The 99372-nt window shown below is 32.2% G+C and carries 79 protein-coding genes, 2 pseudogenes and 2 riboswitches; of the genes and pseudogenes, 8 read left to right on the top strand and 73 right to left on the bottom strand.

Annotated elements, in window-relative coordinates; all coding sequences use genetic code 11:
- Positions 1-502: 502 nt before the first annotated feature.
- The 11 genes from K292_RS0105710 to nikB form a co-directional block, all read right to left on the bottom strand.
- The gene (locus K292_RS0105710; protein WP_027399033.1) at positions 503-2191 is read right to left on the bottom strand and encodes a sensor histidine kinase; all 1689 of its coding nucleotides are present in this window, start codon (positions 2189-2191) and stop codon (positions 503-505) included.
- An 8-nt stretch (positions 2192-2199) separates the two neighbouring features.
- Entirely contained in the window at positions 2200-2835 is a 636-nt protein-coding gene (locus tag K292_RS0105705; protein WP_027399032.1) for a response regulator, read from the bottom strand.
- Between the two features lie 2 nt (positions 2836-2837).
- The gene (locus tag K292_RS0105700; RefSeq protein ID WP_027399031.1) at positions 2838-4163 is read right to left on the bottom strand and encodes a hypothetical protein; all 1326 of its coding nucleotides are present in this window, start codon (positions 4161-4163) and stop codon (positions 2838-2840) included.
- A gap of 174 nt (positions 4164-4337) precedes the next feature.
- Positions 4338-5135: an SDR family NAD(P)-dependent oxidoreductase gene (locus K292_RS0105695; protein WP_027399030.1), complete on the bottom strand. Its 798-nt coding sequence runs from the start codon at positions 5133-5135 to the stop codon at positions 4338-4340.
- Between the two features lie 277 nt (positions 5136-5412).
- A complete protein-coding gene (locus K292_RS0105690) occupies positions 5413-6024 on the bottom strand; it encodes a class I SAM-dependent methyltransferase (RefSeq protein ID WP_027399029.1) in 612 nt (203 codons plus the stop codon).
- Positions 6025-6037: 13 nt separating this feature from the next.
- Complete coding sequence (locus K292_RS0105685; RefSeq protein WP_027399028.1) at positions 6038-7579, bottom strand: ABC transporter substrate-binding protein; 1542 nt, start codon at positions 7577-7579, stop codon at positions 6038-6040.
- Between the two features lie 34 nt (positions 7580-7613).
- Complete coding sequence (locus tag K292_RS17765; protein ID WP_051280409.1) at positions 7614-8642, bottom strand: class I SAM-dependent methyltransferase; 1029 nt, start codon at positions 8640-8642, stop codon at positions 7614-7616.
- A 28-nt stretch (positions 8643-8670) separates the two neighbouring features.
- A complete protein-coding gene (locus K292_RS0105675) occupies positions 8671-9603 on the bottom strand; it encodes an ABC transporter ATP-binding protein (RefSeq protein ID WP_245570831.1) in 933 nt (310 codons plus the stop codon).
- On the bottom strand, positions 9596-10534 hold the full coding sequence (locus K292_RS0105670; RefSeq protein WP_245570830.1) for an ABC transporter ATP-binding protein: 939 nt from the start codon (positions 10532-10534) through the stop codon (positions 9596-9598). The genes K292_RS0105675 and K292_RS0105670 overlap by 8 nt, the downstream gene beginning before the upstream one ends.
- 11 nt (positions 10535-10545) lie before the next feature.
- On the bottom strand, positions 10546-11373 hold the full coding sequence (gene nikC / locus K292_RS0105665) for a nickel transporter permease (RefSeq protein WP_051280406.1): 828 nt from the start codon (positions 11371-11373) through the stop codon (positions 10546-10548).
- Between the two features lie 4 nt (positions 11374-11377).
- Positions 11378-12322, bottom strand: coding sequence for a nickel ABC transporter permease (gene nikB, locus K292_RS0105660; RefSeq protein ID WP_027399024.1), 945 nt, complete (start codon positions 12320-12322; stop codon positions 11378-11380).
- Between the two features lie 489 nt (positions 12323-12811).
- Here nikB and K292_RS0105655 point away from each other — a divergent pair, with 489 nt between their 5' ends.
- On the top strand, positions 12812-13261 hold the full coding sequence (locus K292_RS0105655; protein WP_027399023.1) for an Hsp20/alpha crystallin family protein: 450 nt from the start codon (positions 12812-12814) through the stop codon (positions 13259-13261).
- A 70-nt stretch (positions 13262-13331) separates the two neighbouring features.
- On the opposite strand, the gene sstT is transcribed toward K292_RS0105655, so the two are convergent.
- The 7 genes from sstT to K292_RS0105620 all read right to left on the bottom strand — a co-directional run bounded on the left by sstT (position 13332) and on the right by K292_RS0105620 (position 20976).
- On the bottom strand, positions 13332-14546 hold the full coding sequence (gene sstT, locus K292_RS0105650) for a serine/threonine transporter SstT (protein WP_037372619.1): 1215 nt from the start codon (positions 14544-14546) through the stop codon (positions 13332-13334).
- 162 nt (positions 14547-14708) lie between these two features.
- Complete coding sequence (locus K292_RS0105645; RefSeq protein ID WP_027399021.1) at positions 14709-15278, bottom strand: tRNA (mnm(5)s(2)U34)-methyltransferase; 570 nt, start codon at positions 15276-15278, stop codon at positions 14709-14711.
- A gap of 203 nt (positions 15279-15481) precedes the next feature.
- A complete protein-coding gene (locus K292_RS16125) occupies positions 15482-17395 on the bottom strand; it encodes a carbohydrate-binding domain-containing protein (protein WP_051280402.1) in 1914 nt (637 codons plus the stop codon).
- An 11-nt stretch (positions 17396-17406) separates the two neighbouring features.
- Positions 17407-18099 (bottom strand): DUF4956 domain-containing protein, encoded by a 693-nt coding sequence (locus K292_RS0105635; RefSeq protein ID WP_027399020.1) that lies wholly within the window; start codon positions 18097-18099, stop codon positions 17407-17409.
- Complete coding sequence (locus tag K292_RS0105630) at positions 18089-18811, bottom strand: polyphosphate polymerase domain-containing protein (protein ID WP_027399019.1); 723 nt, start codon at positions 18809-18811, stop codon at positions 18089-18091. Before K292_RS0105630 ends, K292_RS0105635 begins: the two co-directional genes overlap by 11 nt.
- Before the next feature lie 273 nt (positions 18812-19084).
- Positions 19085-20305, bottom strand: a complete 1221-nt coding sequence (locus K292_RS0105625) for a sensor histidine kinase (protein WP_027399018.1) — start codon at positions 20303-20305, stop codon at positions 19085-19087.
- Positions 20305-20976 carry a response regulator transcription factor gene (locus K292_RS0105620; RefSeq protein ID WP_027399017.1) on the bottom strand — a complete coding sequence of 224 codons (672 nt, stop codon included), beginning with the start codon at positions 20974-20976 and terminating at the stop codon, positions 20305-20307. Before K292_RS0105620 ends, K292_RS0105625 begins: the two co-directional genes overlap by 1 nt.
- Before the next feature lie 432 nt (positions 20977-21408).
- On the opposite strand from K292_RS0105620, the gene K292_RS0105615 reads away from it, so the two are divergent.
- On the top strand, positions 21409-21825 hold the full coding sequence (locus K292_RS0105615; protein ID WP_027399016.1) for a TOBE domain-containing protein: 417 nt from the start codon (positions 21409-21411) through the stop codon (positions 21823-21825).
- A 176-nt stretch (positions 21826-22001) separates the two neighbouring features.
- Here the strand turns inward: K292_RS0105615 and K292_RS0105610 are convergent, their stop codons facing one another.
- From K292_RS0105610 to K292_RS16120, 4 genes are all read right to left on the bottom strand, one after another.
- Positions 22002-22877 (bottom strand): LysR family transcriptional regulator, encoded by an 876-nt coding sequence (locus K292_RS0105610; RefSeq protein WP_027399015.1) that lies wholly within the window; start codon positions 22875-22877, stop codon positions 22002-22004.
- A 29-nt stretch (positions 22878-22906) separates the two neighbouring features.
- The gene (gene bcp, locus K292_RS0105605; protein ID WP_027399014.1) at positions 22907-23368 is read right to left on the bottom strand and encodes a thioredoxin-dependent thiol peroxidase; all 462 of its coding nucleotides are present in this window, start codon (positions 23366-23368) and stop codon (positions 22907-22909) included.
- Between the two features lie 106 nt (positions 23369-23474).
- Positions 23475-23765 carry a hypothetical protein gene (locus tag K292_RS0105600; protein ID WP_027399013.1) on the bottom strand — a complete coding sequence of 97 codons (291 nt, stop codon included), beginning with the start codon at positions 23763-23765 and terminating at the stop codon, positions 23475-23477.
- Positions 23766-24065: 300 nt separating this feature from the next.
- A complete protein-coding gene (locus K292_RS16120; RefSeq protein WP_051280400.1) occupies positions 24066-25919 on the bottom strand; it encodes a diguanylate cyclase in 1854 nt (617 codons plus the stop codon).
- Between the two features lie 252 nt (positions 25920-26171).
- Positions 26172-26255: riboswitch (cyclic di-GMP riboswitch) on the bottom strand.
- Between the two features lie 396 nt (positions 26256-26651).
- Here K292_RS16120 and K292_RS16115 point away from each other — a divergent pair.
- On the top strand, positions 26652-26996 hold the full coding sequence (locus tag K292_RS16115; protein ID WP_051280398.1) for a helix-turn-helix domain-containing protein: 345 nt from the start codon (positions 26652-26654) through the stop codon (positions 26994-26996).
- 50 nt (positions 26997-27046) lie between these two features.
- Here the strand turns inward: K292_RS16115 and K292_RS0105585 are convergent, their stop codons facing one another.
- The 9 genes from K292_RS0105585 to K292_RS19245 form a co-directional block, all read right to left on the bottom strand.
- A complete protein-coding gene (locus tag K292_RS0105585) occupies positions 27047-27343 on the bottom strand; it encodes a hypothetical protein (protein ID WP_027399012.1) in 297 nt (98 codons plus the stop codon).
- 210 nt (positions 27344-27553) lie between these two features.
- Positions 27554-28345 (bottom strand): ZIP family metal transporter, encoded by a 792-nt coding sequence (locus K292_RS0105580; RefSeq protein ID WP_027399011.1) that lies wholly within the window; start codon positions 28343-28345, stop codon positions 27554-27556.
- A gap of 186 nt (positions 28346-28531) precedes the next feature.
- The gene (locus K292_RS0105575) at positions 28532-29119 is read right to left on the bottom strand and encodes a LysE family transporter (RefSeq protein ID WP_027399010.1); all 588 of its coding nucleotides are present in this window, start codon (positions 29117-29119) and stop codon (positions 28532-28534) included.
- Between the two features lie 330 nt (positions 29120-29449).
- Positions 29450-30355 carry a LysR family transcriptional regulator gene (locus K292_RS0105565; RefSeq protein WP_027399009.1) on the bottom strand — a complete coding sequence of 302 codons (906 nt, stop codon included), beginning with the start codon at positions 30353-30355 and terminating at the stop codon, positions 29450-29452.
- 12 nt (positions 30356-30367) lie between these two features.
- Positions 30368-31009: a lactate utilization protein gene (locus K292_RS0105560; RefSeq protein WP_027399008.1), complete on the bottom strand. Its 642-nt coding sequence runs from the start codon at positions 31007-31009 to the stop codon at positions 30368-30370.
- Positions 31010-31149: 140 nt separating this feature from the next.
- The gene (locus tag K292_RS16110; protein ID WP_245570829.1) at positions 31150-32049 is read right to left on the bottom strand and encodes a DUF3658 domain-containing protein; all 900 of its coding nucleotides are present in this window, start codon (positions 32047-32049) and stop codon (positions 31150-31152) included.
- An 84-nt stretch (positions 32050-32133) separates the two neighbouring features.
- On the bottom strand, positions 32134-33435 hold the full coding sequence (locus K292_RS0105550; RefSeq protein ID WP_027399006.1) for a cytidylate kinase family protein: 1302 nt from the start codon (positions 33433-33435) through the stop codon (positions 32134-32136).
- Positions 33432-33863: a MarR family winged helix-turn-helix transcriptional regulator gene (locus K292_RS0105545; protein ID WP_027399005.1), complete on the bottom strand. Its 432-nt coding sequence runs from the start codon at positions 33861-33863 to the stop codon at positions 33432-33434. The genes K292_RS0105550 and K292_RS0105545 overlap by 4 nt, the downstream gene beginning before the upstream one ends.
- 205 nt (positions 33864-34068) lie before the next feature.
- Complete coding sequence (locus K292_RS19245) at positions 34069-34689, bottom strand: TetR/AcrR family transcriptional regulator (protein ID WP_027399004.1); 621 nt, start codon at positions 34687-34689, stop codon at positions 34069-34071.
- Positions 34690-34916: 227 nt separating this feature from the next.
- Between K292_RS19245 and K292_RS17760 the strand changes: the two genes are divergently transcribed.
- Positions 34917-38798, top strand: coding sequence for an S-layer homology domain-containing protein (locus K292_RS17760; protein ID WP_027399003.1), 3882 nt, complete (start codon positions 34917-34919; stop codon positions 38796-38798).
- A 287-nt stretch (positions 38799-39085) separates the two neighbouring features.
- On the opposite strand, the gene K292_RS0105530 is transcribed toward K292_RS17760, so the two are convergent.
- The 5 genes and pseudogenes from K292_RS0105530 to K292_RS0105515 all read right to left on the bottom strand — a co-directional run bounded on the left by K292_RS0105530 (position 39086) and on the right by K292_RS0105515 (position 47546).
- The gene (locus tag K292_RS0105530; protein ID WP_027399002.1) at positions 39086-41734 is read right to left on the bottom strand and encodes a translation factor GTPase family protein; all 2649 of its coding nucleotides are present in this window, start codon (positions 41732-41734) and stop codon (positions 39086-39088) included.
- 217 nt (positions 41735-41951) lie between these two features.
- A complete protein-coding gene (locus K292_RS19035; protein WP_245570832.1) occupies positions 41952-42176 on the bottom strand; it encodes a CBS domain-containing protein in 225 nt (74 codons plus the stop codon).
- 90 nt (positions 42177-42266) lie between these two features.
- A pseudogene (locus K292_RS16100) lies at positions 42267-43795 on the bottom strand (MFS transporter); the annotation flags it as partial.
- 222 nt (positions 43796-44017) lie between these two features.
- Entirely contained in the window at positions 44018-45745 is a 1728-nt protein-coding gene (locus K292_RS0105520) for an ABC transporter ATP-binding protein (RefSeq protein WP_027399001.1), read from the bottom strand.
- Positions 45738-47546, bottom strand: coding sequence for an ABC transporter ATP-binding protein (locus tag K292_RS0105515; protein ID WP_037372614.1), 1809 nt, complete (start codon positions 47544-47546; stop codon positions 45738-45740). Before K292_RS0105515 ends, K292_RS0105520 begins: the two co-directional genes overlap by 8 nt.
- A gap of 446 nt (positions 47547-47992) precedes the next feature.
- Between K292_RS0105515 and K292_RS0105505 the strand changes: the two genes are divergently transcribed.
- Positions 47993-48373: a metal-dependent transcriptional regulator gene (locus K292_RS0105505; protein ID WP_027398999.1), complete on the top strand. Its 381-nt coding sequence runs from the start codon at positions 47993-47995 to the stop codon at positions 48371-48373.
- A 266-nt stretch (positions 48374-48639) separates the two neighbouring features.
- On the opposite strand, the gene K292_RS0105500 is transcribed toward K292_RS0105505, so the two are convergent.
- The 14 genes and pseudogenes from K292_RS0105500 to K292_RS16095 all read right to left on the bottom strand — a co-directional run bounded on the left by K292_RS0105500 (position 48640) and on the right by K292_RS16095 (position 62638).
- Positions 48640-49662, bottom strand: coding sequence for a class I SAM-dependent methyltransferase (locus K292_RS0105500; RefSeq protein WP_027398998.1), 1023 nt, complete (start codon positions 49660-49662; stop codon positions 48640-48642).
- A 73-nt stretch (positions 49663-49735) separates the two neighbouring features.
- A complete protein-coding gene (locus K292_RS0105495; protein ID WP_027398997.1) occupies positions 49736-49966 on the bottom strand; it encodes a FeoC-like transcriptional regulator in 231 nt (76 codons plus the stop codon).
- Positions 49967-49985: 19 nt separating this feature from the next.
- Entirely contained in the window at positions 49986-52025 is a 2040-nt protein-coding gene (gene feoB, locus K292_RS0105490) for a ferrous iron transport protein B (RefSeq protein ID WP_027398996.1), read from the bottom strand.
- Complete coding sequence (locus K292_RS0105485) at positions 52022-52252, bottom strand: FeoA family protein (protein ID WP_027398995.1); 231 nt, start codon at positions 52250-52252, stop codon at positions 52022-52024. Before K292_RS0105485 ends, feoB begins: the two co-directional genes overlap by 4 nt.
- Before the next feature lie 167 nt (positions 52253-52419).
- On the bottom strand, positions 52420-53037 hold the full coding sequence (locus tag K292_RS0105480) for a TetR/AcrR family transcriptional regulator (protein ID WP_027398994.1): 618 nt from the start codon (positions 53035-53037) through the stop codon (positions 52420-52422).
- A gap of 443 nt (positions 53038-53480) precedes the next feature.
- Positions 53481-54482: a YhdH/YhfP family quinone oxidoreductase gene (locus K292_RS0105475; RefSeq protein WP_037372610.1), complete on the bottom strand. Its 1002-nt coding sequence runs from the start codon at positions 54480-54482 to the stop codon at positions 53481-53483.
- Between the two features lie 298 nt (positions 54483-54780).
- Complete coding sequence (locus K292_RS0105470) at positions 54781-55341, bottom strand: uracil-DNA glycosylase (protein WP_027398992.1); 561 nt, start codon at positions 55339-55341, stop codon at positions 54781-54783.
- Positions 55342-55608: 267 nt separating this feature from the next.
- Entirely contained in the window at positions 55609-56859 is a 1251-nt protein-coding gene (locus K292_RS0105460; RefSeq protein ID WP_027398991.1) for a mechanosensitive ion channel family protein, read from the bottom strand.
- Positions 56860-56984: 125 nt separating this feature from the next.
- Complete coding sequence (locus tag K292_RS0105455) at positions 56985-57320, bottom strand: YddF family protein (protein WP_051280391.1); 336 nt, start codon at positions 57318-57320, stop codon at positions 56985-56987.
- Positions 57321-57597: 277 nt separating this feature from the next.
- Positions 57598-57723: pseudogene (gene nrdD / locus K292_RS19515) on the bottom strand (anaerobic ribonucleoside-triphosphate reductase); the annotation flags it as partial.
- A 1313-nt stretch (positions 57724-59036) separates the two neighbouring features.
- Positions 59037-59870 (bottom strand): DNA-binding domain-containing protein, encoded by an 834-nt coding sequence (locus K292_RS0105445; protein ID WP_027398988.1) that lies wholly within the window; start codon positions 59868-59870, stop codon positions 59037-59039.
- 381 nt (positions 59871-60251) lie between these two features.
- Positions 60252-61529 carry an ATP-binding protein gene (locus K292_RS0105440; protein WP_027398987.1) on the bottom strand — a complete coding sequence of 426 codons (1278 nt, stop codon included), beginning with the start codon at positions 61527-61529 and terminating at the stop codon, positions 60252-60254.
- 566 nt (positions 61530-62095) lie between these two features.
- The gene (rd, locus tag K292_RS18200; RefSeq protein WP_084145904.1) at positions 62096-62254 is read right to left on the bottom strand and encodes a rubredoxin; all 159 of its coding nucleotides are present in this window, start codon (positions 62252-62254) and stop codon (positions 62096-62098) included.
- A 159-nt stretch (positions 62255-62413) separates the two neighbouring features.
- Entirely contained in the window at positions 62414-62638 is a 225-nt protein-coding gene (locus K292_RS16095; protein WP_051280389.1) for a sporulation initiation factor Spo0A C-terminal domain-containing protein, read from the bottom strand.
- Positions 62639-62752: 114 nt separating this feature from the next.
- On the opposite strand from K292_RS16095, the gene K292_RS0105425 reads away from it, so the two are divergent.
- Entirely contained in the window at positions 62753-62992 is a 240-nt protein-coding gene (locus K292_RS0105425; protein WP_027398986.1) for a helix-turn-helix domain-containing protein, read from the top strand.
- 48 nt (positions 62993-63040) lie between these two features.
- Here K292_RS0105425 and K292_RS0105420 read toward each other — a convergent pair whose 3' ends face one another.
- The 19 genes from K292_RS0105420 to K292_RS0105325 all read right to left on the bottom strand — a co-directional run bounded on the left by K292_RS0105420 (position 63041) and on the right by K292_RS0105325 (position 90293).
- On the bottom strand, positions 63041-63745 hold the full coding sequence (locus tag K292_RS0105420; RefSeq protein WP_027398985.1) for a hypothetical protein: 705 nt from the start codon (positions 63743-63745) through the stop codon (positions 63041-63043).
- A 47-nt stretch (positions 63746-63792) separates the two neighbouring features.
- Positions 63793-64299 (bottom strand): hypothetical protein, encoded by a 507-nt coding sequence (locus tag K292_RS0105415; RefSeq protein WP_027398984.1) that lies wholly within the window; start codon positions 64297-64299, stop codon positions 63793-63795.
- 102 nt (positions 64300-64401) lie between these two features.
- Positions 64402-64980, bottom strand: coding sequence for an HTH domain-containing protein (locus K292_RS0105410; RefSeq protein ID WP_027398983.1), 579 nt, complete (start codon positions 64978-64980; stop codon positions 64402-64404).
- 597 nt (positions 64981-65577) lie between these two features.
- Positions 65578-66387, bottom strand: coding sequence for a YibE/F family protein (locus K292_RS16090; protein WP_051280387.1), 810 nt, complete (start codon positions 66385-66387; stop codon positions 65578-65580).
- Positions 66384-67517: a YibE/F family protein gene (locus K292_RS16085; protein ID WP_051280385.1), complete on the bottom strand. Its 1134-nt coding sequence runs from the start codon at positions 67515-67517 to the stop codon at positions 66384-66386. The genes K292_RS16090 and K292_RS16085 overlap by 4 nt, the downstream gene beginning before the upstream one ends.
- Before the next feature lie 652 nt (positions 67518-68169).
- Complete coding sequence (locus K292_RS17750) at positions 68170-72879, bottom strand: S-layer homology domain-containing protein (protein ID WP_051280383.1); 4710 nt, start codon at positions 72877-72879, stop codon at positions 68170-68172.
- 117 nt (positions 72880-72996) lie between these two features.
- Positions 72997-73245 (bottom strand): DUF2442 domain-containing protein, encoded by a 249-nt coding sequence (locus K292_RS0105385; RefSeq protein ID WP_027398982.1) that lies wholly within the window; start codon positions 73243-73245, stop codon positions 72997-72999.
- Between the two features lie 133 nt (positions 73246-73378).
- Complete coding sequence (locus K292_RS0105380) at positions 73379-75871, bottom strand: LuxR C-terminal-related transcriptional regulator (RefSeq protein WP_027398981.1); 2493 nt, start codon at positions 75869-75871, stop codon at positions 73379-73381.
- Between the two features lie 502 nt (positions 75872-76373).
- Positions 76374-79085, bottom strand: a complete 2712-nt coding sequence (locus K292_RS0105375) for an NHLP bacteriocin export ABC transporter permease/ATPase subunit (RefSeq protein ID WP_027398980.1) — start codon at positions 79083-79085, stop codon at positions 76374-76376.
- Positions 79086-79108: 23 nt separating this feature from the next.
- The gene (locus K292_RS0105370; RefSeq protein WP_027398979.1) at positions 79109-81268 is read right to left on the bottom strand and encodes an NHLP family bacteriocin export ABC transporter peptidase/permease/ATPase subunit; all 2160 of its coding nucleotides are present in this window, start codon (positions 81266-81268) and stop codon (positions 79109-79111) included.
- A 13-nt stretch (positions 81269-81281) separates the two neighbouring features.
- Positions 81282-82238: an NHLP bacteriocin system secretion protein gene (locus K292_RS0105365; protein WP_027398978.1), complete on the bottom strand. Its 957-nt coding sequence runs from the start codon at positions 82236-82238 to the stop codon at positions 81282-81284.
- 80 nt (positions 82239-82318) lie between these two features.
- Positions 82319-83440: an ABC transporter substrate-binding protein gene (locus tag K292_RS0105360; RefSeq protein WP_027398977.1), complete on the bottom strand. Its 1122-nt coding sequence runs from the start codon at positions 83438-83440 to the stop codon at positions 82319-82321.
- A gap of 4 nt (positions 83441-83444) precedes the next feature.
- Entirely contained in the window at positions 83445-84395 is a 951-nt protein-coding gene (locus tag K292_RS0105355) for a radical SAM/SPASM domain-containing protein (RefSeq protein ID WP_027398976.1), read from the bottom strand.
- Positions 84396-84486: 91 nt separating this feature from the next.
- Complete coding sequence (locus K292_RS0105350) at positions 84487-84711, bottom strand: Nif11-like leader peptide family RiPP precursor (protein WP_027398975.1); 225 nt, start codon at positions 84709-84711, stop codon at positions 84487-84489.
- Between the two features lie 4 nt (positions 84712-84715).
- Complete coding sequence (locus K292_RS0105345; protein WP_027398974.1) at positions 84716-86068, bottom strand: radical SAM/SPASM domain-containing protein; 1353 nt, start codon at positions 86066-86068, stop codon at positions 84716-84718.
- Positions 86069-86229: 161 nt separating this feature from the next.
- Positions 86230-86904, bottom strand: a complete 675-nt coding sequence (locus K292_RS0105340; protein ID WP_027398973.1) for a response regulator transcription factor — start codon at positions 86902-86904, stop codon at positions 86230-86232.
- Entirely contained in the window at positions 86882-88609 is a 1728-nt protein-coding gene (locus tag K292_RS0105335; RefSeq protein ID WP_084145903.1) for a histidine kinase N-terminal 7TM domain-containing protein, read from the bottom strand. The genes K292_RS0105340 and K292_RS0105335 overlap by 23 nt, the downstream gene beginning before the upstream one ends.
- Positions 88610-88876: 267 nt before the next feature.
- Positions 88877-89797 carry a D-2-hydroxyacid dehydrogenase gene (locus K292_RS0105330; RefSeq protein WP_027398971.1) on the bottom strand — a complete coding sequence of 307 codons (921 nt, stop codon included), beginning with the start codon at positions 89795-89797 and terminating at the stop codon, positions 88877-88879.
- A gap of 199 nt (positions 89798-89996) precedes the next feature.
- On the bottom strand, positions 89997-90293 hold the full coding sequence (locus K292_RS0105325) for a hypothetical protein (protein WP_027398970.1): 297 nt from the start codon (positions 90291-90293) through the stop codon (positions 89997-89999).
- Positions 90294-90424: 131 nt separating this feature from the next.
- Here K292_RS0105325 and K292_RS0105320 point away from each other — a divergent pair, with 131 nt between their 5' ends.
- Positions 90425-90667: a helix-turn-helix domain-containing protein gene (locus K292_RS0105320; RefSeq protein ID WP_027398969.1), complete on the top strand. Its 243-nt coding sequence runs from the start codon at positions 90425-90427 to the stop codon at positions 90665-90667.
- A 171-nt stretch (positions 90668-90838) separates the two neighbouring features.
- Here K292_RS0105320 and K292_RS0105315 read toward each other — a convergent pair whose 3' ends face one another.
- On the bottom strand, positions 90839-91927 hold the full coding sequence (locus K292_RS0105315) for a DMT family transporter (protein WP_051280379.1): 1089 nt from the start codon (positions 91925-91927) through the stop codon (positions 90839-90841).
- Between the two features lie 648 nt (positions 91928-92575).
- Between K292_RS0105315 and K292_RS16075 the strand changes: the two genes are divergently transcribed.
- On the top strand, positions 92576-94831 hold the full coding sequence (locus K292_RS16075) for a preprotein translocase subunit SecA (RefSeq protein ID WP_051280377.1): 2256 nt from the start codon (positions 92576-92578) through the stop codon (positions 94829-94831).
- Positions 94832-94970: 139 nt separating this feature from the next.
- Here K292_RS16075 and K292_RS0105300 read toward each other — a convergent pair whose 3' ends face one another.
- From K292_RS0105300 to K292_RS16070, 3 genes are all read right to left on the bottom strand, one after another.
- A complete protein-coding gene (locus tag K292_RS0105300; protein WP_027398966.1) occupies positions 94971-95507 on the bottom strand; it encodes an HXXEE domain-containing protein in 537 nt (178 codons plus the stop codon).
- A gap of 232 nt (positions 95508-95739) precedes the next feature.
- Entirely contained in the window at positions 95740-96915 is a 1176-nt protein-coding gene (locus tag K292_RS0105295; RefSeq protein WP_027398965.1) for a phosphoribosylaminoimidazolecarboxamide formyltransferase, read from the bottom strand.
- Positions 96916-97001: 86 nt separating this feature from the next.
- Positions 97002-97082, bottom strand: a riboswitch (ZMP/ZTP riboswitch).
- 177 nt (positions 97083-97259) lie between these two features.
- On the bottom strand, positions 97260-99372 hold a 2113-nt coding region (locus K292_RS16070; protein ID WP_051280375.1), incomplete at its 5' end, for an S-layer homology domain-containing protein.

Genomic DNA, 99372 nt, shown 5'->3' with positions numbered 1-99372 from the left:
GATATAAATAATATTCCTCGGTTACGTTCCTACTCTTCTTATTCATCTGATTTCTGGCTAATGTATTATTTTATAAGTAGCGATTTGTACTATAAATCGCTTCAGTCCTTCAGCTTTTATACCTACTATGACTTCATCTGACTCCCTCCCTAAACCTTTTTCGACCATATCATTTAATATGTGGGTAGGGTCTCCCAGGGTAAGGCTCTAATCTTTCATTCCACAACCTCTTGATTTACAACTTCGGTTTACGTTTACCATTTGGGCTTAAGCTTGTTCCGCAGCCTCACCCACCTAATCGCCTTATCAAGTTTCTGTTCGTAGGCTCAAGAATTTTGCTACACCACTTCCTTCATCCATACCATTACTGATACCAACTTGTGGTTCGCTACACTTGGCGGTAAATACCCGTGACTGGACTTACACCAGCAAGATTAGTGCCATGCCTGGCACACGGTAAAAAAATAGATCCAGTAGAAACTGAATCTATATATTAAATAGTTTACTTTGGTATTATCATATTGCATGAAAAGCCTTCACCTTTATTACTTATATATTTTGCTTTCCCTCCCACAAGTTCAAGTCTGCTGTCTATTCCTTTAAGTCCGTTTCCTTTTTTCAAGTTATTTATTCCTATACCATTATCCATCAACTGAATAGATATATTTTCATCATATATCCCTATAGAAAGTAATAAACTACTTGCTTTAGCATGTTTTAATGTATTAGTTACTAGCTCAGTTGAGACTTTTTTTATAATGTCAAAAGTCTTTTCATCTAGCTTTTCTTCTTTACCTCTCATATAAAAGTTAGCTTTAATACCGCTCATCTCCACAACTTTCAGCATACTATTAAGTTCTCTTTGTAAAATTGATGTATTATAAATTATTTCATCATCTTTATCTCTTAATTCTTTCATTTCCTGAAATCCTTTTTTTATAGAAATCTTTGCTTTTTCAAGGCTTTCAAATGCTCTATTCTTATTTTTACAATAAAATATTTTTGTAACTTCAAGTAACTTCATCGTTACAACAAGCGAATGTCCTATTATATCATGCAGTTCTCTTGCAACATAATTTCTTGCTCCAATATACGAGGTTTGTTTTAGCATTTCTATCTGACACTCAAGCTTTTCATTTGCGTTTTCAAGATCTTCATTTTCTTTGTATAATTCATTTTTAGCAATTTGATAGGATGTGATATCATTAAAAGTTATAATATATTTATTATTTCCAAACATTTTTAAAATGCTAACATTACATTTATAATACTGATCCATATTTTTAATTATCTTATCTTCTTCATTCAACTTGTCATAAGTCTTACATTTATTTAAAATTCCCTTTTCTTTTATATATTCATTTGTTATCCTAAAATTTTGTTTTAAATATTTGTTCATGTAAAGAATTCTTCCTATAGAATCTATTATAAGAATAAATGCATCTAATTTACTTGTTACTTCATGCTTCATAATAGGAGTAAGGTTAAAAAATTCATACTTGAAAGTTGCATATATAAATACTAATAGGGACCATGTATAAACTATGGGCGTAATATCAAATATCTGAATTTGCAGCATGTTAAACAACGTTTCCAAAGTTCTTGTTATATAAATAAAATTTAAAATTATAGGAGCTAAGATTGCAACAAAAATAATATTTCTTTCTAATCTGCCCCTATCCTTTAATTGTTTTTTAAATTTATTACTGCATAGCAGAAGACCTATAATCATAAACAAATAATTTATTGCCATATGAAAGTAGAACAATATTCCGAAATCATCACCCCAAAAACTATATTCACTGTAAAATAAAAAGTGATATGGATTTGTAAAGATAATTATAAATTGCAATAATGCTATTACATATATAAATATTCTTATCCTTTTTTTTAATGGTTTTCCTTTATTGTATATATAAGCGAAATCCAAAAAACTAACCTCAAGCAAGCATATGCCAAAATAATAAAATACAATAAAAGCCCACCTTATGTCTGCTGTTGGAGACACTGTTTTAAATACTTTGCCTATAAGCCAGATTAACATAGAAAGCTGCACTAAAAAAAATGCCTTAAGTGAAGCATTACGATTTGCTTTCATATAAAGAACCGCAAATACTATTACGTTTACTATTATTGCTGCAAAATTCCAAAGAGTAATTGTTGCAATTTTAATTTGTGTTATCTCTTCCATAAGATTACCTATATGATACCGTTTTCTATTGCAAATATAGCAATTTGCATACGATCAGACATATTAAGTTTTTCTAATATTTTACTTACATTATTTTTAATAGTACCTTCAGAATAACTTAATGTATTCCCTATTTCTTTATTACTGTTTCCCTGTGCAATAAGTCTTACTATTTCAATTTCTTTTTCTGTTAAAACGCCTTTATATTTTAACTTATAGTCGCTGAGTCCTTTAAATCTATTAATTATAATTTGTTTCACACTTTCATGAATAACAGTAAGACCACTGCATACACATTTTACAGTAAAAACTAAATCCTTATGACTAATATTTTTCACAATATATCCATCGGTCTCAGCAACAAATGATTCTATTATATTATCGGTATTTTCAAAGGTTGTAAGTATAATTACTTTTGTGTCTTTATATTTTTCCTTTATTATTTTTGTGGCTTTCACACCATCCAGTTTTGGCATTTCTATATCCATAAGAATTATATCGGGTCTTAACTTTTCACAAAGTTCAAGAACTTCATATCCGTCACCTGCCATACCGACCACAGCAATATCTTCATCATTATCTAAGATATAACCAATTGATTCTCTTAATAAAATTTGATCATCAGCTAAAACCACATTTATCATCCTTAACCTCCATAATGCTGTCTATACGTATTAACAGCCTGCCTTACATCATCTAAAATACTGCGATTATATTCAATTGCTTCATCAACTAAATTCTCAAAATTTTCATTATCAATTTCACCTTCTAAATCGTTTATCATAAATATTAAATTTTCCATATCATTTTCTCTTGATGTAATAATTTCATCAAGCAATACATTAATCTGCTTTTCTTTTTCTAAGTTATAGACTACTTTAGAATAGTTTTCAAGTTTCTTATTAGCCTCTTTAGATTTTTCTTTTTTGTCTTCTAAAGAAAATACTAAGTCCATGAGGGGTGTAATATCCGAAATAGTAATGATATAGCCTATTAATTCTTCTTTATCCATAAGGGGTTTACTTTTATGTGTAAAATAAAAAGTATTACTTCCAGCAGTAAGTTGTATATAATCCTTACCTAAATGACTTTTCTTTGATTTAATATTGCCTTTATAAAGATCTGTTATATTATTTATGCTAACAGTTTCTTCTTTAGTTAAAAATCCGGAATTTGCAGCACTTTTATTTTTATAAACTATGTTTCCATTGTTATTTATAACAAATATATAATCTCTTATCATATCCCCAATCTTATCAAAAGCTAATGTTGTAAGCCCAAGTTCAGCTTCAGAATATATGGAAATATTTAATATAGTACAGAGCATATAATATATAAAAAACTCCACAAAATCTAAATATGTATGTTTTAAAATAATTGCATATATATAGAACATCAAAGGGATAACTAATATACTTGATATTACAAATAATAATATTGAGTTTTTATATACATTATGTACTTGCTTTTTACGTAAAAGCATAATGATCATTGCCAATATTACCATAAATAAAAAAGTACATACGCATATTAAATAGACTATACTATATTTAGCAGATGAGAAATCATACGATAAAATCAGAAATTTTCCATTAGTAACAATTCCAAAAATCAATAATGAGATAAATACTGATTCTATTATCAGATTAAAGTATTTATAAGATAATTTAAATATGGAAAGTAACTCTATAAATAGATAATAATATAAAATCCAAATCAAAATAATGAACAAAGTAAGCTGAATATATCTTAATAAGTTTGCAATAGCAATATTGGGAATAACACACTCTATCACTCTAAAAATATCTACTATAAGTATACAAAGGAAAATAGATAAAATATATTCTTTATCATTTTTTTCTTTATACCTATAATAGCTTATTACCATACTGCATACTACAAAAATACATAAGAAAACAAGTACTATGATACTAAAAAATTGATAAAACGTATAGTATCTTCCATCATTCATAAGTTTCTCCTAAGTATAATTTTCTTTATAATTATACACTAACTAAAACATCTTTTATATACTATTTTTCTGTAAATTTCTTGGTTGTCAGAAAATTTCATTTTATTTTATTACCATAAAAAAACAGATAACACGTCAGGTTATCTGCTTATTATAAAAAAATTGCCGTCTGTTTTAATAATACAGTTCTTTTGGACCTTTATACTCTTGAATAGTATTTCCTCCATCCACAATAAAGGCTTGTCCTGTAATATATGAAGCTTTTTCTGAAGCTAAAAATACATTCATGTTAGCAACTTCCTCTGCACTTCCTCCTCTTCCCGCAGGAGTATTTTCACCTCCTGCTGCTTCACTTTCTGTTTGTGATGCTGTGGCTATCCATCCAGGCAAAACATTATTTATCATAATATTATACTTTGCAACTTCAATAGCAATAGATCTACTCATTCCTATTACTGCTGATTTTGCGGCGCTATATGCCGCCTCTCCCGGATTACTTACTATGGGCCCTGTAACAGAAGAAGTATTAACAATTCTTCCATAATTATTTTTAGTCATATGAGGTAAAACTTCTTTTGTTACATTAAATGTAATATTCAAATTCCTGTTTATTGAGTCATCCCAGCTTTCATAAGTTACTTCATTAAAAGTTGCAAAGTCCTCTTCATATCCGACCTGCGCCATACCTGCATTATTTATAAGTACATCTATTTTAGAATATTCATTAATAATATTCTTAACCAATTCTTTTACTTGATTTCTATCCATAAGATCTGCAATATATCCCGCAGCTTTAATATTCAAGTTTCTAAGCTCTTTAACACGTTCATCAACTCTGTTTGTAGTTGCAACTAAAATGACTGTTCCTCCCAGTTCACCTAATATCTTTGCAGTCTGAAATCCTATTCCTGTGGGGCTGCCTGTACCTGTTACCAAACATATCTGATTTTCAAAATTTATAAATTGCCTCATATCAGTCTCCTCTGTTAGAAAAATAAAACATCTTAAAATTCTGTTTAAAAATATTTTTGTAATTAAATAATTTAAGTTTAACTTTGTAATAAATAATACCTTCATAAAGACAAGATTACAATACCTATTATTAAAAAGTATTTTTAAATATACTATAAACATATTGCTTTCCGTATTATTAATTTCTTTTTCTAACTGCATTATTTATACATAAAAAATCAGATAGCATTTAATTTATATCTATGCCATCTGATTTTTATTTAACTCTTAATCTTTATTAAGCAATATTCATAGCAAAATTTGCTGTGAGTATATATCTATCATTCTCGTCAATTATATTTATATCTTTAAATCCCGCCTCTCTAAACATTAAAATCATATCTTTGTCTTCTGGTAATATATCTTCTCCTACAACACCTCCAAGAGATTTATGCATGGAGTTTAATTCTCTTCTGCTGCTAAGGTGACAAATTATGACTCTGCCATTTAGCTTAAGTATTCTTGCCATCTCTTTTACAGAAGCTTGTTTATTTAAAAAATGCGGAAAGCATGAATTACAAATGATCACATCAAAAGTGTTGGTTTCAAAAGAAGTATCTTCAATATCTCCTTGAACATAATTCACGGAATCTTCACCATTTTTTAATTTAGCTCTTAATAACATTTCCTCAGAAATATCAAAGGCTGTTATATTCCCTGATGAACCTACTAAATTCTTTAATATAGGAATCATGACTCCTGTTCCTGTTCCTACATCTAACACTGTACTTTCATTGCTAATACTCAAATCAGCAAAAATTTCTTTAAGTTTTTCATGTGGCTTATGTTTCATCATCTGATCCCAAATTTCAGCCTTTTCATTAAAATATGCTCTATGTTTCTCTGACATTAAATCACCTCATTTATTCTATAGTTATGCCTTTTAATTCTAACCAAGGATCTTCAGCAGAAATTTTATAACCTTTTACATTACTTCTTGTTGCAACTATTTTTTCTTCATGAACAATATAAAATGCCGGTAAATCTTCAAGAACTAATTTTTGAATATCTCCATAAATCTGCTTTTTCTGAGCTTCATCATTTGTACTTTCTCCTTTTAGTACAAGTTCATCATAAGCAGAATTGTTGTAGTGACTTGCGAAGTTCTTAGAAAAATGTACTTTTACATGATGAGGATACGGACCCCAAACAAAGTAACCTGTACGCATTAGCATATCGAAATCACCTTTCTTTTCAAGTTCACTTAACGCAGCGCTTTCCAGCTGTTTTACTTTAACATCAAATCCTACTTCTCCAAGTTGAGCTTGACATGCTTCTGCTATTCTCTTTTCCCTAGGACTCCAAGATTGACCTACTAATAAACTAACTTCCAAATTCTTCCCATTTTTTTCTACTATTCCATCACCGTTTTCATCTTTCCAACCGGATTCGGCTAGTAAACTTTTAGCTTTCTCTTGGTCTACATTGTAGAGAGGAAGATCTTCACAGCTATACATCATATTAGGAGAATATAATCTTCCCTGTGCTGCAATACCTATATTATCTAAGATATTACTTACTATACTCTTTGTATCAACTGCATAAGCAACAGCTTTTCTTACATTTAAATCATCAAAAGGTGAGTTTTTACAATTAAATTGTAAAAAGTCTGTAAATGTTGTCAATTTTCTGTTTACAGTAATATCTTTATCTTTTTCCAATTTAGCTACACTACTTTCAGGAACTTTAATTATCATATCAACATCACCTGAAGATAAAGCCATAACTCTTGCAGAAGCATCAGGAATTATATTAAAAATAACTTTATCAAGCTTTACATCATCTCCCCAATAATTTTCATTCTTCTCTAATACAATTTTTTGTTCTTTAACATAATCAACCAATTTAAAAGGTCCTGTTCCAATTGGATCTTTAAATTCACCTGCTGAATCTACACTGCTTGGACTTACTATAGGCCAAGCTATATGTGTAAGATATGTAGGTAAAGGCATTGGTCTTGCACATGTAAATTTAACTGTATTTTCATCAATTGCCTCAACATTTTCCAATTGCAATGTATTGGTTTTTGTTACATAAGCACGATCACTGTATGAATATACTACTGCTTCTGCATTAAAAGGTGTTCCATCATGAAATTTAATATTTTTTCTTAGATGAAAAATCCAAACTTTTCCGTTATCTTCAGGCTCCCAAGACTCTGCTAAACCTGGAACCATATTAAGGTCTGAATCTAAACGCACAAGAGTATCATAAATTTGTGCCCATACAAACCTTGCATCACCATCAGGGAAATTAACTATGTCCCACGTATTTATGTCTGTCCCAATGCCAACTTTTAAAACCTGTTCATTATTTTTTGACTGTTTTTCCGAATCACATCCTCCAAAAACAATACTAATGCATAAAATAAAACATAAAAAAATACATATCCTCTTTTTTCTCATTTGTAACTTTCCTCCTTAAATTTTTTAAAAACTATTATTTTTTCCTGGCTATTAAAATTGTTGATCCATTATCTCCTACTGAAAATGAACCTTCAACATTAAACCCTATTCCAGTTAGCATTTCTTCTGCCTCATTTAAAGTGTAAACATGAGATTGATCATTCATAATTTTACATTTTAGAGCAAATATTGCCGCATTATCAGGCTTTGTTCTTGTAGAATCAAGAAACCATAATTTATAAAAAAGATATCCATTTTTATTTAAACAATTATATGCTTTTTTAAAAACTTCTTCTTTTTTAGTTGTTGGTACAGGATGTAAAATATCAAAAGTAAGTACAATATCCTGTCCCAAAGGGAAATCATTCTCATAAAAATTACCTGCTATAAAATCAATCTTCGCATTATATTTATTTGCATAATCCCTCGTAACAGGTTCAACCTGAGGTAGATCAAACACTGCAACTTTAAGCTTAGGTTTTTTCTTCTGTAATGCAATAGGAAATAATCCATGTCCGCCTCCTACATCTAAAAGTTTTTCGGCAGATTTAAAACATGCGTGATTACTAATCAGCTCTACAGTTTTACCAATACTGCTATCAATAAGGACCCCTTGAGCCATGGCCTTTATAAAAGATGGTTTAAAAACTTCTTTAGGATTATGTCCTTCATTACTGAAATAACCCTTTAACCATGCTTCTAGATTTTCCCAGTCATCTCTTTGCTTATTTGTAAATTCCAATTCAAATAAATCACCTATATAAAATTCACTATTTTTACAAAGATATGTTGCTGATACAGGTGAAAGAGAATATAGTTCTTCTTTTTTTTGTACCATATTAATTGAGGTTAAAGCATCAAGTAAAAATATTAGTCTGTCTATATTACAACCCATAGTTTTTGATATTTCTTCAATACTTTTAGGTTTATCTGTAAGATATTCAAATACTCTGCAAGAAAAAGCCTGATAAAGAAATTGTGCTTTACTGTATCCACGTATTATAGAAAACAATTCTTCTCCTTCAACTTTAAATAAAAAATCTTTTACATCTTCATTTTGCAAATTTCTATCCTCCTTTGTTCCTTATTAATTAAACCTTCCAACAAGCAACATAATGATCTTTTGATTTTTTTCTCATAACAGGAGCCTTTTCACACTCAGCTCCATATTTAGGGCAAAACGGTGCATAACTGCACCTACACAATTTATTTATATTATCATTCTCTCTCAATAAGCCTCCTGCCGGAAAAGAATGTTGCAAAGAAGTAAAGGTTTCCACCAATAAACAACTGTATGGATGGAGAGGATTTTTATAAAATTCATCTGCAGGTGCAATTTCAATTATTTGACCTTGATACATTACTGCAATCCGATCACTCATCCAGGAAACTAATTCAAGATCATGAGAAATAAATAATAAGCTTATCCCATAATTAAGCTGAATTTTTTTCAAGATACGTATAACCTGCGCCTGAACGGAAACATCTAACATTGAAGTTGGTTCATCTGCTATTATAAACTCTGGTTTCAAAGAAAGAATACGAGCAAGAACTACTCTTTGAATCTGCCCTCCACTCAATTCATTAGGATAACGACTTAAATGTTCTTCTAGCAATCCAACCTCTTGTAAAATATTTTTAATTTCACTTTTGAATTCTTTTTCATTTAAATTATGTTTCCGAATAGCCATAGGCTCCATAAGGCTTTTATATATTTTCATTCTGGGATTTAATACATTTTCCGGATGTTGAAAAATTATCTGCATTTTACCGTAAAACTCTTTTTTCAATTCTCCTTTGCAAGATAATGCTTCCTGATTTTTGAAAAAAATCTTGCCAGAAGTAGGGGGAATTAAACCAAGCATTGTTCTAGCTAAAGTAGATTTGCCACAACCACTTTCTCCTACCAATCCCAAAGTTTCTCCGGAATGGATAGTAAAACTCACATTATCTAAAGCTTTATATGTAACACGTTTGATAAATCCATTACTATAGCTCTTATTTAGTTCTTCTACTCTAATCAAAACCAAAACACCTCACATAAGTGCCATCTATCTCTTTATACGGAACTTCTGAATTATTACACTTATTATTCCTTAATGGGCAACGAGAATAAAATCTGCATCCAGGTAATTTTTCAAGTAAACTTGGACTATAACCTTTTATTGGGTGCAATCCTTTTTCAGGCATGGATTTTAATAATCCTTGTGTATACGGATGATAAGGATTATTTAAAACTTTTTCCGCACTGCCTCTTTCAACTATTTCTCCTGAATACATAACTGCAATTTCATCACAAAGGGAAGAAGCTACTTTTAAATCATGCGTTATTAACAATAATGATGTACCTGTTTCTTTTGTTAATTTATGTAAAAGATCAACAACCTGCGCCTTCATTAATGCATCCAGGCCCTTAGTAGGTTCATCGGCAATAAGTAAAGAAGGATTTCCCGTTATACTGATTGCCGCCAGTATTCTCTGTTTCATTCCTCCGCTTAACTGATGAGGATAATATTTAAAATTTTTCTCACTGTTTTTTAAGCCAAGCAAGTTCAATATCTTTATACTGCTATTTATTGCTATATCTTTTTTCATACCTCTATGCAGCTGAAATCCCTCTAATATCTGACTGCCTATCTTAACCACCGGATTAAGAGAGGTGGCTGGACTTTGAGGTAAAAGGCTTATTTCTTTTCCTCTTATCTGCCTCATTTTATTTGAAGGTAAGTTTAATAAATCCAAATCTTTATAAATAATTTTTCCACTTATTCTGGCATTATTAGGCAGCAGATTTAGAACAGACATACCGAGAACAGATTTTCCACATCCTGTTTCTCCAATAAGTCCAACGATTTCTCCTTGTTCTAAATCAAGATTTATGTTACTACAAGCTTTTACTTCACCTTTTTTAGAATAAAATACTGTATTTAAATTCTGAATACTAAGTAATGGCACGTTTATCACTCCTATTCTATCTTTTGAATATTAGATCTTGGATCTAAATAATCACGCAAACCATCTCCTAAAAAATTAAATGCAAGAACCGTTATCATTATTGCTATGCCAGGAAAAATAGTTAAATGAGGAGATGTTTGAATATATACTTTCCCACTACTTAACATTGACCCCCATTCCGGTGTAGGCGGTTGTACCCCAATTCCAAGAAAACTCAATCCTGCGGCCGATAAGATGGCATACCCAACTCCTATGCTTGCCATTATAATTACAGGATTAATAACATTTGGCAACATATGATGATATATTATATATAGATCACTTGCTCCAAGTGATCGTGCATTTTCTACAAACTCTTTTTCCTTTTCTGACAAAACAACTCCCCTTACAACTCTGGCATATCCCATCCAGCCCACTAAAGATAATGCTATTATTACATTTAACCTTCCCGGACCCAGCAGTCCTGCCACAACCAAGGCTAAAATCAATCCCGGAAAAGCTAAAAAAATATCAACAATACGCATAATAATTTCATCTATTACCCCTCCATAAAAACCGGAGATTAAGCCAAGAGTAATTCCTATAACTGATGATATAAATGTAATAGTAACTCCTATTTGCAATGAAATTCTGGAACCATATAATACCCTAGAAAATATGCACCTGCCAAATTCATCAGTGCCAAAAGGATATTCTATGGATGGATGTTTAAGTGCTTGTTCTAAAATCTGTTCATTTGGATTATTAGGAGCTATTAAAGGAGCAAAAACAGCTCCTATCGCTATTATGACAATAATAACTAAACCAATTAAAGCTAATTTGTTTTTAAATAAAGTCACACTTTTACCCTTCCTTTTTATAATGTATTCTGGGATCAATAAACATATAAAGAATATCTATAACTAAATTAATAATTACAAATAAAATTGCAAACAAAAGCACACATGCCTGGACCATGGCAAAATCTCTTGCAAAAATGGAATCAACCAAAAGCTTTCCAATACCCGGCCAAGCAAATATTGATTCAACAATGACAGTACCCTCCAAAAGATGCCCAAGCTGCATGCCAATTATAGTTATTATAGGAATTAATGCATTCTTTAAAGCATGATGTAATATAACACACTTTTCATATAGACCCTTAGATCTGGCAGTTATAATATAATCCTGATTTAAAACTTCAAGCATACTTGAACGGGTAAGCCTTGTAATAATTGCTGCCAAACCTGTGCCTAATGTAATGGAAGGTAAAATAATATGCCGCACCTCTCCGTAACCAAATACAGGAAGCCACCCTAATGTAACAGAGAAAAAAAGTATTAAAAGTAAACCTAACCAAAAATTAGGTATGCTGGTTCCAAGCATAGCTCCTGTCCTAGTCAAATAATCAATGCAGGAATTTTGTTTTACAGCAGATATAATACCTGCCGGTATTGAAATCAACAAAGATATTATTAATGATATAAATGCTAATATCATGGTAGCCGGAAATCGAGCTGAAATTTCTTTTAAAATGGGATCTCCCGTAATCAAAGATCTTCCAAAATCACCTTTTAGAACATGACCAAGCCAGCAAAAATACTGAATTATTAATGGGTCGTCCAGCCCTTCCGACTGTCTTATTTGTTCTATTTCATCAGCAGTAATATTTTCTAAGCCATATCGTGCTATTGCTATCATTTCAGCAGGATCTCCCGGCGCAATATTAATTAATAAAAAAGTCATCATAGTAACACCTAACAATACTACTATTAATAAAAGAAATCTTTTGGCTATAAAGGCCAGCATAGTTTTTATTCCCCCAAGTTTTATATTATAAAAAAAGAACTCACGAAAGTAAGCAAAATGCTTAAACCCTTCATGAGTTCATTTTAATTATAGTTTACTATATTTATTTCATATTATAATTTACCCTTGTAAGACCTTCTTGATCTTAATTCCTTAATAAGGATAACATAGCTGTCTATTGTTGTCAATTTATAAAAAAATATAATATTTGTATAGTATTTTTGCCGAAATAATTATATAATATGGAATAATAAACTAATTATTCTGAAAAATTAATTTATTATTTTGAAAAAAATATATTGACATTTTTAAAATTATAGTATATATTAAAGATAGTTGTTAGCACTCATCTTAAGTGAGTGCTAACAATAAGAGGTACTATTTAATTTATTAATATGTCAAATAATACTTTTGAATTATAATAAAATACTTCAAAAGTATTAATAATAAAGAATATATAATAAAACATTATGTGAAGGAGGAATTATTATGTATGGATTAACACCTTTTAACAAAAACATATTAAAGAAGAATGGTCAAAATTATCTGAACTATTATGATATGCTAGATGATTTCTTTGATACAGGTATTTTTAACCCTAGAAGTATTAGAAATGATACTTTCAAAATGGATATTAAAGAAGAAGAAAAAGCTTATATCATTGAAGCAGAAATGCCTGGTATAAATAGGGAAAACATTTCTATTGATTATGAAAACGAAAATTTAACTATTGGTGTAAAATCATGTCAAATAGTAAATGAAGAAGAAGAAAATAATTATATTCATAAAGAAAGAAGAGCCACATCAATGCACAGATCCGTTTATTTAAAAGATATAGACGTTAAAAACATTGATGCAAAGCTTGAGAATGGTATTCTTATAATTAATATTCCAAAGCTTGAAGTATCAACTAATAAATTACAAATTGAAGTTAAATAATTTTAAAATTTAAAAGTTATTATAAATCACCTCATATCGTGATGATATGAGGTGATTTATTTTTGTGTTTTTACATTTTAGCTTTACTACTAATATCTGCAGCAGCAGTAAATAATACATCTGTTGATGAATTTAATGCGGTTTCACAAGAATCTTGAATAACGCTAACTAGAAAACCAACGCTGACAACTTTCATAGCAATATCATTTGGTATGCCAAATAAGCTGCAAGCTAAAGGTATTAGAAGTAAAGAGCCTCCTGCAACACCCGATGCACCACAAGCACTTAAAGCTGAAAGAAAACTTAAAATAACAGCTGTCGGCAAATCCACATTAATTCCTAAAGTATGAGTTGCAGCTAAAGTTAATGTTGCAACAGTTACTGCTGCTCCTGCCATATTTATTGTAGCTCCTAAAGGAATTGAAATTGAATATGTGTCTTTATCTAAATTTAACCTTTCACATAAAGCCATATTAACAGGAATATTGGCTGCTGAACTTCTTGTGAAAAATGCCGTTATTCCGCTTTCTCTTAAACATTTAAATACCAGTGGATAAGGGTTTTTGCGTATTTTAATATATACGATTATTGGATTTACGATCAATGCCACAAATAACATTACCCCAACTAACAATACAATAAGTTGCCCATACTTAAGCAAACTTTTTAAGCCGTTTGTTGCAACTGTATTGAATACTATCCCCATAATTCCAAACGGTGCAAATTTTATAACCCATTTTACAATATTTGAAACTGCAACAGAAATATCCAAAATCATATTCTTTGTACTTTCTGAAGCATATTTTAATGCAAGTCCAAGCAAAATTGCCCAAGTCAAAATACCTATATAGTTTGCATTAAGTATTGCACTAACCGGATTATCAACGATATTAAAAACCAAAGACTTCAACACTTCAACAAGACCGTCGGGAGCTGAAATATTCTCTTCTCCAGCGTTTAAAATAAGCTGTACTTTAAAAATATAGCTAGCAATAACAGCCGAAAGACCTGCTAAAAAAGTTCCTATAAGATAAAGAATTATTATAGCTTTCATATTAGTTTTTTGACCTTTTTTATGCTGCGAAATAGCAGACATAACTAAAAATAAAACTAAAACCGGAGCCACAGCCTTTAATGCTCCTACAAAAAGTTCACCCAATATTGATAGACCAGCTAATTGCTTAGGTAATATCAACGCAAGTATAATACCTATTATTAGGCCTACAATAATCTGCTTAACTAAGCTTACTTTATTCCAATATGCAAACAAATTTTTAACAAACATACCTTCCTCCAATTCTATACTATATATATTATTCCCAATTTTGCTAATCCCTATTTCCATCTCACTACAAATAAAATTTGATATAAGATGGATTAAGTATAAGCTTTTTATTTGCGGGTACATTATAATACTTTTACTGGTAAAATTCAATGTATGCTGCTTTTAGAATATCTTTTCAATGCATATAAGTTCTGGAGGGTTGTTTATCTGATTTAAAAAACGAAATTTCACTACAGTATATTCTTTCTGATCCAATTGTGATGTGAAAATTTCCAAACTCTCTTTTTCTTCTTTACCATTATTATGCCCTGGATAAACTACCAATAATATTATTCCATTGCGTTTAAGAATATTTAAGCATTTCTTTACTGATTCAATAGTTGTTTCTTTTTTAGTTGTGATATTATGATTACCTTTAGGTAAATAGCCCAGATTAAATATAATTAGCTTTACCTTCTCTTTTACATATTTATCAATATTTTCATGACCATCTAAAATCAAATACGTTCTTTCAAGAAAACCTAATTTCAAAAGCTTATCTCTTGTATTTAAAACTGCGTTTTGTTGTACATCAAAAGCATATACTTTTCCGCTATTTCCAATTAAGCTGCATAAAAATGCTGTATCATTTCCATTTCCCATAGTACAGTCAACAGCTATGTCTCCATCTTCCAAAATCGATTCACATATTTTTTTAGATATGTCCACCGAATTTATAAAAAAAGCCTTCATAAAATATAATATCTCCTGTTAATTTTTATCTAATTTGTATAAGTAAAATGTTTAATTTATATACTAACATTAATTTATTTATGCCAACAACGAAAATAAAACAGAATCATCTGTAATTTTAATTTTAAAAAATAACTGCCGCCAAAATTTAAATTTTATTGGCAGCAGTTTAAATATATTCGACTAGTACTTAAATTTTAATTTTAATTATTTTGCGTTTCCTCAGGCGGAGTCATATTACCGTCAGGTCTTTCTCCACCATTCATACCAGGACCTCCTTCTCCGTTCATCTCAGGTCTTTCTCCGCCGTTCATATCACCACCGTTATGTCCTCCAGGCATTCCACCTTCTCCTCCGCTGCCGTATATAAGACTGGTCATTTCTACAGTTTCTGTATCACTTCCTAAGGTAACAGAATATGTGGAACCTTCTTTAATATCAGGTATACTGATTACAACAGAATTATATTGCTTTTCAGGAGTATAGCTTAATATTTCATTCCCATTACTGTCTTTAAGCACTATTTTACCACTTTGCATATTTTCAGTAGTAACCAGCATAGAAGCTTGAGTTGAAGTACTGCCAAAATTTTGTGCCATACCACTTGCACCTGCTGCTACAAATATACCTCCGGTAATTTCAGCGGTTCCGTTATAGTCGAGTGGCCCGTTTCCATTATTTGTCGGTCCTGAAACATAAGTTTCACCGCCGGTTACATAAAGGTTTCCGTTTGAATCTACACCATCACCACTAGCATTTATGTTTATAGTCCCTCCTGTTATTTTGATGTATGCATCTTCATCAGTTTCGAAAGTCCCCTGTCCCGGTCTTCCGTCAGCAGCTGAATCATCATTACCTCCAGCAGCATTAAGCCCATCATCAGATGCCGTTACATCTATTGTTCCTCCATTGAGATCAATACTTTGACCTTCAATTCCTTCATAACTTTTTATAATATTAATACTTCCATCTGCAATAGTTACATTAGAATCCGCATGAATCCCATCGTCTCCTGAAGAGATTTCAAATTTACCGTCATTTATAATAACATCTTCATTAGCGTGAACACTGTCATCAGATGAATCAATGCTAAAATTACCTTCATTTATTGTGATCAATCCATCTGCTTTTACTGCCTTTGCACTTGAAGTTTCATTTGTATCTGCCTCGGTTGATTCAGTAGTCACAGCTGACTCAGTAGTCTTAGTTGTTTCTCCCCATTTGCCCCAGTCAGGACGCATGCCACCTTTATTATCCGTAGAAGCATTTTCACTTCCGCCACCTGTCGTAAGGTTAAAATCACCATCATCTATCTGAACCCAAACTGCCCCATCAATACCATCTGTTTCAGAAGTAATATTATAATTGCCATCTGCTATATATACAAATCCAAGGGTAGTATCATCGGAATTTTCACTATGAATACCATCTTTTCCAGTAGTAACATTAAACTCTCCATCTGCAATACGTACACTGTCTTTGCCTTCTAAACCATGACCGCTTACATTAATCTCATATGTGCCTCCTGTAATAACTAAATCATCTTTTGATGTTATGCCATTGCCATATTCAGAATTTATGGCAAGTGAACCTTCACCATTTATTGTTAAATCATCCTTAGAATATATAACAGCATCTATATTATTATCATCAACAGCGACAAATTCACCACTTGTTGAAAGTATGTTTTCAGAGTTTTCGGCTAAAGTAAGAAAAACCTTATCTGCCTGCTTAACATATATTGGTGCGGAAGATTTATTACCAATTTCCACATTATTTAAAACTATTTGCAGCTTATCATCCTTATCTGCATCTACAATAATTTGTCCATTTGACAAAGAACCTGTCAAAAGATATGTCCCTTCATCAGAAATGGTAATAGTATTTTCACTTATACTTACATTATCACTGTCTGATTCGCTTTCGTCCTCACTTAAATTAATTTTAATACAGTTATCTTCATCATAACTGGCATCCATGTCTCTGTCTGAAAACATTTCTGATACATCTATTTTGTTTGTTTCCGCATTACTCGTATTAGATGTTCCACAGCCTGAGAAACAACTAATAAAAAAGACTATACAAAGAAACAATATTAATATTTTTTTCAATTTCATAATCATACTCCTTATAATTCACCAACTAAACTTGATTGCTTTGCCAATGTAATTTCAAGATTTCCATTTCTGCATCTAATATCATCAATAAAATCTTTTTCTTCATCTTCACTTATTAAGGTTATATCATATATAAGCTTAAACAGACTTCCCATATTAGTTGTTTTTACACTTAAAAGCTCATATTTTGATGTATATTTTTTAAATATATCTTCAAAAACATCTGTATAGTCTAAGTTTTCGGGAATTGTAATTTTCATAGTCCTCTGTGAACTTTTAACATTACCTATACTGCTGATACTGTAAAGTATGCTCACTAAACTTACTATAACTGTGAATATCACAGCAAATCCAAGATATCCCATACCTGTTGCAAGCCCTGCGCTCATAGTAAGAAAAATTGCTCCAATTTCCTTTGCTGTACCGGGAACAGAACGAAATCTTACTAAGCTGAATGCCCCTGCTACAGCTACACCTGCACCTATGTTTCCGTTTACCATCATAATAACCATAGAAACAACTGCCGGAAGAATAGCCAGGGTTACAACGAAACTCTTTGTATATTTAGTTTTGTAAGTATAAGTTAAGGCTATAAACAGCCCTATTAGTAAAGCAACCACAGTGCTTAGGAAAAAGTTTGATACTGTAATTGAAGATGTAATTGAACTGTCATAAAGTCCGGTAAATAAATCACTATGCGACATTTTTAATTCCTCCTAAAGATTTTTGTAACATTAATTGCTTATATGCATTTCCGTATTTTGAAAATGATGTTTTATAAATTTTATTTTCACTAAAGAAATCAAGTAACCAGCTAGGAATACCTAACGCAGTTTTTACTTCTAAAAGTGCCATACCTTGTGGTAGAATATTCTCTCCATAGATACCGTTTGTAAGAGAAAAATCATAATCTCTGAAAAGTATATTTTCATCAAAAGTCATTCTGAAATTTTCATCTGTCTTGCTGAAAAATGCTTCCCGTTCATATGATAAAAATACTGAAGGTTCAATATTATCATAAAGATCCATAAAATAATCAATTTCTCTTGAAATTTGGCTTGGATTATCAAGAGGAAAACCATTCAGCAAATAGTCTACAGCAGCTTGTTCCTTCATACTCATTCGTCTCTTATACACTACTCCTTTATATTTCTTTTTAAGTTCTACAAACACTGTACTGTCTGGTTTTGCTACGCCGTAACTTCTTACTCTTAGCTTTTCTTTGTATTTTGGTTTTTCCAAAGATCTTCTTATAAGAAGTTTATTAGGTGTATCAAAGTAAAGATTACTTATGGTACTTTTCCCGAATTTATCTGGAATCATATAATCCCCCATAATTTTTAATAATTCTTCTTTTTGTTCTTTTGTTATTTGATATTTAAGTTCATATCTTTTAAAAATATTTTGATAACTCATAATCGCGCCTCCCTAAAGGTTTTTTAATTTTGTTTTGTTTATTATAAAAAGCGAACCTAAAACAAACTTAAAAGGTAAAATTATTTTTTTATTCAATAAATATTATTCAATATTATTAAATGTTAAATCCTCTTCAAACCTTGATTTTAAATATGTTAAATGAGTTTTATTCTTATGTATTTTTTATTATTCTCGTAAAATCAAAGTTAAAAAAAAGACCCCTCACAATTTGTTTTAATCATTGTAAAGGGCTTACTTTAAAAATAGTTTAAATTAAAGTTGTACTGTTATAATTAATTTTTTTCCATCCGGACTTTCTGCTGTAATTTTCCCTTTATGCTGCATAACTATAGATTTAGCAACAGATAATCCTATTCCATATCCTCCTTTTTTACTGTTTCTTGAACTGTCGGCTCTATAAAAACGTTCAAATAATATATCATAATTTTGAGAATTTAAATTATAAGCTTCATTCATTGACTGTAAAATATATTTTTTGCCTTGCCTTTTTAAGGATAATACCATTTGACTGTTGTCAGTTGCATATTTTATAGCGTTGTCCAAAAGTATGGAAATAAGTTGTCGAATTGCCTGCTCATTTCCACAATACGATAAATTCTTTTCAACTTTAACTATAAGTTCTTTACTATCAATTTTAGCAATAGTTTTAAATGGTTCAGCAGTTTCAGAAATTGCGTCCGATAAAGAAAAATCTGTTTTTAGCAATTCATTTTTTTCTTCATCCATACGAGTCAGTGAAATCAAACTAGAAATAAGTTCTGACATTCTTCCTATTTGATTATGAATATTTCTTGTCCATTCACTCTCACCATAATCCATTTCAAGAACTTCTGTATTGGTACTAATAATAGCAAGAGGAGTTTTTAATTCATGACTTGCATCAGTAATAAATTGTTTTTGTTTTTCATAGCTTTCAGCAACAGGCGCAATTACCTTTTTAGAAAAGATAAACACTAATATAAAGACTGCCGTTATACCAATCAAACAAATTTCTATACTGTTATATAGAAAAGTATGAAACATTTGAAGGTCTCTGCCACAATCAACAAAGACAATCATATTGCCATAATCTTTTTGTATAATTCTATACTTATAATCTTTTATAAATCCGCTACTTTTTTCCTTTTTTAATACTTGTTTTGCATAATCAATAGCTTCCGTAGTTGTAGCAGAAGAGATTTTCCCAATATCAATAGCCACCGGATCATTATTTTCATCAGTTTTCACAATAAAAAATCTGGTTGTAAAAGGTGCTTCTGGCGACATTTTAGGAGGTAAATCATATTTATCCTTAGAATTGTTTTCTTTGGGGAAATTGCCATTATTCTCTTCAAGTATATTAAGAAGCTCATCGGCATGTGTTACTATTTGAGAATAATTTGAAATATTAATAAAACCGGCAATTACCAAAAGTACTGCAAAAACAACGCCGACAGATAAAATAATAAACTTCTTGCGTAATTTTTCTGCCATCATTTTTCCTCCAATGAATATCCCATATTTCTTGTTGCTTTTATTTGAACTTTATCACTGATTGCAGAAAGTTTTTTTCTAAGATATGAAATATAAACCCAGACCACATTAATTTCTGCTTCACTATCATAACCCCAAATTTTTTCCATAAATCGTTCAGTAGAAATAAGTTGTTTAGGGTTAGTCATTAACATTTCAAGCATTTGAAATTCTTTATTGGCAAGGCGAAATGATCCCTTATCTGATTTCAATTCAAAGTTTGCCCTGTCAAGGGTTATATTGGCAAAAGAAAGTACTGTATTTGTAATTTCCGTTTGCCTTCTTGTCATAGAACGTATTCGGGCAAGTAATTCTTTTGTAGCAAATGGTTTTGTTAAATAATCATCAGCTCCACAATCAAGACCTAAAACCTTATCATTGATTTCAGATTTTGCTGTAAGCAAAATCACAGGAATATTATTACCTTTTTTTCTAATTGTTTTAAGTACAGTTATTCCATCTACTTTAGGCATCATAATATCTAAAATAACACCATCATAGTTTTCAGCTTCTAAGTATTCAAGTGCTTCTTGACCATCATAAACAGCATCAACAGAATAATTGTTATGCTTTAGTATCGCCACAAGAGCATTAGAAAGTTCTATCTCATCTTCACATAATAATAAACGCATAAACACACCTCCTTACGAAAACTATATATATTGTACCTTAAAATTAATTAAAATTACTTAATCAACTTTAAAAAAACATTAATTCAAATATTAATATTATTTTAATATAATTAAGAAATAATATTAATATTTGAGACTATACTACATATAGCCGGTTATATTATAATCCATATGAATACATCTTTAAAAACTTCTTTCATAGTTTATTTATCACATCCTTTATACAAATTCTTAATAAAATAATTTTAAAATTTCTAATATTCTATATACCTTTGATTATAAAATAATCCTTTGATTAATTAAATTAATATATAAATTTACCTATAATAGATATAGAATATAACAATTATACACAAAATATTCCATATGTTAATATATAAATATAATAGATGTCCCAAATAAAGCGGGTAATTACTGAAAGGAGAATTAATTATGACTATAAGTGCAAGAAATCAACTAAAAGGTAAAATTGAATCAATTAAAGAAGGGGCTGTAAATGCAGCTGTTACTTTAAAAACAGAATCAGGAGAAAAAATTACTTCAACTATTTCTTTAGAAGCAGTAAAAGAACTTAAGCTTGAGGCTGGTAAAGATGCAACTGCTATTATTAAAGCTACAGAAGTATTAATAGGTCTTGGCGAACTACAAATCAGTGCAAGGAATAAGCTTGTTGGAGAAGTTGTAAATATTAATGAAGGCCCGGTTAACGCTATTGTTACATTAAAAACAAAGAACGGCGGTAATATATCTTCTACAATCTCTTTAGCTGCTGTAAAAGAACTTGGACTAGCTCAGGGAATAAAAGCTACAGCAATTATTAAAGCAACCTCTGTTATGATTGCAATTTAAAATAAAATTTAATAACGATCAACAAAATACCTTGAATAGATAAATTTTATAGTTATACTGTTCAAGGTATTTTTTATTAATTAGGAAAAATATTATCAAGTAATGATAGCAATATTTAAGATTATTAAATTGCTAACTTTTTAGATAAAATCTTGGGTTTAATAATAGAATCTTTTTTATAAAGGCTCATGACATATCTTTAAAAATTCTTTTATTGTACTGTTAAGATATTTATTTTTATGATAAACAATTGCAAGATGCCTTTTTAAATCCACTTCTTTAAGCTCTAGCTCTTTCAAAGAACCAGCCTCAATATACTTTTTGACAAGCTGAAATGGCAATACTGCAATTCCAAGTTTTTTTTGTGCAGCATTAATCAATGCAGTTGTACTTGTACTTTCCCAAAAAGGAGTAATGAAAAACCCCAATTCATTCATCTTTGTTTCAAACAGCTTTCTTACGCCAGCACCTTTTTCTCTCAACAGCAAATGTTCATTCACAATATCCAATGCAGTTATATTACTTTTATCAAATATGCCATGCTCCGGATGAGCCACAATTACAATCCTATCATTAGAAAAAATTTCTTGAACAATATCAGATTCGGAATTTATTTCTTCAACAAGAGCAAAATCCAATTGATTTTCCCTTAATTTCTTTATTAAATCAGATGTATTATTAACAAATACTCTTATCTCAGAATCAGGATATAGCATATTAAATTTTTCCATATACTTATTTATTAACACAGTACCTACTGTATAATTGGCTCCTATTATCAAATTTTTATTTAAAGAATTCTCCTTTAAGTTATCTTCCAATTCATCAAGGAGCTTGATAATATGTATTGCATATTGATAAACTTTTTTACCTGCTGGAGTAACATATAACTTATGAGATAACCTTTCAAAGAGTATGGTCTCATAGTAGTTTTCAAGCTCTTTTATTGCCTGACTTACGGAAGGTTGTGTCATGAACAATTTATTTGCAGCAGTAGTCATATTGTTTTCATTGTATACTGCAATAAATATTTTCAAATGTCGTATTGTCATAACTATCTCCATTATTCAATCTTTATATTTTATTTTTCAGAGAAATACTCCAATACATCTGCTGCATTGGTAGCAGCCTTAACTTTATGCATTACCATTTCAATCATTCCCTTTTCATTAATAATATAAGTAGTTCTCACAACGCCCATACTTACCTTACCATATATCTTCTTTTCTTTCCAAACATCATAAGCTGTAATAGCCTGCAAATCAGGATCAGAAAGCAAAATAAAAGGCAGATTATATTTTTCTGCAAATTTCTGGTGTGATTTAACACTGTCTTTACTTATACCTATAACAATAATATCTTTAGCTTGAAATTCCTGAAATAATTCAGCAAAACCATTGGCCTGCTTTGTGCATCCTGCAGTATTATCTTTGGAATAAAAATATAGAACTACTTTTTTGCCATAGAAATCAGATAATGAAACTTTTTTTCCATCCTTATCAAGCAATGTAAAGTTTGGTGCTTTTGTATCTTTCTCTAACATTTGATTTCTCCTTTTGTAAACTTTTATACTGTATTCAAGATAAATTCATATACATTATAGCAGGATTTACCAGTAGTATATATGGAAAAGAAATAAAAAAGTGAAATTAATTCTTACTTTTCTTCTTTTTTATATATGTTATCAATGATGTTTTAATTGAAGAATAAACACCTACTGCCGCATTTCCATAAAAAAAAAACATAAAAATCCCAGCGCTAAGATTTCCTCTATGTGCAAAAAAAATTGATATAATAAGACCTATTAAATTGGCAATTGTCGGTACAAAAATACCTGGTACATGAAATAACAATTTAATAACTTGAGTAGCTATTACCACAATGGGAATTGCTATAATGGCATCCCAAAAATTTGTTTGAATAATTGGAAAAGCTTCCATATTTACCTCCTAAAATTATCTTAGAGATATTTTAGGTTAAATGATAATAAAATATTCATAACTATCTTTTCTTTTTATTCCAATTTTACAGCCATTTAATCTTCCCATACAAAGATAATTTTATTGGAAATTTAACTATGTTTTAAAGCATTTTAATATTTCCCCAAAAAATAAAGCCACCTAATTAGGCATAAAAATCTAACCAGGCGGTGTTTATAATATTCATCAATCATTCTTTCATATTTTGCCTTAATTAAATGATTAATTTATAATGTAATTATTAAATTTATATATATCATTTTACAAAATATTATCATTCCAAGTTTTATTTAATATCTTTTCAACAAATATTTTCGCAATCCCAGGATCAAATTGTGTTCCTGCATTATTATAAATTTCTTTAACAGCTTCTTTTTCAGTTAAAGCTTTTCTGTATGGCTGATCATTAATCATGATATCATAACTTTCAGCAACAGCAATAATTCTGGAAGCTAAAGGAATTTCTTCACCTTTTAAACCTTTTGGGTAACCTTTACCATCCCATCTTTCATGATGTGCATATATATTATCAGCTAATTCCAACATACTATATGATGAACTTAAAATTCTATGTCCAATATCGCAATGTCTTTTTATTTCATTTTTTTCTTGTTCAGAAAGTACTTTAGTATTATTAAGTACATTTTTCGCAATGGCAATTTTCCCGATATCATGGAAGATACCTGACATCTCAATCTTATTCAATTTATCACCAAAAATACCCATCATTGTTCCTATATTTTTACACAATTCACCCACTCTCTTTGAATGATGTTTCTCTCTAGGTTCTTTTATATATAAAGAATTAATTATTTTTTTTATAGTTTTACTTCGTAAACTCTCTTTTTCAAGAAGTTTATAATTGTACATATAATCTTCAGCATTTTTAAATATTTTTATTATATCTTCTTCTTTTTTAGTCTTTGTATCCAATCCAAATGAAATACTGATGGTAATATCATTAACATTTTCATATACGCATAGTTGCTTAACTCTATCAATGATTTGCTTTGCTTCTTTTTTATCAGTTCTGGGCAGAAGTATAACAAATTCATCTCCACCCCAACGTGCAATTATATCATCACTTCTGCATGCATTTTTTATAACTTTCGCAACTTTTTTTAAAAGTTCATCTCCTTTATAATGACCAAAAGCATCATTTATTAATTTTAACCCATTTACATCACCCATAATTATGGAAATAGGAAAATTTCTCTCCGTGTCAAGTCGCTTAATTTCTTCCTCATAAAATCTTCTGTTATATAAACCTGTTAATTTATCATTATAACTTAAATAAATAATTTCTTCTTCTACCCTTTTACGCTCAGTTATATCTTGGATGGTACCAATCATTTGAACTGGTTCACCTTGGTTATTGTATTTAAATTCGCCAAGCCCATAAACCCACCGTTCTTTTTTATCATTAAATCTTATTATTTTATACTCACAATCAAATCGAAGTTTATCCGCATCTACTCCAGCTTTATACTTTAATACTTTTGTACGCCATTTTGGATGAATTAACTTTAACCACCCATTCATATTATGAGGATAAGTCTCATCTATACCAAAAATTGTATGTAGCTCCTCTGTACATTTCCATATTCCACTCTTTGTATCTACCACATAACTTCCTAAACGTGCAACTCTTTGGGATTCACGCAGTATGTATTCTCGTTCTTTTAATTCATTGGTAATATTTTTTAGAACTGTAATATCCTTAGAAATACACAAAACCATTTCAATATTGCCCATACTGTCTCTAATTGGTTTTATTGATGTAATCAAATGAATAATACAATCATTTCTATAGTTTTTATGTTCAATAACTTTAGTATTTCCTGTCTCGAATACTTCTTTAATAATCTCTAACCTTTTTTGAACTTCATCTTTAGAATATAAATCATATAAATTTTTTCCTATTATATTTGTTCTTTTTTTATTCAATAAATTTGCATAAACATGATTTACATATATATATTCACCCGTTCTATCTAAACATAATATTGAATCACATGATTTATCTACAAGAGATTTATAAAATAAAAATTTGGATTTAATTTTTTTTTTATTATAATAAACTTTATCCAACTTTTTTTCAAAAGAAATTATCACAATTTTTTCTCCCATTATTATATTTATTTTTTAAGCATTTTTATTTCTAAATCAAAATTTAATTTTTGTGGGTTAATTTATTTTTTAATTCTTTTGACAAAAGTGCAAATTATGAAATCAAAGACTTCAATTTGTACGTATTGGCATATTACTGATCCAGCTGCCAATTATTTATATGCTCTTTTGATATTCCGTCCATATCGCAATGCAATATTCTCCATATAAATGCTGTATAATAAAAAAACCAACAATTGAATTGCCGGTCGGTTGCACCACTAATTCAAAATTCCTAAGGTGCCCATATATAAGGAATTTCTCAATATTTCCAACTTAAAGATATAATTTAAAAATGCTTTTGTAATTATACCATTAAACTAAGATACAGTATTTAATAAAAAATGCTTTTTCGCTATAAATATTCTTAAAAAACACAATTATATCCGTAAAAGTTTAATGTTAAAAAAATAACAATTTCACCCCTTTCTGATTGATATTTTTAACATATATTTTATTGAATTTTTAAATATAATCATTATTGTTTTTAAATAATATCTAAATTTAATTGTTCCTTTATGAAACTATTTTTTATTATTATAGTTCTGATAAGAAACTTTGTCAACATGGTGTGATAAAAATGTTCATAATGGGCACAATTATTACAAATAACTTTTTTTTCATTTAAAATAAAATATCAGGGTTTAAAGCTTTGGGTAAAGGTGGTTTAATTTAATAATGATATTTTCCATGCGATTAAAAGAATTAAGGAATGAAAAGAAATTAACACAGCAACAATTAGCAGAATTGATGAAAGTAGGACGTGCAACTATTGCCGGATATGAAGTTAAAAACAAACAGCCGGACTACGTTAAATTAATTTGGTTAGCTGATTTTTTTGATGTTTCCTTAGATTATATTCTAGGTAGAACAAATATAAAAAAACCACTACCAGAATCTAATCTTTCGGATGACCAAAAAGAATGTTTAACTCTTTTTAACCAATTACCTGCAGATGATAAACGAAAAATAACTGAAATAATCAGAACTTTAGTAAATATGTCTGAAAGTAAAATTGAGTAGAAGGCGGATAATCATTCTATCTGCCTAATTTTTTCTTACAATCATATAACTTATATAATAACTTTTCCAAACCTTTGTACGTACCTTTTTAAGTTATAAAGATATACTTCCATATAATCATTCCATTTATTTAAAGATATAACCTTATACGTCTTATTTTCAATATCCACATAGCTGTCTATTGTAATTGGGGTATCGTTTTTACACAAAATTCTGTCGGTAATATTAATTTCCAAATCATCACCAAATACTATTCTTTTAGAATAAGGTTGAAATTCTGCATAAATAGATTCTATGTAAGAATCTAAATTATGATTCAAATATATTCTTGTTAAAGTATTGTTCAAATTATATATACCTACCTTTTATTTACCTTTTATTGAGTATATTATACCCTTCTTACTTTAATTACATTTTTAAAAATTTTTCTTAATTTTCCTGAAGAAATTTTATATCTTTTTATTTTACAAAAGAGAATATAGTTAGCATTTACTAACTATATTCTTTGAAAAAACGTCTTCTTAGCTTATTAACTTTTTTGGTCTAATATTTTATCATTACCCTAAAGCAACATCTAAAATCATCATAATCAAAAATCCTACCATTACACCCATAGTACCGATATTAGAATGTTCTCCAAGATGAGCCTCAGGAATTAATTCTTCAACAACAACATACATCATGGCTCCTGCAGCAAAAGCCAACAGCCACGGCATAAAAGGAATAATAAGTCCTGCAATTAATACAGTAAAAATCCCAAATATAGGTTCAACAATTCCTGTCATACTACCAATAAAAAAAGATAACCCTGTTGCCATACCCTCTTGTCGCAGTGGGAGAGAGATTGCAGCTCCTTCAGGAAAATTTTGTATTCCAATACCAATAGCCATTGCTATCGCTGACGCATATAAGGCAGAATCACCTGCATGCTGTGCAGCCAGGGCAAATGATAAACCTACTGCCATTCCTTCTGGTATATTATGCAGTGTAACTGCAAGAACCAATAATGAAGTTCTCTTCATAGATGATGAAATGCCTTCTGTTTTATTTACTCCGGGATGAAAATGAGGAATCAGCCTATCCAATCCATATAAAAATATGACGCCAAGTATAAAACCACCAGCAGCTGGGATCCATCCAATCTGTCCATTGGCTTCGGCTTCCTCGATGGCAGGAATCAAAAGGCTCCAAACAGATGCTGCAATCATTACACCAGCAGCAAAGCCAAGAAAGATTTTTTGTATTTGATTATTCATATTTTTACGAAACAAAAATACCATAGCAGAACCTAAAGTTGTCATTAAAAAAGTAAAGCCAGTTCCACTCATTGCCCATAATAAAGGCTCCATTATTCTTACACCTCTTCTCATATTTATTTTTTATATATTACAATATTCACGACTAGTTAGTATATGCTAACTTAGTATAATACATTATCATTCTAATGTAAACTTGTCAATAAATCCTCTTATTTTTTTAACTAACATCTCCATAAATTGGCAGATAAATAAATATTTTTTATTTGTTAAGAAACATTATTCAAATAGCATACTAAATGCACATTGAATCAACATTACTGCCAATATAATATTAATAACATGGAAATGCTTTTCATAAGCCTGTCTGAATAATTTACCAAGTAAAATCCATGTTAGCGTAGCAATGGTTCCAACAGTGGCAATTATAAGTTCAAATAATATCAACATTTCAAGTGAAGATTTATATGGGACAACATATCCTGACAAGGCTGTCACTCCAAAAAAATATATTTTTACATTTACAAGCTGAAGAATAAAACCTTTGAAAAAAGAGGCACTTTTTTGTTCTTCCGATTTTATCGGTTTACTTATTGCTATATGAAAAGAAAGATATATTATATAGGCTGCTCCTAAGTATTTCATAGCAAACATTACTGGATTCATTAATTCATTTAATCCAAAAACAAAAACCGCACATATAATCTGTACAACATAATATCCTGTAAAAATACCTAAAAATAAATTAATACCTTTAGACCAGCCATAGTTCGTCACAGTATTTAATGCAAGTATATTTCCTGGACCTGGAGTAAAAGCATTAATTAGAACATATATAAGAAATGCAATAATAGCATGTGTACTCATTATAAATCACCTCTTTTTTGGTAATTTACAAAAAATATTTCTATATATTTAACATTTTTATTCCTTAAAAATAAATGTTTTCCTTTATATTTCATAGCCTGTATGCCCCCTACGATGTATTTTTTTAATACCACACAACTGTTCTTGTGCTATTGAAAGCATACCACAACGTTTTCGTTATAGAGTAACACTAATTTTATATATCATGCTATAGATTCTCTCTATTATAATATATTACACCTATCTATAACATCTCATACTCAAATGGAATTACTTAAATATAAAATAACTTCTGTACTTTATATAAAAAGGAAATATAAATGCAAAATTTTATGCATATTTAGCATATTGACGTAATTCTTGTGTATATATTTTCCCCAGTTCAGATAAAACAGTATCTTTATGTACAATTATACCAATCTGAATTTTTTCATCAACATTTAAAGGAAGTGAAATAATGTCATCACCATGAAGATATTTGGGAAATACTCCCGATGAAATAGTATATCCATTGAGCCCAATTAAGAAATTAACTACCGCAGCACGATCACTTACCTTTATGCTCTTACTCACAGTTCTGGTACTCAAAATTTCTTCAGAGAAATAAAAGGAATTGTTCTTACCTTGACTATACCATATGCAAGGATAATCCTTAAGGTCTTCTAATTGTACTTCTTTTTTATTCGCAAGAGGATGCTGATTACAAATAAAAATATGAGGCTTAGCAGTAAAAAGTTCTGTATAAACCAAGTTATTTTCTTTGAGAATCTTACGTATAACATTTTCGTTGTAATCACTTAAATATATTATTCCCATTTCGCTGAACATTGTTTTTACATCTTCAATAATTTGATAAGTTGTTGTTTCATTCAACGTAAATTCATACTCATCAATACCAAACTCCTTAACCAATTCCACAAATGCATTTGCCGCAAAAGTATAATGCTGGGTAGATACGCAAAAACGCTGTTTAATCTTTGTATTATTAATATATTTTGATTCTAGCAGCTCTGACTGAGTTAATACCTGTCTTGCATATCCTAAAAACTCCATACCTTCATTTGTAACAGAAACACCCCTGTTATTCCGAATAAAAATTGTTATATGAATTTCTTTTTCTAGTTCAATAATTGCACTGGACAAGCTGGGCTGAGAAATTAACAATTCCTTTGCCGCTTCATTTATAGAGCTTTTTTCTGCAACCTTTACCACATATTTTAGCTGCTGCAAAGTCATAAGTACCGCCTCCTAGTAACCAAGTTCTTTTTCTACTATGATAACCTTTATTCTTCCTTTAATAAACTGACCTCTAATACTTACAAAATCATTACAAATTCTTTGTTCATGGCTGCAGTCAACACAATACCCTAATTTTGTACATGGAGTTTCTTTTCCCAGCCTCTTTGCATCTATAGGAGCTGCATAACGCCTTACTCTTTTTTCTGCTTCTTCTAAATTTTTAACAATTTTATTAATACCTATTACTATAATAACCTGTTTAGGTCCGTAAATCATGGGCGCAACTCTGCTTCCATTACCATCAATATTAAACAATTCTCCATTTTCTGTTATTGCATTTGAACTTGATAAAAATGTATCACAAGAGAAATTTTTAATATAAATTTCTTCTTTTTCTTCCCTTGTAATCCCTTCTCTATATTTATCTAGGAAATTAAACTTTCCTTCTCTTAAAAAATCTATAATTCCTAATTGGAAAAGAGTCATAGAATCACCTATACCAATAGTTGAACCCTCGGCAAGAAAACCTTTTAAAATCTCTATAAGCTTTTCTTTATCCTTAACGTAATAGCCCTGCATATTATTTTTGTCTAAATTCTTAATTAATCTTGAAATTTGATTTTCTCTATACCATAACACATTATTATCCATAATTTCAGTTCCCTCATAATAATTTTAAACATTCTTTAAAGCTTGCAAAAATATAATATCTGCTAATATCCCCTCAAAATTACAAGTCAATATTTCCTACATAGCAAACATAACAAAAAATTTTGCTTATGCTTATCTTTTTATATTTTATTTTTCTTTATAATAACTGAATAAGGGTGGTCATCATTTGATGGAGCAACTTCAATCAATTCTTCTGATTGTAGCATAGCTTGTATTCTCATAAAAAGCCAACTATCAACAACTCCGGATATTTGATTTAATGTTTTTCCTATTAGCTGTCCGATTCTAATCTCTTCTTCTGGCATATTTTCTCTAAGTGCAAAGTCATAAAAATCCACCGGAACACTTATTAGATTACCATTCACAATTACTCTTAGAGAAGCATTTTCATTTACAAGCTCCTTCCACATATTTGCATAAGTTTCACGTTGGCATTGACTTATTGATTCCTCATATTTAATAAGTTTTCCAAACTCTTCTGCAGGTATTTCCCCTGTATTTCTGTAACGAATATTATAGTTATCCATTTCAATCCATGCAGGAATACGAACAACAGAAAGAGGAATATTTGATTTTATCATTAAATGACATATAAAATATAAACTGCACACTTCATTAGGATCATTTAAACTTATCCACATTCTTATAGGTTCCAGTGTCGACCCTGCCTCCTTTATCCTCTCTAATGCATGTTGATTGGTTTCCCATATTTCATCGGATACGTCACTATAATGATTATACAAATCTTTAATCACATTTTTTCGTGATTCCATGCCAGTATGTAAATTTGAAATATCACCAATATCTAAATAGAGTGAAAAAGATTCAACATCCATTGAACTGCCTTCCATAGTTAATCCTGACCACTTATAAGTTTTGTTTTTGTTTCTCGTTTTTTGTTTACTTCCTTTTTCTACGGCAGCTATACCTGAAGAATATTCCTTTCCATGTTTCATTGATTTAGCCAGTTTTAAACCACCGCCAGCACTTTCATTAAAGGCAAGTTCTACCATAAACATACTCCCTTTCCTGCTACGTTATAATTTTGTTATCGTTACACTTGTACTATTAACTTAATTATACCTTATATCACCAATATACTCTTATACATTTTCTATATTTTCATCTTTTACAGAGAACTTTATGTATGTCATAATCATTTCTGAAGCCTTGTTTGAATTTAATCCAGTAACATCCAAGCATAGGTTATAATTGGGCGAAAAACCCCATATTTGTCCCGTATAATATTTATAATGTATAAATCGTTTCTTATTAATATCGCGCATATGCTTTAATGCTTGTTTTTTATCAATATGCTCACGTTCCATAATCTGCTTGATCTTATAGTCTTCTTTCGCATGTATAAATACATTATAACAATTATCCATATTTTTTAAAATATAATCTGCACATCTTCCAACAATTACGCAATTTCCTTTACTTGCCGCCTCTTTAATAATATTAGCTTCAACTTCATATAATTTATCAAGCTCTGTTTCTTCTTCTGTCAATGCATAATATTGAGAAAATAAATCATATAATAAACTATTTTTCATCTTTTGCTCTTTTGCTTCTATATAATCTTCCGGTAAGTCACTATTTTGTGCAGTCATCGTTATAATATTTCTGTCATAGTATTCAAATCCCAGCTTTTCCGCTAATTCCTGAGCAATCTGCCTTCCTCCGCTGCCATACTCTCTGCTTATTGTAACAACAATATTGTTATTTTCTTTTATAACTTGACCATCTTGTATATTATCATTACCAATTATAAAGCTTTCAACAAAGCTTAATTTTCTCTTTAAGAATCTTGCAATCATGCCAACAAGGAGTGCTGATATAACAGTTCCTTCACGTACTCCTGCAAATTTGTGAAATAAAATAAGACCAATAATGCCCGCAATAATTGTAACTGATGAATCAAACGCAACTTTGGTCTTACCAAAATCTTTATGAAAAGTTACAGAAACAGCCTTTACAAATGATTCACCCGGCAGCATAACCACATCTGCAACCATTTCCGTATATACACCGATACCCAAGATTATACATCCTGCTATTAAAGATATAAATTTCATCAAATAAGTTTCTGGAGCCATAAAAGATAATAAACTCATAGTTAAATCAATAAACCATGAAAATACAAAAGAAACGGGTATTTGTAAAATATACTGTTTAGGAAATTTCTTCCGAAGCAGAATGATTTGAATAATAATCAAAATAATGCTCATGTAAAGGGTAAACATACCCAGTGTAGGTTTAAAACCAAGACTTAAGGTATAAGGAATACTTGATATAGGTGATGTACCAAGGCTGGCTTTTGTTATAAAACTTACTCCAAATGAATTGATAAATAATCCTATTATAAATATAATGTATCTTTTTAATAATTCTACTTTGCTCATTGAAGCCTCTCCGTTTCTGTCATATTACAGCATATTTTAATAAATGTATTCATAAACTGTTCTTTTTCTTCTGTTCCTATTCCTTTAAAGATTTTCTCTTCTATTTCCAGAAAAATTTCTGATACTTTTTCTGCTTTTTTTCTTCCCTTTTCAGTTAAATACACAAAACTGGAACGACGGTTGCCTTTTATTACTCTTCGCTCTACTAACTCTTTTTCTTCCATACGTTCCAAAATTCCTGTAAGTGTAGCTGGATCTATCTGGCACCCATAAGCGATATCTTTTTGTATACTTCCATCATGTGTACTAAGATAATCTAGAATTTTAGGCTGCCCTGGCGTTAATCCAATTTCGATTATTTTTTTTAGTACTCTTTTTTGAAACAATGCCTGATTTATCATACTTAAATAATGAAAACTCTTATCCATATATCCTCCTAATATTTGTTTGCTAATTGTTAGCTTGCTAATTATTATGATATATTATAATTAAATGAAAAGTCAAGTCAATAAGATATCATTTCTTTCTTAAAAGATTCCTCTTCAAACCTGCTTACAGGTAAAAATAAAAAACCTGACAGAGCCAACACAACAAGTATTGGCTTCATCAGGCCTTGTTTTATTTGATAATCTTCTATACCTCAATTCCCTTCAACAGCAACTTAAAATGCTCCACCGCCTGCTCTTTCAAATCAAATTCAGGATAACGGATACACCATTCGTAGCTGATACCTCTTATTGCCATTACAAGTTGTCGAGAAGTAATATCAACCGACAGGGTGCTTCTAAATTCACCCTGTTGTATTCCCTTCTCTAATACGTTATGGAACAGCGTGTAAAGCTCACGTCTGTATCCCTTGACCGCCTCGGTATCAACAGTCCTCTCAAGCAGCATATGATAAACCTTTTTCATGTTTTCATAACCAATTGTACCAGCCAAAACATCGGTTATTTTTTCAATCAAAACAAGCAGTACCTCTGAAGAAGATATATCGGATGGCAGTGTTTCTAAAAAGGACTTGTAATTCATATCAGCTCGAGCAGCATAATCTGCAATCAACATGGCTATCAACGCGTCCTTTGATTCAAAATGCACATAAAAAGCACCTTTTGTAATTCCTGCAGCATCAGTAATATCTTCCACACTGACATCATCAAAATCATGTTCCGTAAACAGCTTCTCAGCAATTTCATAAAGTTTCTTTTTTGTTTCGGCTCCTTGCACCTTTTTCTTGTTGGGTTTTTTTTCTCTCATATCCTGCTCCTCTATTGATTTTTTTTAAAGAATACCATATAATAAGCTAGGTTAATAACCGTGTTTACTAAATATGGTTATCGTAATTACAGTATAACACTTTTAAAGATAAAATTCAAGTAATTGTAACTAAGCAAGCATGGCATTTAAGATTTTCATCTTACTAACTATGGGTATTAATTGATGATTAAACAACAATTTTCAAGTTGCGAAATGGAGGAAACAGTATGCACAAAAACAAAACTATTCAAAAGCTTATGACCGTGATGCTTTCCATCATCATGGCTGTAGGTATGATCCCTGTTTCAGTTTCGGCTGAAACGGACGAAGTTCCCGACAGCTTAAGCAAAGAAATTACTGCGTTTGCAGAATTAGCGGCTGACATTGCGGCACAAAGTGTACCACTAAGCACATCTAAAGCCGATTTAAATTTACCTGAAACCTTAAGGGCAACGGTAAGACCTATTGCTTCGGAAGACGGTGATGTGACAGATTATAGTGAGACTTCTTCAGAAGCAGACGACAGTACCAACGCAACAAGCAGCACTGCAATAGATATAGTTGAATCAGATGTTCAAACGCTGGATATTCAGGTAACATGGGAAGCCGTTCCGTCGTATTCTCCTGAAACATCAGGAACTTATGTTTTCCACCCCGTTTGTCCGCAAGATTACATAATAAAAGAAGATCTGAGCTTACCAATAATCACTGTCACTGTTGGAGTACAGTCGGTAATGCCTACGGAAACAGGACCAACTTCACAAATTACTTTTATGGATAGATTTGATAAAGAGGAAACTGTAACAGCAACAAAGCTTACGAATAGTACCACCGAGCTGCCAGATGGATGGTACTATGCCACAGGTAATCTGTGTATTAACAGTACTCTCACCGTTACCGGCAATGCACAAATTATTCTTACCGACGGCTGCAATTTAACTGTGACCTCAAGTCATACTCCCTCACATAATGGAGCCGGCATCAATGTATGGGCAGGTGATTACTTTACGCCAAAGCGAAGCCTTACCATTTACGCACAATCTGAAGGTACTGGTACATTAAATGCCTATGGAGATGTTAATGGGGCGGGCATCGGAGGCGGTACATGTCAAAGTGCTGGCAACATCACCATTGTTGGCGGAACAGTCAATGCATACGGTAAGGATGAGGGTGCCGGTATCGGCGGCGGGCAGTTCGGTACAGGTGCTACAGTTACCATTTACGGCGGAACGATAAACGCAGTAGGTGGCAAACAGACTGCTGCAGGCATAGGAGGCGGTACACGTGGCTCAGGCAATAAAGTATATATTCACGGTGGTACAATAAATGCAACTGGTGGAAATAACGGCGCAGGGATTGGTGGCGGGGATTTCTATAACGGTGGCGATGTCTATATTTATGGCGGTACAGTCAATGCAGCCGGAGGTACTTACGGCGCAGGCATTGGTGGCGGCTATGGAGGCAACGGCGGTAACGTCATTATTGACGGCGGTACAGTAAGGGCCGTTGGTGGTTCATATGGAGGCAAAGACATTGGAGGCGGTTGGGGGCTCTCCCCTACCCTAGACGGATCAATAAAAAACAGTCATTGTGAAAATGTGTATCTGAATGTTCTTACTCTGCCGGACAAAGCAAACACCCCTATTACAGATGGCAGCATCAACAATGTTACCTGCGTAAAGAGTTTCAACAGCCTTGATCCCTTTCACAATTATAATAATAAAGCCTATGGTATCAAAGATGTAAAAACCAATTCAAACAGCAAATTATATTTTTACTTGCTGGCATCTGATGACAAAGAGCTTGTCAGCCTGACCGCTGACAACAACACCCACCATGCCATATATTCACGCGGTACCACCACGGTTAATGAAACTCTATACACTTCACCGCATACCTGGGATGATGTTCAAACTTTCCTTGACTACATGGATGAAGTAACACTAGATTTTTCCAATTTTACAACACCAGAAAATGGCATGTTATATACCTTTGATGTAGGTTCAAACAAAACTGTGACACTTAAAGGCAATGGAACACAAATTAAAAATATTGCCTTTATATTTAACGAATCCAATAATATTACAATTGAAAATATAAATATTATGTCAGCTGATTTGAATACCGGCAGCAATAGTAGTAAAAAATGCTATACGCCGCTTTATTTTACCGGAAAGAATAACACTCTGATAATTAAGGGAACCAATACCATTACCAGCCAATATGGCTCAGCCATTGGTGTTCCTTTTTATGCATCGCTTATGATAACGGCTGACTCCGACAATACAAATTCCATCCTCAATGCTTATAGTAGTGATACTTCAATTGCAGCTATTGGTAACGGCTATAATCAAATACATGGTAGAATCAATATTGTCAATGTAACGATTAACACAAACAACAGTTTGCCTGGCTCATACCATCATAATAGTGAATCAAGCAGCAACTCTAATGGCAGCAGTTCATCTGTAGATATTAAAACTGAATCTGTTGTATCAACACTGCAAACGCATCCTGACCAACCTATAACAGCAACTGCTTATGTTACCGCAACCGCCGGGGTAAACGGTATAGCCAGTGTATCCGTCCCGGAAAAAACAGTAACCGATGCCATTGCCAAGGCACAGGTCGATGCAAAGATACAGGAAGGAACCTCAAACGGAGTTTCCGTGAATCTCAACTTCATAATGCCAAAAGATTCAGCCTCACTGACAGCAACCCTATTTCGCAATTCCCTGAACGACCTTGTGAAAGCTGGTGTGTCCACCCTTGAAATCAACAGTTCTTCAATAAATGTGAGCTTTGATCTGAAAGCATTACAGGAAATTCAAAAACAAAGTAACGGCAACATGACCATCACAATTAATCCTGTAAAATCCCTTTCCTCCGGTGCAGCAACCATGATTGGCACAAGACCGGTGTATGATATCACGGTCCGCTCCATAAAAGATGGCAAAACAGTTACAATATCAAGTTTTAACGATGGTGGTGCAATAATCTCCATTCCTTACACTCCAGGAAAATACGAATCCGGGACATATCTCTATGGCGTGTACGTTGATACGAAAGGCAACCCTTCCCTCGTAGCTGGTTCTGCTTACGATGCCGACACAGGAACAATTATCATACCTACTGGACATCTGTCAGTGTACGGCGTAGGTTATACAAATCCAGCAGCAAAGTTTACCGACATCAGTTCCCATTGGGGCAAGGATGACATTGACTATGTGGTCGGTCGCGGACTTTTCTCCGGCGTCTCAGATAATACTTTTGCACCCAACAACACTATGACACGTGGAATGCTGTTAACTGTGCTTGGCAGACTGTCGAATGTGGATACAAAACTTCACACTTCAAACAGCTTCATTGATGTAAAAGCAGATAACACATACCGTCCATATATTGAATGGGCATATCAGGAAAACATCATACAGGGTATAGGCAATGGTAAATTTGAGCCTAACCGCACTGTCACTCGCGAAGAAATTGCCATGATCTTTGCAAACTATGCTAAAGCCACTGGCTATTCACTGCCTATCGCCCGTGAGGAAAAAACCTACGCAGATGTTTGCGACATAAGTGACCTCTATATAAATTCAGTGAAAATCATGCAACAGGCGGGCATTATGATGGGCAACACAGAAAACAGGTTCAATCCCAAGTCTAGCGCCACCCGTACAGAGGTTTCTTCCATGCTACATCGCTACATTAATTTGACAATTGACCCGCATACCGCACAGGGTTGGACGTTAAACGATGCCGGGCAATATCTCTACTACAAGGATGGCCATATCTTAACCGGTACACAGACCATTGACAGTGTAAAGTATTTCTTTGAAACCACAGGTATTTTAAAAACATGCTGGGTAAAGGACGGTGACAATTGGCGTTACTACTCTGGCAACAAAATGCTCATCGGATGGAAAGATTTTGAATCCAATGACAACAAGAAGACCTACTACTTTACCAAGGATGGCATCATGGTATCCGAAAAATGGATTCAGATTGACAGCAAGTGGTATTACTTCTACCACGACGGCTCTCTTGCCGTAAACGCCAAGATTGACGGTTACAAGATAGATGGAAATGGCGTAAGAAAATCACAATAGCTTTAAAAACCAACCACGTTTAATTAAGTTGTAAAATAAAACTAGACAAGAATAGCCATCTTTCCTACTAATATTTTATAATTATTTAAAATGATATGATATTATGGGAATTTTGAAGTCTTGACGTTAAATATTTCAATAACGAGTGCTCTGTTACGCCTTAGACTATTTAAGCCCAATTTAATATAAGATTGAATTGGGCTTTTCATAATATTGTTATTAAATTTGTTATTTATTTCATCAGATTGACAACTTCAGCTTTTATTTAGATATCTATTTTAAAGATATTAGAAATCATTTTTTTTAATAAATTCTTCCATTTGTTTTTTTATTTCATCAGTCAATGAATCCATTAAATAATTACGCTTTTTACCCTGTTCTTCCTTGTGGTTCTTTTGAATTCTTTCGTTAGCAGATTCAACCTCAATCTTTAATTCTCTGGCAGATAATAAAGCTCCCCCTACCCCTCTTACAATTATCTGCTGCAAACCATCTGAAGTCGCCACTGTTATATTATATTTTTTATGATTATCATGTGTAAATTTCTCAATATACTGATCCGCGGTTTGAGCTTCTCTTGTATACACCACATGTATATTATTATAATCTAATATTTCTTCTCTATGGCCTAGAACTCTATATGCATCAAATACAACAATAATTTTACACTGACAAATTCCCTGATAATTACTAAGTATCTCAAGCAATTTCATTCTTGCACCTTCCATATTATCAACAATAAGCTCTTTAAGCTCTGGCCAATCGTGTATAATATTGTATCCATCTACAAGAAGATATTCTTCATTAGCTTCTCTGTTTATGGTTATATATTTTTCCTCACCGTAATAACTTTCTGATGAAGGTTTATTTCTTTTCCAGATAGACTTTTTCCCTTGATTCGCATAAAAAGTTTTATTAAAAATTTCATCTACTTCTTCTAAACTGATGCTTTTTTCTTCTGAATATAAAGACTGATTTATATTTGTTTCTTCTGAAAAATTATTTTTTCTATCAAAATAACTTTCAATATGCATATAATCTTTAACTTTATCCCATTCCACTAAAAATCCCGCACCATGTGTGCAAAAAACAGACCCAGTTGGATTTTCCAAATCTCGTTCCGAATCATATCCAATACTATGAATTACCTCATCTGAATTATGGCATAATTCATAACCTTTTAAACTGCAGAATAATCTTCCAAGCCCTTTGCTATATGTAACAACTTCTTTTTGATAATTTCTCATAGTTGAAACAGGAGCACTGCCTGTAAGAATGACCCTTTCATCATCTGTTTGTAAAATTTCACTAATACCATTCATTCTTTCAATATCAGTCATAGCCCTGCCTACCATTTTCTCGGGAATCTCAAGTTGGAAAGAATAATAAGGTTCAAGCAACACTGATTCTGCTTCTTTTAAACCCTGACGAACTGCACGATAAGTGGCCTGCCTGAAATCTCCGCCTTCTGTATGCTTATTATGAGCTTTGCCTGAAACTAAAGTAATTTTCATATCCGTAACAGCTGCGCCTGTTAAAACACCTTTATGTTCTTTCTCATTAAGATGGGTTAAAACAAGTCTTTGCCAGTTTTTACTGAGTAAATCCTCACTGCATTGTGTTTCGAATTGAATACCACTCCCCGGCTCACTTGGTTCCATTAACAAATGTACTTCTGCATAATGTCGAAGTGGTTCAAAATGACCTACCCCTTCAACAGCATTTGCAATTGTTTCCTTATAAACAATCCTCCCTTCGCCAAAACCCACATTAATTCCGTAGCGGCTTTCAATAATGCTCTGCAAAATTTCAATCTGTACCTCACCCATGATTTGCGCATGGAGTTCTTGTAACTGCTCATTCCAAACAATATGAAGTTCCGGTTCTTCTTCTTCGATCTGACGTAACTTTGGGAGCATTTCTCTTGGCTGACAATTCTTCGGAAGTATTATCTGATAAAACAAAACTGGTTCCAATACGGGTGTGCTGGAATTTTCTTCTATTCCTAAACCTTCTCCAGGCTTTGTTTGACTAAGTCCTGTTACTGCACATACAGAACCTGCCTCTGTTTCACTTATCGCATTATATTTATTTCCAGAATATATACGAATTTGATTTACTTTTTCCTGCCAATCATTATTTGTTAAAACATCTTTTACTTTAAGTTTTCCCCCTGTGATTTTCATATGAGTAAGGCGATTTCCCTGCTCATCTCTTGTTATTTTGTATACTTTAGCTCCAAATTCACGAGGATAAGATGGTATGGAAGTATACTTTTTAATTCCCTTTAAAAATTCTTCAATACCTTCTAACTTTAAGGCAGAGCCAAAGAAACAGGGATATACTTTTCTAGTTTTTACGGCTTTTCTAATATCTATCGTTTCAATGTGTCCTATTTCAAGATACTTTTCCATTAAAATTTCATGGCACATGGCAAGTTCATCATAAAAATCATTTGTCTCGCTTTGTCCAAATTCAATGCAGCCGTCACTCAGTTGTTTTTTAATTTCCTCTATTAATTTCCCTTTATCCGTACCATTCTGATCCATCTTGTTTATGAATAAAAATATTGGTATTTTATATTTATCAAGTAACTGCCATAATGTTTTGGTATGCCCCTGTACACCATCTGCACCACTTATTACTAAAACGGCATAGTCGAGAACCTGAAATGTTCTCTCCATCTCTGCTGAAAAATCCACATGTCCTGGAGTATCCATTAATGTAATTTGAGTATCTCCTATATTAAATACAGCCTGCTTAGAAAAAATTGTGATTCCTCTTGATTTTTCTAAATCATAAGTATCTAAATAAGCATCTTTCTTATCTACCCTTCCTAATTTTTCAATTTTACCGCTCAGATATAACATACTTTCTGATAAAGTGGTTTTACCTGCATCCACATGTGCTAATATACCAATAATTAATTTCTTCATAATCTATTTCAAATCCTTTATTTTTAAGCTATTTTTATAGCAGTGCTCTTTTAAGCATGCATATTTTTTATTATTCTTAATTATTAGGATACCAGTTGATTTATAATTTGACAAATTTATTTTTCTTTTATTAATAAAATCAGATTTGTTATATCTGTTATAATATTTTAATCACTTAAATTTATAGTAATGTATATGAATACATAATAATATAAAATTAATTTGTTTTATCAATTACCGATAAACAAGCATTCATTACATATTTCGTAATATTACTCCTATTTATAATTCCAATCATATGTCCATTTTCTATTACAGGTGCTTTTTTCAAATTATGTTCACTCAAAATTCTGCAGACTTCATCAAGTTTATCATCTGCATTTACTGTAAAAACTTGTTTAGAAGCAATTTCAATTACATTTAATGATATCAAATTTTGCATCTTTTTATTGAATCCGTAGCCTTCATTATTTACTATTGCTTGTGAATAAGCACTAATGAATAAAGGATTATATTTTGTTAAATAACGTACAATATCACCATCACTTATAAATCCAATCATATTTTTGTTTTTATCCACTACTGGTAAACCACTAACTTTTTTTTCTACAATAACCTTTATAGCATCTAAAAGTGTTACATCCGCACTAACTGTATAAACATCTTCTTTCATAATAGATCGGACAGATACAAGTTCCTGTTTTTCTCCCGTTTCATTCTTTTTAAACTTCCTTACATACAAAGCTAATATAAAACCAACAAAAGAAAATATTGCTGCAATTAAAGATACTGCCATGAAACCGTTCCCAAAAGCTTCAACACTATTAGCATCCGACATCAAGTTTATTTTCATAACAGCGTAATATATTCCTGTAAAAAGAGAAGCTCCAATACATCCTGCAATCTGAAAACCCATACTAATAACGGTAATTCCATGAGCATTCAGATTCCTGTTTAAATAAGACAATGCAAAACTCTGCACAGGTCCGATAACCAACGCAGAACCACAAATTACAGGTATGTAAATGATGGCAAACAACAAAAAAGAATCTATATTTTTACATAAGGACAATATAACAGTAAAAACGCAAACCATTAAAAAGCCTAAGGGCAATAAAACATTGACTCCATGCCTATCATAAATTTTACCCGCTATAGGAGCTACTGCACAGGAAAGTAAAATTGCAGGGAATAATGTCAGTGAGGCTACTAAAGAAGTTGCTCCCATAGCACTTTGCATATACATAGGCAAAATTATGTTCAGCGCAAAAATTATAATTAACGATATCATGTTAATAATGACACCAATAGCAAAAGGCTTAACTAATAAAGGTTCAAGATCAATAAACGGTTCATCAAGTTTCTGCTGACGTACAATAAAAACAAATAATAAAATTATACCAATTAATATAGAAAAGACAGCAATACTTATATTTCCGGAAAAGATTGTAGATATGCCATAGAGAATACCAATTAAAGCTAAGCTTATTAACGCAACAGATGATGCATCAAGCTTTGGGTGAGTTAATTCTGCTAAATCTTCTAAAAATAAAGCTCCATTTATAAAACATATAGTTGACAACCCAGCAAATATCCAAAACAATGCATGCCAATTAAAAAATGCTAAAATAAATCCAGCTATTATCAAGCTTAAAGAAGGTCCCAGTGTAGTCATCGCCCCCATAATACCCATATATGTCCCCAATTTTTTTTTGGTGCTACCTCTAAAGTAATATTCATTCCAATAGGAACCAACATACCTGTACCAATGGACTGCACAATTCTTCCAATAAGTAATATAGAAAATACTGATGCCAATCCACAAATTATACTCCCTATAATAAGAAAACTGACAGTTATCAAAAACAAACGTTTTGTAGATACATTTCTATAAATAAAAGCTGATACTGGTACCATTACAGCAGCTCCCAGCATGTAAGCTGTAGAAAGCCAAGAAACAGTAGATTCACTAATATTTAGTGTTTGAGTTATAGGTGTGAAGGCAACGTTTAAGAACGTTTCATTAAAAGTTGCCAAAAATGCTGTAAACGCTGCAACCATTATAATCATTTTAATTTTTTTTGATGAATTCATATATTCCCTCTTCTTTCATTTTTGAACACAAAAAAACACATATAATGTTTTGTCCCGTAATCAGATTTACGTGCAAAGCACTACATGTGTCGTTTCTTAATGTTTATTATATTATAAAGTTAATATATCATATTAATTTTTAAAAATCAAGATTACAATTCTAGCCAAAATAATTTAAGCATTTATAACCTATTGGTATTGCTTTTTTAACATGGAAGAAAAGATTCCATCTTTCTCTTTTAATTCCATAGGAGTTCCTGTTTCTGTTATAGCCCCGTCTTTAAGAACAACAATCTTATCAGCTCCTAAGACAGTTCTCATACGATGTGCAATAATTAAAACTGTCTTATTTTTTATAAGTTCACTGAGGGCTCTTTGTATTTTGCTCTCATTTTCTGTATCAAGAGATGCTGTAGCTTCATCAAGAAGAATAATTGGAGAATCTTTTAAAATTGCCCTTGCTATTGAAATACGCTGCCTTTCTCCCCCTGATAGTCTTTCTCCATTTTCCCCAATCAATGTATCATATCCATGGGAAAGTTTTTTAACAAATTCATCGCATTGAGCTAGCTTTGCAGCTTTCATTACTTCTTCATCCGAAGCATCTCTCTTTCCAATACGGATATTATCCATAACACTTGAATTAAAAAGTGTAACATCCTGAAAAACTATTGAATAATTGTTTAAGAGGGTTTCAGGTTCAACAAGAGAAATATCTTCTCCTCCTAAAGTAATCACTCCTTTATTTATATCCCAAAATCGTGCAGATAATTTGGCCACTGTACTTTTTCCTCCTCCTGAAGGACCCACAAGTGCCGTTACCTCGCCTTGCTTCGCAGTAAAGCTTACATGCTTCAAAGTTTGAACTCCATCTTGATATGAAAAATCAACGTTATTGAATTTAATATCATAATTTTTTGGATAAAACTCTGACTTGCCTTCTTGCCTTGGCATTTCATCCATTTCTTTCATACGCTTTATACGTACATTTAAAAAGATAAGTAATGCAATATTATTCATTGCATCCATTATCGGATTATAAATACGTGCTGTAACTACGAGAAAAACAAGATAAGTAAAAATATTTACGGAGCCAACTGATAAAAGATAGGCACCTGTTAATATAACAGTTGGAAGTCCAAGTTTTAATAATACATAGGAAAGGTTAATCAATGCCCCTGTTAAAAGTTCACCTTTAATCATTAATTTTTCGTAATTATCAAGCTTTGAACTTAAAGTATGTGAATAAGACTCTTCTCTGTTGTATGACTTTATTTCATAAACTGAATCAAGTCCCTCTTGGATTTTATCTGAAATATCCCTTTTTACATAATAAAGTTTTGAATGCATAGTATCTTGAAACTTTCTTGATAAATAAAATACCAAAGCTGCTACAGGAACAACCCAGAACACAGCAAGAGACAACTGCCAATTATAAAAGAACAATAACACACTCATAATTAAAACAGTTATTATTCCTCCATAAATCTGGGGAACAGCATGAGAGAAAAGAGTCTCTACCTGAGTTGCATCCTCCATTATTGTTGCACTTAAATCAGAAATATCTTTTTTACCGAAAAATGCCAGTGGCAGCTTTCTTAAAGTTTCAGCCAAACTTATTCTTCTTTTTGCACTCTCTTCATAAATTTTAGTATATGTGGAATCATATTGAAAATACGCAATAATAAATATGACTACGAAAAAAGCTACAGACATAATAACATAGTAAAGAATACTGTTTACCTGATTATTGGAATTATTTAAAAGGACGTTCATATATTCGTCTAAAAACATAAAACTCAGGATTACAGGAATCATAAGACTAAGGTCCATTACTATAGTCCATATAATTGACCGAAAAAGATCTTTCGCCCCTTTTTCAGACATAGCAAATTTATTTTGAAAATATTTAAGCATTTTGTCCTCCTTTATTTACAGTTTCTTTAGTAGCTATCTTCCAAGCCACAGATTTTTGATATTCTTCCCACATATTTTTATATATGCCTCCCTTTTTTACAAGCTCATCATGTGTCCCTGTTTCAGCAATTTTTCCACCGTCTATAACCAGTATTCGGTCAACATTTTGTACGCTTGTAAGCCTATGAGCAATCATCAAAGTAGTTTTTCCTCGGCTAAGTTCTTTAAGAGCTTTTTGAATTAAATGTTCATTTTCTGGATCAGCAAAAGCAGTCGCTTCATCCAAAAGTACTATAGGAGCATTTTTTACAATAGCTCTTGCAAGGGCTATTCTTTGCTGTTCACCCCCAGAAAGATAAGTTCCTTTAGATCCTATTATCGTATCAATACCGCTTTCAAAGTTATCAATTATTTCTCTCGACTGAGAAAAATTAATTGCTTTATTTATTTCGTCTTCACTTACGTTTTCTTTTCCAAACAGTATATTATCTCTCAATGAGCCTTTAAATAACTTCGTACTTTGAAAAACGAAAGAAATTTTATCCATAAGTTCTTTTTTAGGAATATCTTTTACATTTATTCCACCTACTAAGACTTCACCTCCATCTACATCCCAAAATCTAGCGGCTAATCTTGCAATTGTTGTTTTTCCTCCTCCTGATGCTCCTACAAGGGCAATAGTTTCTCCTTCATTCAATTTAAAACTTATTTTATCAATTGAACGTTTATCACTGTCTTCATATGAAAATACTACATCTTTAAATTCAATGCTGCTACTTTTAATATTCTTTGGATTTTCCGTATAGTTCATAACCTGGTAATCTAATATGTTATCTAATCTGTCTATGGCTTGTTCAGCAATCATTACATTTTGCTGAAAATGCATTGATTTCATTAAAAGCATACTAAATATGGGCGATATGAGAATATAGAAAATAAAATCAGCAAGTACAAGAGCAATATTTTCTCCTCTTCCTATTAAAAAAATAGCCACAGGAATTATGAAAAATGCTGCAGATTGCATAATTGTGCTGTAAAACGACATTGGCGTTCTCCAAAGAAGAGTATAAGCATAAACCATTTCTTTATATTTTATTATGCTGTCATAAAATCGTCTAAAAGAAAATATAGTCTGACCAAATGTTTTTACAACAGGAATACCCCTGATATATTCTACTGACTCAGAACTCATTTCTTCTAAAGAGTCATAATACATTTGCTGGAATTTTTTCCCCTCAGCACTCATCATAAATCTCATAGTTATAAAGCCCAATACTATTGGCACTAAAGAGGCAAGCCCCATTCTCCAATCTACAACAAAAAGTAAAACCAAAAGTATAATAGGTGTTACTACACTCCCTGCCATATCTGGCAATTGATGTGCTAAAAATGTATGGGTTGTTCCTGCTCCATCATTTACAATTTTTCGTATTCTTCCACTAGAGTTTTTATCAAAAAATCCAAGAGGCATAGACATTATTTTTTTCATACCTACTTTTTGCATACCTACCTCTACTCTAAAAGCTGCAAGATGTGAACTCAAAAGGGAAATGAAATATAATAATACTCCTCCTATTGCACTTGCAAATGCAATCCATGCATAAAAGCTAACATTAGAAACGTCAATGGATTGTGGCGACGACAAGATATTACGAACTATGTACCATACAAGTACAAAAGGCAAAATGTTAAGAACCGCTGAAATTCCTGACAATACAAGTGATAACGGCAAAAGCCCTTTCTTATTACCCATATAAGGTGTGAACCGACTTAAAACAAATTTCTTTTTCTCTTTTGGCATAATTTAAATCCTCCTATCCCTAACTGAACTTACTTTGATTAATGTAAAAATTATAAGCAACTTGGTTAGCTTTTGCTAACTAACGGTCAAAAAAATATTAATACAAATGGAAGCATATTTATATTTTTTTAAATAGAGTTTTTCAATACCGGCATGAATAAAAACAGCCATTCGATTAACGTAATCATCAATCTCTTTTCTTTCTGGCTCGTAACACAATTTCCTCCAAAAATCTGACATATATAGTCGCAAGAGTATGAACAAACATTCCATTTTTTAAATTAATATAAACAATATGAGGAAATAAAATTTAAGCTTTATAAAACTCAAATACTTTTTTTTCTCAATTTTATAAGTTATACTATAATTAATCTATTATTCTCACCATGCTCATAGCTTTATAAAAACATAAGTTATAATAAACTCTCAAATATGGAGGAAGTTAAATGGAAAAACTTACATTTACTATGGAAAATTACCTAGAAGCAATATATGAACTTTCAAAACAAGGAGAAGGAGTACGTGTATCTGATATTGCAAAAAGAATGAATGTAACAAAAGCAAGTACCAACAGTGCTATGTCAACACTATCTGAAAAAGGCCTCATTACAAATGAAAAATACAAGGAAATATTTCTTACCCCAAAAGGTTTTAAATTAGCTAAGTTCACTGCTGAAAAACATCATGTAATAGAAAACTTCTTTATTAATATATTGAAAGTTAAAGCTTCAACTGCTACAAAAGATGCCTGTGCCATTGAACATGTCATAAGCAGTGATTCTATTACTGCAATGCAGGAATTTATGAATTTATACAATGAGGAATAGCATAAAAGCCCTTTAATTTCTCCAATGTTTCTATAAATAATTATAATATCATTTTAAAAATTTAACAGCATAGCAAATATGTAAAGTGTTCTTATTCAAAAGAAATTTAGAACAATCAAAGAAATTGATTCTTTCGTTTCCATATATTTTTCAATGTTAGTCAAAATTCCATTTTCACAAGATAATCATTTAACATTAATTTTTTATCATATCTATTATTAAGAAGTTAATATTTAATTTTAGCCGATACTGTTTTATAAGTTTTTTTACTTTCTTGCAATATCTACATCCATGTCTCCTGAAAACATGCTAACCGTTTGTTTATAAACAGTTTTAAATCCACACCTAAGTGCAGAATCACTAACTTCTCCTTGTCTCAAACTAAAATCAAAACCTTTTAAAAAACTAGGCAGCCATGAAACAACTATCTCTTTAGGTTTTGTATCTTCACACGTTAACCCTTCAGAGATGCACATAAAAACACCACCTGGATTTAATGCATCATATATTTTTTTCATAATAAAATCCATATTATGTTTAGCAAAATTCAAAGTAGCTATGGCAAGAATAAAATCATAATCCTTTCCTATATAATCCTTTAAATAGTCTCCTGTTAAAACTTCAACACGGTTTTCCAGTTTATTTTCTTTAATTGATTCATCTGCCACCTTCCCAACATCGGCCGCATCAAAAATAACTCCCTTTAATTTTGGATTTTTCTTAATAATCTCTATTCCTATTAACCCAGGACCGCCTCCTAGATCAAGCATTTTTTTAAAGTGTAGAAATTCAGGTAAATCAGATACCATTTCTGCTATTTCTTTGGCTCTTCCTCCCTTCTGCCCAGTTTTTAAAATCTCAGTCCAATCACCAAATACTGCATATGCCTCCAGACCTTCTTTATCTGACTCCTCATTTTTAGGTCCTTCTTTTATTAACTTTACTATATCAAGTCCATCATAACCTGAACTGCTATTATAAATTCTCAAATGATCACCAATAAACCAATCAGAGTCTTTTACAAGATATCTGTTTGATAATGATGAATTCCTATAAAAGCCCTTCTCTTTATGTAACAGTTCCATCCCTGCCAAAGCATTTAGCAGCCATTTTGTATTATCCCGATTAAGCTTTAGATTTTCAGCAACTTCAGTATATAGCTTTGATTCTTTTAACTCTGAAAATATATTAAGCTCTATCGCTGCAAATAATGTTTTAGTATACATAGGCGCATAAATCATATCAAGTAACTTCTTTACTTTTAAATCTACAAAAGAATTACAATTCATAAAACCTCTCCATTTCTATCCTAAAAAATAATTTTAGTCTTTCTACACATTATATAAATTTCTAATAAAGCATTTAAGCTAATTCCCACATGTCAACAGTTGAAATATTATTATTTGAAATTGAACAACCCATACATTTATTTTTGCACCCCATATTCGGTCTTACCTTTCTAACATATCCAAGTTTTTCTAAATATTCCATTTGCACTTTTAAAGTATCTGTATCTGTATTAAGAATATCAGCCATTTCATTCATTAAATATGTTCTTTCTTTATTTAATAAAGCTAAAATTTCAATCAACATAAGTTTTCACCTTTTCACCCTAAAATATTAAAAGTCCAACATGGTATGCTATTGCAGACATAAGTAATGCAATTACTATATAATAACCAACAATACGTAAGGTCCATTTAGCAGAGTGTGATTCCTGCAATGTAGAAACAACTGTTAAAAGACAAGGAACATTAAAGAAGAACGCATAAACAAACGCTAATGCTTCTGCTTTTGAAATACCGGCTTGCAGTGCACCTCCAATTCCCGAAGTAGTTACGACTGCATTATTAGAAATGACATCCCATATACCTGCTATTTGGCCAGGGGAATTAAACAGAGATGCCAAAACACCAAGCGCAGCCTCTTTACCCATGGCAGCAGCTAAAAACGCCATAAACGTCTGCCATCGCAAACCAAACCACATAGTAACAGGTTCAATAAATGTTCCTATTTTATAAATTATACTGTTTGTAATATCACCTTCTTTAGTATATGATAATGCCCAAAAGACAACTGCTACAATTACAATAGTCTTTAATGCACGCTTAAGTACATCCCCCATACGGAGAAAGACAAATCGAAATAAATTTCTGTATTTAGGTTTATGATACGGCGGTAATTCCATAATCAAACCATTCCTGTCATTTTCTTTTATTAAATACTTTCCAAATATTTTAGAAGTGATAAACATATGTAAAAATGCTATTGCAAACAGTGATATAACTACTAAAAATGCCGTGCTTCCAAAGAATACAGTACTTACTAATCCAATTACACTCCATGTGGCCGCACAAGGAATAACCCAAGAAAGTGCGATTGTTGTTACACGCTGTCCCCATGAATCTATAACTCTTGTTCCGCTTACACCACCAATATTGCATCCGAAGCTTACCAAAAACGGCATAATTGCTTTTCCCTGTAATCCAAGTTTGGACATAGTATTATCAAAAACATAAGAAATACGGGCCATATAACCAATTTCTTCAACAAATCCAAACACGAGGCTAATGCCAAATACAAAGCTGACCATCATCAATGCAAAAACAACAGCTGTTAATATGCCATCACGAATCAATGAAATAATTATTACCGGTACACCTATAGCAGATAAACCATTAGAAATTGGCAATACAATAATGCTCTGTAAGTAACCAAACAATCCCATAATTGGTATAGCAACTGCCATAGATATAATAAGACCTAAGACAATAACACCTATAGCCAGCGGCTTCCCCCAAATCTTACTAGTTGCAATACGGTCAAACCGGTTTATTTTTTTATTATCATTTTTAGTTTTTATTACATTCTCTTTTAATAAACTTTCTATCCATTTGAATTTGCTGTCTGCTGTTAATAAGCTTCCATTTTCTACTTCTTTTAATAGCTTATTAATTTCATTCCAGTCCATCGCACTTATATTAGACTTAACAGTCTGTATCACCGGAGGATCCTGTTCCAGCAACTTTGCGGAAAGCCAGGCTGAGGAGAAAGCTCCGATTCCATCTTTAGGTAATAAACTAAATACGGAGCTATATATGTCTCCTATATTTGTTTGATACATGCTAAAAATATCTTTTTCATCTATTTTACAAGACATGGATGCTGTCTTTTCCAGTATATTTAAAAAGCTATCATAGCAACCTCTATCTGAAGCAACAATTGGAATTACAGGAATACCAAGTTTTTTTGAAATTTTATCACTATTAATTTTTTTGCCTTGTTCAGTAGCTACATCCATCATATTTAGTAATAGTAGTACAGGTGTTTTTATACCTGCATAATCAGCAAGCATAAATAAACTTCTTTCAAGTTGAGATGCGTCTGCAAAAATACAAACTAAATCAGCATTGCCACTTGTAATATAATCTCTTGTAACAATTTCCTCTTCAGAATTTGCAGATAAACTATATGTACCTGGTAAGTCCATAACTGTATAGCTATTACCATTATAGTTAAAATAACCTTCTTTTTTTTCTACTGTTTTTCCCGGCCAATTTCCCACATGCTGACGGGAACCAGTTAAACCGTTAAATAATGTAGATTTGCCTATGTTCGGCTGGCCAAGAAGGGCTATTGTTATATTTTTCATTCTGAAACCACCTCCAACATTATTTTTTCGCACTCACTTCGATTGATGGCAATCATTGTATCTCGGCCAAATACTAAAACCGGATATTTTTTTTGATTCTGTATAATTTCAACGTTACTTCCTACAGTAAGCCCTATTGAAGTAATTCGGCTTAAAAAACGTGAATCTCCTTTAATCGAAGTAATTTTACCCTTTTCACCTTTATTCGCTGAGCTCAATTTCTTCATATTCTCTCCTCCTAAACTTTGAATTTAATATAACTAATATCATATATAACTTTTTATATCCCTTTTATTATTTTTTTGTTAGATTGTTCTAACTTTATGATAATTTTTTTGAGGTTCCTTTCGGCACCTCATCCAAAAATTATTCTTTACTAATACTTGTATTCTCTTTATGGGTTTAAAATCGTTTCCCAACCTGCCATAAAAAATTGTTTTAGGCTATCTACATAACTGTCTGCAACTTCTTTTGACATATCATGTTTAACCACTTCAAAAACAGCTGTAAAAAATGCACTTGCAATAATATGCAATAGTTCAGGTGTAGCTCTACCGGTAACCAAAGCATCATTTCCTGTGGATTTAATAAATTTCAAAGTATACTCCAACTCAATTTCCACCAGATCATGAATAAAATCTGAGAAGGCTGTTCCATCTGCACATGAAACAAGCAATTTAAATTCATCAAAATAATCATATATGAAATTAACAAGCCCCTTTACCTCATCAGTTGTATAATTATATAAAATCCCCTTTTTTACATCTTCAGGTAGACTATCAAATTCTTGCTGCCCTGACAAAAATATATCTTTTAACCCACTAACTGCTGGAAGAACTAAAGCTTCAAACAAAGCATTTTTATCTTTATAATATCCGTAAAACGCCCCTGTAGTAACACCAGCACGTTTTACAATATTTCTCAAAGAAGCATCATTGAAACCCCTTTCTAAAAATTCTTTTTTACCTTCAGTCATTATTTTTTGTAATGTATTTAAATCATCACTGCTCATATTATCACCACCAAAATATAACAGTGTTATATAACACTGTTATATTACACTAACTTATTTTTTTTGTCAAGCAACTATTACAAAATTTAACTATAATAAAATAACCTTCATTATAAGGAATTCCAGAATAACAGTTTTTCATAAAAGCTTTTGAAGAAAAAATGAAATTATAGGGAAGGAGTAATAAGAAACATTAGAAAAATAAATCGAAAAAAAACTTTCTGAAAAACAGGCTGATATATTTATTAACACATGTATCATAACAACAATTTTAATTAAATATTTTCAATCCGATAAAATGGTTAACAGCAAAAATAGCTTAAGAGATAGACATTTATTATATAAAAACTGCAAATATATTTATATAATAATCTATTAATATAGGGCAGATTTAATAAATCTGCCCCCAATTTTTTTACCTATATATACTAGAGAGTACGTAATTAATCATTATCAAGATTTACAATAGTTCTCCCTTTTAATTGTCCATTAAGAATTTTTTCTATTTTATCATCTAATTCCTTCAAAGTCACTTCTTCAACATTCTCATGCAAATTATCAGGTTTCCAATCCGCTGAAAGCTTATCCCATAATTCTGTTCTCAAATTCATAGGGCATTGAACAGAATCTACCCCCATTAAGGAAACACCTCGTAAGATAAAAGGATATACAGTAGTTAAAAGCTTATGGGAGGCTACATTTCCGCAACAAGTTACACAACCTCCATATTGAGTAGATTTTAGAACTGTTGCTAAAATATTCCCTCCTACCGTATCAATAGCACCTGCCCATCTTCCTTTAATCAAAGGTTTTCCTGACTGGTCATCTAACTCATCTCTTAAAATGATATCTTTTGCTCCCAATTTTAGTAGCATATCTTTCAATTGAGACTTACCTGTTGCAGCTATAACATTGTACCCCAACTTACTTAAAATAGAAACAGCTACACTTCCAACTCCACCTGTAGCACCTGTTACCAAGATTTCTCCATCATCAGGTTTTATTTTGTAATTTACTAGTTTACTTACAGAGAGTGCTGCCGTAAATCCTGCCGTGCCTAAAATCATACTTTCTTTTAATGAAAAGTTTTTAGGTAATTTCACAATCCATTCAGCTGGTACCCTGATATACTGGCCAAATCCCCCAGATGTGTTCATGCCTAAATCATACCCTGTTACAATTACCTGATCTCCTATTTTAAAATTTTCATTCGTGCTTTCTTTCACAATCCCGGCAGCATCTACTCCAGGAGTATGAGGATATTTTCTCGTTACCCCTTTATTACCTGTAGCTGAAAGAGCATCCTTATAATTTAAGGAGGAATATTTTACATTAATCAAAACATCACCTGAAGGTAAAGAGGAAATATCTTTAGTCACAATGTTTCTTGAAAATTCTCCATTTTCGTTTTCACTGACTACTATAGCTTTAAAATTCGTTGTCATTTTCAGTTAACTCCTTTCTCTTTACAATAAGTTAAATATTAAACTTATTGTAACACGACAATAGTTTTGTGTAATTTGTAGTAAAAGTTACATCTATGTTTTACATTTCTATTATATAAAAAATTATTATAAATATATTAAAATACTTATATGAATAACCGTAGTCCTATTTATATTCAGTAATTTTAAAAACTAAATCTTTTAATTAGTATTAATTACTGAATATAATATGTTATCAGATCAATAATCATCATCTACTATCTATTATCGTTAAATTATTTTTAGGCATTTTGTTCATTTATGTTACGCATATTTTATTGTACATATTCTTTATAGCTTTAAAATCTTCCCATGCATCTTTTTTCTTATCTGCATCTCGTAAAATTGCTGCTGGATGATATGTTGCTATTATATTAAATTTACCTTTACTGTACCAGATTCCCCTATTTTTAGTAATTCTAAAATCTTTCTGAATAATATTTTTAGCTGCGACAGCACCTAAGCATACTATTATATCAGGATCTATTATTTTTACCTGCCATCTTAAAAACTCAATGCAATTCTTGCTTTCTTCTTCTAAAGGATTTCTATTGTTTGGAGGCCTACATTTAACAATATTAGCAATGTAAATATCGTCTCTTGTTAACTCAACTGCTTTTAACATCTTGTCAAATAGTTCTCCTGCCCTACCTACAAAAGGTCTTCCTATTTTATCCTCATTATATCCCGGACCTTCTCCTATAAACATAATACGATTACTTACGTCCCCTTCTCCAAATACTACATTGGTTCTGGTCTCTGATAAGGGACATCTTCTGCATCTTTTTACTATTTCTTCTAATTCCTTTAGACTATACACATTATCCACCATATAAATACTTTATTTTATCTTTATCTATAATTTATAAAAAGACTTTATTTATCTGTTATTTTGTTATTATTATAGTCCTTTTTCCTATTTAAAACAATAATCTGTCTTAACCTTATCCAATATTTTCCCTATTTTAAAATTCCTTATAATACTTTTTATAGTGTCTTTATCCATTTAAAGGCAATCCTCCAAAGACAACATTTTTAAATCAGATGATATAATTTTAAAAACTTTCAATTTTAATGATTATATTTCTTACTGTATATCCTTAAGTAAATTTTGTACATTTTTAAGGTCATGTCCTGTAGGACTTTGAAAAATGCGAAGATCAAACTGAGGAAGAATTGCAAAGATATGATCAAATATATCTGCTTGTATATCTTCATAATCCTTCCATACTGTAGTATTTGTAAAAGCATAAATCTCAATTGGCAGTCCGTGTTCTGTAGGATTAAGCTGTCTAACTATCCTAGTCATGCTCTTATGAATTTTAGGATGATTTTTCAGATAGGCATCCACATATGCACGGAATGTACCAATATTTGTCAATGCCCTCCCATTTACCACACTTGATTCATCAATTTTATGCCTCTTATTGTAAGTGTCAACCTCGTATACCTTTTCTTTCAAATAATCTCTAATATATTGTACTTTTTCATATCTTTCCAGCATTTCCGTATCACAAAACTTAATACTGGTCATATCAATATAAACAGACTTGGCAATCCTTCTGCCTCCTGCTTCTTGCATAGGTCTCCAATTTTTAAACGACTCAGATACAAGTGCATACGTTGGAATTGTAGTAATTGTATTATCCCAATTCTGGACTTTTACTGTATGCAGGGTGATTTCTGTAACTTCTCCATCTGCGCCATGTTTTGACATCTCAATCCAGTCTCCCAGACGTACCATATCATTTTCAGTAAGTTGAAGGCTTGCAACAAAACCTAAAATGGTATTTTGAAAAATAAGTAAAAGCACTGCAGTTGCAGCTCCTATACCTCCTAGTAAAAGCAGCGGAGATTTATCCATTAGGGCACTTAGAATAATTATAGCACCAATAATATATGCAACAATTTTCAGAACTTGTAGATATCCTTTAATTGGTCTGAACTTTGAAATCTCATAATTACTATAAATATCATCTATAGCGTCCAAAAGTTTATCCAGAGCCATAAGGATTCCAAATACAATTAGGCAAAAAGCTATACGCCGAATCCATTCTTGTGCAGCAGGAAATGTCGGTGCAAAGGAATGAACTATAAGTGCAGGAATTACAAGAATCAAACGTTCAAATACTTTATGATGCAAAATTATGTCATCCCATTTTGTTTTACTTTTTGCTATGATTGCACTTAAGATTTTAAGTAAAATTTTAATGGCAATAAAATATGCAAGCATACTGACAATCACGATAAAAATGAGTATAACCACACCGGAAATATATTTACTTATTGTTTCACTCAATCCTTGTGCAATTAAAAATTTATCAAACCATTTAATCATTCTTATAACTATTCCTTTCATTTATGTAATATTTTTATAACTAGAATTACATTGCTAAATTACAATTATCTATAAATTTTATTTTTAATTTAAACATAAATCACTACAAGTTTTTATTAAGAGAATCATTCAAGCCTTTCCATTATTTTCAGGCTATATCCAATACGTTCAATCTCTTTTCGGTCTAATATCTCCCCTTCCGGCGGCCTTTCATTTAATTTAAAAACAATAGCAATCTGCCCTATTTGTTGGAAGAATTCAATTCTATTCATTAAAATATTATCTTCCAATAATTCTGACATAATTTCAGCTGTAGCTTTATGACCAATTGCTGATATAAATCCATTTTTCTTTATATATTTTTTTGCTGTTTCAGAATCTATATCTTTTATCCTATATAATCCATTTGTAGTAGCTACTGTACCATTAAATAATCCAATCGGTAAATTATCGTTTATCATAACATATCTGCCTTTCTTTATTTAGAATAATTATTTATACCCTAAAATATAATCAACTAAAATTATATCTGATATTTTGTTATGTATATGCTCTATGTTTATTATATTGCTTAATAAAAGTTAAGTTTATCCAATTAAGTTTTAAAATTTATTTTAAAATATTAATACTTTACAAAATTTATTTAGTATACTGAGTTTTTTAATCATAAAACCCTAGATTTCTCTAGGGTTTTTATTTAGTATAAATTTATAAGATTAAAGTCTGAATAAAAGTATTCTATATCATTTCCATACTAGATTCAAGACTGTGCTTTACTCTATCAGCTTCTTCTGCTCGTTTTGAATTATTCCATGAATCTAAAGTTCCAGTTAAATACCCTGTAATCCTTCGTATTCTTTCAAATGGCTCCGGCTGAAAATGATAGCTTAAATCTACATAATCATCATCTAATTTAATTTCAAGGCTTGCAATCTTACGATTGTATTTTTCTTCCAAATATTTAACATATGCCTGCTTCTCTTTTTGATCAATCTCTTGACCTTTTACGATAATTTCCATTAATATTCCCCCTATCTATTGTGTTCTATTCCATTTTACCCCTATATATTGTGGAAGTCAATCTATTTAAAAAATTTTCATTTAATTAAGCTGTAATAAAAATATTAAATATTTTTATTACAGCTTAAACCGGATTTATATAATTTAATAATTTAACTTTATCTATAATTAGCTAATCTATTAACTCATAAATATTAAGAAGTTATTTGTTATTATTGCTAAATCTGGCCTTGTAGCATTATCGTATGGTGTCCATAATTCCTTTTTTCTTCCATCTCTTTCTGTTACAGTCATAGATAATTATTAGAGTCAGTTAAAAAAATTTATGATTACATATATTGAGGAATATAATTTACATTAAGAAAAATAAAATAAGATAATAGAACAAAACATATTTTGACCCTCACCCAACCCTCTCCCCTATAGGAGAGGGAATTGGTTTTTTATTAAATGTGAGAATGAGGACTTTTAGATGAGGGTACTAGAATCTATGCAAAAGTAATAACTGTCCCCGCGTTTCCATCAAGAGCATCCGTTGCTTTATATAAGGAGGTACATATAGCTTTTTAGTTGGAATTACTCTTACAAATTTCATTGCAGTCTGTACTTTTAGAAGTATGCTTCCGGGTATGAAATGACTTTCTTCTATATATTGCGCTGCTTCTTCTAATGTTATTTTATCAAGGTTTTCCTGATTTGGCTTATTAAGGTTTATGGCTATTTTTTCTAATTATTTCTATCTAATACATATTCATAGGCTTTAAATTTTCCGCTCTACTCTCCCAGATAAACTCCTTGTTTTTCAGGTACAGATCTTGGAAATCGATTCCCAATATTAGAAAATATTTTTGTGCTGTTTCATTTCATTTTTTCCCGGTACTACACAAAAGATTATTGGAGGATAAAGTAATGCTCCTTCTAATGCTATTTCTCCGAATTCTTTTTCTGAGTCAGTCTATATAACTGCCTCCATATCTGCAAGGATTACTACAAACCCGAAACACGGATGTACAAACTGAACAATTAGGATTATACATATAGGTTTCAATTTGTCTCAAAATTCTTCAAAAAATATATTTTTTTAACAAAAAAAATCATAAAAAATTTAATTTTTATGATTTTTAAAGTATTTTTATGTTCAGTTGTAATAAAATATTTTAAAATTTATCTTGGCTTTGAAGTATCAATCTTTCAATAAATTTATCAATGTTGACCTGACCTCCCGCCAAACTCTTTTTTCTGACATAATCCATTTCCTTTTTTACGCTTTCAAAATCAAAGAAAACATTAGAATAATTTTGAAATATATCATTATAGAAGTCTTCTATTCCTAAATAAGCCATATTAATAAGACCTTTTTTTATAGCTCTTCTTATTCTTTGCTTTAATATCTTTGGATTTTCATTAATCTGTATACACATTTCAGGAATAGTTTCATGAGTATAGTCGGAATTTTTATTCATCAAATATTCGCATATAAGCAAAATGTCACCAGTCCCTTTTTCCCCTAACATTCCAAGCATATTCAACAAATATTTTATTTCTTTTAATTTATCAGGTTTTGATTGTTCTTTTATTTCTGTATTGCCAAACATTTCTTTTATGTTTGATAATAAATTTGCCATCTGTATTTTTTCAGCTACAAGTGCTGTAACTTTCTCAACTTCTATTATATTTATAGGCTTAGTAATAAAAAATTCAATACCTGATTTATAAACTTCAGAAATCAATTCTTTATCTGATATTTGTGAAATCATTATAAAATTAATCATAGGCTTAATGGTTTTTATTTCTTTTACTAAACTGTTTCCATCTTTTTGAGGCATTAAAAAATCAACAAAAACAATATCAGGACTTTTTAAAATAATATCTTTTAAAGCCTTCTCACCATCATAAGAATAACCTACTACTTCACCAATATCCTTTTGCTCAATAATATTAGTCAATATTTTTACTATATTAACATCATCATCTACAATGTAATATTTCATTACTGATCCTCCTTTACTAAACAAATCTCAGTAATCTTCGGAATGTTCTTTAAATATACACACTTTTCCAAAAAATAAACATTTTATAATTTTTAACTTTATTACAAATATTTTTAAATATATTTCTATAAAAATATTAAGATATAATGATTCCTATAATTAAAACAGCGTTGCTGAGAGGAAGAAATCATTGAATCATGCTTGGATAACCTGAGTCATGATATAATGTTTTCTATGATTAATACAGCGTTGCTGTAAGGAGGAAACCATTGAAACATGTTTGGAGAACTTGTGGCATGTTATAATAAAAGCTTCCTATTATTGTATATAATATCACATTTTTTCATAGTGCTTCACAATGCTTCAAAAATAATCATAATTTTACTGATTTAAATAAAGATTCTCAATTGTCAGAGAACTAACGGGAATTTTTACAGTAAAAATTGTTCCTATTTTTTCTTCGGATTTAAAAGAAATACTTCCTTTAAATACATCTTGAATTAAATCTCTAACTAAAGTCAGTCCCACGCCTCTGCTTATATCTCCAGTTTCTTTGTCAAATTTAGTGGAAAATCCCGGATTGAATATATAATCAGCATTACTACTTTTTATTCCATTTCCATTATCTATAACTTCAATAATATAGTACCCTTCTATTTGAAAAACTTTCAAATTAACTTTACCATTTTTTTTACCATCTAAACTCTCGATAGAATTTACTGTTAAATTTTTAAGAATAGACATTAAATAAAAATGTTCTTCTATATAAAAATTAGTTTTAACCTCTGTATAGAAAATTATATCTAAGTTTTCATGTCTTATTTGTTCATCAATATCAAATTTTAAAATACGAATAATATCACGAATACTCATCTTAGAAACATCAAGCTGCTCAATGGAAATATCTTCAAGACCTGCTACTACTCTCATATATCCTTTTTTTATTTCATGAATATCTTTTGAAATATCCAAGGCTAATTTTTTTAATTCATCTAAATAATTTTGTTCTTCTATAATCTTATATGCTTTAAAAGCTTTTTTAGTAATATCTTCAATTTCGTTCATATTTTTATTCATGATATAGATTTCACTTTTAAAGCTAGATGTCAAAATCATAAGTTTACGATATCGTGCCTCATGGTCCTCTTTTATTAGAAAAGCTTTGTAATGTCTGAAAATCATTGTAATTACCAAAACAATAATTGACCTTATTAAAGCTATTATAATTAATCCTTCAATAATTTTTACATTATATTTTATAACGCTTGTCCTAACTGACATTTCCGCTATGTTAGAAATGAAATCACAAGCTAAGATTGTAAAGAAAAATCTGGTATAATCCTTTTCCCTGTTATAATAAAGAAAATAATAAACAATTCCGTAAGTAAAATAAAATACAACATCCGGAGAAACAAGTGCTAAGGATTGTTCTAAATCGCCTATCTGAAAATACACTATCAGCTCTCTGAAAACCGGAGATACAATCCCTGTTACTATAGCTGTTTTTATAGGATTTAATTTATAATAATTGTCTAGAAAAATAGGGAAAAGAATAATAGAAAGTGTAATAATAAAGCCTTTTATAAATATATCTATATTAAATAATGATGCAAATGCTATGGAAAAAGCTACGATAAAAGTATGCTTTAATTTGTTCATAAATAAGCCTCCTAAAAAACGATAAAAATGCTAATAACCTACAGGTATTATATATAATTTTATAAAAATGCAAAACCACATTTTATATAAACCTTAGAAAAACTTCTAAAGCCAAAAATTCCGTATACTTAAATATAAAAGATTTCATAATTCTATTAGTAATTTTAAAATTTATTTATTGTCCTTATTTTCAACACAAAATTCATAAGTATACTTAATAATTGTTAGTATAAAATTATTTACAAAAGAAAAATAAAATTTAAAAAGACTTACTTATTTAACTACAATGATCAAGATAGAGAAATAAAGCTATAAATCTAAAATTAATTTAATAAAAATAACTTATATTCCTTTAAACGCTACCTTATCATATTTTTAACTTTAAAATTTGTTTTAAAGTGTATATATTCCGTTATTTTGAATTTTTATTTTGAATAATCATATGGTACTAAATATTCTTTAGGAAGTAAAATATATTTTTATATTTTATAAAAATATAACGTGAGAGTAAAACCCTCACGCCTATTCTAAATTATTAATCTTACATATTTTTAAGTATAATTGCTTTACTGCAATTCAAATTCATCTTTGCCGACTCCGCATAACGGACAAACCCAATCTTCAGGTAAATCTTCCCATTTTGTACCTGGCTCAATTCCATCAGATGGAATACCTTCCGCTTCATCATATACATAACCGCAGACACTACATACATATTTGTTCATAACTTGACCTCCTTGTTTTAATTCAAATTTAAATTGTTTTTTTGTTTAATAAGTATATTTTTAGTTTTACCCAATACTTGCACAAAATAAACAATTATTCAAAATTATTTAATCCCCATCTCGCTTTGTTTTTTTACATCATATCATATAGTTTAAATATCATTTATCTTTTCTTTTATTTGTTTCATTAATTACATAGTAAATAAATTCATTTACCGTTGGAATATAATCTTTACAAGGAATCTTGTTTTGATATGCTTTTGTAATACCATCATCATGTGGATTTTTATATGCCATATTTATCGCTTCCTGCATTTCATTTTTTAATTTGGCAACAGTAATTCCATTTTTCTTTGCAATTATATATATATCTTCCATGCTCATATAATATCCTACAAAATATAGGACTTATATTAGTCCCATTATAACAAAAAATAACTTTAAAATAAAGAATATTAGGACTAAAACAAGTTCAAAAATTTAGGAGGAGTTTTTCATATGTATGAGCAAAAAATAAAATCAGATAATTTAATTTCAATTGGTAAAAATATACGTGAAATAAGAACCTCTAAAAAAATTGGGCAAACAGAACTTGTACGTTTATTAAATTTAAAAGGAATTTCTATTACACGTGAATCTCTAGTAAAAATCGAACGTGGAATACAACACATATACGCATCTCAACTTAAAGGAATTAAAGAAGTATTGCATACCAGTTATGATGAATTACTGAAATAGCAGAAAGTATGTACTTATTTAGAAGCTTTTACTTTGATATCTGGTCTTTTATCGCACTAAACTTTCTGCAATAGTGCATATATCCTTATACCAATTTTCAAAAACTTCATGACTTGCGATTCTTTGCGGATGATAAAATGAAATAACAGGAGTTTTATTTTCTTTTCCATAAAATTGAGTATAGAAATAGTTAAATCCGTTTATTGGCGGCTGCCATTTAGTCAATGTATTTTCTCCTAATATTTCTTCATACAATAAATCAGCATTTTTACCCGTTCCACGACCACAGCAAATAATAATATCCGGACGATAAATATTAAGCTGCTCCAGAAGATATTTTGAATCATTTATTGCATATTTACGAATTTCCTTATCATTGGCTTTACTATCGCCGCCTACCTTTTTTAGATTTATAAAGCTAATTCTGCTGAGCCAATATGTTTTATCTTTTTTAGAAACATGGACTGGATACTCCCCACCTTCTAAAATACCTTTTGTCCATCTTGAAATATTATTCCAAGTTTTCCAATATGTAGGGCTTGATTCAGATAAAATCCAAGCCTTCATATCAACATCCTCGTTTTCCCAATTAGCTTCTTTTAGAACAAAAGTTATCTTAATTTTTTGTTTTTCCCAAACTTGAGGATTAACAACTCCATCTTTTATAAAATAATCATAATTACGTTCTTTTTTCCATTTACTGAATAACTGTTCTTCTAAATAAGCTATATCATTCTTCATCAAATTTTCCATAATTCCTTGTACCTCATATAGCTAAAATAATGCGTCTTACATAAAATTTATATTCTTTTATTTCTGCTGTATATTACATAAACATGAATTATATTTTCATCATCACTTATTCCACATCCAAGTTTTATCTGTACTTCAAGTTTAACATGTGATTTTATTTCAGATGCAATTTTATTAATAACTTGTATTGATATATCTTTACCGCAAGATATGTAAAGTAAAATATTCTCTGCGTCAAAAACTTCAGTATTAAATATTTCATCTTTTAAAATATGTTGAATTTTATGATTCAACTCTGTTAACATAAACGATGAAGCCATAAAGTGCAAACCTACTTTCCCGCAAATCATATCTTTAACATCATATTCATCAAGAAATATAATTGGCTTATCCTCATTTATAATTTCTAAAATTGCTGATACAATTTTCATATCTAATTCACTTAAATCATGTATTTTCAATGTATCAATCAAGGAATTTCGTTCTTCCAATAACTTTGTTAATTCCGAAATGCACAATTTCACACCTCCGTTTACTCTTTCATAAAATGCCAATATAACTTTTTCCTATATTGTAATTTTCTAGATTTTCTAATACCTAAGCTTTTTTTGAAACAAGACAATTTAATTAAATATCTGGCACTTAAAATAATTTCTTTAGAAATCCCCCCAAAGTACTGATTTTCCCTCTAAAAGCTTCCACCCTTTTATAGTTGTATCATATTCTATCCACTCTCCTGCTGCCCGCAGTGCCTCAATGTATCTCTGTATTGTTCGTTCAGATCTTTCACAGCGTTTCGCTAATTGTTTCGTAGTTATGCCAGGCTTTTTTCTTATTTCACTTAAAATTAAGATTCCATATGATAATTTACTACTAAAATCATCTGCTTTTTTAGTTTTTTGATACGCAGAAAGAATTATATACTTTAGTTCAGAAACTACATCTTCAAATTTCTCATATAATTTTATCTTACCTTTTAATTTCTTCGGTAATTCAACTTGATTTGTAAAAATAATTGTTTCTGAAAAAACATCAATTTCTCCAAAATAATCAAGAATCATATTAATTTCATCAGTCTGTAATAAAGTTGGATCAATTATCAGAGCAAATGCTGGCAAAGCTATAAGATCTTCGGCACATACTGCTTCTTGTATTTCATAATCTTTTAATTTGATTTCATTTTTTATGATATTCATCTCATCTTTTTTCAGATATGCCAGCAATATACTTTGCATTACAATCACCACCTAAAATATTTTATAACACGTTATCTTAATATTCCATACATGATTCCTACCTTACAGCAACGCTGTTTCAATCATAGAAACCATTATAACATGCCACAAACTGCCAAACATGTTTCAATGGTTTCATCCTTACAGCAACGCTGTTTCAATCATAGAAACCATTATAACATGCCACAAGTTATCCAAACATGTTTCAATAATTCCTACCTTACAGCAACGCTGTCTCAATCATAGAAACCATTATAACATGCCACAAGTTATCCAAACATGTTTCAATAATTCCTACCTTACAGCAACGCTGTCTCAATCACAGGAATTATTATAACACTCACCCGCGACAACAGTATGGAAGACATTTATGCATTAATAATCATAAGTATAGCAGACACCCCTTTTCTCGCTCCTTCAGATGTCTTAAAGCTTATTGATATTCTATCAGCATTCTTTTTATAAGAATACTCTCTTAATACTTTTTCTACTGCAGTTTTAATATATCTGGGCTTATTTTTCTAGAAAAGAACAAGTTATCCGATATTAAATAAGATAAAGCTAATTATCTTATTTAATTATATAAAGCTTCCTTATCTATTTTTCTTTATTAAAATCTAAAAACAATTCATCTTTTAAAAGATGTTTTTCAAATTTATTTGGATTCTTAAGAATGTAAGAAACAATTATTGCAGTTAAAGGTATAACTAAAATACAAGCTATGCAGCTGATAATAATATTTATAAATTCCTGGCAAAATGCTTTTGAATTAATTAAATCTAATATGGAATATTTATAAATCTTTAATAACGCAAACATGGATAAGGACTCTCCAAGACATGCAAAAAATAAAGTATTCACTGATGCTCCCAAAATATCGCTGCCGATATTAATACCTGATTTAAACAATTCCATTAAGTTTAAACATCTATTGTTTTTATACACTTCATAAACAGCAGATGCAATTGCTATTGACGCATCTATTGCAGCTCCAATCAGTCCTGTAATAATCATTGCAACAGCTATTTTAGACATATTAATATTAATATCATGAGAAAGCATATCTATTTCATCTTCGTATCGAATTATCTCATCAATACCTCCAAGATGAGCCTCATATCCCACATAATATGATAGAGAAAATAAAACCAATAAAACTACAACAACAGAAAAAAATGATGCAATAGTTTTAGAATTTTTACCATTTTGATAAAATAAAGTAATATAGCATATTATCAAGCTGCTGATAAATGTAACAATCACCGGATCCCAACCATAAGTCATCAGCAATATTGAAAGGGAAAGAACGGCAATATTAAAAAAAAGTGATTTGAAAGTTATTATTCCGCGATTTCCACCAACTATATAAAGCAGTATAACTAAAACCACAGCTAATGCTTTTATCATATGAGCCTCCTCAACTTTTTAAATATAACAATTGAAGTAAACAAAGAAATTGGTATAGCCAGCAGAACTCCTATACTTCCTATCATAAACCCATATATTTCCATTGGTATTTGAGTCACAATTGTACTTATTTTTATATTGTTCTTCATTTTTAATATAATTAATGGAATTATTCCGCAAATATAAGTAAAAAGCAAAATGTTAATCATCGTTCCCATAATGTCATAACCCACTTCATAGCCTGACTTTATTAAAGTTTTTATGGATATCTCTTTGTTTATATTAACTAATTCGTTAATTGCCGATGCTTCGGTTATTGCTACATCCATTATAGCTCCCATTCCTCCTATTAATATTTGTGATAGAAAAAGACCCGACAAAGAATTTTGACCTGTATTATACTCCATATAGGTATAGTCTACCCCTTGTGTATAAATCATAAAAATTTTGAATATTATCATTGTAATAAATAACGAAATCAATGTGGAAAGTATGGCAACGAAAGTTTTCTTTTTTAATCCGCTTATGAAAATTAAAGAAAAAAAAGTAAAGAAAAGTACAAGACATATACTAATTATTAAAATATTATAGCCTTTATGATTTAAAGCTAAAGCATACCATAATACACATATATTTACAAAAAGAGAAATAAAAATAAAGAATCCTTTTTTGTTTGTCACAACAAAAAGTAAAAAAATAAATAAAGCTAATACAATAGCCATATATTTATCTCTTTTTAAATTCAAAATAGATCCTGAAATTCCATTATCATTAGCATTAATTTTAATAAAAACCTCATCTCCAGGCTTATACTTATCATCAAGGACACCTGACAATGAATACTCGTTTTTCAAAGATGCACTTTGTCCCTTAAAGTCACCATTCATTATGATTCCTGATATTTCCTGGTCATAATATTTTTCTTCCGTACCACTTTGAACATTACTTAATGAACTTTCTACTCTTTTAATTTTAACGATAGTAGTATCATACCACTCATAATTATTGAATATAATTATTACTCCTATTATCAAAACAATCATCACTACTAAGTTCAGTATGATATATTTTTTCTCTATCTTTTTTATACAATTACATATGATATTTACTGCATCAAATTTTGCCAACATATATTTGCTTCCTTATTTAATATATTTTCTAGCTGTACATTACGATTTTTATCCTAACAATTACTCTTTTATACCAAATTATACCATGTATATACTTTAATATCATCTATTTCATAAGTTTTAATCTCTTAAACACCTTTTTCTTACCACAATAAATAAAAGAGTAAAATTACTAAATCAAAATATCCATTGCATAATTTACATATTTAATCAATTTAATAATTAAAAGTCTATCAATTATTAAGGTTCTTTTATTTCACTCAATATATTAATGAGAAATTTTCATAATAAAATACCAAGAGACTTTTAGGTAGGTTAAACTCTTTCGTTTACCGATAAGTCATGTAACATTTTTAAGCTACCATATTATAATATTGTTAACAAGGTATTTTGCACAAGCGGTCGAAAATCTGCACAAGCGGTAACACTCTTTCAATTTTTGGTAAACTCAGTGCAAAGTTTACCATATTAAAAAAGACAGTATCAGTACTTGAATAAAAAACTGACCTCCTAAAAGTTAGATTTTTAGGTCTAACTTTTAGGGGTCACATCATAAATCAAGTTACGAACACTGTCTTTTACTATAATATAGTCTTATATTAATTTTGATAGAGCTTCAATATTTTGCTGATATAGAAAGTTATAAAAATACTTATTTCTTTTGAACCAATTCTGCAAAGCGCTTAAGCACTGCACTAACCTCAGCTCTGGTAGCTGTACCCTTCGGATCAAACTTGTTGCCGTCCTTTCCTGCTAGTACACCTGCAATCTGCATCTGCTTTACTGCTTCTTTAGCATAGCTTGATATTTCTCCATTATCTGTAAAAGTATTTTCTTTATTTACCTGCGGTAATTCAAAGCCTATGGATTTTGCATAGCTTACCATAATAACTGCCATCTGTTCACGGGTTATACTTTGGTCTGGCGCAAATCCTGTTCCAGAGACACCATTGGCAATGCCTTTTTCACCCGCCCACTGAATATATGGCATATAATAAGCATTTGCTTTTACATCAGTAAAGTTGCTATTGGTATAGCTGCTCACATCAGCGTTAGCAAGTCTGCCAAGTACTGTAACAAACATACCTCTTGTCATAGACATATTTGGTGAAAAGTTACCGTTCCCTGTACCACTAAACAATCCTTTTTCTGTTACAAACTCAATGTCGTCCTTTGCCCAATGATTAGCTATATCGCTAAATGAAATTTTACCTTGTGTTATTGTATCGGTATTCTTTGTACTTGTATCTGTTGAAGTGTTGCCTTTATGGGAACCAGATGATGAATTCTTACCCGAGCTACTATTTCCTCCGGAGTTGTGCTTTATAACCGTCAGCTTACCTTTCCCAATTTGAATATTATAGTTTTTTTCAATATCACCGCTTAGTTGAAATGTAGGTGCTGTGGTAAATACAATATCAAAGGTACCTGTCTTTACAGCAGGAAGCTTTGTACCATTCTCCTGTGCTTCCATCGCAATCCTTTCCCCATTGGTTGCGGAAATTATTTCCCCTGAAATACCTGTTTCCACGCTCCAAGAATATTGAGGAAAGGATGCATTGGATTTGATGCTTACATCATTTGGCTTAGCAACTATTTGCTTCTTCTTAATTTCAAAGTCGATAGTAGTTGTGCCCCCATAGGTATTTGTGCTTTCTCCACTTACTGTAAGGATCAGGTTGTATTTTCCTGCATTGATTGGCGCAGTTTCGCTTTCCGTGTAGCTTGTATCGTCTCGGCCCGCATATTTTGCTGTATAGGTAATGCCCGATACGGGTTTTTCACCATTCTTAAAAGTCGGTGTACCTGTATAAGCACACTCTTTTCCGTTATACGTTCCCCCCGTAAACTCAGCTTCCATGTTCAGCGGTATCTTATCTACGGTTTTCAAACTCAAATCAGCGGTAAAAGCCTTGTAATTATCAGAGGCCACTTTAATCTGTATGGATGCTGTTTTGTCTTTTGCAGGTACCTTCGCCACCTTTATCGTTATTTTACCGTCTTGAATATCACTGTCTGCAGGATTCTGTGCCAAAACATTGTCTGTATTGCTGACTGCTTCTACGGTGTAGGCAATCTCTCCAAAACGCTTGCTCTCAGAAAGATCAGGAAGCAGCTTACTTAAATCAAAGGTATACTCTTTTGCCAGGTCTTTTACCACTTGCAGCTCTTGATCCACACCCGCAGCCGTTGCCTGTGTAATTGCTACCTTCCCGCTGATCACGGCTTCATCAATGCTGAGTCTGTAGTAGTCTTTATCATCACCCTCCAAAACAATGCCGCTTGCAGTGAAAGCTTTATCTGTACCAACATTTGAATCGGTTACCGTACCCTCCGCGGTTGCTTTTACAGTATCACCGCTTTCCACCCCTGTCAAAGAGTTAAGCGCAACACCCATAAAGCTGTTTGTTCCGTCATATTCCTTGCTTGCAGAAGCATCAGAATCATTCACCACTGCTGCGGTGATTACCTTTTTATGCAATGTAACCGTTATATTTTCGCTGTAATCTGCCATATTGCTATTGCCTGTATATTTTGCGGTTATCGTATTGTCACCAATTGCAAGTCCTTTTTCTTTTGTATTATAAGTAATCGTGTAAATACCATTATTGTCCGCATTTACAGGCTCTGTGATCTGCGTGGTTCCTGCAAATAAAGCCATCTGATTGGCTGTTGGTGCGGAAAAGCTGCGCAGCTTTAAACTATTTACTGCCGGTGCAGTGCCTGTTGCCTTTGGCGTCACCTTTACGGTAATGGTATCGCCGTATGTAAAGCTGTTTGTTTCTGTGGTGCCGTTATAGGCTTTCATCCCGCCGTCAAAGGTCGTACCGGATTGTACAATTTTAAAGGATTTCTCTAGCTTATCATTCGCATCTGCTGTATTTGTAAATATTACCTTTGCAGTCCCTGCATTTATGTTATTCTCATAAGACTTCGCATAGCTGCTTGCATCAGCTATAAATTCCTTGCCCATTAGAGCTTTCGCATTAAAGGTTACCTCCGGCAAGACAGCACTGCCGGTATAGGTCTGATCCGGAATATCTTGAATATCGTCTGCTGTGAATACGTTCGTCGTTAATACTTTGGCTGTAAATACATTCGCCTTAAAGTCTCCTGACCCTGCAATCGTCCCTGTGCCATTCAGCGTACCATTCAATAATAACGTACCGTTGTTGGTAAGAGTTGCTTCATCTAAAATCGTAAGGGTTGCATCTTTTGGAACAGTAAAGGTTTTACCGCTTGGTATCTCTGCATCAATCGGCAAGACAGCACTTCCCTTTATCTGCCAGCCGGTCAGGCTTGTCATATCCGTCCAAGCATCTGGATTATAGTAATTGTCTCCTTCCTTTGTATCTCCGAAGATTGCTCCATTGTTGAAAATAATGGAGCCAGTTGCGGCTGCGTCATTGTTATCCCATACCGTCCCGATCAGTACTCCTCCGTCAATTGCAATGTTATTTACACCATTGCTAAGAATCGAGCTATGTGTACCCTGAATTAGTCCTCCTGTCATATTCAAGCTACCGTTAAGGGTGCACCAAATACCATCATCCCCAATGAAATGTCCACCTTGAATGTTTACTGTACCGCCTGTTGTGTCTAAAGCATCTTGCTTCCCCTCAAGACAAGCGTTGCCGGTAATTGTAGCTGTTCCAGCAGAAACTATTACAGCAATTCCTACTGCATATGTCACTCCACTATCTTCTGCATACAGCTTCCCGTCATTTATGAATAGCGTTCCATAGGTTCTGATAACCGGTAAAGGGAAATCATCACTTGCAACGTTTCGTATTTCTCCTTTCTCGCCGCTGTCTGTGATGGTCAAATTTGCATTAAAATTAATCAGAAATAAACCCAGTTTACTTTGATCTGTTAACGCTGCAGAAATGGTCTTTCCGTTCAAATCAAGTGTTACTGTGCCCGTTGATTGGGTTATATTGGTTGCGGAGCCTAAATCAATATCTTGAAGCACCTTTATCGTTCCTGTTCCGCTGCCAATCAAGTCAAAGGCTCCTTGAAGCGTTTCTAGGTAGGTGACGGTCCCCTGCTTTGTTACCTCTGCAACGGCACTAACAATTTTAAATGTTTTCTCTATCTTATCATTTGAATCTGCTGTATTTGTAAAGATTACCTTTGCAGTCCCTGCATTTATGTTATTCTCATAAGTTTTTGTATAGCTGGTTGCATCAACGGTAAATTCCTTACCCATTCGGACTATCGTCACTTCAGGCTCAACTGCACTTCCGGTATAGGGTTGATCTGGAATGTCCTGAATATCATCCGCTGTAAACCTAGTGGTTTTGAAGTCACCTGACCCTGCAAGGGTCCCTGTGCCATTCAGCGTGCCGTTCAATAATAACGTACCGTTGTTGGTAAGGGTTGCTCCGTCTTCAATCGTAAGAGTTGCATCTTTTGGAACCGTAAAAGTTTTAGCGCTTGGTATCTCTGCATCAATCGGCAAGACAGCACTCCCCTTTGCCTGCCAGCCGGTCAGGCTTGTCATATCTGTCCAAGAAGTTGAACTATAGTAATTATCTCCTTCCTTTGTATCTCCGAAGATTGCTCCGCTGTTGAAAAGAATGGAGCCAGTTGCGGCTTCGTCATTATTGTCAAATGCCGTCCCGATCAGTATTCCTCCGTCAATTGTAATGTTATTTTTACCATTGCAAGCAATCGAACGATCTTTACCTTGAATCAAGCCTCCTGTCATATTTAAATTACCGTTGTTACCGCAATAAATACCATAATTACCAATTAAATCTCCCCCCTGAATATTTATTGTACCACCTGTTGTCTGTATAGCAAATTGTATCCCCTCAAGGCAAGCGTTGCCGGTCATTGTTACTGTTCCTCTATAAACTGATACAGCGGTTCCTCCTATACCATTAGTACCTTCTGCATACAACTTTCCGTCATTCATGGATAGTGTTCCAGATGTTGCGACAGCTGGTACAATTAAACCCTCACTCACATTTCTTATTTCTCCGTTTTCGCCGCTGTCTGTGATGGTCAAATTTGCATTATAGTCAATCCGAACTACGCCCAGTTTACTTTGATCCGTTAACGCTGCGGAAATGGTCTTTCCATTTAAATCAAGTGTTACTGTGCCTGTTGTTTGAGTTATATTGGTTGTAGCGCCTAAATCAATATCCTCAAGCACCTTTATCGTTCCTGTTCCGCTGCCAATCAAGTCAAAGGCTCCTTGAAGCGTGTCTGTATAGGTGACGGTCCCCTCCTTTGTTACCTCTGCAACGGCGCTGGCAGGAGGTTCTCCTGCATATGCAGCCGGCATACCCAACTGAAATATGAAACTGACAAATATAATTGCCGAAATCATCTTGTTTATAAATTTCGATTTCATTTGTTTTCTCCTTTTATTAAAAATTTAATCTTTAATTTTCCTGTTTTAAAATACTGTGTGATTAATATCCATTGCTTCTTAACAACCGTTCCGTTAAGCAAGCTCTATTTACAAAACCTAGAAATAATCTTCTATCTCTCTCTGTGCTAACTCAAAAATCTCTGTCACAGAAATCTCTGTCATTTCACCCCAGTATATCCGATTCCCATCTGTTTTAATTTGCTGAAAGAAATTTGTATCCATCAACTCTCTAAAACGAGTAGTCTGAACCTTATCCTTCAAATCCAGTATAATCGTATTTCCATTATTAAAACCAATTTCAATCCGATATTCCTCTACTGGCTTCAATCCTGTAATTTTAGGCATATAATACCCTCCCCTCTGTACTTCTTTTATTCATTTATTCGGTAAATCTAATTATATTACTTTAAAAAAATAACCCACCATACAAATTGTATGATAGGTTAAAATCCATTTCTATCACCCACTGGGTATTTTTTTAGTTGAACATTTCCTTTTTAAGGAGAATACGAGAGTTAATGCTTAACTTCGCAAACAGGTTTTTCATTTCTGCTTTTACTGTATTGGTAGAGATGTAAAGCTTCTCAGCAATTTCTCGATTGTTCAGTCCCTCCACAGCTAAAAGCCCAATCTGACGCTCTCGCGGGGTAAAACTTGGCATTTCACTGACAAAAATCTCTGCTTTAATCGCCTCAACCGACTTTCTATAGGCAGCATAACTCTGCTTTATTTTTTCAATCAAGTGCGTGTATCTGCCCTTCCCCGAAATTCTTTCCAGTACTGCCATAATATATTTTCCATTTTCCACAAAGGGAAGAATCAAATTATCTGGTGATGAAATATCAAGTGCACAGATAAGTGCTTTTTCCGCATCTGTACTGCGAAACAATCCTGCATTGGCAGCCGATTGATATATATAGGTGTAAACAAGTGCCAATAGATTCGGAAGCTCCAATGCTTGTCTTTGAAAGCACTCTGCTAAACCTAGTATCTTAGAATATTCGCCTTTCAGCAATAAGTTCTTTCCATAAATAATATTTGCATAGGCAATTGAATTAAAGATCAAGTGTTTTTCATATTCATTTTCCACAATCCATTCTGTAATCTGTTCAGGCCGCTCCAATTCTCCATATAGAAAACCTTTACAAAGATCCATAGCATATAAAAGCCAATAGGTACGGGATTCTTTAGCCTCACAACGTGCCAACACTTCAATTTCATTGATTAATTCCATTAAACGTGTACCTTGACCCCGGCATAGAGCTATTTTTGCCAATAAAAATAATCCGCATAGCTCAATATCTCCTTGCTGCTGCGCCCTGGCAAGAGAAATGCCTTCTAACGCAGCTATTTCAGCATTATTATAGTCATCCTGATAATACATAAATTCTCCCCTAAATACAGAGGCATACCCCTGTCCATGTCCTCTTGTACATTTCGCATAGCTACCGGGCACCTTGTTTACAAGAGCTATTAGATTTTCTAAATTGCCTGATTCACGATAATACAGGTAAAGAATTGACGGAGCACCAAAGGTAAATGTATTTTTCATATGGATAAATCTAGGGGGTTCCCGAAGCAGTGCAAATGCCTTTTCATGGTGCTGTCTCATTTTAATAAGATTGTTATATGCGTTATAGGATAAAATCAGCTGGTATTCTCCCAAAAGCTGGTCACGTTCATCATCAGTAATTCTAAAATTTGCCTGAATATCAATCTCAAAGTCTTGACAACCCCGTGCAAACCGTTCCGGTTCACGAAAGCGTGTAGTCATGTCCATACAAAAAGACAAAATCGACAACGGGTATTTTATTTTTACCTCCATAGGACATGCTTCATAGCAGCACAATAACAGCTCTTTATGCTCATTTCGTAAATCTCTGGGGTTATCTGTTCCCAGCATTTCCATTACGCCATCAAAATATCCAGCATAATAAAAGCATTCCATGGCAGAAATCAGCTGTCCCTCTTCTATCATAGCATCCCCTGTATTTCTCCACATTTTTTTTTGTATTCCCATCGGGAGTTTTTCAAATTCTTCTCTCAAGCACAGCCGGAAAATATTATGGAACGAATATCTTCCAAGAATATCCTCCCGGGTAATAAAAACATTTGAATATAACAATTGCTTAAGTAATTCCTCTGTGTTTTCCTTCTTCCATAAGGATTGCGCCTGTTTAAGGCTAAACACATCAAATTGGCATATTGCCAAAAGAAAATCCTTCATTTCATTGTTTAATGGCTCATATATGGTTTGATATACCAACTCAGAAACACTTGAGGTAAACACAAAATTTCCATGCATCCTGTAATCCATCATAAATAGATATAGCGCCGATATCCATCCCTCGCTGAAACGATACAGCTGCTGCAGCTGCTGATCCTCCAGTTTAATCCCCTGTATATAATAGTAGTGTTTTATATCCTCCTTAGAAAGAGTTAAATCCTTAGAGCCTATTACACTTAAATATCCTTTCAGTTGCAGTTCCCTTGCCCCCGGTAATGCATTTCTAGTGATAATAATCAGATGCAAATTTTGAGGCATATGTGAAATAAGTATGGATAGAAACTCATCCGCAATTTTAGATTTTACAAAGTGATAATCATCAATAATAAGGAAAGTCTTTTTCACTATATGCAGAGACTCAAGCACCGACATGAATTCACGTTTCATAAATCTTCCTTCAAACATTCCAATCTCAGAAAGTGTCCGTGCGCATTCTCCATCAATTTCACCAACTGCTTGATAAAATCCAGCCCAAAAATCACTTTCTGTCTTATCGTAAATTTTTTGCCATACTATATCTGCATCATTAATTCGATTCATCGCTTCAGATATGAATGTGGTCTTACCATAGCCCATAGGTGCTATTACAAGCGTGCAGGGATAATCAATTAGCTGCTTCATCCTTTGATTTAGCTTTTTGCTAAAATAAATTATATGTTTTGTTTCATTTTTTTCCCCTTGCATTAATCACACCTCTCATCCATTAATCTTCTATCATTCTATCCTATACAGTATTTTTACCTGACTTATAATTGTAAAATAATATAAGCGTTATAATATATATCTACGGGCTGATAAATATGTATCATCATCGTTCACCAGTAAATAAAAACGAGTCATCAGAATTCCAACTCATTCTGACGACTCTATGATTCCTGACACTTTATTACCCCTGTCATTACAGAAGAAAGATAATAAACTAGTTTTGCCATTTATTCTTCCCACATTTTCGATTACAACTTTTTAAATTTCATCATGTGATACGAGTAGAAAACATTATTTATTATATTAAATTAATATCTTACAATTTAATTTAAATATATATACTGAAATAAGAACGCTTATTACATTTTTCTGTTACAGAATAACATAAAAATATTGATAAATCAATATTTTCTCTGTACATGCAAAAGTTTCTAAAAGTATTTTTCCTATAATTTTTGAGCTCTCACTTCAATAACTAAACTTATGCTAATTGTCTTTTAATAAGATCAGCGAAAATCCCTTTTTTATTCATAAGTTCTTCATAAGTCCCACTCTCAACAATCTTTCCCTGATCCATAACAATAATCTTATTGCAGTTAATGATAGTACTAAGACGATGTGCGATCACTATTCGTGTAGCCTTAAGAGAATCAAGGCTTTTACTGACTATATCCTGAGTACGGTTATCTAATGCGCTGGTAGCTTCATCAAAGAAAATTATTTTAGGTTTATTAATGATAGCCCGGGCAATCATTAAACGTTGTTTTTGACCTCCTGATATTGTACCTGCCCCTTCACTTATAACTGTATGCATACCCATAGGCATTTCTTTGATATCTTCATCAACACCAGCCATCTTGGCAGCTTCCCAGGCATCATCCATTGTCAAGTAAGGATTTGCCCCCACAATATTACTGAATATATTTCCTGACATAAGCTGCCCATTTTGAAGCACCACACCTAGCTGTTTGCGTACGGCACGTACATCCACTTTATATAAATCCTGTCCATTGTAATAAACCTTTCCTGTTTCCGGTTTTTCAAACCCTAACAGAACTCTGAGCAAAGTTGACTTACCACATCCTGACGTACCAACTAAAGCAACATAATCCCCCTCGTTAATTTGAAAAGAAATATCCTTCAGTATTAAAGGACCTTCTTCTTTATAGCGAAAAGAAATGTGACTGACTTCAATAGAACCTGTCAAAGGTTTCGGATTTATTTTAGTATCATCATATTCAGGTAAAGTTTCCAAAATAGGCTTCATCCCTTGATAGAGTGGAATAACAATATTTGCGCAAATTAAAGCTTCTGATAAAGAAGCCATGGAAAACATAAAATTAACAAAGGCTGCATTAAAAGCAATAAACTTCCCTGGAGACAAATCACCTGTTAACCCTGTCATTTTATAAAAAATAACCATACTTGATAAAATAGGGAAAAATGCATTAAATGTCGCCAGCCAGTTTGCCAGAGTCTCTTTCCTAATGGTCAATCTCCATTGCTCACCGAACTCTTTTGACCATCTATGAAAAGCTCTTCGTTCCACTCCTGCTACCCGAAACTTATTGATTCCTCCTATCAACTGCAGTATCATGCCTGAAATGTTATTGGAAATTTCCAGTACCTTACTCTCATATCGCATCTGACAGTACCCTAATAAACCCATAACAAGCATGGCTAACACTGCCAGTACCGCAGATATGAGTGCCAATTTAATATCATAGAAAAAAAGCAGCACAAATGTAAATATAGAAAAAATACCAGAAAGAATAGTATTTAAAGTAACTCCGGAAAGGATCATACGTATCCGGCTGGCACCCATAGCCCGCATGGCAAGCTCTCCTGCAGAAAATTGCTTAAAAAACGGTACAGGAAGGCTGAGTAGTCGATCCCAAATGGAAGCCTCAAGAGAGCCTTCCATTTTACCCTCCACGCGCAGGGTTGCAAGAGAACGCATAAATTGAAAAATCATAGCCGCTAACGCACTTGCTCCCAAGAAAAAAACAATTTGCAACATCTGACTTTTTTCCCCTTCAGGAATAATGCTATTAAAAACAATACCTGTTGCCAGAGGAATTGCAGTCCCTAAGATACCTCCAAGAACTCCCATCACTGCTACCATCACCAAATCCAATTTCCAACAACTTTTACGACCAAAGGATAAAAAATCCCAAAATGTGATCTTCTTATTTTCAAGTGGACGATAAAAAACAAAACCAAAATATTTGATTTTTTCTGCAGTCTCCTTATCAACCAGTTTTTTTACTCCAAGCATAGGGTCATGTAATATATATCTAGAAGGCGATTCAGGTATTAAAGCAATAGGTCTGTCATCTTCTTTCATATAACCTAGAATAGCTCCTGCATCTTGTTTATACCATCCTTCTTTTAAAGTCACTTGTCTTATTCGAATACGTGAAGCCCTGGCAATATCCTCCAAGTAATCTTCACTTTTTCTATTAGCCCTGTTTTCAGCAGGCATAGCAATCTTGATTTTCATACTCTGACCTACCAATCTACATGCATCAAACAGGTTATCTCCGCTTTGTTCCTCAAAACCGATTTTTTTGTTTTTTTGGTTAATTGATGAAAGTTTTAATATTGAATTTTCCATTAACCTTTTGTCAAATTTTACTTTTTCTTGAAGACGTTTTTTTTCAGTCAAATTTTGTTTTTCACATAAATTAATTGCTGACTGAAGAACCTGGCTGTGATAAGCTTTCATAATCAAAGGATTATTGACATAATCAAGCTCATTCAATTTCGCTTCTTTTTTAGTATCAATTTCACATGGTGTCCCATCTTCTATTTCATTGATTTTATCCAAAGTGTTAAGCCAATTGCGAACCAGTGCCATAACTTCTTCTGATGATTCTGATTCTGATAATAGTGCTTTAAGCCGATTTACTTCAAGTCGTATCAGGCTAGACCCAGCTAGCCCTGAAACCAAAAAAATCTTTTTATTCAAGGAATCTTCAGGAATAACACCAAAAAGTAAATCTCCCTGCTTTGCTTCAAACAAGAATTTTTTTACCCCTGTTATGTTATCCTGTTTTAATGTGGTTAAGAAAACTGAAACCTTTCCTTGTCCAACAATCCATACATAACTGTCATCATCTAAAATTTGAGGTTTATTACCATCAATATAAATAATACTGCCTTCTTTATTAAAATAATCAAAAATCTTCATTTACCCACCTGCTTTAATTTTAATTAACCTGTTTGAATCAGCTTTGCGTAAATTCCGGCACTGTCTTTTAATTTTTCATGAGTACCCCTTTCCACAATTTTTCCCTTCTCTATGACGATGATTTCTTCACAATCGCGAATTGTACTTAAACGATGAGCTACTATAACACATGTACAACCCCTACGCCGAATATTTTCATCCACTATTTTTTCCGTTACAGGGTCAAGCGCACTAGTAGCTTCATCCATGATAATAATTGCTGGGTTTTGCACTAAAGCTCTGGCAATCTCCAACCGTTGTCTTTGTCCACCGCTGAAGTTTTTACCATTTTCTTCTACATAACTGTCATATCCTCCCATCCTGGCAGTAATATCATCGTGAATGCATGCATCTTTAGCTGCACGAATTATTTCAATTTCTGAGATAGTCTCATCCCACAAAGTAATATTGTCACGCACCGTTCCTTGAAACATATTGATTTCTTGGTCTACCATTGCTAAAGAATTATTAATGACATATCTGTGAAGTGATGTACGGGGCTGACAATCAAAAAGTATTTCACCAGACCATGGTTTATAAATTCCAGCTATTATTTTTGCAATTGTGGATTTTCCGCTGCCTGAACCACCAACAAGTGCTACTCTGGATCCTGGACTAAGAGATAAACTAAAATCTTCTATTAGTGGTAGTTCTAAAGAGCTATATCCAAAAGTTATTTGATTAAGCTGTATATATCCCTCTAGCTTTTCTCCATTATAGGAATTTATCTCTTTCTCCTCATCCTCGGTCTCCTGATCAACGGAATATTTTAATACATCGTCCAAACGATTCATTTCCCCTTCCACTTCTTGAAGCTGCACACCTAATCCTACGATTTCTGTAACAGGAGTCATAAAACTTGTCATAAGGCTTTGAAATGCAACCAGCATACCAATAGTCATTTTCCCGTCCATGATAAAAAAACCACCCAAAGCCAGTATAATAGCGTTATTTATACCTGTCAGGAAGGTGGGAAAAACTGTCAAAAATTGAGAAGATACGCCCAATTTTTGTTCTGAATTTAATGCTTTAGCCTGATATCCTGACCACTTTGCAAAAAAATCAGATTCTGAACCTGTAGCTTTTAAAGTCTCTATAATTTGCAATCCAGACATTCCCGTGCCCAATAATTTACCTTTGTCTTTCAATAGCTTACGATTCTGATCAACTCTATTAGATGAAACAAATTTTAAATAGAAAACATTAATCAAAGCGATAACTACCCCTACTAAAGCTAATATTACATTATACTGAAGCATTAAAATAAAATAGAAAATAATCATAATAAAATTCAAAGCTGTGGTAGCTAGCTGTCCTGACAAAAGTTTCGCAACCCTGTCATTACTCTGTATCCTAGAAGTTATATCCCCTGCAAACCGCTGAGAAAAAAACTCTGTGGGCAGCCTTAAAATATGCCATAAAAACTGGCTTGAAGTTGTTAAAGCAATTCTAAATTCTAATCTTAGCAGGTAATGGCACTGAAGCCATGTTAAAAATCCTCTTAAGACCGCCGTTACTCCCATACCTAATAATAGTGGAACGATCCATGAGTCTTTTCCTCCTAATAAAATATCGTCTACAAAAATTCTTGAAAATACAGGAATAGCCAATCCAGGAATTACCAGAGCTATTCCTGCAAGGATCACATAAACCAACGCTATTTTTGAATTTTTTAGCCGTTTTCTTAAAGAAGAGATAATGTTAGGCTTTTTCCCATCTTCTTTAAACTGGTCAGTTGGCGTAAAAGACAAAACAATCCCTGTAAAAGATCGGTTAAATTCTTCTTCCGTAACAACCCTGCTGCCTGAAGCAGGGTCATTTAAAAAAACTTTTCCCTTATGAAAACCTTCTAGTACAAGAAAATGCTCAAAGTTCCAGTGAATAACCACCGGCATTTGCATCTCCTTTAAAGACTCCGGCTCCTTCCGATAACCCTCGGCATTCAATCCATACTTTCTGGCTGCTTTCAGCACATTACTGGCTTTACTGCCATCTCGAGATATTCCACAAGCTATCCTTAGTTCCTCCAGCGGTATATATTTGCCAAAATAGGCTAAAATCATAGCCAGAGAGGCTGCTCCGCATTCCACTGCTTCCATCTGAAGTACAGTTGGAACTTTAGCTCTTCGGATTTTTTTTACCATGTTGCCTCCCCCTTTAATTATCTTGACTGCTAAAAAGAGGTATTACCTTGCTTATAGGTTTTTCCCTATTGGTAATCACTGAACCCTGAATAATCGTACCACTATTAACAGATATAGAAGGTCCCTTATTAGATGACCACTTATACCCACTTTCAGTGTTATCATCAGGAATCAAATCAATTAAAACCATTATAGTAGTGCCTTTCCCCTCCAACATAGAAACTAGATTTTTATTTTCAAGAGTCTGCATCATACTTTCAGTTGTAGCAGGATACTCTGAGACAGAAATAACTCTTCCTATCATAAAACCATACTCTTCTTTGTTCACTATTGTAGGAGATATTTGAGCTTTCATCCCTGGCAGGATTTCTCCTCCCTGCTCTGCAGGAACATAAAGCACCGCCTCCATCTTAACCGTTTCACCATATGGCTCCACCGTAGCAAGAACCTGCCCCGGTTGAATGATGCTTCCTTTTTTTATATTTACCTCTAAAATACGTCCGTTAATTTGTGAAATAATCTGAGATTTATGATCCAGTTCTTCCCTAAGTTCTATTACTTGATTTTTTGCTGTTTTATATTCAGGCGAACCGGTTTGTTGATTTTCTTTCATTTCGCTAATTATATCTTGTTGACTATTGATCTTTGTAACAAGTTGGGGCAGTTCGATTCTTGCTATAACATCACCTTTCTTAACCATATCCCCGACTTTAAATCTTACATCAACAACCTGCCCAGAGGTGTCATGTATGACAGAAAATACGCCTCCATTATTAAGAAGAATTCCTTGCCCTTCTATTTTTGTAGGAATATCTCCTACAAATCCCCAGACCACAATACTGGCTAGAATAAACCCAATAGCTATCAATGCAAGCCAAGCTCTAGGTGAAGTTACTTTTATCAATTCGTCTAGCTGTTCCGGAGATGAAAGTCTATCTAAGGATACTTCTCTAAATAAATTCCCGCTCATCTTTTCGCACCTCCATTTTACAGATATTATAAAAACTTAATTTTTATAAATTCATAAATTCTTTAATTGGCAATTAGAAACTACTTTATATATTTGAATTCTCCATCTTGTAATTTTTTAATCACTACTAAATCTCCAATATCATTTCCTTGTTCATCGAATTTATGGATGCCTGCTACACCAGACCAGTTACCTAAATTGATCAATTCGTTTGCAATTGTAGAGCGATTATCCAAATCAGAATTTTTAATAGCAGCAGCTATCATTTTTACTGCATCATATCCCAAAGCAGCGTAGGAATCCGGCATCTTCTTGTATTTTTTTGAAAAGTCTATTATAAACTTTTTCACTTCCGGACGATTTATATTAGGATTAAATACTGAACCTATAATAGTACCATCTGCTGCCTTGCCCCCAATCTCTAAAAGCAAAGGAGAGTCCAACGAATTTCCGGCTACAAAAGGTCCCTTAATTCCTACTTGACCGGCATCATAAATAAACCGCCCTCCTTCTGACAGCGTATTAGCTATAAAAATCCCGTCTGCACCATAAGCTTGCCATCTTTCATTTAAGCGCCTTAAATCTTCTAAACCTGTATAGCAGTTAAATCTATCTACAATCGTTATCCCTTGTATATTTGCTTGATCCTCGAATGAATCGGCCAAACCATAGCCATAAGAATCATCAGAATAATAAATAACCATCCGCCGATGTCCCTCTTTGGCAAGGTAAACCGCTAGTTGTTTTGCTATTTCATCATCACTTGGTATATCTCGAAAAATATGCTTATATCCATTTTGGGTAAGATCTGGTGCTGTAGATGCCGGAGACAGCATGACTAGCCCTGCATTCTCATAAATGGCAGAAGCAGGAACCGATATAAAAGAATTATCGTGACCAATCACTGCCTGAATATCTTTATTTTCTGCAAAAGACTGGGCTATTGACATACCTTTTGTGACTTCAGCTCCATCATCCTTTTTAATAAGTTTAAGTTTTTTACCGTTAATACCTCCACTGTTATTAATCTCCTTAGTGGCAAGTTCTATCCCTTCACTGAATAAATTGTTACTTGTATCAAACGGCCATGCTACTCCTATAATTATTTCATTATTTTTTTTTGATTTTGAACAGCCTGTTAATAAAAGGCAAATAAGCATACAAAAAATGATTATACGGTACATTGTCATTTTTTTTCGCATAACCTCACTGTCCTTCCTTTATTTTCAGTAATTGTGAATAGCTGATCTGATAAGCTGTTTCTGAAATGATATCCTTCATTTTTTCAAGATAGACTTGATCTTTGCTTATTTCATGGCATAGATGGCAAAGTGAAACATAGCTGCTTTTAGGATCTGAAAGCTTATATCCCTGGCTCTCTCCCATTTTTTTCAGCCATTCAGGTCCTCTGTAAACCATTACTTTAGTAAACTTATGCTGCTCTTTTTCCTTAATTATTTCTTCCAGTGTTTGCTTACATACCGACCCAATTTTTAAATTATCCATTCTCAATCCCTGGCTACAGCATGGATAGCATGCTCCATCGGGCATGATTGTTATAGTATTTGCATAGATACATTTTCCATCATAATCATCATATATATAATCATCCCAAGGCATTGTTTCTGCAGCTCTCCCTACTGGCTGGCATAATCCTTTACGCCAGGTATATTGAGGATATTTTATAGCTAATGGATGTTCCTGAGCTGTTTTTTTCGTAATCAAGCTTTGAAAAAAAATAGGAATTTTTATTTTATCATTGGCTTTTATTAAGTTTTCAATATATTTGTTTGGAATAAAAGATTGATGAAATTCATCTGCACTTACACTTAATATGGATAATCCCTTTTTTTTAAGTTCATATAGCATTTCATATGCACTATCAATACTTTCTGCCCAAAATGCATTTGTTGTTAAAAGTGTTTTAAAATGATATCTGCTGCTAAGCTCAATTAAATCTTCCACTTCATCTTTATAAAGAAGTGCTTCCCCACCAGTAAAACTGATTTCTTCAAATGCTTTAGTTTTAGCAGCCTGTTTAATGCAATCTGATACCATCTCATAATCCATTTTTTCATTTTTATCAGGACCGCAATTGAAACAGCATATTTGACATTCTGCATTACATTTTAAGGTATAAACAAAAATTAATTTCATCCTTTCCTCCTAGATATTAATAACTTTTATGATTACGATTTTTTTCATATAACCGCGCTAAAGAATAAGCACACAAATGTGTGCTCATTCTTTAACCGATTGCAATGTTTAGAAAACATGATCCGCCTGCCACTTGATCCAGCTGCTCATCTGATAAGTTTTGATTCAGCTTTTCAAATTCTGCAGCAGTAACCTGGAATCCCAGATCATTTGCTAACTTTGCTTGCTCTGCAGTACTCTTGCATGCCTTAAATTTATTAGCCATTTCTTGATCATTTTGAAGTTTTTTAATTAATTTTTTAATAGAATCGCTCATTTTATCACCTCCTTACGCCTCTTCCGCGTTCAATTTTAAATAAAGTCTGCCCTTTACTAAACCACTGTTCTTCTTCATAAACTTGATTAATCAAGTGCAAACATTTTAAGCGAATATCATTGCAGTTTTTGGATGTCTTTTCATTTCTTACCTTGCAGCCTCCTGCACAAAGGTATTTTGCAAAACAATTAATACACTTACCGTTTTGGGCTACGGAATATGCTTTTAAAGCCTGAATATTATCGTAACAAAGTCTTAATTCATGGGTATTAAAGTTAATTTCACCTATTTTCATTGCCTCGATTTTGGATTCCATACAAGCAAAGATTTCTCCCTTTAAATTTACATTCCAATTAGGTCTGGCTGTGGACGTGCAGTAGTGTCTTCTAGGTATATGATAATTCTGCATATCTTTATCAAGAATTTTAATAGACGTTTCTTTTGCATAGTCTATCGCTTCTATCAGCCTGCTTTGAAACAATGAATGATCTATCATTAAATTCCTTTGTTCTTTTAATGCTCTTCCTGCTAAATTAACCGGGCTAAAGGATATTTCTGTTCCGGAAAAATTTTGGTGAAAATAATCTACGGTATTTTTCAAGCTATTTAAATTTTTTGCAGTTACAACTACATTAAACCCTATCTTTATACCACTGTTATACAGTACTTTCGCGTTTTGGTATACAATTTCATATGAAGGGCTCCCATCAGAAAAAGGACGATGTTCGTTTTGTATAGATTCTAACCCATCAAAGGAAAGTGAAATACGATCAAAATTTTTTATGATAAAACTTCTTATATCACTGACAAATGCACCATTTGTGGGCATTGAGAAAAGTGGTTTCAAGCCATATCTTAAAGCCGTTTCCCTAATTTTTTCCACTGTATATATTAGTAAATCGGGTGAAAAAGTAGGTTCCGCATTATTTGAAAACGTAATATAGCAAACCTCATTTTCTAGAAAATTTGCCTGTTGCTGTAAATAATTAAAATATGCAGATATAATCAAATCAATATTTTCTTTTTTCTGGTACTTAATACTACCCTCTCCACGATCTGCATAACAATAAATACATTTCATATTACAGCCATTTGAAAAATCAATATTCAAGATGGGAAAACCTTTTTGCATAATATCTAAGTCTTTTAAAGGTATCTTCCTAAGACCTTGAATCAATTTTCTTACATTATCGTTTTTATCTAAATCTTCCATTGAAAAGATATTACCCTGTTCAATCACTTCTGCATCTTGTTGATCAATTAGTTCTGCATATCCTCGAATAGGTGCATAAAAAAGCTTTTTATTTGAAGATTTTTCATATTCTAATAGATAAATCTCTTCATGCAAAAACATCATGGTATCATACCTTCTTCTTTAAATTATCGTTAACAGATGTTATTATATCGTTTTCATTATTTTCTTACAATGTACCTGAGTACAGTCCAAAAAAAATAAAAAGTACAGTCTTTAAAACATAGACTGTACTATCTAACAGTTAACATAATAAGCTTTAATTCTTAGCAACCAGTTCCCTTATCCTCTATAAGCCCTATTTGAGCTGCATAGGCAATCACCTGTGCTCGGTTTTCCAAATGCAATAGTTCTATGATTCTTCCCATATGATACTTTACCGTTCTTTCGGTAAGTCCCAAAGAATCTCCTACTTCTTTATAAGTACTCCCTTTCGCTACCATCTCCAATACCTCTATTTGTCTTCCAGTCAATTGCTCATTTTTATGATTTCTTGATAAATTTCGAGGGAACTCATCAGATAATCCATTATGCCTGAATTCTCTTAACAGTCTGGCTGCAAGACCCGGAGAAAGCGGGACTTCCCCCTTCTCCAGATCATACAGCATATTCACAAGTACTTTAGCGTTGGTATTTTTTATTAAATATCCTGATGCTCCACATTTGATTGCATCAAAAAGATCTTCATCTTCCTCAGATGCAGTAAGCATTACGATTTTAATATCCGGCATCTCAGCCTTAATCAGCTTCAAAGCATCTATTCCGCTATATCCAGGCATTTTTATGTCCATTAGAATAATGTCGGGCTTTAAAATCCTTGCTTTGGCAAGTACATCCCTGCCGTTATTGACTACCCCCAAAACTTTTATCCCATAGGTTTCAAGAAGATATTGGAGCCCTTCCAAAAATAAAGGATGATCATCTACCAGCATTAATTTCATTTATACTCCTCCTAACTTGAAAACATAAGGTTACTCTGCTTCCCATTCCTATCATTGATTCTATAGAGATTTGAGCCCCTATTTCAGCTGCCCGCTCCCTCATGATATTTAACCCGAACTTGTTCTCATCTTTGTTATTCTGATACGAACCAACAATAAATCCTTCTCCATCATCCTCTATTATAATACTTAGCTGACCCTGTGAAAACAAAAGAGAAATGCATACATTTTTTGCTTTAGCATGCTTACCTATATTGTTTAAAGCCTCTTTAACAATATTAAGGATATTAACTTGTATATTTGTTTTTATTTTTTCTCCTATAAGTCCTCCGTGAAAATCCTGTTTTGCCCTAATCCCCCATTGCCTCTCAAAATTCAATATATCCTTTTTTAATACCTCGATAAAATCAGTTTTCATAAATTCTGTATTACGGGTTTTGCGAATATATTCTCTTATCTCCTCATGTGCTGATTGTGTTACAGTAACCAGTTTATCCAATTTAGACGTCACAATATTTACATCTGCTTTCGTTAGCTCTTGCCTGATCCCTTGTGCCTGAAGATTAATAAAACCCAATACTTGTCCCAAATTATCATGCATATCCCGGGCAAGCCGTTCCCGTTCCTCAGTAGCAGCAAGTTTTTGCTGCTGTTTCAAATATTCTTGTTGCTCCAGCTTTTTTTCAGTTATGTCATAAATTACTGCTAGCCTGCCTATGAATATATTCTTTTTATCTGTAAGAGGAGAGAGTAGTATCTCATAAGTCTTTGCTTCTCCATTAATATTTATTGAAAATTCTCCATGAGTAGTGGCTCTATCAACACAAGCTCTTGCAATCTCAGGAATTCTATGACATACTTCTCCTACCAACTTTGTACAAGCTGCTGAAGCAGTATACCCAACAATTCTTTCTAAAGCAGGATTAATATCCAATATTCGATTTTGCAAATCTAATACCATAACGCCTGCATCCATAGTCTCAATTACAGTCGCACGAGCTACAGGTATTACTTCAAACAGCTTGTACCTAAAAATGCCCCATGCTGCAATCATTCCAGACGGACCAAAGAACACTGGCGTCAAATCAAATGAGAGACCAAAGCCTAATATATACATCATATTAGGCACTATAATTAAACTTAATCCCCAAAAAAGTGCAGCAGCTTGTTTCCTATAGACAGTATTATTCAAAAAAACAGCCTTAATAAGTAAAACCCATGCAAGTAAATTTAAAACATGAGAATAAATGGCATGAACATAAAAGGCATAGCCATATTTTTTCCCCATAGTCGGAAATAGACCACTGTAATCCATATGTATATCATACCTCATTAAACCATGCAGACCATTAGTCCATACAAGAAAAATAATAATTGTAGGAACCACTGCAATAAATAAAATTTTTTTATTTTTGATCCACCTGTCATACCCTGTAAATTCCATACATAAAGCAAGAAGGGTTACAGGTGAATAACAGTAGGCAAAATACTGCATATTTGACCAGAAAAGCTTTGTTGTTAAGTCCACAGCTGACATCTCAAGTGCATTAGTACACGACCATAAAGTCAATGTAATCATACTAAGCATAAAACCCATGGCACCTTTCGCATTTTTTCGTCTCGTAAACGCATATATTCCAAGTAACAATGTGACAAAAGCTGAGGCAATCAAAGACCATATGTATGGGGTATATTGGTATTGCATATGCTTTTTTCCTTTCCAATGCACTTTAATTATACAAGTTTTTAAGGCTTTAAATTTTGTTTCAACCTAGTCTTAAGGATCTCTAGAGCTAGGCATTGACAATTATTTAATTTAGGACAAATTAGGGTAAAATCATTAAATTTTTCAATACTTGAGGAATTATTCAATTTCTTCACTTTATTTTATAGATACTCATAAGAAACAAAAACTTATATCTAATAAAAAAGTTTAATAAAAATAAAATAAAAAAATCTTGCCTATTGTTAACTATAAATCAACACGATTTAACGTATCTCCATTTATAAAACTTTTAATATTCTCATATGCAATGTTAAGGAGTAATTGCCTTGTTTCAATAGGCATCCATGCATGATGAGGTGTGATAAAACAATTTGGAGCTTCCATAAGAGTACAATTCACATCTGCTTTTGGAGGTTCAGTCCTTAAAACGTCTACGCCTGCAGCTGCAATTTTTCCTGATTTTAAAGCATTAAACAGAGCTAATTCGTCAACCAGCTCTCCCCGAGCAGTATTCAAAAAAATTACACCATCTTTCATTTTTGAAATAAACTCTGAATTAACGAATCGCTGATTTTCACGAGTAACAGGGCAATGTAAACTTATAACATCCGCTCTAATTGCCGCCTCCGGATCTTTACTATAAGGTATGATTTTCATTCCAAGGGCTTCTGCAATTCTTCCAACCCTTTTCCCAATATTTCCGTAACCAATAATCCCCATGGTTTTTCCATCCAAAAGAGTAAGAGGTTTTATATAAAAGCAATCATCAGGACATTTATGCCAAGCACCATTATGAACAGAATTACTGTGCAAGGCAACGTTATTTGTAATTTCTAACAAAAGTGCAATCGTATGCTGAGATACAGCCTCGGTTGAATATGTAGGAGTATTGCATACAGCTATCCCTTGTGCTTTCGCCACTAAAAGATCCACATTATTATATCCTGTTGCCAAAATAGAAATCAGCTTTAGTTTTGGTAATTGCTTTAAAACATCTACATTAAGTGTAACTGCATTGAGTATAATTACTTCAGCATCCTTTGCTCGCTCTACAATTTCATGAGGAGAAGTTCTTTCATAAACAATTAATTCGCCTAATTTATTAATTTTATCCCAGGATAAGTCACCTGAATTTGTTGTATAACCGTCTAGAACAACAATTTTCATAAATTCCACTCCCTATTTATCTCAATTTCTTAATAACCGAAAGTAACCGAAAATTTTATAATATCAATAGTTTACAGTACCTAATATAAGATTGTCAATAAAAGTAAAACCACTTATATAAAGATAAATTTAATAAATTATCCGTTATTTTAAACAAAGAATAAAGGAATTATATATTTTATTAATAAATTTTGACTTTTTATTTTTTTACATTTTTTAATCTTTGTAAACTCTTAAATTTTTTTATCCTATCTTGCTTAATTAAAAAAAATATTTCTATTCCTATCTCAGTATATATACTTTCAGCTTCACTGACTAATTCCTTTGCATAATCAAGAAGTCTGACAAGATGTTCTATATCATACTTACATACTTCTTCCTCAAATTGATTATATACCTCTTTACGGTTTTCTTCATTTTTCAACTTTTTATAAAATAAATATTCTTCCTTATCTTTTATATTATAATTCTTAAAAACTTTTCTCTTAATTTTCATATTTTCACCTTTAATTAACGTTATACGGTTAATTTATCATATTATATTCTTCTAGTCAACCTTATACCGTTAATATTTATTTATAAAACATTCTATACTCTTCTTAACCGTACAAAGTTAAGGAGGATTATATGACCTATTCTGATGCTATTATTAAAAGATTAAAAGAATTATGTGCTGATAGGAATATTACTATTAATAAACTTGCAACTTTATCAGGTATAACACAATCTACTGTGGATAATTTGATGAGGGGGACAACAAAGAATCCTAAGCTAAAAACACTTCATAAATTAGCTGTAGGTTTGGATATGACTATCTCTGAATTATTGGATTTTCCCGAAATGAATGAAACTGCATTTGAAGATGAATAAACGTAAAAAATTAATATAATATCTCCATATAACATATTCGTATTAATATAAATATTAATTTTAAAAGTCAATATATTTCATAATAAGAAGCATTTTTTATAAATTATTCTGATTGAATTTTAACCGCTAACAAACATAGACAATGTGTGTATATTATTAATGTGGATGTTATTAATGCGAATGTCTATGATGTAAATCCGGTAAATGAGCATGGGAATGTTCAATTCTTTCATGAGTATGTTCATGAAAATGCTCTCCTGTTATTTCATAGTCATGCGTATGATTATGATGACCATCATAATGATTATGCTTATGATTGTGAACTTCTTCTAAATGTACATGCCTATGATTATGATCTTCTGAAACTGCAAAATATGTGCCTGTCAGCATAATCAAAAGTGCTAAAATAAAAGTAGTTGTTATAGGTTCATTCAAGAAAATCCATGAAATAACCACACCAATGAAAGGTGCCATTGCATAATAAGCACTTGTCCTTGCTGCACCTAATTCTCTTTGCGCTTTGATGTATAAAAAGATACTCAAACCATAAGCCACAAATCCCAATAATAAGGTATAAACAATATATAACCAATTATAAGTTGACTCATTGAGAGCAAAAGAAATGATTAATGAACCTAAGCCAGAACCAAAGCCTTTGATTACAACAATTTGAAGAGGATCTTTTAAAGATAACATTCGAGTACAGTTATTTTCAAATCCCCAAGATATACACGCAAGTAATACAAAGAGTGAACCAAATGAAAACGATAAGCTACTGAAATCTGACACCGATAAAATCATACTTGATATTGTAATTAGTATTATTGCTAACCACATTCTTTTTCCAATTGTTTCTTTAAATATAAAAAGTGCTATCAAAGATGTCGCAACAATTTCAAAATTATTAAGTAGCGATGCATTTGATGAAGTTGTCATCGTAAGTCCTAACATTAAAAAAATGGGAGCTGCCATATCTAAAACAATCATACCTACTATAAATGGCATCTCTTTGACTGTCATTCGAGCTTCAAGCTGTTCTTTTTTTGTTGCTACTTTGTATAAATTAACACCAAGCATACCTATTCCTGCACCTAGATATAACAAAGCAGCCATCAGAGTAGGAGGTATTTCAACTAATAAAACCTTAGATACTGGTGAACTTATTCCATACAATAGTGCCGCAAGTATTGCAAAACTGATTGCTTGAAATTTACTGTCATGACATTTTAGCAGATTAATTTCTTTTAATTTAACTTTCATTCTCTATCCCTCAATTAAATATTAATTTATTCCTGATTTCTTATCATTATAAAACATATTGATTAAAGGTATTAATCTTTACCCTTTTCAACCATACTATCAAAATTTTAAATCCCTATAAAAAAACAATTTATATCTTAGACAATTATTTTATCATATTTTATCCCCCCATGGGGGTTCTTAATGTTTCCACATTCTGTAGTCGCTTTATAACTGCAGACACGATTCAATGATTCCTACCTTGCAGCAACACTGTATCAATCATAGAAATCATTATAACATATGATTCATTTATCTAAAATAAATATAAACACTATATAATATTTTAATAATTTTACTGAACTATATCAGGTACTATGATATACTAAAAATAACACAGTAAAACTTGGGAGAAAGCAAATGAGAAGCAATAAAGAATGTATATTGAACGGGTTGTTATATGTTCTCACAATAATAGCATTGTCAATGGTATTACTATTTCCTATAATCTTGCTCTTACTTCCAATTATTATTTTACAAACTTTCTTTAAGGCTGCTAATCTTCAAATTCATTCGGGTCACTTATTTCAAATCCGAACGGTCTGTAAACTAGAATAAATATTCCTTTGTACGTTCGTTAAAATTTAATAGCAAAGGAGTATTATTACATTGAAAAAAACACTGTTTCAAAAACAGTGTGTTCTTCCGTACGCTGATTTTGTATCTAAAGTAAATCAGTTTTCTTGGAGTACTCTTAATTCCTCGGAACTGATTTCCAACATTGAATCTTGTGATAAAACAAATCAGCCTCTTCTTTATAGTTTAATAAAAGAAGTAATCACCAGATGTACCGGATTCACACTGTTTGACACACAAATTTCCGCAGCCTATTCCATGGCACAGGGTAATATTGCGGAGCTTCCCACCGGAGAAGGTAAAACATTATCTGCGGTGATGACTGCCACTTGTCTTGCTTTACAAGGTAAGAAAGTTCATATCCTTACCTTTAACGACTATTTATCGAAACGTGATTATAATTTAAATAAAGATATTTTTGAATTTTGCCGACTTTCAAGCAGCTTTATTCATGAAGAATCAAATATTATGCAACGCAAACAAGCATACGCATGTAATGTTGTATATGCTTCTGCAAAACAGGTTGGTTTTGATTACCTTAAAAATTTTTTGTGTAATGATTCAAATGATATACTTTCTATATGCTTTGATGTAGCTCTTGTGGATGAAGCTGATTCAATCTTAATTGATGAAGCACGAATTCCTCTTGTGGTAGCCGGCAATTCAAAGTCTGAATCAGAACAAATCTCAAAAATCGATGAAATTATTGAATATATGAACCCCCAAGATATCATATATGATACATCAAAGCATACTTTCTGGTTCACTGATTCTGGCATTTCTTATATAGAAAATGCCTTGCAACTTGATAACCTTTTCAAAGAAGAAAACGGCGATACATTAACTTTTATCAATGCTGCAGTTGAAGCCCGATACCTTCTTGTAAAAGATAAAGATTATCTGATAAAAGACGGTCAAATATTTGTAATAGAACAAACTACAGGAAGAATAGCACTTACACGTAAATTCCCAGCTGCTTTACACCAAGCAGTGGAAGTGAAGGAAAAATTAAAAGACCGCAATCAAACAGTAATATATAATTCCATACCCTTACAATTTTTTCTTTTAAAATATCAGATTCTATGTGGTATGACAGGAACAGCCATATCCTCGGCTAAAGAATTAAAAACTATGTATGGGCTTGCTGTGGATGTTATACCTCCACATATTTCATGTATTAGAAAAGACTATCAAGATCGCATCTGTGATACTGAGGAAGAAAAAACAAATTTGATTCTTCAGCAAATAAAAATATCTCACAACAAAGGTCAGCCAGTTCTCATCGGCACACAAAGTGTAAAAGAATCAGAACAATACTCTAAGTTGCTCTCTGCAAACAATCTGCCTCATAAAGTCTTAAATGCAAGAAACGATGAGGAGGAAGCTGAAATCATAGCAAATGCGGGCAAGCCTTATAAAATAACAATTTCAACAAATATGGCCGGTCGTGGAGTAGATATACGACTTGGAGGTAAATCCGAAGAAGAGAAAACTTTTGTTGAAGAAGCTGGAGGTCTATTTGTAATAGGCTGTGGAATTAATGTAAGTTCACGAATTGACAGACAATTAATTGGCAGAAGCGGAAGGCAAGGTGATCCGGGAGAAAGTACTTTTTTTATCAGCAAAGAAGATACCCTTCTTTCAAATTATTTTTGTGAAAATAAACTTAGATCAGATAAACTAAATAAGAAAATTCGGCGCGCACAAAAATATGAAGAAGGGAAATCTGCAGAAGCACGTTATATGCTGAGTAAATATGCCTACATCTTAGAACTTCAGCGACAACAAATTACCACTTATAGGGATGAAATTCTTTTGGATGTTCGTACTCCGGATTTTCTGCGCGATTATGATCCTGCCCTTTTTACGTATTATTGTAATACCGTTGGTATAGACGGAATTCAACATGGAGAAAAACAATTGACCCTTTATTTTATCAATCAACATTGGGCGGATTATCTATATACTATGGAAAACATACGCAACGGAATTCACCTATGCATTATTGGCGGACTTAATCCTATTGATGAATATCATAAAGCTGCGGTTTCCGCCTTTTCTGACATGGAGAAAGATATAAAAAAAGATGTTCTGTATTATATGAAAACATGTAAGATCACATCTGCTGGTATAGATATGGAAGGCTCTGGTCTTTTAGGTACATCAAGTACCTGTACCTACATGATAGATGAAAGTAAAAATCAATTTGCCAGATTACCAAAATTTTTTCTCACCTGTCCAACGAAAATAGCAATACGTCTTCAATATGTCAACAATTCTCCTCTTTAATAAAATATTTAAAAAATAAATTAACTTAGTAAAAAGGTAAAAAGCTACATGTTATGCTTATAAAGCTTGAAATGTAGCTTTTATTATAAAAACTTAATATTACTAGTTTCATTGTCTCTTATAATTTTCTTTTATTTCACTAATTACATAAAAAATTTTTTTGCCATTTACTAAACATTTCCATTCCTTTATGTAAAACAAGTAAGTTAACTATAATAAGAACTGCCGCTATCAAAACTACCGCCAAAAGTTTTATGTATACTACTGAATATATAGAAAGGAATGTTTTAATGACATAAAAGCAAAGAGGCAGTAAAATAATACTAGTAGCTACTACCGGCACATAACATTTCATCATAATTGCCTGAACACAATGAATAATTAAATGGAATGTAAATACAAAAAATATTCCTAACCAAAGTGTATAAGTTTCATACTTATAGGTTATTAATGTCAATACCGTAAGCAGAACAAATTCCTCCCATACTGCAAAAGCGAAAGAAGATGTAGTTATGTTATTTATATGTGACAATGCTTTTTTGGCTAATTTAGGATATTTTCGTTGTATATCCGCTTTATTTTTTTCAAACCATGTTTTCATAAATATTATTTCTTCAAAGTCATGGAAGATGAAAAAAATTGGAAGCATCCAAATTAATACTTTTATATCCTGCATAAATTTACTCCTCTGTTTTTATTTGTTACTATGTAATCATACTTTTGCTGTAACAGAACTATAACTTACATATATCATAAAAATACTATTATGTATACAATAACTCTAATCATTATCTTAAACTTCTTTACTATTTTCTTTTTCTGCAGGTACAGTTCTTCATTAATAAATAAGGAACCTCAATAAATATTCTCTGAGAGCTTTAAATTTTTTATATCATTAATAAATTCAATCAATGATGAAATAACCGGATTCCAGTAAAACACATAAACATATTATATTTATCACAGGTATGGATAACATTATCATCTCGTATAGATCCACCCGGCTGTGCAATATAGTTTACACCACTTTTATGAGCACGTATAATATTATCTCCAAAAGGAAAGAATGCATCGGAAGCTAATGAAATATCTTTCATCTGCCCTAGCCATGCTTCTCGCTCTTTTTTTGTAAAGACCTCCGGTTTTAATTTGAAAAAATACTCCCAATTTCCGTCTGCTAATACATCCATATATTCATCACTAATATATATATCTATACAATTATCTCTCTCAGCTCTTTTAATTTGATCTTTAAAAGGTAGATTTAATACTTTAGGATTCTGACGCAAAAACCAGTTGTCCGCTTTTTGTCCCGCCAATCTGGTACAATGAATTCTTGACTGCTGTCCTGCACCGATTCCAATAGCCTGCCCGCCCTTCGCATAGCAAACGGAGTTTGACTGAGTATATTTTAACGTAATCATTGCAATAGTAAGATCAAGTTTAGCCTGTTCAGAAATGATTTTATTTTTTGTAACAATATTTTCAAATAGTTCATCATTAATAACGAGTTCATTTCTCTCTTGCTCAAAAGTTATACCAAATACATCTTTTCTCTCAACATGTTCCGGAATATAATTCTGATCAATCTGAATTACACAGTAATTACCCTTTTTCTTGCCGCTTAAAATAGCAAGTGCTTCCGGTTCATAAGAAGGAGCGATTATACCATCAGAAAACTCATTTTTAATTATTTTAGCTGTTTCGAGATCACAAGTATCCGATAACGCTATAAAGTCTCCATACGAAGACATTCTGTCTGCACCTCTAGCCCGTGCATACGCATTTGATAATGGAGATAATTTCATATCATCGGCTATCCAGTAAATTTTTCGTTCTACATCTGAAAGCGGAATTCCAACAGCAGCACCAGCAGGCGAGACATGTTTAAATGAAGTTGCAGCAGGAAGTCCTGTAGCTTTTTTCAATTCTTTTACTAGTTGCCATGCATTTAATGCATCTAGTAAATTAATATATCCCGGTCTACCATTTAAAATTTGAATTGGCAGTTCGCCTTGTTGTATAAAAACCCTTGCAGGTTTTTGATTTGGATTGCATCCGTATTTTAATTCATATTCCTTCATAGATTATACCTCCCTAAAATAAAGAAAAATCAACAACTATACCCTTAGCTTTTTTTCGCATACAAAAAATCCGCCTGGGAATCTAAAACGATTGCCCAGACGGTCGACTTACAAATATTTCTGCGCTCCCCTGTGGTATTCCACTTCCGTCAGTTACGCAGATTATGTAGTAAGTTTAACATAATTAAAAGCATAAATAAAGCAAAAGTATACTATTCAATTTTTATTATAGATGAGCACAAGAAAAATCCTAAAGTTGAGTTAAAATACAAACTTACAGTACCACAATTGAACCCTGATATCGACATGTATCGACACAGACAATATGTATTGAAAAAATCATTTTAAATTAGCCCTGATTTCTGCAATAATCTTTCAATGGTTGCAGCTACTTCAGCTCTTGTGATATAGTCTTTCGGTGCAACCTTAGTATCACTTTTACCAGATACAAGACCAGTCTCTATACAAGCCGCAATACTTGACTCGGCATAACTTGAAGCAAGATCACTGTCCATAAACTTGCTTAACTGTTTGTTGATTTCTTCCTCTGTCAAATTATACTTTATGCCTGTTAATTTCATTGCCCTTGCTACCATTACCATTGCTTGTTCTCTTGTAATTTGTTCGGCAGGATTGAACTCTTTCTTCGTTACACCTGAAACCAATCCATTTTCATATGCAATGGATACGGCATCATAATACCAATTGTTTTTTGAAACATCCTCAAAAATATCTTTGCCTGTTCCAGTTCTCATCAGACCAAGTCCTTTTACAAGGATTGATGCAAATTCGGCTCTTGTAATATTTCTATTGGGAGAAAAGTTTTCACTGTCTGTACCATTTGCTATTAATCGGGAGCCCATATCATTTACCGCCTCTTTTGACCAATGATTTTCAACGTCCTTAAAGGTTTTAGGACTCCAAATTACCGAATATGTACTGTTTGTCAAACTATTAATTTTTGCGTAATACTTCCCATCTACTGCAACGATTTGTGTAGGAACATGCGAAAATGTTCCGTCAACATTCAAGACAATTCCTGTTGTAATCTTGCTTGGATCGACTTCTGTCGGAATAGCTACCATTCTTTCTACATAAGAATTGAATCTTGAAACATCAACCGTTTTTCCTTCATTGGTACAGCTAATTTCAAATTGAACTGGCTGTACAACAATTTGATAACTGTTCTTGTCAGCCGTACTCTGAACCACCTTTAAGGTTTTTTCTGCTGGTTCTGCAACTCTCAAACTAACAACAATATCCTTTAGCTGAATTTCGCTGCCAATTTGTTCTGAGGCACTACTGATATCAATCTGTGCGGCAGGAATCGAATATGTTACATTTTTAGTCTTTATCTCTAAGACCGCTTCTTTTTCTTCCATATTCTTGACAATTTGACCATTCAATTGTCCTACAACCACATCGGAGGACTTGCTTACTGGAATTGTTATAACATAATTGTCTCCTTGTCCCCGCATTTTTTCTTCTAATTTTGCTTCGTTAACAACAACAGTTGTTACCGTTTTTTCGCCTTCCTTGCTTGTTGTAGATTCTGCCACAGTTTCACTTTTTCCATTCACCAAAACTGTTGCAGTTGCTCCCGACTCTGTTGAAGTACTTCCACCGCCACTTCTTCCTGATGATCCTCCTGATGAACCACCAGAGCTGCTTACGTGCGGAGTCACAGTTGCACTTGCTGCCGATTCCGATCCCGTACCAACACTGTTTACAGCTTTTACTTTAAAAGTGTAGGCTGTTCCGTTTGTTAATCCCGTAACCGTTATGGGACTGGAAGTTCCTTCAGCTATAATTCCAGCTGGATCAGATGTCACAATATATTTTGTAATAGGCGTTCCTCCATTATCTGTTGGTGTAGAGAAAGAAACTGTTACCTGTGCATTTCCTGCTACTACAGTTACATTTAACGGGGCACCCGGAATATCATTTGTTGCTGCAAAATGTAATGTCATTGTTGCTGCTGAAGAATATGAATTGCCGTCACTGGCTTTCCATGTAAAACTCGTATCTCCGTTAAAATCTGCCGTTGGTACAAACTTGATGCTTCCCAGATCAGCAGCGTTTATTTCCTGGTTTAGGGTAATATCTGTTTCACTAAGTTTCAATTTGCCATTAGCAGGGAGCCCTGTAATCTGTATTTTACTTAATGTATCACTTTCTTCATCCGCATATATTTCTGCCCCATTAAAATCTGCTGCTGTGAATGACATTGTCGTATCTTCTGTTCCATTCTTTGTACTGTTTTTTACCGTTGGCGCATCATTTACCTCATTTACAGTTATCGTTGCCGTTGCTTCTTCGGAATACACTGTTCCATCATTTACCTTCCATGTAAAGCTGTCTGTTCCAACATAATTTGTATCAGGAGTATATGTAAATGTACCATCTGTGTTTACCGTTACGCTTCCATGACTTGGATCTTTTACCTTTACATAAGTT

It is taken from the genome of Anaerovorax odorimutans DSM 5092, from assembly GCF_000426305.1.
Lineage (GTDB): Bacteria > Bacillota > Clostridia > Peptostreptococcales > Anaerovoracaceae > Anaerovorax > Anaerovorax odorimutans.
This window is presented reverse-complemented; position numbering and strand designations above follow the sequence as displayed.

Bases quoted from the DNA above. Each gene is read 5' to 3' on its own strand.
- K292_RS19035 (WP_245570832.1), bottom strand. From the start codon at position 42,176: ATGCAAAATTTGATATCATTAAATGTAATTGAAATTGCTTCTAAACAA.
- K292_RS17750 (WP_051280383.1), bottom strand. From the start codon at position 72,879: ATGAAATCGAAATTTATAAACAAGATGATTTCGGCAATTATATTTGTC.
- K292_RS0105575 (WP_027399010.1), bottom strand. From the start codon at position 29,119: ATGAGTACACATGCTATTATTGCATTTCTTATATATGTTCTAATTAAT.
- K292_RS0105645 (WP_027399021.1), bottom strand. From the start codon at position 15,278: ATGAAGGCTTTTTTTATAAATTCGGTGGACATATCTAAAAAAATATGT.
- K292_RS0105475 (WP_037372610.1), bottom strand. From the start codon at position 54,482: ATGACAACGAATTTTAAAGCTATAGTAGTCAGTGAAAACGAAAATGGA.
- K292_RS0105635 (WP_027399020.1), bottom strand. From the start codon at position 18,099: ATGTCGCATAGTGATTTATTTACCGGACTTTATGACAGTTCAATTACA.
- K292_RS0105485 (WP_027398995.1), bottom strand. From the start codon at position 52,252: ATGAAGAAATTGAGCTCAGCGAATAAAGGTGAAAAGGGTAAAATTACT.
- K292_RS16085 (WP_051280385.1), bottom strand. From the start codon at position 67,517: ATGTTGGCAAAATTTGATGCAGTAAATATCATATGTAATTGTATAAAA.
- K292_RS0105500 (WP_027398998.1), bottom strand. From the start codon at position 49,662: ATGAATTGTAATTCTTTTGTAGATTTAAAAGTAAAGAAGTTACTTGAT.
- K292_RS0105360 (WP_027398977.1), bottom strand. From the start codon at position 83,440: ATGCGAAAAAAAATGACAATGTACCGTATAATCATTTTTTGTATGCTT.
- K292_RS0105655 (WP_027399023.1), top strand. From the start codon at position 12,812: ATGTATGGATTAACACCTTTTAACAAAAACATATTAAAGAAGAATGGT.
- K292_RS19245 (WP_027399004.1), bottom strand. From the start codon at position 34,689: ATGAGAGAAAAAAAACCCAACAAGAAAAAGGTGCAAGGAGCCGAAACA.
- K292_RS0105625 (WP_027399018.1), bottom strand. From the start codon at position 20,305: ATGGCAGAAAAATTACGCAAGAAGTTTATTATTTTATCTGTCGGCGTT.
- K292_RS0105315 (WP_051280379.1), bottom strand. From the start codon at position 91,927: ATGAAAGTTAAATTAAAAGAAATTAATCTGCTAAAATGTCATGACAGT.
- K292_RS0105580 (WP_027399011.1), bottom strand. From the start codon at position 28,345: ATGGAGCCTTTATTATGGGCAATGAGTGGAACTGGCTTTACTTTTTTA.
- K292_RS0105480 (WP_027398994.1), bottom strand. From the start codon at position 53,037: ATGAGCAGTGATGATTTAAATACATTACAAAAAATAATGACTGAAGGT.
- K292_RS0105630 (WP_027399019.1), bottom strand. From the start codon at position 18,811: ATGAGTTATCAAAATATTTTTAAAAGATATGAACTTAAATATCAAATA.
- K292_RS0105300 (WP_027398966.1), bottom strand. From the start codon at position 95,507: ATGCAGGATATAAAAGTATTAATTTGGATGCTTCCAATTTTTTTCATC.
- K292_RS0105545 (WP_027399005.1), bottom strand. From the start codon at position 33,863: ATGGATAAGAGTTTTCATTATTTAAGTATGATAAATCAGGCATTGTTT.
- rd (WP_084145904.1), bottom strand. From the start codon at position 62,254: ATGAACAAATATGTATGTAGTGTCTGCGGTTATGTATATGATGAAGCG.
- K292_RS0105440 (WP_027398987.1), bottom strand. From the start codon at position 61,529: ATGAACAAATTAAAGCATACTTTTATCGTAGCTTTTTCCATAGCATTT.
- K292_RS0105385 (WP_027398982.1), bottom strand. From the start codon at position 73,245: ATGCCTAAAATTACAGGATTGAAGCCAGTAGAGGAATATCGGATTGAA.
- K292_RS0105495 (WP_027398997.1), bottom strand. From the start codon at position 49,966: ATGTTGATTGAAATTTTAGCTTTATTAAATAAAGAAAGAACATATTTA.
- K292_RS0105550 (WP_027399006.1), bottom strand. From the start codon at position 33,435: ATGAGCAAAGTAGAATTATTAAAAAGATACATTATATTTATAATAGGA.
- K292_RS0105515 (WP_037372614.1), bottom strand. From the start codon at position 47,546: ATGCCAAAAGAGAAAAAGAAATTTGTTTTAAGTCGGTTCACACCTTAT.
- K292_RS0105505 (WP_027398999.1), top strand. From the start codon at position 47,993: ATGGAAAAACTTACATTTACTATGGAAAATTACCTAGAAGCAATATAT.
- K292_RS0105695 (WP_027399030.1), bottom strand. From the start codon at position 5,135: ATGAGGCAATTTATAAATTTTGAAAATCAGATATGTTTGGTAACAGGT.
- K292_RS0105445 (WP_027398988.1), bottom strand. From the start codon at position 59,870: ATGAAATATTACATTGTAGATGATGATGTTAATATAGTAAAAATATTG.
- K292_RS0105335 (WP_084145903.1), bottom strand. From the start codon at position 88,609: ATGCAATACCAATATACCCCATACATATGGTCTTTGATTGCCTCAGCT.
- K292_RS0105375 (WP_027398980.1), bottom strand. From the start codon at position 79,085: ATGAAGATTTTTGATTATTTTAATAAAGAAGGCAGTATTATTTATATT.
- K292_RS16115 (WP_051280398.1), top strand. From the start codon at position 26,652: ATGATATTTTCCATGCGATTAAAAGAATTAAGGAATGAAAAGAAATTA.
- K292_RS0105615 (WP_027399016.1), top strand. From the start codon at position 21,409: ATGACTATAAGTGCAAGAAATCAACTAAAAGGTAAAATTGAATCAATT.
- K292_RS0105610 (WP_027399015.1), bottom strand. From the start codon at position 22,877: ATGACAATACGACATTTGAAAATATTTATTGCAGTATACAATGAAAAC.
- K292_RS17760 (WP_027399003.1), top strand. From the start codon at position 34,917: ATGCACAAAAACAAAACTATTCAAAAGCTTATGACCGTGATGCTTTCC.
- K292_RS0105700 (WP_027399031.1), bottom strand. From the start codon at position 4,163: ATGAATGATGGAAGATACTATACGTTTTATCAATTTTTTAGTATCATA.
- K292_RS0105530 (WP_027399002.1), bottom strand. From the start codon at position 41,734: ATGAAGAAATTAATTATTGGTATATTAGCACATGTGGATGCAGGTAAA.
- K292_RS0105425 (WP_027398986.1), top strand. From the start codon at position 62,753: ATGTATGAGCAAAAAATAAAATCAGATAATTTAATTTCAATTGGTAAA.
- bcp (WP_027399014.1), bottom strand. From the start codon at position 23,368: ATGTTAGAGAAAGATACAAAAGCACCAAACTTTACATTGCTTGATAAG.
- K292_RS16090 (WP_051280387.1), bottom strand. From the start codon at position 66,387: ATGATAAAAGCATTAGCTGTGGTTTTAGTTATACTGCTTTATATAGTT.
- K292_RS0105410 (WP_027398983.1), bottom strand. From the start codon at position 64,980: ATGCAAAGTATATTGCTGGCATATCTGAAAAAAGATGAGATGAATATC.
- K292_RS0105520 (WP_027399001.1), bottom strand. From the start codon at position 45,745: ATGCTTAAATATTTTCAAAATAAATTTGCTATGTCTGAAAAAGGGGCG.
- K292_RS0105710 (WP_027399033.1), bottom strand. From the start codon at position 2,191: ATGGAAGAGATAACACAAATTAAAATTGCAACAATTACTCTTTGGAAT.
- K292_RS0105350 (WP_027398975.1), bottom strand. From the start codon at position 84,711: ATGAGCGATTCTATTAAAAAATTAATTAAAAAACTTCAAAATGATCAA.
- K292_RS0105565 (WP_027399009.1), bottom strand. From the start codon at position 30,355: ATGACTTTGCAGCAGCTAAAATATGTGGTAAAGGTTGCAGAAAAAAGC.
- K292_RS0105705 (WP_027399032.1), bottom strand. From the start codon at position 2,835: ATGATAAATGTGGTTTTAGCTGATGATCAAATTTTATTAAGAGAATCA.
- K292_RS0105690 (WP_027399029.1), bottom strand. From the start codon at position 6,024: ATGTCAGAGAAACATAGAGCATATTTTAATGAAAAGGCTGAAATTTGG.
- K292_RS0105620 (WP_027399017.1), bottom strand. From the start codon at position 20,976: ATGCGTTTATTATTATGTGAAGATGAGATAGAACTTTCTAATGCTCTT.
- K292_RS0105355 (WP_027398976.1), bottom strand. From the start codon at position 84,395: ATGAAATTAATTTTTGTTTATACCTTAAAATGTAATGCAGAATGTCAA.
- K292_RS0105380 (WP_027398981.1), bottom strand. From the start codon at position 75,871: ATGCAAGGGGAAAAAAATGAAACAAAACATATAATTTATTTTAGCAAA.
- K292_RS0105420 (WP_027398985.1), bottom strand. From the start codon at position 63,745: ATGGAAAATTTGATGAAGAATGATATAGCTTATTTAGAAGAACAGTTA.
- K292_RS0105330 (WP_027398971.1), bottom strand. From the start codon at position 89,797: ATGAAAATTGTTGTTCTAGACGGTTATACAACAAATTCAGGTGACTTA.
- K292_RS16110 (WP_245570829.1), bottom strand. From the start codon at position 32,049: ATGTTTATGGTAGAACTTGCCTTTAATGAAAGTGCTGGCGGTGGTTTA.
- feoB (WP_027398996.1), bottom strand. From the start codon at position 52,025: ATGAAAAATATAACAATAGCCCTTCTTGGCCAGCCGAACATAGGCAAA.
- K292_RS0105370 (WP_027398979.1), bottom strand. From the start codon at position 81,268: ATGGTAAAAAAAATCCGAAGAGCTAAAGTTCCAACTGTACTTCAGATG.
- K292_RS0105320 (WP_027398969.1), top strand. From the start codon at position 90,425: ATGACCTATTCTGATGCTATTATTAAAAGATTAAAAGAATTATGTGCT.
- K292_RS0105295 (WP_027398965.1), bottom strand. From the start codon at position 96,915: ATGAAGGAATATGAATTAAAATACGGATGCAATCCAAATCAAAAACCT.
- K292_RS16095 (WP_051280389.1), bottom strand. From the start codon at position 62,638: ATGAGCATGGAAGATATATATATAATTGCAAAGAAAAATGGAATTACT.
- K292_RS0105685 (WP_027399028.1), bottom strand. From the start codon at position 7,579: ATGAGAAAAAAGAGGATATGTATTTTTTTATGTTTTATTTTATGCATT.
- nikB (WP_027399024.1), bottom strand. From the start codon at position 12,322: ATGCTGGCCTTTATAGCCAAAAGATTTCTTTTATTAATAGTAGTATTG.
- K292_RS0105340 (WP_027398973.1), bottom strand. From the start codon at position 86,904: ATGAAATTAATGCTGGTAGATGATCATCCTTTATTTTTGGAAGGGCTC.
- K292_RS0105365 (WP_027398978.1), bottom strand. From the start codon at position 82,238: ATGAGCGGGAATTTATTTAGAGAAGTATCCTTAGATAGACTTTCATCT.
- K292_RS16125 (WP_051280402.1), bottom strand. From the start codon at position 17,395: ATGAAATTGAAAAAAATATTAATATTGTTTCTTTGTATAGTCTTTTTT.
- K292_RS0105455 (WP_051280391.1), bottom strand. From the start codon at position 57,320: ATGATAAACGATAATTTACCGATTGGATTATTTAATGGTACAGTAGCT.
- K292_RS0105560 (WP_027399008.1), bottom strand. From the start codon at position 31,009: ATGGATAATAATGTGTTATGGTATAGAGAAAATCAAATTTCAAGATTA.
- K292_RS0105460 (WP_027398991.1), bottom strand. From the start codon at position 56,859: ATGATTAAATGGTTTGATAAATTTTTAATTGCACAAGGATTGAGTGAA.
- K292_RS0105600 (WP_027399013.1), bottom strand. From the start codon at position 23,765: ATGGAAGCTTTTCCAATTATTCAAACAAATTTTTGGGATGCCATTATA.
- sstT (WP_037372619.1), bottom strand. From the start codon at position 14,546: ATGTTTGTTAAAAATTTGTTTGCATATTGGAATAAAGTAAGCTTAGTT.
- K292_RS0105345 (WP_027398974.1), bottom strand. From the start codon at position 86,068: ATGATGTTTTTGCATGAAGAGATTTATCTATTAGAATATGAAAAATCT.
- K292_RS0105325 (WP_027398970.1), bottom strand. From the start codon at position 90,293: ATGAAAATTAAGAGAAAAGTTTTTAAGAATTATAATATAAAAGATAAG.